The following is a 115,343-nucleotide window of genomic DNA, read 5'->3' on the forward strand; positions in this document are numbered from 1 at the left end:
GGCTGAACCACACCTGCCCGCCTTCGCGCATGCAGTTGAGCATGGAACCGGTGTTGGGGCAGTGAATGGTCAACTGCTCGCCACTGGCCAGTTCGATGTCCGCCAGAAACCGTTTGTAGCGACGCAGCAGGCGCCCCTGCTCGAGTGGAGGGAAGAATGCCATCAGCCTTGCCAACTGCGCAGGCCGCGAGCGATACGCTGCACCGCCTGCTCCAGGCGCGGCAGGCTCTGGGTGTAGGCAAAGCGCACGTGATGCCCTGCCAGGTGGCGGCCAAAGTCCAGCCCAGGGGTGAACGCCACGTGCTCGGTTTCGAGGAAGTGCCGGCAGAAGGCGAAGGCATCGCCGCCGAAGGCGCTGATGTCGGCATACAGATAGAAGGCCCCCTGGGGCTCCACGGCAATGCCGAAGCCCAGCTCGCGCAGGGCCGGCAGCAGGTAATCGCGACGGCGGGCGAACTCGGCACGACGCGCTTCCAGAATCGCCAGGGTTTGCGGCTGGAAGCACGCCAGAGCAGCATGCTGGGCCATGCTCGGCGCACTGATGTACAGGTTTTGCGCGAGTTTCTCCAGGTCGGCCACCGCGCCAGGCGGCGCCACCAGCCAGCCCAAGCGCCAGCCGGTCATGCCGAAATACTTGGAAAAACTGTTCAGCACAAAGGCTTCATCGTCCACTTCCAGCACACTGGGGGCATCCATACCGTAGGTCAGCCCGTGGTAGATCTCGTCCACCACCAAGTGGCCATGGCGTTCGCGGGTGGCGGCGGACAGGCTGGCCAGCTCGGCACGGTCCAGCACCGTTCCGGTCGGGTTGGCCGGCGAGGCGACCAGGGCGCCGACCGTGTCCTTGTCCCAGTAGCGCTCAACCAGGTCGGCTGTCAGTTGGTAATTGACCTCTGGCCCCACCGGCACCAATTGTGCGCCGCCTTCAACCAGGCGCAGGAAGTGGCGGTTGCAGGGGTAGCCCGGGTCGGCCAGCAACCAGTGCTTGCCGGGGTCGACCAACAGGCTGCTGGCCAGCAACAGCGCGCCAGAGCCGCCTGGGGTGATCAGAATGCGCTCGGGGTCGACACTCACCCCGTAACGCTGCCCATAGAAACCGGCGATCGCCTCACGCAGCGCCGGCAGGCCACGGGCGGCGGTATAGCGGGTGTGGCCCGCAGCCAATGCCGCCTGGCCGGCCTCGACGATGGGCGCAGCCGTGGTGAAGTCCGGTTCGCCGATTTCCAGGTGGATCACGTCGTGCCCGGCCGCCTGCAGCTCGTTGGCCCGCGCCAGCAGCGCCATGACGTGGAAGGGTTCGATGGCGCGGCTGCGCGCACTGTAGGGGTGGGCCATGACCTTCTCTCAATTGGGTCTAAACTGGAGATTCTACCTCTGCGCACTACCGAACGTGTGGCTCGCACCGCTGTCAATTATCTGGATCGGGCGGGGTAGCGCACCCCTGATCTATCTGGTAAGTTCGGCGGCTAGCAGTCGCAGGGCCGGTAGTTGCCGGAGATGGAGCAGCCTGCGCATTGGATCAGATGAGTAAGAGGCGGTCTATTCATGTCCACCCTAGAAAAGCAAAAATCGAATCAATCTCTTCATGGCGTCGATCCTTACGAGGTAAAAAAGGGTGAGGAGTACATGGGTAAGCCCATGCGAGATCACTTCACCAAAGTCCTCAACGCCTGGAAAAAAGACCTCATGGAGGGTGTCGATAAAACCGTCGACCACATGAAGGAAGAAGCGGCCAACTTCGCTGACCCTGCAGACCGTGCAAGCCAAGAAGAAGAGTTTGCACTGGAACTGCGTAGTCGGGATCGCGAGCGCAAGCTGATCAAGAAGATTGATAAAACCCTGCAGTTGATCCAGGACGAAGAATACGGCTGGTGTGAATCCTGCGGCATCGAGATCGGCCTGCGCCGTCTGGAAGCCCGCCCAACCGCCGACCTGTGCTTCGACTGCAAGGAAATCGCGGAGAAAAAGGAAAAAACCGTCGGCAAAGGCTGATCCTTTTCCCATCCGAACGGGGCGCATCTTGCGCCCCGTTTCATTTTCAGACGCACGACAGCCATGAACGACTCCAGCTACATCGGGCGCTTCGCCCCTACCCCCAGCGGCTTTCTGCACTTCGGCTCGCTGGTCGCCGCCCTCGCCTCCTGGCTCGATGCCCGCGCCGTCAATGGCCGCTGGCTGCTGCGCATGGAAGACACCGACCCGCCCCGGGAAATGCCCGGCGCCCGCGATGCCATCCTGCAGACTCTGGAGCGCTACGGGTTGGCGTGGGACGGCGAGGTGGTGTTCCAGAGCCAGCGCCACGATGCCTATGCAGCCGTGGTCGACCGCCTGTTCAACATGGGCCTGGCCTACGCCTGCACCTGTTCGCGCAAACAGCTCGAAGGCCACAACGGCATTTACCCGGGGTTGTGCCGTAACGCCGGGCATGCCCGCGAAGGTGCGGCGATCCGCCTGCGGGTGCCGGAGTTGATCTACCGGTTCAGCGACCGGGTGCAGGGCACGTTCGAGCAGCATCTGGGCCGCGAGGTAGGCGACTTCGTCATCCAGCGCCGTGACGGGTTGTATGCGTACCAACTGGCGGTGGTGCTGGACGATGCTTGGCAGGGTGTTACCGACATCGTGCGGGGCGCCGACCTGCTCGACAACACCCCACGGCAGCTGTACCTGCAGGAGTTGCTGGGCTTCTCACAGCCGCGCTACCTGCATATTCCGCTGATCGTGCAGCCGGATGGGCACAAGCTGGGCAAGTCGTACCGTTCGCCGCCCCTGCAGGCGGAGCATGCTACACCGCTGCTGTTGCGGGCATTGCGGGCGTTGGGGCAGGAAGCAGACCCCGATTTGCTGTTGGCTACGCCGGCTGAAGTGTTGGCGATAGCCCGCCAGCAGTGGCGGCCGGAGGCGATTGCGCAGCGGACCACAGTGCCTGAAGCTGATTTGCGCTGAGCCTCGGATCTGACCGGCCAATGCGGTCAGTGTAGGAGCGGCCTTGTGTCGCGAAGGGCTGCAAAGCAGCCCCGGCAATAGGTGCGGCAGAGCTGAAATCCTGGGGCCGCTACGCGCCCCATCGCGACACAAGGCCGCTCCTACAGGAATCGCGTGATGCTAAACACCGCGCATCTCACCAAAAACAAAAGCCCAATACTTTCAAAACCTTGGCTAACGCAATGGATTCCCGCTAGCATCCCCCCCGCCATTTGCGCCAATAATAAGTCCAAGCCCGCAGCGCCCAACCATCGAGGCCAGCATGTACATCTATCGTTTGGTCCTGCTTCTGGTCGTGGGGATCTACCTGTTCTCCCCGGCCATCATGGACTGGTGGATCGAACCAACCGGTGCCTGGTACCGCCCCTACCTGCTCTGGCTGATCTTGATCGTCGTCACCTTCATCCTGCAGAGCCAACGAGATGCCGATGAGCTTTAGCCTGACCCAGATGATCCTGATCAGCGCCGCGTACCTGATGGTACTGTTCGGCGTGGCCTGGATCAGCGAGCGCGGGCTGATTCCCCGTTCGATCATTCGCCACCCGCTGACCTACACCCTGTCGCTGGGCGTGTATGCCAGTGCCTGGGCCTTCTATGGCTCGGTCGGCCTGGCCTACCAGTACGGCTATGGCTTCCTGGCCTGCTACCTGGGGGTTTCCGGGGCCTTCCTGCTGGCGCCGGTGCTGCTCTACCCGATCCTCAAGATCACCCGCACCTATCAGCTATCGTCCCTGGCCGACCTGCTGGCGTTTCGCTTTCGCAGCACTTGGGCCGGCGCGCTGACCACCGTCATCATGCTGATTGGCGTATTGCCGTTGCTGGCCCTGCAGATCCAGGCGGTGGCCGATTCGATCAGCATCCTTACCGGCGAGCCGGTCAAGGCCAGGGTGGCCTTCGCCTTTTGTGCACTGATCACCCTGTTCACCATCTTCTTCGGCTCGCGGCACATCGCCACGCGCGAGAAGCACGAAGGGCTGGTGTTCGCCATTGCCTTCGAGTCGGTGATCAAACTGCTGGCCCTGGGCGGTATCGGGCTGTATGCCTTGTACGGTGTGTTCGGCGGCCCGCACGAGCTTGAAGTGTGGCTGCTGCAGAACCAGACCGCCCTGGCCGCACTGCACACACCGCTGCAGGAAGGGCCATGGCGCACCCTGCTGCTGGTGTTCTTCGCCTCGGCCATCGTCATGCCGCACATGTACCACATGGCCTTTACCGAAAACCTCAACCCGCGCTCGCTGGTCAGTGCCAGCTGGGGCCTGCCGCTGTTCCTGTTGCTGATGAGCCTGGCCGTGCCGCTGGTGCTATGGGCCGGCCTGCGTCTGGGCGCCAGCACCAACCCCGAGTACTTCACGCTGGGCCTTGGCATTGCTGCCAACAACGAGGCGCTGGCGCTGCTGGCGTATATAGGCGGCCTGTCAGCGGCCAGCGGGTTGATCATCGTCACCACCCTCGCGCTGTCGGGCATGGCCCTCAACCACCTGGTGCTGCCGCTGTACCAGCCGCCGGCCGAAGGCAACATCTACCGCTGGCTGAAATGGACACGCCGCGCGCTGATCGTCGCCATCATCACCGCCGGCTTCATGTTCTACCTGACCCAGAACAACCACCAGAGCCTGGCCAACCTGGGCATCGTCGCGTTTGTCGCCACCTTGCAGTTCCTGCCGGGCGTGCTGTCGGTACTGTATTGGCCGACCGCCAACCGCCGCGGCTTCATCGCCGGCTTGCTGGCCGGCACCCTGGTGTGGATGGTGACCATGCTGCTGCCGCTGTTGGGCAATCTGCAGGGCTTCTACATCCCGTTGCTGGACATGATCTATGTGCTCGACGACACCAGCTGGCACATGGCGGCCATCGCCTCGCTGGCGGCCAACGTCTTGCTGTTTACCCTGATCTCGCTGTTCACCAACGCCAGCAGCGAAGAGGTCAGCGCCGCCGAAGCGTGCGCGGTGGACAACGTGCGGCGCCCGCAGCGCCGTGAGCTGCATGCCGCCTCGCCGCAGGAGTTTGCCACCCAACTGGCCAAGCCATTGGGCGCCAAGGCCGCGCAGAAAGAAGTGGAACAAGCACTGCGCGACCTCTACCTGCCATTCGACGAGCGCCGCCCCTACGCGTTGCGCCGCCTGCGCGACCGCATCGAGGCCAACCTCTCGGGCCTGATGGGCCCGAGCGTGGCGCAGGACATGGTCGAGACCTTCCTGCCCTACAAGTCCGGCAACGAAAACTACGTCACTGAAGACATCCACTTCATCGAAAGCCGCCTGGAAGACTATCACTCACGCCTGACCGGCCTTGCCGCCGAGCTCGACGCCTTGCGCCGCTACCACCGCCAGACCCTGCAGGAACTGCCCATGGGCGTGTGCTCCCTGGCCAAGGACCAAGAGATCCTGATGTGGAACAAGGCCATGGAAGAGCTCACCGGCATCGCTGCCAAGCACGTGGTCGGGTCGCGCCTGGTGACCATCGGCGAGCCGTGGCGCGGCCTGCTGCAAGGCTTCATCGACCTGCCCGACGAACACTTGCACAAGCAACGCCTGGCCCTCGACGGCCAGCCCCGTTGGCTGAACCTGCACAAGGCCGCCATCGACGAGCCACTGGCACCGGGTAACAGCGGCCTGGTGCTGCTGGTCGAAGACCTGACCGAAACCCAGGCCCTGGAAGACAAGCTGGTGCACTCCGAGCGCCTGGCCAGCATCGGCCGCCTGGCGGCGGGCGTGGCCCACGAAATCGGCAACCCGATCACCGGCATCGCCTGCCTGGCGCAGAACCTGCGCGAGGAACGCGAGGGCGATGGCGAGATCACCGAGCTGTCGAGCCAGATTCTGGAGCAGACCAAACGGGTCTCACGCATTGTCCAGTCGTTGATGAGCTTCGCCCATGCCGGTGGCAGCCACCAGAACAGCGAAGAGCCGGTGTGCCTGGCCGAAGTGGCGCAGGATGCCATCGGCCTGCTGGCGTTGAACCGGCGCAACTTCGAAGTCCAGTTCTTCAACCTCTGCGACCCGGAACACTGGGCCGAAGGGGACCCCCAGCGCCTGGCCCAGGTGCTGATCAACCTGCTCTCCAATGCCCGCGACGCGTCGCCGCCAGGCAGTGCCGTGCGCGTGCGCAGCGAAATCAGCGAACACACCGTCGACCTGATCGTCGAAGACGAGGGCAGTGGCATCCCGAAGAACATCATGGACCGCCTGTTCGAACCCTTCTTCACCACCAAGGACCCGGGCGAAGGAACCGGACTGGGGCTCGCTCTGGTCTATTCCATCGTGGAAGAGCATTATGGGCAAATCACCATCGACAGCCCTGCCGATATCGAACGGCAACGTGGCACCCGGATCCGCGTGACCCTGCCCCGGCATGTCGTAGCGACGTCCCCTGAAATTCGAGACCGTCGAGAGAATTGAATCAATGCCGCATATTCTGATCGTCGAAGACGAAACCATCATCCGCTCGGCCTTGCGTCGCCTGCTCGAGCGGAACCAGTACCAAGTCAGCGAAGCCGGCTCGGTGCAGGAAGCCCAGGAACGCTTCAGCATTGCCACCTTCGACCTGATCGTCAGCGACCTGCGCCTGCCGGGCGCACCTGGCACCGAGCTGATCAAGCTCGGCCAGGGCACCCCGGTGCTGATCATGACCAGTTACGCCAGCCTGCGCTCGGCGGTGGATTCGATGAAAATGGGCGCGGTGGACTACATCGCCAAGCCCTTCGACCACGACGAGATGCTACAAGCTGTGGCGCGCATCCTCCGTGACCGGCCAAGCGCGCCCGCTGCCGCACCGGCTACCGAGCCGCGCAGCAACGGCAAGGCCGCCGCTGCCGAAAAGGGCAGCAATGCCTCGGCCAACGGCGAAATTGGCATCATCGGCTCGTGCCCGCCGATGCAGGACATGTACAGCAAGATCCGCAAGGTGGCGCCGACCGACTCCAATGTCCTGATTCAGGGCGAATCGGGCACCGGCAAGGAGCTGGTCGCCCGCGCCCTGCACAACCTGTCGCGGCGGGCCAAGGCACCGATGATCTCGGTGAACTGCGCGGCCATCCCCGAGACCCTGATCGAGTCCGAGTTGTTCGGCCACGAAAAAGGCGCCTTCACCGGCGCCAGCGCAGGGCGCGCCGGGCTGGTTGAAGCGGCGGACGGCGGCACCTTGTTCCTCGATGAGATCGGCGAATTGCCACTGGAAGCACAGGCTCGCCTGCTGCGCGTGCTGCAGGAAGGCGAAATCCGCCGGGTCGGCTCGGTGCAGTCGCAAAAGGTCGATGTGCGCCTGATTGCCGCGACCCACCGCGACCTGAAGAACCTGGCCAAGGCCGGCCAGTTCCGTGAAGACCTTTATTACCGCCTGCACGTGATCGCCCTGAAACTGCCCGCCCTGCGTGAGCGCGGCAGCGACGTCAACGAGATTGCCAGCGCCTTCCTGACCCGCCAGAGCGCACGCATCGGCCGTGATGACCTGCACTTCTCTGCCGACGCCGAACAGGCCATTCGTCATTACAGCTGGCCGGGTAACGTGCGTGAGCTGGAAAACGCCGTCGAGCGCGCGGTGATTCTCAGCGAGAGCGCAGAAATTTCGGCCGACCTGCTGGGCATCGACATCGAGCTGAGCGACCTGGAAGACGACGACCTGCTCGACAACGCCCTGGGCGGCGCCAGCGCTGGCAATGCCAGCCATGAGCCGACCGAGGACCTGTCACTGGAGGACTACTTCCAGCACTTCGTCCTGGAGCACCAGGACCACATGACCGAGACAGAGCTTGCCCGCAAGCTTGGCGTCAGCCGCAAATGCCTGTGGGAACGCCGTCAGCGCCTGGGCATCCCGCGGCGCAAGAGTAACGCTACCAGCGAGTAATTCAACCTGCCCAGTGTTCGCCGCAGCAAGTGCGGCGCCTGGGAGATCGAGCGCCGCCCGCGCGGCGCTTCGCGGCGCAAGGCCGCTCCCACATCTGTTTCGGGCCAATCAATCCTGAGCCATTGGCGCGCGCCCCCTTGTTTGCCCCCTTCGATATAGCGCCGTGCACCAAAGGGTACGCGCGCCAATGGCACAGGCATAACTGGCCCGAAACAAATGTGGGAGCGGCCTTGCGCCGCGAAGCGCCGCGCGGGCGGCGCTCGATCGCATAGGCGCTGAACAGGTTGTGGCGAACACACTTGGCCTTGGGCACACCCCAGGTAACACATCAGTTACCGCAAAAATCTGTTACCCAACCTTTCAGACGTAACAGTAACCGAGGTGTACGGTAACGAAACCCCGCCATTTTCCGCCCACCAGAATCCTGCGAAAACCTGCAAACCCTTGATTTCATTGGGTTTCGAAAAGTTGGCACGGCACCTGCTATATGCTTAGTACAAAAACAATAACAAGCACTGCAACTCAGAATAAGAACAAGACGAAACGGCTCACGCACAATAAAAACAAGACGGCGGAGGCGCAGCTAACTGATTCTTTTGGAGAGGATGCGTGTTTGGGGCTTGCCCCACGACCAGGCAGAGAACAACAAAAACTGCACTAAAAAGCAGCGCCTGAACTGGTTGGATCGACAGATCAACGTGACATCAGCGGCCAAAGCAATCCGTTTGCTCTTTACCCCTGGATTAGGGGTCGTCCACAAGCTTTGCGATTTGTGGGCAGGGCACTCAACAAAAACAAGAAGCCCAGCAAAAAAATAATAAGAGCACGCAACGACTTCTTGGGGAGCTTAGGCTCCCCTTGTCGTTTCTCCCTTCTGGCAGTCATCCTGCTACCCGCCTACACCATTCCTTGAGTAAATGCTAGAATCCCCGCCCATCATGCGGCCATTCTCCTATTCTTGGCCGAACATTCCTTCAAACAGTGCATCCCATGCTGAAGAAGCTGTTCCAGTCGTTCCGCCCTCCCGTACCGGGCCAGCACCACAGGCGCACCACGCCCGAGGTGATCAACAAGAGCCAACACTCGCTGCAACGCCACCAGTTCAGCCGCCACGCGGTGAACATCGTCGAGCGCCTGCAGAGTGCGGGCTACCAGGCTTACCTGGTCGGTGGCTGTGTCCGCGACCTGATGCTGGGCATCACGCCCAAAGACTTCGACGTCGCCACCAGCGCCACGCCCGAACAGGTCCGTGCCGAGTTCCGTAACGCGCGCATCATTGGTCGCCGCTTCAAGCTGGTCCACGTGCATTTCGGCCGTGAAATCATCGAAGTCGCCACCTTCCGCGCCCACCACTCGGAAGACGACCAAGGTGATAACCACCGTTCGTCGCACAATGCCAGTGGCCGCATCCTGCGTGACAACGTGTACGGCACCCTGGAAGAAGACGCGCAACGCCGCGACTTCACCATCAATGCCCTCTACTACGACCCCGTCAGCGAGCGCATCCTCGATTACGCCAACGGCGTGCACGATGTGCGCAACCGGCTGTTGCGCCTGATTGGTGACCCGACCCACCGCTACCAGGAAGACCCGGTGCGCATGCTGCGTGCCGTGCGTTTCGCCGCCAAGCTCGACTTCGGCATCGAGAAGCACACGGTGCAGCCGATCCGCGAGTTGGCCCCGCTGCTGCGCGAGATCCCGCCTGCGCGCCTGTTCGAGGAAAGCCTGAAGCTGTTCCTCTCGGGCCAAGGTGCGATGGCCTTCGAAATGCTGGTCGACCTGCAGCTGTTCGAGCCGTTGTTCCCGGCCAGCGCGCAAGCCCTGGACGAACGCCCGAGCTACACCCACACCTTGATCAGCCAGGCGCTGACCAACACCGATCTGCGCGTCAAACAGGGCAAACCGGTCACGCCGGCCTTCCTCTTCGCCGCGCTGCTGTGGCCCGCCCTGCCGGCCCGTGTGCTGCACCTGCAAAACCAGGGTGTGCCACCGATCCCAGCCATGAACGGTGCGGCCCACGACCTGATCGCCGAACAGTGCGCACGCATTGCTATCCCGAAGCGTTTCACCCTGCCGATCCGCGAGATCTGGGACATGCAGGAACGCCTGCCACGTCGCAGCGGCAAGCGCGCCGACCAGTTGCTGGACAACCCGCGCTTCCGTGCCGGTTACGACTTCCTGCTGCTGCGTGAAAGCGCTGGCGAGGAAACCGATGACCTCGGCCAATGGTGGACTGACTACCAGGATGCCAACGACAGCCAGCGCCGCGACATGATCCGTGAGCTGGGCAGCCGCGACGAAGGTACCGGCGCCGGCCCGCGCAAGCGCAAACGCAGCCCCAGCAAGCGTAAACGCGGTGGCGACGAGGCGTTCGAGTGACAACGCGCGCCTACATCGGCCTGGGCAGCAACCTGGACGCGCCTGCAGAACAACTGCAGAACGCCTTCCAGGCGCTGGGCCAGGCCGAAGGCACCCGCCTGGTGGCGGCCTCGGGCCTGTTCACCAGCGACTCGCTGCTGCCTGGCCAGCCGCGCTACACCAACGCCGTGGCGGCGCTCGACACCTCGCTCGAGCCATTGGCCCTGCTCGACGCCCTGCAGGCCATCGAAAATGACCAGGGCCGCGTGCGCAAGGAGCGTTGGGGCCCTCGCACGCTCGACCTGGATATCCTGCTGTTCGGCGACCAGCTGATCGACGTGCCGCGCCTGCAGGTACCGCATTACCACATGCACGCCCGCGCCTTCGTGCTGTACCCCCTGGCCGAACTGGTGCCAGACGGCTTCTGCCTGCCCGATGGCCGCGAACTCGCCGAGCTCATCCGCGCCTGCCCGTTCGTCGGTCTCGAGCGCCTGTAATTCGGGCGCTCCAGGCGACGGTAACGCCAGTAACACCCTGTTAGTAACAATGCGGTAACAGGGTGATTGACTTCCCCCACCTCGCTCACGACTATAGGCGTCCCGTGTGGCACCCCTGTGCCGCATACCCGTATTTAGGCCCGGACGGACCTGCGAACATCACGCGCGATGATGTGCCGCTCCGGAAGATGACTACACGCGTTGTATGCAGTCGTTTTAACAGCGCCTGAACGAGGATTTTCCTACATGCCTGAAGTAACCCTGACCACCCTGCATGGCCTCAAGGCCAAGGGTGAAAAAATCACCATGCTGACCTGCTACGACGCGACCTTCGCCAAGGCCGCCAGCCAGGCCGGTGTCGAAGTGTTGCTGGTGGGCGACTCGCTGGGGATGGTCCTGCAAGGCCACGACAGCACACTGCCTGTGACCACGGCGGAAATGGCCTACCACACTGCCTGCGTCAAGCGTGGCAACGATGGCGCGCTGATTCTGGCCGACCTGCCGTTCATGGCGCACGCCACCCCCGAGCAGGCCTTCGCCAACTGCGCCACGCTGATGCAGGCCGGCGCCCACATGATCAAGCTCGAAGGCGCCGCCTGGCTGGCCGAGACCGTTCGCCTGCTGGCCGAGCGCGGTGTACCGGTGTGTGCGCACATGGGCCTGACGCCACAGACCGTCAACGTGCTGGGCGGTTACAAGGTGCAGGGCCGCCAGGAAGCCCAGGCGCGGCAGATGCGTGCCGACGCCATTGCCTTGGAACAGGCCGGCGCGGCCATGTTGCTGCTCGAATGCGTGCCAAGTGAACTGGCAGCGGAAATCACCCAGGCGGTGAGCATTCCGGTGATCGGCATCGGCGCCGGCAGCGCCACCGATGGCCAGGTGCTGGTACTGCACGACATGCTCGGCCTGTCGCTGAGTGGCCGGGTACCGAAGTTCGTGAAGAACTTCATGGCCGGCCAGCCGGACATCGACAGCGCCCTCGCCGCCTACGTGAAGGCGGTCAAGGACGTCAGCTTCCCCGCCAGCGAACATGGGTTCAGCGCATGAACACTGTCAAGACCGTCCGTGAACTGCGCGCCGCCGTTGGCCGCGCCCGCGGCGAAGGCAAGCGCATCGCGTTCGTGCCGACCATGGGCAACCTGCACAGCGGCCATGCCGCCCTGGTCACCAAGGCCGCCCAGCGAGCCGATTTCGTGGTTGCCAGCATCTTCGTCAACCCGCTGCAGTTCGGCGTCAATGAAGACCTCGACGCCTACCCGCGCACCCTGGCTGCCGACCAGGAGCGCTTGCTCCAGGCCGGCTGCAACCTGCTGTTTGCCCCGACTGTCGACGAGATGTACCCCGACGGCATGAGCGTGCAAACCCGGGTAAGCGTGCCCCAGCTCTCCGAAGGCCTGTGCGGCGCCAGCCGGCCAGGGCATTTCGAGGGTGTGGCGACGGTGGTCAGCAAGCTGTTCAACATGGTCCAGCCGGACCTCGCCGTGTTCGGCGAGAAGGACTTCCAGCAGCTGGCCGTGATCCGCGCCATGGTGCGCGACCTGAACATGCCCATCCAGATCATCGGTGAGCCGACCGTGCGCGCCGAGGACGGCCTGGCGCTATCGTCGCGCAATGGTTACCTCACGCCCGAGCAACGTGTTACCGCGCCTGCGCTGTACCGCACCCTGCAGCACATCGGGGCGGCGCTTGGCCGTGGCCAGCGTGATTTTGCGGCACTGGCCGCAGAAGGGCTGGCGCAACTGACCGCTGCGGGGTTGCGCCCGGACTACCTGGAAATTCGCCATGCCGTGAGCCTGCGCCCGGCGCTGATCGATGATCGGGACCTGGTGGTGATCGCGGCGGCTTACCTGGGTAACACTCGGTTGATCGACAACCTGTACCTGCACGTGGAAGACAAGACCGCCTGATCACGCGGTTTTCCGGGGGCGTTTTGCGCCCCTTTCGCGGCGCAAGGCCGCCCCCGCAACACACCGTGCAGATGCCCCGCGATATCCCGTCACGCCCCCCATTCCCCCCGCGCCGCCAATGCCTATAATGACTGCCTGCAACTGACAGCCAAGGCCAATGTCCAAGGCCTCACAACGCACCAAGGAACCCTCCGCAATGGCGTATTACCGTACACCCCATGATGTGACGGCCCTGCCCGCATGGCAGGCGCTCCAGCAACACCGCGACGCCATGCAAGACTTCAGCATGCGTGACGCCTTCGCCGCCGACCCCAAGCGCTTTGACCAGTTCTCGCTGAGCTGCTGCGGCTTGTTTCTCGACTACTCGAAAAACCTGATCAACGAACAAAGCCGTGACCTGCTGGTGAACCTGGCCAAAGAAGTCGGCCTGCAAGATGCCATCAAGTCGATGTTCAACGGCGAGATCATCAACGCCTCCGAAGGCCGCCCGGTGTTGCACACCGCCCTGCGCCGCCCGGTCGGCGACAAGCTCAGCGTCAACGGCGTCAACGTGATGCCCGAAGTGCACAAGGTGCTCAACCAGATCACTGAACTGGTGGGGCGCATCCACGACGGCCTGTGGCGCGGTTACAGCGAAAAACCGATCACCGACGTGGTCAACATCGGCATCGGCGGCTCGTTCCTCGGCCCCGAGCTGGTCTCCGAGGCACTGCTGCCCTATGCGCAACGTGGCGTACGCTGCCACTACCTGGCGAACATCGATGGCAGCGAGTTCCACGAACTGTCGGCCAACCTGCGCGCCGAAACCACCCTGTTCATCGTTTCGTCGAAGTCGTTCAACACCCTCGAAACACTGAAGAACGCCATGGCCGCGCGTACCTGGTACCTGGCCCAGGGCGGTTCGGAAGCCGAGCTGTATCGCCACTTCATCGCTGTTTCCAGCAACAAGGCCGCCGCCGTGGCCTTCGGCATTCGTGAAGAGAACATCTTCCCGATGTGGGACTGGGTGGGTGGGCGCTATTCGCTGTGGTCGGCCATCGGCCTGCCGATCGCCCTGGCCATCGGCACCGCCAACTTCAAGGAGCTGCTGTCTGGCGCCTACACCATGGACCAGCACTTCCAGACCGCGCCGTTCGAACAGAACATGCCAGTGCTGCTGGCCCTGTTGGGCGTGTGGTATGGCAACTTCTGGGGCGCGCGCAGCCATGCGATCCTGCCGTATGACCACTACCTGCGTAACATCACCAAGCACCTGCAACAGCTGGACATGGAGTCCAATGGCAAGAGCGTGCTGCAGGACGGCACACCGGTGAACACCGACACCGGCCCGGTGATCTGGGGTGGCGTTGGCTGCAACGGCCAGCATGCCTACCACCAGTTGCTGCACCAGGGCACCCAGCTGATTCCGGCCGACTTCATCGTGCCGGTGGTGAGCTTCAACCCGGTTGCCGACCACCACCAGTGGCTGTACGCCAACTGCCTGTCGCAGAGCCAGGCGCTGATGCTCGGCAAGACCCGTGACGAAGCCGAGACCGAACTGCGCGGCAAAGGCCTGAACGAAGCAGACATCGAGAAGCTGGCACCACACAAGGTGATCCCGGGCAACCGCCCGAGCAACACCCTGGTGGTCGAGCGCATCAGCCCGCGCCGCCTGGGCGCACTGGTGGCGATGTATGAGCACAAGGTCTTCGTGCAGAGCGTGATCTGGGGCATCAATGCCTTCGACCAGTGGGGCGTGGAGCTGGGCAAAGAGCTGGGCAAGGGTGTCTACCAGCGCCTTGTAGGCAGCCTGGAAGACAGCGCCGAAGACGGTTCGACCCAGGGCCTGATCAACTACTTCCGCGGCCGTCACCGCGGTTGATGCCAGCGGGGCCAACCGCCAGCTGAAATGACAGAAGGGCTCACCGCCAAGGTGGGCCCTTCGTCTTTCATGCCCAGGCGAACCCAGCCTGGCTACACTTGTCCATCGAATAGCCGTTGCAGTCCATCGCCCCGACAAGAGCAGGACAACCGCCATGTTCGATATACGCGACTACCCCCAGGCCCTGGCCGTCAGCCAATCGGCCGCCCTCACTGACGAAGAGTACCGCCGCCTCTACCAGCAATCGGTCGACGACCCCGATACGTTCTGGGCCGAGCAGGCCAAGCGCCTGGACTGGGTCAAGCCCTGGTCGAGCGTGCAGCAATGCGACCTGAAAACCGGCAAGGCCCGTTGGTTCGACGGCGGCCAGCTGAACGTCAGTTACAACTGCATCGACCGCCACCTGGCCACGCGCGGCGAACAGACCGCCTTGCTCTGGGAAGGCGACGACCCTAAAGACGCCAAGGCCATCAGCTACCGCGAATTGCACCGCCAGGTCTGCCGCCTGGCCAATGCCCTGAAAGCGCGTGGGGTGAAAAAGGGCGACCGGGTCTGCATCTACATGCCAATGATCCCTGAAGCGGCCTTTGCCATGCTCGCCTGCACGCGGCTGGGCGCCGTGCACTCGGTGGTGTTTGGGGGCTTTTCGCCCGATGCCCTGCGCGACCGCATCCTCGATGCCGATTGCCGCACCGTGATCACCGCCGATGAAGGCGTACGCGGGGGCAAGCGCATCCCGCTGAAGCTGAACGTCGACAAGGCTCTGGCCAACTGCCCCGATGTCAGCAGCGTATTCGTCGTGCGCCGCACCGGGGGCGACATCGCCTGGGATGAACGCCGCGACCTCTGGTATCACCAGGCAACCGAGCAGGCGGGTGACGACTGCCCGCCCGAACCCATGGGCGCAGAAGACCCGCTGTTCATCCTCTACACCTCCGGCAGCACCGGCAAACCCAAAGGCGTGTTGCATACCACCGCAGGCTACCTGCTGCAGGCCACACTCACTTTCAAGGTGGTGTTCGACTACCGCGAGGGTGAGGTGTTCTGGTGCACGGCGGACGTGGGCTGGGTCACCGGCCACAGCTACATCGTCTATGGCCCGCTGGCCAATGGTGCGATTTCACTGATGTTCGAAGGCGTGCCCAATTACCCGGACACATCGCGCTTCTGGCAGGTGGTGGACAAGCACCAGGTGAACATCTTCTACACCGCGCCCACGGCCTTGCGCGCCCTCATGCGCGAAGGCTCCGGCCCGCTGCAGAGCACCTCGCGCCAGAGCCTGCGCCTGCTCGGCAGTGTTGGCGAGCCGATCAACCCGGAAGCGTGGGAATGGTATTTCGAAGAAGTCGGGCGCAAGCGCTGCCCGATCGTCGATACCTGGTGGCAGACTGAAACCGGCGGCATCATGCTCACCCCGTTGCCCAGCACGCAGCGGCTCAAGCCCGGCTGCGCCAGCCAGCCCATGTTCGGTGTGCAGCCAGTGCTGCTGGACGAAAAAGGCGCACTCATCGAAGGCCCCGGCGCCGGCCTGCTGGCCATCAAGGCCAGTTGGCCCGGGCAGATTCGCAGCGTCTATGGCGACCATCAGCGCATGGTCGAAACCTACTTCAAGCCCCTGCCCGGCTACTACTTCACCGGTGACGGCGCACGCCGCGATGCCGATGGCGACTACTGGATAACCGGGCGCATCGACGACGTTATCAACGTGTCCGGCCACCGCATCGGCACGGCCGAGGTGGAAAGCGCGCTGGTCCTGCACGACAGCGTCGCCGAAGCGGCAGTGGTCGGCTACCCCCATGACCTCAAGGGCCAGGGGGTGTACGCCTTTGTCACGACCATGAACGGCGTGGACCCGGACGACGCGCTCAAGGCCGAACTGCTGGCCTTGGTCAGCAAGGAAATCGGCAGCTTCGCCAAACCGGAACTGATCCAATGGGCGCCGGCGCTGCCCAAAACCCGCTCGGGCAAGATCATGCGGCGTATACTGCGCAAGATCGCCTGCAACGAGCTGGAAAACCTCGGCGATACTTCGACCCTGGCCGACCCGAGCGTGGTCCAGGGCTTGATCGACAAACGCCTCAACCAATAGCCGGCGGCACATGTTCATGGCCGCCCTGAACGACAGGTCGCCATGGAAGCCCTTCGCCGCCGCATCGAAACCCAGGTCATGAGCCTCACCGGGCTGGCCCTCGGCCAGCTCGACCTGGAATCGCCCAAGGGCGACCCTGGCCTGTTTGGCCCGCAAAGCATCAGTTGGCAGGTACACGGTGACTTCCCGAGCATGCTGGTCGGCGGCATCAGTGCCCTCATGCTGCAACTGCTGCACCCTCTGGCCCTGGCCGGGGTGTGGGACCACTCGAACTTTCGCCAGGACCTGCTCGGCCGTTTGCGCCGCACCAGCCAGTTCATTTCCGGCACCACCTTTGGCTCGACCCGCGACGCCGACTGGCTGATCGAAAAGGTCCGCACCATTCACCTGCAAGTCACCGGTACCGCGCCGGATGGCCGCCCCTATGCGGCCAGCGACCCGGGTTTGCTGACCTGGGTGCACGTCGCCGAGGTGAGCAGTTTTCTCGCCGCCCACCTGCGTTACCGCAACCCGCACCTGCCGCGTGCCGAGCAGGATGCCTACTACAACGAGATTGCCCTGATTGCCGAACGCCTTGGCGCCCGTGATGTACCGCGCTCCTGCCAGCAAGTCGAAGACTACCTGCGGCAGATGCGCCCGCAGTTGCAGAGCGATGCGCGCAGCTTCGAGGTGGTCGACATCCTGCTTGCCGCACCGGCCCCCAGCCGCCTGGCGCAACCTGTCGGCAAGCTGATGCTGAACGCGGGCATCGACCTGCTGCCCGATTGGGCCCAGGCCATGCTGGGCCTGCAACAAGGCCCCTTGCAGCGCCGCATGATCCGCCTTGGCCTGCAACGCACGGCGCCGGTACTGCGCTGGGCCATGCGCGACGGCTCGGCGCATCGGGCAAAACGCCGCATGGGCATCGAATGAGGCGAAATGGTCGCCTCAGCGGAACTGATTTAACGTGCCATACTCCAAGCACTCCTGCTTAGACAGACGAAGCGACACATGTACAAAGGATTGACTCGCGCCCTCGGCGCCATGCTGGCCCTCGTAGCCCTCTATAGCCTGCTCGGCTTTCTCATTCTTCCCGGTGTGGCCCTGCGCATCGCCAACCAGCAGTTGGCGCACTATGCCAGCGTGCCGGCGCACCTGCAGCGCATCGAGCTGAACCCCTTCAGCCTCGAACTGACGCTATGGGGCTTGCAGATCGGCGAGCCTGGCAAGGAACAAGTCGGTTTCGAGCGGCTGTACGCCAACCTCTCGCTCGACAGCCTGTGGAGCGGTGCTCTGCACCTGACCGCGGTGGAGCTCGACAAACCGCGCAACGAAGTGCTGTTTGCCAAGGACGGGACGCTCAACCTCACCCAGTTGTTCAAGTTGCCCGCCAGTGAGGCCAAGCCGGACCAGCCGCCCAGCGACCCGTTCCCGCTTCGCATCGGCAGCATCAAGCTCACCGAAGGTTACCTGCACTTCGAGGATCAACGCCCGAGCGAGCCGATCGAATTCCTCTACGACAACATGAACCTGGAGCTGAAAAACCTCAGCACCCTGCCGGACGACAATGCCGACATGACGCTGGTGGCCAACGGCCCCAACGGTGGGCGCATCGACTGGAAAGGCACCCTTGGCCTGTCGCCGATCGCCTCCGAAGGCACGCTGAAGATCACCGACGGCAAGATGAAACTGTTCTGGCCGTATGTGCGTGATGCCGTGCCGCTGGTGCTCGAAGACGGCGTGATCAGCCTCGATACCCACTACAAGCTCAACCTGTCCAAGCAGACCGAGCTGTTGCTGGACAACACCTCGGTACGCATCGCGCCTTTCGCCATCAAGGCGCCAGATGGGCGCAAACTCGCGCGTCTGGCCAGCCTTGAGGTGAGTGAAACCTCCATCGACCTGGCCAAGCAACAGGTGATCGTCGGCAAGATTCGTAGCGAAAAACTCGAAACCTGGGCTGCGCTGGAAAAAGACGGCCAACTCGATTGGCAGAAGCTGTTCGCCAGCCAACCGGCCAAGCCCACCCCCAAGGAAAAGGCCGAACCCGCCGCTGCCGAGCCTGCGCCCGATGCGCAAACCGCCAACACGCCAAGCAAGCCCTGGCAGGTGCTGCTCAAGGACGTGCAGCTGCGCAACTACAGCGTGCACCTGGCAGACCGCAGCCAGAAGGAACCCGTGGCCCTGGACGTCGGCCCGCTGAATGTCGACCTGCAAGGCTTCGACAGCCTCAACCAGACGCCTTTCACGCTCAAGCTCGATACTGGTGTGGGCAAGCAAGGCAAGCTGCAGGCCGCTGGCCAGGTCAATCTGGCGCCGATCTGGGCCAAGCTGGATGTCAGCACGCGCGACATCGACCTGCGTGTGGCCCAGGCCTACATCAACCCGTTCATCCTTCTGGAGCTTCGCAGCGGCATGCTCGCCAGCGACCTGAAGGTCGACTTGAAAAGTACCGAGCCACTGGCCTTCAACGTCGCGGGCAAGGCCCAGGTCAACCAGCTGCATACGCTCGACACCATCAAGGGCCGCGACTTCGTGAAGTGGCAGCAAGTGAACGTCGACGGCCTGTCGTATGTGCACGGTGATGCCCTGTCGATCGACAAGGTGACCCTGCTGCAGCCTTATGCGCGCTTCATCATCAACGAAGACCGCACCACCAACATCAACGACCTGCTGATCCCGCAACCGGCCGACGCGCCTGCGTCCAAGGCTGCCAAACCGGCCAGCAACGACAAGCCGTTGGGCATACACATCGGCCAGATCGACATCAACGACGGCTCGGCCAACTTCGCCGACCTGTCCCTCACGCCCAACTTCGCCACGGCCGTGCAACAGCTCAACGGCCAGGTCGGCACGATCGACAACCGTAAGCCGAACCCGGCCAAGGTGGACATCAAGGGCAAGGTCGACCGCTATGCGCCGGTTACCATCAAGGGTGCGCTCAACCCGTTCAACCCGCTGGCCAGCCTGGATATCGCCACCAGCTTCAAGCGGGTCGAACTGACCACGCTGACGCCCTACTCCGGCAAGTTCGCAGGCTTCCGTATCCGCAAGGGCCGGCTCAACCTTGACCTGCACTACCTGATCACCAACGGCCAGCTCAAGGCCGAGAACAAGGTGGTGGTCGAGCAATTGCAGCTGGGTGAGAAGGTCGACAGCCCGGATGCCGTGGACCTGCCGATCCGCCTGGCGGTTGCGCTGCTCAAGGATACCGAAGGCAAGATCTCCATCGAGTTGCCGGTGACGGGTGACCTCAACAACCCGCAGTTCAGCGTCATGCCGATCGTCTGGCAAACCCTGCGCAACCTGGTGTTGCGCGCGGCCCAGGCACCGTTCAAGTTCATTGGCGGGCTGATTGCTGGCGGGGGCTCGGAAGACCTCGGCAACGTGTCATTCGCCCCGGGCTCGAGTGAACTCAGTGGCGACGCCCAGTCGTCGCTGGACAAACTGGCCTCGGCCCTCAAGGAGCGCCCGGAGCTGCGCCTGGAAATCGAAGGCACCAGCGCGCAGACCAGCGACGGCCCGTTGATCGCCCAGCAGCGCCTGGACCGCGAGTACCAGGCCACCTGGTACAAGATCCTGCAGCGTCGTGGCGACAAGGTGCCTGCCAATGCCTCGATGCTGGTGGTCGACGACAGCGACAAGCCGGCGATGCTCGAAGGCATCTACCGCAATCGCCTGAAGCAGCAACCACCGGCTGAGTGGGAACAACTGGGGCGCGACGAGCGCACCGCCAAGCTGCGTGAAGCGGTGATCAAGTCCTGGGCCGAGAGCGCCCCCTTGCTGCGTACGCTCGGCCAGGAGCGGGCCAGCAGCATCAAGGACTACCTGGTGGACAAGGGCAAGCTGGAAGACGACCGGGTGTACTTCATCGATACCACCCTGGGTCAGGCTGAGAAGGATGGCCGGGTGATCACCCCGATGCACCTGGATGCCGAGTGATCAACCCGGGCCGCTTCGCGGGCTTGCCCCGCGAAGCGGCCGGTACCGGCAATAAAAGCTGCAATCAGGCCAACCGCTGGCCCGACACCGCCGGGTGATACAGCGGCTGTACCTTGTTACCTGCCGGGTCCAGCAAGTGGAAGCTGCGCGCGCCATCCCCATGGTTGAACGGGCGGTCGAGCAAGGTCACCCCGCGCGCCTTGAAGTACTGGTACCAGGCCTCCAGCTCTTCCACGCTGTCGACGATGAAGCCGTAGTGGTCGAGTGTCTGCAAACCATTGGCCGCCCCCGCCCCGCGCCCCAATGACAAATTGTCGTTACCGCAGGTCAGGTAGACCAAGTCTTCATTGGCCCGGTTGAGCACCTCCATACCAAGCACGTCGACGTAAAAGCGCTCGCACTCCTCAAGGTTAGGGACCAGCAAGGCAATATGGCGCAGGCCATTCAGACGGCCAGGGCGGGCAGGCAACTCGGACATTGGCGAAACTCCTTTTTTGTATACAATTCATATCTGAATTTAAAACAAAAGGAGCGCCATGTGTATAGCCTGTTTATCAAGACACGCGTGAAGCCCGGCAGCGCCGAGGCTTTTCTGACCGCCATCAAGGCCAATGCCGCTGCTTCCGTGGCAATCGAGCCCGGTTGCCTGGTGTTCGACGTGTCTCAGGACCGCCTCGATCCCGACGTGATCTACCTCTACGAGATCTACCGTGACGATGCCGCCTACGAGGCACACACCCTGACAGCGCACTTTCGCGACAGTCGCCCGCTGGTCGAACCGCTGATCGTCGAGCAGGCGTGTTTCGAGAGCGACGTCATCGCCCGTAACCCGGTTTTTTGAGGCGCACAGTAAAAAGCCCCGGCAGTGATGCCAGGGCTTTCCTGAAAAGTGGCCAATTCCGTTTGGCCTATGGGACATTCCTTATTCGGACTTCAGGCCATCAGCCGAAACGGCCTGAACGCCTTTGATCTTCTTGGCGATGGCCACGGCCATCTCTTTCTGCGAATCGGTCACTGCCACATCGGAAGACAGCGATACGACGCCTTTGTTGGTTTCAACCTTGATGTCGCTGCCAGGTACACCTTTCTCGGTCATCAGGTCAGCCTTCACCTTGGTGGTGATCCAAGTGTCGGAAGTAGCTTCCTTGGCTTCGGTCATCTCACCAGCCGCCAGCGTCATCGGGGCCTGGGTGGACTGTTGGGCAAATGCCGCATTAGCCATGGTCAGGGTCAGAGCGGTAGCAGTAGCGGCAGCAATGGCGAACTTCTTCATGTGAGTCACTCCTGTTTTTCGAAAGGTCTGCGCCGTTATTCCTGGCTGCAGGTATGAAGGTAGTTGCACGTGCTGTGCCAGTTTTTCAGCTTCCATTTAACCTTTATAAATCAATGACTTATACATATTGGCATTTGCATGAGTCGTGCAATTTGCAACCTGCGGGGTAAACCTGCGTGCAAGATGCAACTGTGCAAAAGGTTCCCTGCGGGCATAAAAAAAGAGCCCCGAAGGGCTCTTTTTTCATTGCGCGTCAGTCGCTTAGACGCCGGAGGCCTTGGCCGCGGCAACGTCTTTGATCGACAGCTTGATACGGCCGCGGTTGTCCACGTCCAGTACCAGTACTTCCACTTCCTGACCTTCTTTCAGAATGTCGGTGACCTTCTCGACGCGAGCATCGCTCAGCATGGAGATGTGCACCAGGCCATCCTTGCCAGGCAGGATGTTGACGAAGGCACCGAAATCAACGATGCGCTCGACCTTGCCGACATAGATCTTGCCGATTTCGGCCTCTGCAGTGATGCCCAGGATGCGCTGACGAGCTGCTTCAGCCGCTTCCTTGGTTTCGCCGAAGATCTTGATCGAGCCATCGTCTTCGATGTCGATCGAAGCCTTGGTCTCTTCGCAGATGGCGCGGATGGTGGCGCCGCCTTTACCGATGACGTCACGGATCTTGTCGGTGTCGATCTTCATCGCGATCATGGTCGGGGCGTTGGCCGACAGCTCGGTACGCGATTGACCAATGATCTGGTTCATCTGGCCGAGGATGTTCAGGCGCGCTTCCAGGGCTTGGCCCAGGGCGATTTCCATGATCTCTTCGGTGATGCCGTTGATCTTGATGTCCATCTGCAGTGCGGTAACGCCCTTGGCGGTACCGGCAACCTTGAAGTCCATGTCGCCCAGGTGGTCTTCGTCACCCAGGATGTCGGTCAGAATGGCGAACTTCTCGCCTTCCTTGACCAGGCCCATGGCGATACCGGCCACTGGCGCCTTCATCGGTACACCGGCGTCCATCAGGGCCAGGGAAGCACCGCAGACCGAAGCCATGGAGCTCGAACCGTTGGACTCGGTGATTTCCGATACCACACGAATGGTGTACGGGAACACGTCGGCGGCAGGCAGCATGGCCTGTACCGAACGGCGGGCCAGACGGCCGTGGCCGATTTCACGACGGCCAGCACCGCCCATGCGGCCACACTCGCCCACCGAGAACGGCGGGAAGTTGTAGTGCAGCATGAAGGGGTCTTTCTTCTCGCCTTCGAGGGTGTCCAGCAGCTGGGCGTCACGCGCAGTACCCAGGGTCGCGACGACCAGGGCCTGGGTTTCACCACGGGTGAACAGTGCCGAACCGTGAGTCTTCGGCAGCACGCCGACTTCGATGCTCAGCGGGCGAACGGTCTTGGTGTCACGACCATCGATACGTGGCTTGCCGTTTACGATGTTTTCGCGAACGGTGCGGTATTCGATTTCGCCGAAGATTTCTTTGACTTCGGAAGCCGAAGGCTGGCCTTCTTCACCGGAGAACTTGGCGATCGCCTGATCACGCAGCTCGCCCAGGCGCGCGTAGCGGTCGGCCTTGACGGTGATGGTGTAGCCCTGCGAAACAGCCTCGCCGAACTCGGCGCGGATGGCGTTGAGCAGCTCGGTGTTGGCAACGGCGGGTTTCCAGTCCCAGGTCGGCTTGCCCGCTTCGGCGGCCAGCTCTTTGACAGCCTGGATAACGGACTGGAATTCGTCGTGGGCGAACAGTACGGCGCCCAGCATCTGGTCTTCGGTCAGCTCTTGGGCTTCCGATTCAACCATCAGCACGGCGTCGGAGGTACCGGCAACGACCATGTCCAGGCTCGAGGCAGCCAGTTGCTCATAGGTCGGGTTCAGCAGGTAGCCGGTGCTTTCGTGGAAGGCTACGCGGGCGGCGCCGATCGGGCCTTCGAACGGAATGCCGGAAATAGCCAGGGCAGCCGAGGTACCGATCATCGCAGCGATGTCCGGGTCGGTCTTCTTGCTGGTGGAAACCACGGTGCAGACGACCTGGACTTCGTTCATGAAGCCTTCAGGGAACAGCGGGCGGATCGGACGGTCGATCAGGCGCGAGGTCAGGGTCTCTTTCTCGGAAGGACGGCCTTCACGCTTGAAGAAGCCACCCGGGATCTTGCCGGCGGCGTAGGTCTTTTCCTGGTAGTGGACCGACAGCGGGAAGAAACCCTTGCCTGGATCGGCCTGCTTGGCACCTACCACAGTCACCAGCACGGTGACGTCGTTGTCGACGGTAACCAGCACTGCGCCGGTTGCCTGACGGGCAATGCGGCCCGTTTCGAGAGTAACGGTCGATTGACCGAACTGGAATGTCTTGATTACCGGGTTCACGGTTTCCTACCTTTTCAGTGGCTCTGGGGGGAACTGGTTTCTTGCGAATTCTTGGGCAGAACGGGGAATCGGCCCCATTGACCGTCCAGATACAACACGAGGCTGGGAGCCTGGCCGAAGTGCGGAAAACCGCTCAACGTAACCAGGCTGCCAACCTCGGAGATACGCATGGCGTGCCCAAAGACAACGCTGCCAGGCAGCGTTGCCAATGCATGAGACGCCATGCACACCACTGACCAGGCCGCTATTAGCGACGCAGGCCCAGGCGACCGATCAGGGCGCTGTAACGAGTGGTGTCTTTACCCTTCAGGTAGTCCAGCAGCTTACGACGCTGGTTAACCATACGGATCAGGCCACGACGCGAGTGGTGGTCTTTACCGTTGGCCTTGAAGTGGCCTTGCAGCTTGTTGATGTTCGCGGTCAGCAGAGCAACCTGAACTTCCGGGCTACCAGTGTCGCCAGCAGCTTGCTGGTAGTCGGTAACGATTTGAGCTTTTTCTTCAACGCTGAGGGCCATTTGGCTTCTCCTGATAACGGATCCCGCGAGCGGGGTCCAATAGGCCAGGGACAAATCCCTGTATTAATAAGAAAGGTGTGACCGTGCCTACTGACAGCCACCCTTGATCCCGTAGGGCCCGGCCGAAGCCAGACCCTGCGGTTTCGGTCATTCCGACCGAATCAGCCGACGTGGCGCAATGCGCCCGTCTTCGCTCACTTCACCGATACCGATGAAGCGCGCATTGTGATCCTGTACGCGGACCATGCCAAACTGCGGTGCATCCGGCGCACGTACTGCCTGGCCATGCAGCCAGTAGAACGCACTGTGCTCGGACAAACTCACCATTGGCCAGTCCTGCAGCCCGCTGTCGGAAGGCATCAGGAAGCGATCGAGCGCTTCGTTGCCACCTTCAGCATGGGCCTGTTCGAGTTCCTCGAGGGTCACCGTCTGTGCCAGCTCGAAGGGCCCGGCCTGGGTCCTGCGCAGCTCGGCGACATAAGCGCCACAGCCAAGGGCTTCGCCGATATCCTCCACCAGGGTGCGGATATAGGTGCCTTTGCTGCATCCTACCGTCAACCGTGCACGGGTGCCTTCGCACTCGAGCAACTCCAAGCGGTTAATAGTAACAGAACGCGCCTCGCGCTCCACTACCTCTCCAGCACGAGCCAGTTTGTACAGTGGCTGGCCGTCACGCTTGAGCGCCGAGTACATCGGCGGTATCTGGCTGATCGGGCCACGAAAACGGGGCAGCAGCGCCTCGATGTCGGCACGACCAACGGTTACTTCACGGGTCTGCAGGACCTCGCCTTCAGCATCGGCAGTATTGGTAGTCTGCCCCATCTGCATGACGGTTTCGTAGCCCTTGTCGGAATCGAGCAGGTACTGCGAAAACTTGGTCGCTTCGCCGAAGCACAGTGGCAGCACGCCGGTTGCCAGCGGGTCGAGGCTGCCAGTGTGGCCGGCCTTCTCCGCGTTGAGCAACCAGCGCACTTTCTGCAGTGCCGCGTTGGAGGTGAAGCCTAGTGGCTTGTCCAGCAGGATGATGCCGCTGACGTTGCGGCGGATACGTTTGACCTGGGCCACCGCTTACTCCTTGGTGTCCAGCTCGTCGGTAGCCTTGTGCAGGCGGTCTTCAGCCACTGCACGCTCGATCAGCGCCGACAGGTGTACACCGCGGCTGACGCTTTCATCGAAGTGGAAATGCAGCTGGGGCACGCTGCGCAGTTGCATCGAACGCCCCAGGTGCAGGCGCAGGAAGCTGGCGGCGCTGTTCAGTGCCTTGAGCGACTGCTTCACGGCATCTGGCGTTTCCTCGCCCATGACGGTGATGAACACCTTGGCATGGCCCAGGTCGCGGCTGACATCCACGGCGGTGATGGTCACCAGACCGACACGTGGATCCTTGACTTCGCGGCGGATCAGCTCAGCCAGCTCGCGCTGCATCTGATCACCGATACGTTGGGTACGGCTATATTCTTTGGCCATTCTTGCTACCTGTAACTTAAAGCGGCAAACGCCCGGTCAAGCTGATGCCTGACCGGGCGCTACCTGTAAAGGCGCCGCCAACCGCCCTGTAGCGGGGGCTTGCGGCAAGCTCGCCCTTAGAGGGTACGAGCCACCTGGACTTTCTCGAAGACTTCGATCTTGTCGCCGACCTTGACGTCGTTGTAGCTCTTGACGCCAATACCGCACTCCATGCCCGAACGTACTTCGGCAGCGTCGTCCTTGAAGCGACGCAGCGATTCCAGCTCGCCTTCGAAGATCACAACGTCCTCGCGCAGTACGCGGATCGGACGGTTGCGGTACACGGTACCTTCGATGACCATACAGCCAGCGATGGCGCCGAACTTCGGCGAACGGAACACGTCACGCACTTCGGCGACACCCAGGATGTTCTCGCGAACATCGCTGCCGAGCATGCCGGTCAGGGCCTTCTTGACGTCTTCGATGATGTCGTAGATCACGTTGTAGTAACGCATATCCAGACCTTCCTGCTCGACGATCTTGCGCGCACCGGCATCGGCACGCACGTTGAAGCCGAACAGCACCGCGTTGGACGCCAGCGCCAGGTTGGCGTCGCTCTCGGTGATACCACCCACACCGCCGCCGATCACGCGAACCTGTACTTCCTCGTTGCCCAGGCCGCCGAGCGAGCCGTTCAACGCTTCCAGGGAACCACGTACATCGGTCTTGAGGACGATGTTGAGGGTTTTCTTCTCTTCCTGACCCATGGTCTCGAAGATGTTTTCCAGCTTGCCAGCGTGAGCACGGGCCAGCTTGACCTCGCGGTACTTGCCTTGACGGAACAGGGCAACTTCGCGGGCTTTCTTCTCGTCAGCAACCACCGACAGCTCGTCACCGGCTTCCGGGGTACCGTCCAGGCCAAGGATCTCGACCGGGATCGACGGGCCAGCTTCCTTCACAGGCTTGCCGTTCTCGTCGAGCATGGCACGTACGCGGCCATAGTTGGAGCCGCACAGGACCATGTCGCCCTGACGCAGGGTACCGTCCTGAACCAGGATGGTCGCCACTGGGCCACGGCCCTTGTCCAGGCGCGATTCGACGACGACACCACGACCAGGTGCGGTCGGGGTAGCGCTCAGTTCGAGGATCTCGGCCTGCAGCAGAACGGCTTCGAGCAGCTCGTCCACACCAGTACCCATCTTCGCCGAAACCTTGACGAAAGGCGTGTCACCACCCCATTCCTCGGAGGTCACGCCTTCGACGGACAGCTCGTTGCGGATGCGATCGAGGTCGGCACCAGGCTTGTCGATCTTGTTCACTGCAACAACCAGTGGGACGCCAGCTGCCTTGGCATGCTGAACGGCTTCACGGGTTTGCGGCATCACGCCGTCGTCCGCCGCCACCACCAGGATGACGATGTCGGTCGCCTTGGCACCACGAGCACGCATCTGAGTGAACGCAGCGTGGCCCGGGGTATCGAGGAAGGTGACCATGCCGCGGTCGGTTTCCACGTGGTAGGCGCCGATGTGCTGGGTGATACCGCCGGCTTCGCCAGCAGCAACCTTGGCACGACGGATGTAGTCGAGCAGCGAGGTCTTACCGTGGTCAACGTGGCCCATGACGGTAACGACCGGGGCGCGCGATTCGGTTTTGCCTTCGAACTTCAGCGATTCGGCCAGGGAGTCTTCCAGGGCAGTATCGCTGACCAGGGTGACCTTGTGGCCCAGCTCTTCTGCGATCAGCTGAGCGGTTTCCTGGTCGAGCACCTGGTTGATGGTAACCGGCGTGCCCATCTTGAACATGAACTTGACCACTTCAGCGCCCTTGACGGACATCTGGTTGGCCAGCTCCGAGACCGTGATGGTCTCACCGATGGTCACGTCACGGATGACGGGGCCGGTCGGGCTCTGGAAGCCGTGCTGGTTACGCTTCTTCAGCTTGCCCTTGCCGCCACGACCACGACGAGCGCCATCGCTCTCTTCTTCGGTGGTACGCGGAGCAGCGCGTGGAGTCGGTGCTTTTTCCTTCTCCTTGACCTTGACCTTGATCGACACGCGAGGCGCCTCGCCACGACGACGGTCGTCATCACGAGTGCGGCTTTCGTTGCGACGGGTCTCGTCCTTCTTGCGCTCGGCAGCACGCGCAGCGGCATCTTCCGAGGCAGGCGCGTCAGCCACTACCGGTGCCGGCGCAGGTGCGGCGGCAGCGGCAGCCGGCTTGGCAGCTGGGGCCGCAGGGGCGGCATCAGCAGCCTGACGGCGGGCCTGATCTTCGTTGCGCTGGCGAACGTCGGCGTCAACCTTGTCGCGCGCAGCGTTTTCAGCCGCACGGCGCTCATCCTGCTCGCGTTTCTGCTCAGCCTGGATTTCTTCCGGGCTGCGCTGCACGAATACTTTCTTCTTGCGTACTTCTACGCTGATACTTTTGCTACCGGCGACACGCAGGGTGCTGGTGGTTTTGCGCTGCAAGGTAATCTTGCGCGGCTCTTCCGCCTTGCTCTTGTGGCTGCTTTTCAAATGAGTCAGCAGAGTCTGCTTCTCATTGTCGGTCACTACCTGACCGGCGTCGGTGTGCGGCAGACCTGCCTCACGCATCTGCTGCAGCAGGCGCTCTACCGGTGCCTCGACCTCTTGGGCCAGTTCTTTCACCGTGACTTGCGTCATGCACTTCTCTCCTCAGGCCGCGCCTAATTACTCGAACCAGTGGGCTCGGGCGGCCATGATCAACTTGCCGGCACGCTCTTCGTCGATGCCGTCGATGTCGAGCAGATCGTCGATCGACTGCTCGGCCAGGTCTTCGCGGTTAACCACGCCGCGCACCGCCAGTTCCGCCGCCAGGTCCTTGTCCATGCCCTCAAGGGAGAGCAGGTCTTCGGCCGGATGGGCGTCTGCCAGTTTTTCTTCGGTAGCGATGGCCTTGGTCAACAAACGGTCCTTGGCTCGAGCGCGGAGCTCATTGACGATATCTTCGTCAAAGCCATCGATGTTGAGCATTTCTTCCAACGGTACGTAGGCAATTTCTTCGAGGCTGGTAAAGCCTTCGTCGACCAGCACTTGGGCCAGCTCCTCGTCGACTTCCAGTTCATCGATGAAATTGCGCAGGATGTCACCGGTTTCTGCTTGCTGCTTGGCCTGGATGTCCTTTTCGGTCATCACGTTCAAGGTCCAGCCGGTCAACTGACTGGCCAAACGAACGTTCTGACCGCCACGGCCAATGGCCTGGGCAAGGTTGTCTTCGGCGACGGCGATGTCCATGGCATGGGCATCCTCGTCAACGATAATCGCCGCGACTTCAGCCGGCGACATGGCGTTGATGACGAACTGCGCCGGGTTATCGTCCCACAGGACGATATCCACACGCTCACCACCCAACTCTCCGGATACGGCTTGGACGCGCGAACCGCGCATGCCGATACAGGCACCTTGCGGGTCGATGCGCTTGTCCTTGGAGCGGACGGCGATCTTGGCTCGCGAACCCGGATCACGGGAGGCAGCCATGACTTCAATGAGGCCCTCGGCAATTTCCGGCACTTCAATGCGGAAAAGCTCGATCAGCATCTGTGGCGCAGTGCGCGACAGGATCAGCTGGGGGCCACGGTTTTCAGTGCGGATTTCCTTGAGCAGCGCACGCAGGCGCACGCCAACCCGGAAAGTCTCGCGGGGAATGATGTCTTCGCGAGCCAGCAAGGCCTCGGCGTTGTTGCCCAGGTCAACGATGACGTTGTCGCGGGTAACCTTCTTGACGGTACCGGAGATGATCTCGCCTACGCGTTCGCGGTAGGCATCGACCACCTGGGCGCGCTCGGCCTCACGGACCTTCTGCACGATGACCTGCTTGGCGGTCTGGGCGGCGATACGACCGAACTCGATAGACTCGATCTTCTCCTCGATCACGTCACCGACCTTGGCTTCAGGGTGGGTCTCGTGGATCTTGCTCAACCAGGTCTCGATTGCCGGATCATCAAGATCGGCTTCATCGACCACGGTCCAGCGACGGAAGGTCTCGTAGCTACCGGTGTGGCGGTTGATTTCCACACGCAGGTCGACTTCGTCCTCAAAACGTTTTTTGGTTGCAGTGGCCAGGGCCACTTCCAGCGCTTCGAAAATGACGCCGGGCGGTACACCTTTTTCGTTGGATACCGATTCAACAACCAGCAGTACTTCTTTGCTCATCGTACGCCTCGCCTTGCGCAAGCCATTGGGCCCGGATAGTCCGCCGGGCCCGGCACGTCTCAGTCAAAACTGGGAATAATATTGGCCTTGTCGATCGAGTCGATCGGCAACAGGAACTCCTGGTCGTCCACCTGGACCACCACATCCTGCTCCTCCACACCGCGGAGAAGGCCCTGGAAGTTACGACGACCCTCGAAGGGTGAGCGCAGCTTGATCTTCACTTGTTCGCCGGCATGCGAGGCAAACTGTTCAAGCGTGAACAGCGGGCGTTCCATGCCAGGAGAAGAAACCTCTAGGGTATATTCAGAGCTGATCGGATCTTCCACATCGAGGACGCTGCTGACCTGACGGCTGACTTCAGCGCAGTCGTCCACCAGAATGCCGCCTTCCTTATCGATGTAGACACGTAGTACCGAATGCTTGCCCTGGGAGACGAATTCGATCCCCCAGCATTCGAAGCCCAGCCCCGTGACCACCGGGGCCAACAAGGCCTGCAACTGTTCTAGCTTGCTCGACACCTGAACCCCCTCGTGCATGCTGTGCAAATAAAAAATGGGCGAAGCGCCCATCCCTGAAAGCGCCGTTGGACAACGACGCCGAAAACTGTTCGGCTAGCAAAAAGCCCCTGAAAAGGGGCTCCGCTAAAGCTGGTTGCGGGGGCTGGATTTGAACCAACGACCTTCGGGTTATGAGCCCGACGAGCTACCAAGCTGCTCCACCCCGCGACAAAGCTGGGGCGAAAGTATAAGACCGAACCCCGTACGGGGTCAATCCGACCTCCACCTACAAGAAAGCCCGCATAAAGCGGGCTCTCTTGCTTCAATTGGTACCGAGAAGGGGACTCGAACCCCTACACCCTATGGGCACAACCACCTCAAGGTTGCGTGTCTACCAATTCCACCACCTCGGCAATACTACTTTTGAAACCCGTTACTTCTGCTCTTCTGCCGGAGGAGGTACATCACCCGTACTCGGAGTGGCTTCGCTCTTCTGCTGTTGGAGCACCGGTACATCATCATTCACTGCCGGCTTTTGCTCTTTCACTTCCAACACTGCTGGATCTGGAAGGCCCGCCTGGGTCAGCTTGTGAGCTTGTTCCTTGGCGAAGTATCCTAACCCAAGTGCTGTCAAAAAGAAAGTGGCAGCGAGTATTGCAGTGAATTTACTTAGGAAGGTTGCAGAGCCTTGGCTTCCGAACACAGTATTTGAGGCACCTGCGCCGAAAGATGCACCTGCTTCCGCACCCTTACCCTGTTGCAACAGAACCAGCACTACTAGCGACAGCGCTGCCAACAGATGAAAAACAACGATGACTGTTTCCAGCATTTGTTCAGTTTCCTGCGGCGCGACAAATTGCACCGAATTCGTCTGCGTTCAGGGACGCTCCACCAATGAGCCCCCCATCGATATCCGGCATGCCGAACAGTTCGGCCGCATTGGCCGCCTTCACGCTGCCGCCGTAGAGCAGCTGCACCTTCGCAGCCACTTCAGCATCTTCTGCCGCCAACTGACCGCGGATGGCAGCATGCACATCCTGAGCCTGTTGTGGCGTGGCCGTAAGGCCAGTGCCGATGGCCCATACAGGCTCATAAGCAATTACTGCATTGGCAAAAGCCTTAACACCGAACGCTTCGATGATACTGCTTAGTTGACGCCCGACAACTTCGAGTGTCTTGCCCGCCTCGCGCTCTTCAAGGGTTTCCCCAATACACAGCACGGGCTTCAAACCTTTGGCCTGTGCGGCTGCAAACTTGCGGTTCAGCACTTCATCACTCTCGCCGATGACCTGGCGACGCTCCGAATGCCCAACCAACACCAACTTGCAGCCCACTTCAGCCAGCTGTTCCGGGCAAACTTCCCCGGTCAGCGCACCCTGTTCGGGTTGTACAGCAGAATTCTGTGCGCCGACAGTTATTTCTTTACCTGCCAGGCCATCGATCACTTGATTGATGAACAAGGCCGGTGGAAATACCGCGACTTCCACTCCGCTCGGCAGGGCAAGATTGCTCAAGCCCTCGGTCAGCTCAGCGACGCTGGCGCGGGTACCGTGCATCTTCCAGTTACCAGCTACCATAGGGCGACGCATGCTTTACCTCGTCGGTCAAAGTGGGCGCAGATCTTACCCAACCAGATCTGCGCTGGCAAGCGCCTTCAGACACAAACTTCGCTGACCAGTTTCGCCAGGGCTTCGGCATGGCCGCGAACCTGACTTTCGTCGTCGCCTTCGACCATGACCCGCACCAACGGCTCGGTACCGGACTTGCGCAGCAGCACGCGACCGCGACCGGCCATCGCCTCGGTGACCTTGGCACTGGCCTCCTGCACCGCAGGGTGCTCCAGAGGGTCGACCTTGCTTGCCCCATAGCGCACGTTGATCAGTACCTGAGGGCACTTGCGCAGGGCCTGACGGGCCTGGGCCAGTGTCTCGCCGCGACGCTTGAGCGCCATCAGCACCTGCAGCGCGGCGATGATCGCATCACCGGTGGTGGTGTGGTTGCAGCACACGACATGCCCGGAGTTTTCACCCCCGACCAACCACTCGCGCTCGAGCAGTTCGGCCATGACGTAACGGTCGCCGACCTTGGCCCGCACGAACGGGATATCCAGCTCCTTGAGCGCAAGTTCAAGGCCCAGGTTGCTCATCAGCGTGCCGACTACCCCGCCTTGCAGCTTGCCGCGGTCATGCAGGTCACGGGCGATGATGAACAGCAATTCGTCGCCGTCGACGATGGCACCCGTGTGATCGACCATCAGCACCCGGTCACCGTCGCCATCGAAGGCGATACCGAGGTCGGCATGGCCCACCAGCACGGCGGCCTGCAGCGACTCGATATGGGTAGAGCCACAGCCTTCGTTGATGTTCAGGCCATCAGGCTGAGCATTCAGAATGGTCACGTCGGCACCCAGTTCGCGGAACACGCTTGGCGCGACCTTGTACGTGGCGCCATGGGCGCAATCGACCACCAGCTTGAGGCCGTCGAAGCTGGTGCTCGAAGGCACACTGCTCTTACAGAACTCGATGTAGCGGCCAGCCGCATCGTTGATGCGCGAGACCTTGCCCAGCTTGCCCGACTCGACCACCGTCATCGGCTGATCGAGCAACTCTTCGATCATCAACTCGACTTCGTCAGGCAGCTTGGTGCCCTGGCCAGAGAAGAACTTGATGCCGTTGTCGTCGTGCGGGTTATGCGACGCGCTGATGACAATACCGGCTTCAGCGTGGAAGGTACGCGTGAGGTAGGCGATGGCCGGGGTCGGCATCGGCCCGAGCAGCATCACATCGGCACCGGCCGCAGAAAGCCCGGCCTCGAGCGCAGATTCGAACATGTAACCGGAAATACGCGTGTCCTTGCCCACCAGCACACGGCAATGGCCCTGCTTGCGGAAAGCCATGCCAGCCGCCCAGCCGAGCTTCAGCATGAAGTCCGGCGTGATCGGGAATTCGCCGACGCGGCCACGAATGCCGTCGGTACCAAAGTATTTTCTGCTCATAGCGACTCCAATGTTCTTATTCGGCGTGTTGAACCGCAGCGATCATGCGTACCACATCGACAGTTTCGGCCACATCATGGACGCGAAGGATGCTCGCCCCCTTGGTCATGGCCAACGCTGCCAGCGCCAGGCTGCCGTACAAACGCTCGCCGACCGGACGATCCAGCGTCAGGCCGATCATGCTCTTTCGTGAAACACCCACCAGCAGTGGGCGCCCAAGGCGATAGAGCGCTTCCATGTGCTTGAACAGGCTCAGGTTGTGCGCCAGTGTCTTGGCGAAACCGAAGCCTGGGTCAAGAATGATTCTGTTTGCATCGATGCCCGCCGCAGCGCAAGCGGCCATCCGTTGTTCAAGATATCGCGTAACGTCCGCTGTCACATCATCGTAATGCGGGTCGTCCTGCATATTGCCCGGCTCACCGCGCATGTGCATCAGGCACACCGGCAGGCCGGTATCGGCCGCCGCGTCCAGGGCACCATCGCGCTCCAGCGCGCGTACGTCGTTGATCAGCCCAGCCCCCAGCCGCGCAGACTCGCGGATGACCGCTGGCGTGGAGGTATCAACCGAAATGACCACATCCAGGCGGCTATTGATCGCCTCGACCATCGGCGCCACGCGCTCGATTTCTTCGGTCACGGACACGGCACGCGCCCCAGGGCGCGTCGACTCGCCACCGATGTCGATCAGCGTGGCGCCTGCGGCGACCATCGCTTCGGCATGCCGCAGCGCAGCGTCGCGCTGGCTGAAGCGCCCGCCGTCGGAGAAGGAGTCGGGGGTGATATTGAGGATACCCATGACATGGGTACGCGACAAATCAAGAACCCGGTTGCCGCAAGGCAACCGGGTCGGGTACTGCACTGAGCTCATAGATGCCCTTAGTGTTGAGCCGCTGGGCCGCCAATCGGCGATTCCGGGCGATCACCCTGGGCTGCCGGGGTACCCGAAGCCGAGTCACCATCCCAATCGCGAGGTTCGCGCGGGGCACGACCATTCATGATGTCGTCGATCTGGTCGGCATCGATGGTCTCGTACTTCATCAGCGCTTCAGCCATGGCATCGAGCTTGTCACGGTTGTCGGTGAGCAGCTGCTTGGCCGTGGCGTAGCACTGGTCGATGATGCTGCGCACTTCCGAGTCGATCAGCTTGGCGGTTTCACCCGACACGCTGGCGTGCTGGCTGCCAGCGCTACGGCCGAGGAACACCTCGCCTTCTTCTTCGGCATACATCAACGGGCCGAGCTTCTCGGAAAGGCCCCACTTGGTAACCATGTTCCGGGCAATCTGGCTGGCACGCATGATGTCGTTGGAGGCACCGGTGGTGACGCCGTCGAAGCCCAGGGTCATTTCTTCGGCGATACGGCCGCCGTACAGCGAGCAGATCTGGCTGATCAGCGCACGCTTGGACAGGCTGTAACGGTCTTCTTCAGGCAGGAACATGGTCACACCCAGGGCACGACCACGCGGGATGATCGAAACCTTGTAGACCGGGTCATGCTCAGGCACCAGACGACCGACGATGGCGTGACCGGCTTCGTGGTAGGCGGTGTTCTGTTTTTCTTTCTCGGACATGACCATGGTCTTGCGCTCGGCGCCCATCATGATCTTGTCTTTGGCCAGCTCGAACTCTTTCATTTCGACCAGGCGCTTGTTGGAGCGAGCAGCGAACAACGATGCTTCGTTGACCAGGTTGGCCAGGTCGGCACCGGAGAAGCCTGGGGTACCACGGGCAATGACCGCCGGGTTGACGTTCTCGCCGATCGGCACCTTGCGCATGTGCACCTTGAGGATCTGCTCACGGCCGCGGATGTCCGGCAGGCCAACCACCACCTGGCGGTCGAAACGACCAGGACGCAGCAGTGCCGGGTCGAGGACGTCCGGACGGTTGGTCGCGGCGATGACGATGATGCCATCGTTCATCTCGAAGCCGTCCATCTCTACCAGCAGCTGGTTGAGGGTTTGTTCGCGCTCATCATGACCACCGCCCATACCGGCGCCACGGTGGCGACCCACGGCGTCGATTTCGTCGATGAAGATGATGCACGGGGCGTGCTTCTTGGCCTGCTCGAACATGTCGCGCACACGGCTGGCACCGACACCGACGAACATTTCAACGAAGTCCGAACCGGAAATGGTGAAGAACGGCACTTTCGCCTCACCGGCAATGGCCTTGGCCAGCAGGGTCTTACCGGTACCCGGTGGGCCGACCATCAACACGCCGCGAGGAATACGGCCGCCGAGGCGCTGGAACTTGCCCGGGTCACGCAGGAATTCGACCAGCTCGCCGACTTCTTCCTTGGCTTCGTCGCAACCCGCGACGTCTGCCAGGGTGGTCTTGACCTGGTCTTCGGACAGCAGGCGCGCCTTGCTCTTGCCGAAACTCATCGGCCCGCCCTTGCCGCCTGCGCCGCCTTGCATCTGGCGCATGAAGAACATGAATACCGCGATGATCACCAGGATCGGGAAGCTGGCTACCAGCAACTGAGTCCAGATGCTCTGCTGCTCGGGCTGCTTGCCTTCGACGACCACGTGGTTGTCGACCAGGTCGCCGATCAGGCCATTGTCGGTAATGGCCGGGCGCACGGTCTTGAAGCTGTCGCCGTCAGCGCGCTTGCCGGTAATGATGTAGCCGTCGACGGTCACACGCTCGACTTTCCCGTCTTTGACCTGTTGGATGAAGTCGGAGTAGTTGAGGGTCTGCGGCTCGTTAGGGCTTGAGAAGTTGTTCATCACTGTCACCAGGACAGCTGCGATGATCAACCACAGGATCAGATTCTTTGCCATGTCGTTCAATTCGCTACCCTCTGAGGCCGGCGCACGACGCAGCCGTGCCTCGCATGATATTCATCGCCCTAACTTACTACATTACCTACGCATCCGCAGGCACCGTCTGTAACCCTTTGTGAAACCTAGACTACACGAAGTTCGGACGATCCTGACGGGCTTGCCGATTGGAATTAACTATCAGCCACCCCGTAGCACGCCTTTCACACGCCTTTGAAACCTTTACCCAGCAGGTACTGCTCACGCGAGCGATCCCGCGAAGACGACGGCTTGCGCATCTGCACCTTGTCGAACTTGGTGCGAACGTCCTTCAAGTACATGTCGAAGCCTTCGCCCTGGAAAATCTTGATCAGGAAGTCACCACCAGGCTTCAGCACGCGGGTTGCCAGGTCAAGCGCCAACTCACAAAGGAACATGGCGCGCGGCATGTCCACTTCAGGCGTACCACTCATATTGGGGGCCATGTCGGAAATCACAAGGTCTACATGCGAATCGCCGACCGCTTCCAGAATCTGCTGCAGCACTTCATCGTGGGTGAAGTCACCCTGAATGAAGGTCACGTCCGGGATCGAGTCCATTTCCAGGATATCGGAGGCAATCAGACGGCCCTGGCCACCAATCAGACGACTGGTCACCTGCGACCAGCCTCCTGGGGCTGCGCCGAGGTCGATCACACTCATGCCCGGGCGGATCAACCGGTCCTTTTCCTGGATCTCAAGCAGTTTGTAGCTTGCACGCGAACGGTAGCCATCCTTCTGCGCTTGTTTGACGAAAGGGTCGTTAAAATGCTCACGCAGCCAGTTAGCGCTGCTTTTGGAACGTTGTACCACGGGGCACCTCGATGATATGCGTCGTGATTGACTGGGCGGAGCCGGGGGCCCTCGGGTAAAATGCCTGTCAATTTTACAGAATCAGACGGAAAGGGTCAGATTATGCCGCTCAATAACGAGCAGAAGAAGCAATACAAGTCCATTGGTCATGACCTGAAGCCGGTCCTGATCGTTGCTGGCAACGGTGTTAACGAAGGCGTTGCTGCCGAACTGGAACGCGCACTCGCCGATCATGAACTGATCAAGGTCGAGATTCGCTCCGAAGATCGCGAAGAACGCGCTGCCGCCATTGCCGAGTTGTGCAAGGTCGGCCGTGCTGAACTGGTGCAGACCATCGGCAAGAAAGCGCTGATCTACCGCAAGAACCCACAGCCGAACAAGCAGCTGTCGAACGTCCACCGCTTCAAGTAATAGCGGCTCCGATCAGTGGCGCGCCTTGCGCGCCCTGACCGGTACTGGCTGGGCCACCAGCACGATGCCGGAAAAACCCAGCACCAGGAAACAGAACATCTGCCAGCGCTCGCCCACGGATATACCGTAGCGCAAGGTGTAATACCCCACGCAGGCACCAAAGCCGAGCAACAGCATCTGGCCACGGAACTGTCGCCACCAGGCCGCCAGGCCATCCACCCTCGCCAATACCGCCAGCTGGGTCAACAAGCCAAGCAAGGCCACGCCAATCAACCAGCGGTCGATCTGCCCGGCAACATCCTGCACCAGCAGGGGCGCCAGGCCACTGACCTTGAGCGCGGGCACCAGCCCCACATGAAACACCCACAAGCCGCCGACCCAGAAAACCTGGGCCAGCTGCCAGAGGATCCCTTCAAGGGATGGCGCCCGCAGGCGCCGGTCAGATGTGCTGGACTTCGACAATCTCGTACTCGACCGTGCCACTTGGCGTCTTGATGACGACGATATCACCTTCTTCCTTGCCGATGATGGCACGGGCAATCGGCGCGCCTGCCGACAGCTTGCCCAGCTTGATGTTGGCTTCGTCTTCACCCACGATCTGGTACTTCACGCGCTCGTCGGTTTCGGTATTGGCCAGCTCGACGGTAGTGCCGAAAATGACCTTGCCGGTGTGCGGGATAGAGGTCACATCGATCACCACCGAGTTCTGCAGGCGGCCTTCGATATCGCGGATACGCGCCTCGACCATGCCCTGCTCTTCACGGGCGGCATGGTATTCGGCGTTTTCCTTGAGGTCACCCAGCTCGCGTGCTTCACCGATCGCCTGGCTCAGGCGCGGGCGCTCGGTCTTGCTCAGGAACAGGTGCTCCTCTTCCAGGGCGCGAGCGCCCTGGACGGTCATCGGGTATTTGGTAATGCTCATGCTTTGAGTCCTGCATGCAGATCCTGCAAGCGACGAACGGTCTTCTCGGGACCAAACTTCAGCGCTTCGCAGATGGCTTCACCGGCCGCAATGGTGGTGGTGCAGTAAATCTTGTGCTGCAGCGCATTGCGACGAATCGAGTAGGAATCAGCGATCGACTGACGGCCTTCGGTGGTGTTGATGATCAGCGACACTTCGTCGTTCTTGATCATGTCGACCACGTGCGGGCGACCTTCGGTCACTTTGTTCACACGGCGCACTTTCAGGCCTGCCGCCTCGATAACCTTGGCGGTGCCGGCAGTGGCAACCACTTCGAAGCCCAGGGCGATCAGGTCGCGGGCAACGCCAGCCACTTGTGGCTTGTCGTCGTCACGCACGCTGATGAACGCGGTACCGCCGGTTGGCAGCACTTCGCTGGCACCCATCTGAGCCTTGGCGAACGCTTCACCGAAGCTGTCACCGACGCCCATGACTTCACCGGTCGATTTCATCTCAGGGCCGAGGATCGGGTCAACCCCTGGGAACTTGGCGAACGGGAAGACGGCTTCCTTGACGCTGTAGAAGTTCGGGATGATTTCTTTGGTGAAACCGATCTCTTTCAGGGTTTTACCCGCCATCACGCGGGCGGCAATCATGGCCAGCGAGGTGCCGATGCACTTGGAGACGAACGGCACGGTACGCGAAGCGCGCGGGTTGACTTCGATCACGTAGATCTTGTCGCCCTGCAGGGCCAGCTGAACGTTCATCAGGCCGACAACGCCCAGCTCCAGGGCCATTTTCTTGACCTGTTCGCGGACTTCGTCCTGCACGTGAGCCGGCAGCGAGTACGGTGGCAGCGAGCACGCCGAGTCACCGGAGTGAACGCCGGCCTGCTCGATGTGCTGCATGATCGCGCCGATCACCACGTCGGTGCCGTCGCAGACCGCATCCACGTCCATCTCGATGGCGCAGTTGAGGAAGTGGTCGAGCAGCACCGGGCTGTCGTTGGACACCTGTACGGCTTCACGCAGGTAGCGCTTGAGCTCGTCCAGCTCGTAGACGATCTCCATGGCGCGGCCACCCAGTACGTACGACGGGCGCACCACCAGTGGGTAACCGATACCGCCAGCGGCACGGATGGCCTCGTCTTCGCTGCGCACGGTCGCGTTTGGCGGCTGCAGCAGGTTCAGGCGCTGAACCATCTGCTGGAAGCGCTCGCGGTCTTCGGCGCGGTCGATGGCGTCCGGGCTGGTACCGATGATCGGTACGCCGGCTTCTTCCAGGGCGCGTGCCAGTTTCAGCGGGGTCTGGCCGCCGTAGTGAACGATCACGCCCTTCGGCTTCTCGACACGGCAGACTTCCAGCACGTCTTCCAGGGTCAGCGGCTCGAAGTACAGACGGTCGGAGGTGTCGTAGTCGGTGGAGACGGTTTCCGGGTTGCAGTTGACCATGATGGTCTCGTAACCGTCTTCACGCAGCGCCAGGGCCGCGTGCACGCAGCAGTAGTCGAACTCGATGCCTTGGCCGATACGGTTAGGGCCGCCACCCAGGATCATGATCTTGTCGCGGGTCGACGGGTTGGCCTCGCACTCTTCCTCGTAGGTCGAATACAGGTAGGCGGTGTCGGTGGCGAACTCGGCAGCGCAGGTGTCGACGCGCTTGTAGACCGGGAACACTTCCAGCTTGTGGCGGTGACGACGCAGGTTCTTGTCGGTAATGCCGAGCAGCACAGCCAGGCGCTGGTCCGAGAAGCCTTTGCGCTTGAGGCGCAGCATCATGCCTTTATCGATGGCCGACAGGGCCAGGGTCTTGACCTTCTCTTCTTCCTTGATCAGGTCTTCCATCTGAACCAGGAACCACATGTCGATGCCGGTCAGGGCGAAGATCTCTTCGCAGGTCATGCCCGAACGCATGGCGTCGGCCACATACCAGATACGCTCGGCGCCCGGCACGGTCAGCTCGCGCTTGAGGATGCTGGCCGCTTCGGCGCTGGCCAGGTCAACTTTCGGGTCCAGACCGCAAACACCGACTTCCAGGCCGCGCAGGGCTTTCTGCAGGGATTCCTGGAAGGTACGGCCGATGGCCATGACTTCACCCACGGATTTCATCTGGGTGGTCAGGCGGGCGTCGGCTTTCGGGAATTTCTCGAAGGCGAAACGTGGCAGCTTGGTGACGACGTAGTCGATCGACGGTTCGAACGACGCCGGGGTACGGCCGCCGGTGATGTCGTTCTGCAGCTCATCGAGGGTGTAGCCGACAGCCAGCTTGGCGGCGATCTTGGCGATCGGGAAGCCGGTGGCCTTGGAAGCCAGGGCCGACGAACGCGATACACGCGGGTTCATCTCGATCACGACCATGCGGCCGGTGTCTGGGCAGATACCGAACTGCACGTTGGAACCGCCGGTTTCGACACCGATTTCACGCAGCACCGCCAGCGAGGCGTTGCGCATGATCTGGTATTCCTTGTCGGTCAGGGTCTGTGCTGGGGCAACGGTGATCGAGTCGCCGGTGTGCACGCCCATCGGGTCGAAGTTCTCGATCGAGCAGACGATGATGCAGTTGTCCTTCTTGTCGCGGACCACCTCCATCTCGTATTCCTTCCAGCCGATCAGCGATTCGTCGATCAGCAGCTCTTTGGTCGGCGACAGGTCCAGACCACGGGCGCAGATTTCTTCGAACTCTTCACGGTTGTAGGCGATACCACCACCGGTGCCGCCCATGGTGAAGGACGGACGGATGATGCATGGGAAGCCGAGCTTCTCGAGGACCGCATTGGCCTCCTCCATGCTGTGGGCGATACCGGAGCGCGGGCATTCCAGGCCGATGTCTTTCATCGCCTTGTCGAAGCGCGAACGGTCTTCTGCCTTGTCGATGGTGTCGGCGTTGGCGCCGATCATCTCTACGCCGAACTTTTCCAGAACGCCGTGGCGCTCCAGGTCCAGGGCGCAGTTCAGTGCGGTTTGGCCGCCCATGGTCGGCAGGACGGCGTCAGGGCGCTCCTGCTCGATGATCTTGGCCACCGACTGCCATTTGATCGGCTCGATGTAGGTGGCGTCGGCCATGGCCGGGTCGGTCATGATGGTGGCCGGGTTGGAGTTCACCAGGATGACGCGATAGCCTTCCTCGCGCAGGGCTTTGCAAGCCTGGGCGCCGGAGTAGTCGAATTCACAGGCCTGGCCGATCACGATCGGGCCAGCGCCGAGAATCAGGATGCTTTTGATGTCTGTACGTTTTGGCATGGTTGTCACTCAAATCCGCGGGTCAGTCGGCAAGCCGTCTTGAACAATCTGGGTCAGGCGCTTCCGGGCGCGGCGCGAGCCGGCCCGGGGCCTTGATGCAGGATGCTCAGCGGCGCTTGGCCATGGCATCGATGAAACGATCGAACAGTGGCGCGACGTCAGTCGGGCCTGGGCTCGCTTCAGGGTGGCCCTGGAAGCTGAACGCGCTCTTGTCGGTGCGCTCGATGCCCTGCAGGGTACCGTCGAACAGCGACTTGTGGATGGCGCGGACGTTGCCCGGCAGCGTGGCTTCGTCAACGGCGAAACCGTGGTTCTGGCTGGTGATCATGACCACGCCGGTGTCCAGGTCCTGGACCGGGTGGTTGGCACCGTGGTGGCCGTGGCCCATCTTGACGGTCTTGGCGCCGGAGGCCAGGGCCAGCAGCTGGTGGCCGAGGCAGATACCGAATACCGGGATCTCGGTTTCAAGGACTTCCTTGATGGCCTGGATGGCGTAGTCGCAAGGCTCCGGATCACCAGGGCCGTTGGACAGGAACACGCCATCAGGGTTGAGTGCGAGCACTTCGCTGGCCGGGGTCTGGGCAGGCACCACGGTCACGCGGCAGCCACGAGCAACCAGCATGCGCAGGATGTTCAGCTTGACGCCGTAGTCGAAGGCGACCACGTGGTAAGGCAGCTCGGAAGCTTCCAGGGTCGGGTGGCTGTCGGTTTTCAGTTCCCACACGCTGGAGCGCCACTCGTAACGCTCTTTGGTGGAAACGACCTTGGCCAGGTCCATGCCCTTGAGGCCCGGGAAGGCGCGGGCAGCGGCGATGGCGGCTTCTTCGCTGATGTTGTCACCGGCGAGGATGCAGCCGTTCTGAGCGCCCTTTTCACGCAGGATACGGGTCAGGCGACGGGTGTCGATGCCGGCGATGGCGACGACGTTGTTGGCCTTGAGGTAGTCAGGCAGCGACTGGGTGTTACGCCAGTTGCTGGCCAGCAGCGGCAGGTCACGGATGACCAGGCCGGCAGACCAGACACGGTTCGACTCGGCGTCTTCCGGGGTGGTACCGGTGTTGCCGATGTGCGGATAGGTCAGGGTAACGATTTGCTGGGCGTAGGAAGGGTCTGTAAGGATTTCCTGGTAGCCGGTCATAGCGGTGTTGAACACCACCTCACCAACGGTCTGACCGTCGGCACCGATGGCTTCACCGCGAAAAATACTGCCGTCGGCAAGGGCGAGTATGGCTGGCTTTGTCAAGAAGACCTCCCGTAAATCAAGCATGAAAGGGCGATCGCAGGTTGCAAAAAAGCGGAGTGACGTATGGACACGTCACCCCGCTTTCATGTGCTGAATTCAATTCGCTGCGCGCTTTTAGTGGACACACTAAAGCTGTAGCTTACAGAAAAGTGCGTTTTCGGTCTACCGTATATGTGTCTCTAAAACACATGATTGCGACAGGCTGACCTCGCTGGCATTGGGGACCTGTAGGAGCGGCCTTGCGTCGCGAAAGGACTGCGCAGCAGTCCCGGGATTCCAGCGGCGCCGCTACACCCCCGGGCCCGCTCTGCGACCCTTTCACGACACCAGGCCGTTCCCACACAGATCAGTGCAGCCCCAGCACGTCCTGCATGTCGTACAGCCCCGGCTCACGCCCATCCAGCCACAGCGCGGCACGCACCGCACCCTTGGCGAAGGTCATGCGGCTCGAGGCCTTGTGGGTGATCTCCACCCGCTCGCCTTCGGCGGCGAACAGCACGGTGTGGTCACCCACCACGTCACCGGCACGCACGGTAGCGAAGCCGATGGTCTGGCGATCACGCGCACCGGTCTGGCCTTCGCGGCCATACACGGCCACTTCCTTCAGGTCACGCCCCAACGCCTGAGCCACCACTTCACCCATGCGCAGCGCAGTACCCGACGGCGCATCGACCTTGTGCCGGTGGTGCGCCTCGAGGATCTCGATGTCGACCTCGTCGCCCAGTACGCGCGCTGCGGTGTCCAGCAGCTTCAGGCACAGGTTGACGCCAACGCTGAAGTTGGCGGCAAAGACGATCGGGATATCCTTGCCCGCTTCGACCAGCAACGCTTTCTCTTCCGGCGTAAAGCCAGTAGTGCCAATGACCATGGCCTTGCCCGCCTTGCGGCAGAACGCGAGGTTCTTCAGGGTCACTGAAGGGTGCGTGAAGTCGATCAGCACGTCGAACTCGTCCACAACCTTGACCAAGTCGTCGGAGATCGGCACGCCAATACGACCCAAGGCCGCCAACTCCCCTGCATCAGCCCCTACCAGGCTGCTGTCAGGGCGATCGATCGCCGCCGTCAAACCCGCCTGAGGCGCTTGGTGCTGCACAGCTTCGACCAGGGTCTTGCCCATCCGCCCTGCCGCGCCCATTACCGCAATACGTCGCATAACCTGTTCCTTGTCAGAGATCGCCGAAGAAGCGCTTCACGCCATCGAACCAGCCATTGGCCTTGGGCGAATGGGAGCTGTCGCCTTCCAGCGAATCACGCAGCTCTTCGAGCAGCTCGCGCTGGCGACGACTGAGGTTGACCGGGGTTTCCACCGCAACGCGGCACAGCAGGTCACCTGCCCCACCACCGCGAACCGGTGCCACACCTTTGCCGCGCAGACGGAACTGCTTGCCGGTCTGGGTGCCTTCCGGGATCTTCAGCTTCACCCGGCCATCGAGGGTCGGCACTTCCAGCTCGCCACCCAGGGCAGCGTCGGTGTAGCTGATCGGCACTTCGCAGTACAGGTGCTTGCCATCGCGCTGGAAGATCTCGTGCTCACGCACGTTGATGACCACGTACAGGTCGCCAGTCGGGCCACCATGGGTACCGGCCTCGCCCTCGCCCGACAGGCGAATGCGGTCACCGGTATCGACACCGGCCGGCACCTTGACCGACAGCGTCTTGTATTCCTCGACACGGCCTTCGCCGTGACACGCGCCGCAAGGGTCGGTGATGATCTTGCCCTGGCCATGGCAGCGCGGGCAGGTCTGCTGCACCGAGAAGAAGCCTTGCTGCATGCGCACCTGGCCGATACCGCCGCAGGTCGGGCAGGTCGACGGGGTCGAGCCCTTCTTCGCGCCGGAACCATCACAAGGGTTGCAGTTGACCAGGGTAGGAACGCGGATACTGACCGTGGTGCCACGCACCGCTTCTTCCAGGTTCAGCTCCAGGGTGTAACGCAGGTCGCTGCCACGCTGGGCGCCACCGCGCGAGCCGCCACGGCCGCCACCGAAGAAATCACTGAACACATCGCCGAAGATGTCGGAGAAGTTGGCACCACCGAAGCCGGCACCACCGCCACCCATGCTAGGGTCGACGCCGGCGTGACCATACTGGTCATAGGCCGCACGCTTGCTGGCATCGGACAGCACTTCGTAGGCCTCGTTGGCCTCCTTGAACTGCTCTTCCGACTCCTTGTCGCCCGGGTTGCGGTCGGGGTGGTACTTCATCGCCAGGCGGCGATAGGCCTTTTTGAGATCACCTTCGTTGGCGCCACGCTCGACACCCAGGACCTCATAATAATCACGCTTTGCCATAGGTCATTTGCACTCTTGAGGGCGTTCGACAGAGCGCTGCGCATAGGCGCATGGGCGCTGTGCCGTAAGCACCTGCCGCGCGAATGCGTCCTGACAGATGCTGTAAAAATTCGCGTATTCCAGACACACCAACGCGGGAGCAAGCCCCCGCGCGGCGACATCCTACCAGCTCACCGCCAAACGGCGGTGAGCTGGCCGACAACATGCAAAAATTACTTCTTGTCGTCGCCTTTTACTTCTTCGAACTCGGCGTCAACCACGTCATCGTGCTTGGCTTCCGGTTCGGCCTGCTGCGCGCCGCCCTGAGGCTGTTCGGCTTGCTGCTCGGCGTACATCTTCTGAGCCACTGGCGCGGAGACCTTGGACAGCTCTTCGACCTTGGCTTCGATCGCGGCCTTGTCGTCGCCTTTGACAGCGGCTTCCAGGGCAACGACTGCCGCTTCGATGGCGGTTTTCTCTTCAGCGGTGACCTTGTCACCTGCATCAGCGACCATCTTGCGGGTCGAGTGAACCAGTGCATCACCCTGGTTACGGGCAGCGGCCAGCTCTTCGAACTTGCGGTCTTCCTCGGCGTTGGCCTCGGCGTCACGCACCATGCGCTCGATTTCGTCATCGGACAGGCCGGAGTTGGCCTTGATCACGATCGACTGGGTCTTGCCGGTGGCCTTGTCTTTCGCGCCGACGTGCAGGATGCCGTTGGCGTCGATGTCGAAGGTCACTTCGATCTGCGGAACACCGCGTGGTGCTGGCGGGATCTCGGCCAGGTCGAACTTGCCCAGCGACTTGTTGCTCGAAGCCTGCTTACGCTCACCTTGCAGCACGTGAATGGTCACGGCGCTCTGGTTGTCGTCGGCAGTCGAGAACACCTGCGACTTCTTGGTCGGGATGGTGGTGTTCTTCTCGATCAGCGCAGTCATCACGCCACCCATGGTTTCGATACCCAGGGTCAGCGGGCTGACGTCCAGCAGCAGTACGTCTTTCACGTCACCGGCCAATACAGCACCCTGGATAGCGGCGCCCATGGCGACGGCTTCGTCCGGGTTGACGTCCTTGCGGGCTTCCTTGCCGAAGAAGTCGGCAACGGTTTTCTGTACCAGCGGCATACGGGTCTGGCCGCCGACCAGGATCACGTCGTCGATCTTGCTGGCGTCGATGCCGGCATCTTTCAGCGCGATGCGGCAAGGCTCGATGGTGCGCTGCACCAGGCCTTCAACCAGCGACTCCAGCTTGGCGCGGGAGATTTTCACGTTCAAGTGCTTAGGACCGGTGGCATCTGCAGTGATGTACGGCAGGTTGACGTCGGTCTGCTGCGCGGACGACAGCTCGATCTTGGCCTTTTCAGCGGCTTCTTTCAGGCGCTGCATGGCCAGCGGGTCACCCTTCAGGTTCATGCCGGACTCTTTCTTGAACTCCTCGACGAGGTAGTCAATCAGCAGCATGTCGAAGTCTTCGCCACCCAGGAAGGTGTCGCCGTTGGTAGCCAGTACTTCAAACTGGTGCTCACCGTCGACTTCGGCGATTTCGATGACCGAAACGTCGAAGGTACCGCCACCCAGGTCATAAACGATGACAGTGTGGTCGCCCTTGGCTTTGTCCATGCCATAGGCCAGTGCCGCAGCGGTCGGTTCGTTGATGATGCGCTTTACGTCCAGGCCCGCGATGCGACCGGCGTCTTTGGTGGCCTGACGCTGGCTGTCGTTGAAGTAGGCCGGCACGGTGATGACCGCTTCGGTGACAGGCTCGCCGAGGTAGTCTTCGGCGGTCTTCTTCATCTTTTTCAGGACTTCGGCGCTGATTTGCGGCGGCGCCATTTTCTGGCCGTTGACTTCGACCCAGGCGTCACCGTTGTCGGCCTTGGCGATTTTGTACGGAACCAGCTCGATGTCTTTTTGCACCACTTGCTCTTCGAAGCGACGGCCAATCAGGCGCTTCACTGCGAACAGGGTGTTGTGCGGGTTGGTGACAGCCTGACGCTTGGCAGACTGGCCTACCAGGATTTCGCCATCGTTGGCATAGGCCACGATCGAAGGGGTAGTACGCGCACCTTCGGCGTTTTCGATGACTTTGACGTTACCGTTTTCCAGGATGGAGACGCACGAGTTGGTGGTCCCCAGGTCGATACCGATGATTTTACCCATGTTAACTCTCCCGAAACTTGAATTTGGTTAGCAGCGACTACTTTGGCCAACTGCGGTAATACTTGAAGGCTTGACACCTAGATGGGGTTGCCCCGACAGATTTCAAGCCTTTTCATTGATCGAAGGCTGAGCGGCGCTCGGCGCCTTGCTGACCACCACCATGGCGGGGCGCAGCAGGCGGCCGTTGAGCAGGTAGCCCTTCTGGAACACCTTGAGCACGCTGTTAGGCTCGACCTCGGCGCTTTCTTCCATGGCCATGGCCTGGTGGTGCTCGGCATTGAACGGTTCGCCGTGCGGGTCGACAGCCTCGAGGTTGTAGCGCTTGAGGGTGTCGTGGAACATCTTCAGGGTCAGCTCGATGCCTTCACGCATCGGCTTGATGCTTTCGTCGTCGGCATTGGACAGTTCCAGGCCGCGCTCCAGGCTGTCGATCACCGGCAACAGGTCGCCAGCGAATTTTTCCAGGGCGAACTTGTGCGCCTTCTCGACATCCTGCTCGGCGCGACGGCGCACGTTCTGCAAGTCGGCAACGGCGCGCAGCGACTGATCCTTGGCGGCGGCCAGCTGTTCCTCGAGCTCCAGAACACGGGCGCCGACATCTGCTGCACCAGTCTCTTCGACGTTAAGGTCTTTCTCATTCAGCTGTTCGTCAGCCATTGGGTCTCTCCTGCGCAGATTTCTGGATTGCGAGCCAGGCTCGCCTTTGTTGTCGGCTATATGGGGCCGGAAAAACCAGCTTCAAGGGGCAACATGGTTTTCCCGGGCGGATGAGAATGTGCGAGCGGGCATTGTCAGGGTAGAAAAAAGTACTGTATAAATAACCAGACCTGACCCTTCGGGAGCCGCCCCCATGCTGCTGCACCTGTCTATTCACAACTACGCCATCGTCGAGCACCTTGACCTCGAACTTGCCCGCGGCATGTCCGTCATCACCGGCGAGACCGGCGCAGGCAAATCGATCATGCTCGACGCCCTCGGCCTGGCCCTCGGCGACCGTGCGGACAGCGGCGTGGTGCGCCCCGGCGCAGACAAGGCAGACATCCTCGCCACCTTCGACCTGGCAGATATCCCCGAAGCGCGCACCTGGCTTGCCGAGCGCGACCTGGACAACGACGGCCCGTGCATCCTGCGCCGGGTGATCACCGCCGAAGGCCGCAGCCGCGGCTACATCAATGGCACGCCCTGCCCGCTGGGCGACTTGAAGTCGCTCGGCGAGCTGTTGATCGACATCCACAGCCAGCACGAGCACCAGTCGCTGCTCAAGACCGACACCCATCGGCGCCTGCTGGACGAGTACGCCGGCGCCATCGACCTGGCCCGCCAGGTGCAACTGGCTGCCAAACGCTGGAACCAGACCCGCCTGGAGCTGGAGCGCCTGTCCAATTCAGGTGACGAGCAGCGCGCCCGCCACCAACTGCTCAGCTATCAGTTGGAAGAGCTGGACAACCTCGGCCTGGGCGAAAACGAGCTGGAGCAGCTGGAGCAGGAACACAAGAACCTGACCAATGCCGAGGCCCTGTTCGGCATCTGCCGCCAGGTCATCGACCAGTGCAGCGAGAGCGACTCGGGCAATGTGCTCAGCGCCCTCACCGCCAGCCTCAACCGGCTGGGCGCCGCCAGCAACTCACCGAAGGCCTTGGGCGAGGCCGCCAACCTGATCGCCAGTGCGCAGATTCAGGTCGAAGAAGCCGTGGGCGAGCTCAACCGCTTCCTCGATCACTTCGACGCCGACCCAATGCGCCTGCAGGCCCTGGAAGAACGCCTCGACACTATCTATACCCTGGCCCGCAAGCACCGCGTGCACCCCACCGAACTGCCCCACCTGCAGCAACGGTTGATGGAAGAGCTGGAAGGCCTGAACGCCAGCGACGAGTCGATCGAGCGCCTGGGCGAAGAACTGGCGGCCTATGCCCAGCATTACAAGGAACGGGCGCGCGAACTGAGCGCCTTGCGCCAGCAGGCCGCCCAGCAACTGGCGGTGGCTGTGGAACTGGAGGTCCAGCGCCTGGGAATGCCGGGCGGGCGCTTCTGCATCGAACTGATCCCTAACGAGGGCAACGACCTGTCGCCCCACGGCCTGGAGCAGATCGAACTGCTGGTAAGCGCCAACCCGGGGCAACCGCTCAAAGGCCTGGCGAAAGTGGCCTCGGGCGGTGAGCTGTCACGCATCAGCCTGGCCATCCAGGTGATTACCGCGCAGACCTCACGCATCCCTACCCTGGTCTTCGACGAAGTGGACGTCGGCATCGGCGGCCCCACCGCCGAAATCGTCGGCCAACTGCTGCGCCGGCTGGGTGAGCGCGGCCAGGTACTGACCGTGACCCACTTGCCGCAGGTTGCGGCGCAAGGGCACCACCACCTGTTCGTGCACAAGGTGCGCCACAGCGACACCACCCACACGGCGGTGGCCAGCCTGGGCAAACGCGAACGGGTCGAGGAAGTGGCGCGCATGCTCGGCGGCATCGACCTCACCAAGGAATCCCTGGCGCATGCGCGCAAGATGGTGGTCAGCGGCAAGGCGTGAGCCGTGCCCCCAGCATTTTCCTGCAGCACAAAGCACAAAGGCGACCCGAAGGTCGCCTTTGCTATTTATAACGATCGAAATCGTTACTTTTTCTTACGCACGTACAGGACCAGATTGTGGTCCACCAGCTCGAAGCCATGCTCGGCCACGATCTCGCGCTGACGCTTCTCGATTTCAGCGTCCATGAACTCGATGACTTCGCTGGTTTCCACGTTGACCATGTGGTCGTGGTGACCGCCATCCGCCAGCTCGAAGACTGCGTGGCCGCCGTCGAAGTTGTGGCGAACCACCAGACCCGCCGCTTCGAACTGGGTCAGCACGCGGTAGACGGTGGCCAGGCCAACGTCCTCACCAGCTTCCATCAAGGCCTTGTACACATCCTCGGCACTCATGTGACGCTGCTCGGTAGAGTCGAGCATCTGAAGGATCTTTACTCGAGGCAGGGTAACCTTGAGACCGGCTTTGCGTAATTCGCTATTTTCAACCATGGTCAGCTTTCTCGCCGATGCTGCTTCGCAGCTTCTCTTAATACGGGTATGATCGGGGTTTACGTTGTCCAGCCAAGATAGTGGAAGTCGCCCACCGATGCAAAACACCAAGCTCTTGCTAACCAGCCTCACCCTAGTGGGACTGCTCGCACTCGCCGGTTGCTCGTTTCCCGGGGTTTACAAAATCGACATCCAGCAGGGCAATGTCGTCACGCAGGACATGATAGACCAATTACGCCCGGGAATGACCCGACGGCAAGTAAGGTTTATCATGGGCAACCCCCTGATTCAGGATACGTTCAACACCAACCGTTGGGACTACCTGTACAGCCTGCAACCTGGTGGCGGAAAACGCCAGCAAGAGCGCATGAGCATTTTCTTCAACGAGGGCGACCAACTGGTCAGCCTGTCGGGCGACTTCATGCCAGGGGTGAGCCGCGACCAGGAAATCCTCGGTGGCAGCAGCGACACCACTGTCAGCCCTGCGGCTCAGCCAGAGCAGGCTACGCCTCAGCCTGAAGAGAAACCGGCCAAGCCGGGTTCGGTGGAAGAGTCCATCCAGCGCGAAATCGACACCATCGAGGCCACGCCGGTCCCGACGCCAGCACCGCTGGAAACCTCCCCGCAATAAACGCGGGTGGCATTAAAAAGCCCGGGCCTAGGCCCGGGCTTTTTCGTTTGCGGCCAGCACTCAGCTATTCAGCTGCTTGGCACGCTGGCAGAAGGCATCGACCAGGGTGTTGGCAGCCTGATTGAACAGCGGCCCCAATGTGGCGCGCACCAAGGGGCCGGCATAGTCGAAGGACAGGTCCAGGCTGATTTTGCAGGCCTTCTCGCCCAACGGCTTGAACACCCACACACCATGCAGCTGGGAGAACGGCCCCTCCTCCAGGTTCATTTCGATGGATTGGCCCGGGACCAGCACATTGCGCGTGACGAAATGCTGGCTCATGCCGCCCTTGGCCACTTCGAGCTTGGCCCGCATGTGCGTGTCGCTGGCCTCGATCACGGTAGCGGCAGAGCACCACGGCAGGAACTGCGGGTAGCTGGCCACGTCATTGACCAGATCATAGAGCGCCTGGGCGGGATACGGCAGCAGGGCGGAGCGTTGAATATGGGTAGTCATCCAGGCGTCACTTCCAAGGCTGGGTGGCGGCGCTTCGCAGCGTGCCGAAAACAGGTTCTGTACCTACGACAGGGCCTGTATTGTCCGGTATTCATTGCGGTGGCTCAAGCACACCGAAATCCCATAGCCGACGACGCATCGAGTTGCCTATAATGCCGCCCCTATGGCTAAACAAAAGAAACATCCGACCGGGACCATCGCGCAAAACAAGAAAGCGCGACACGATTACTTCATCGAACACAAGTTCGAGGCCGGGCTGGTCCTGTCCGGTTGGGAAGTAAAGAGCCTGCGGGCCGGCAAGGCGCACCTGACCGACAGCTACGTGCTGCTCAAGGATGGCGAAGCCTGGCTGTTCGGCAGCCACATCACCCCACTGACCACGGCCAGCACCCACGTCATCGCCGACCCCATCCGCTCGCGCAAGCTGCTGCTGAACAAGCGCGAGCTGGAGCGTGTGGAAGCGGCGGTGGCGCAGAAGGGCTACACCTGTGTGGCCTTGGCGCTGTACTGGAGCAAGCACCTGATCAAGTGCGAGATCGCGCTTGGCAAGGGCAAGAAGGAATTCGACAAGCGCGACACCGTGCGCGAACGCGATTCCAACCGCGAGCTGCAGCGTGCCGTGCGGAACAAGGGCAAGGAAGACTAGCTCTTCTTTAGCCTGTGCGGGCCTCTTCGCGGGGCAAGCCCGTTCCCACAGTTAACCCACTGCCTTCAAATTCGGTGGGTTACGTGTGGGAGCGGGCTTGCCCCGCGAAGAGGCCGGTACTGCAAACGCAGACCTCAGCGTCCGCTGCGTCGCTCTGCCCGCGCCACGCGCTGCGCCTCTTCGTGCGCCTCTTCCAGCACCTCCTGCACATACAGAATGTGCCGGCTGGAAACCTCCCGCGCCTCCTCCGCCCTGCCCTCGACAATCGCCAGGTACAGCTCCCGGTGCTGACTGATCAGCATGTCCCGGGTTTCGGTCCGCTGTTGGTACATGCCGCCGATGTTGGTCACCACGTTGCGCTTGAGCAGGTCGAACAAGCCGCGGATGGTATGCAGCAAGACCGCGTTATGGCTGGCCTCGGCAATCGCCAGGTGAAAGCGCGCATCCGCTGCGCCCTCCTCTGCCCGCGTCACTTGGTCAACCCGGGTATAGCAGTCCTGCAGCGTGTCGAAGGCTGCCTTGAGCCGGGCACGGTCCGGCTCGGTGGCGCGCTGGGCCGCGTAATACGCGCAGGACGCCTCCAAGGTATGGCGAAACTCAAGCAGGTCGCGCTGCGCCTCGGGGCTGTGCTCCAGCAACTGCAACAGCGGGTCGCTGAACGTCGAGCCCAGTGACTCGGCGACGTAATTGCCACCGCCCTGGCGGCTGATCAGCAGCCCCTTGGCCACAAGTTTCTGGATGGCCTCACGCAGTGACGGGCGCGACACACCGAACTGCTCGGCCAGAACGCGCTCGGCCGGCAGCCGCTGGCCCGAGGTCAGCGTGCCTTCGAGAATCATCCCTTCCAACCGATCGACGATGTCGTCGGACAGGCGCCGTTGGCGGACCTGATCAAAAACCATCACATGCTCTCCACAAACCCCCGGCAAATATCAGGGGGGCGCCTATTCTCGCCGATCCGCGCTGCACACACACCCATCACCCGGTGTTTTTCCAAGCTCATCAGACGCCCGCTCATCGGCACGCGACGAAAGTTTTGTGTCGGACAAATTGACACACCCACGACAGCGCTTTTAACCTAGCGCCCAGACATTGTAAATTGGTCTTACCAATTATCCAATGCCAGTGCTGACCAACAACAATTAGGGGCCACCCCATATGCAAACCTGGCAACAACTCTATAGCCCGCTTGGTAGTCTCGGCCTGTCCGCACTGGCGGCGGTCATCCCTATCGTGTTCTTCTTCCTTGCCCTGGCCGTGTTCCGCCTCAAAGGCCACGTGGCCGGCAGCATCACCCTCGGGTTGTCGATCCTGGTGGCGATCTTCGCCTTCCAGATGCCTGTCGACATGGCCTTGGCCGCCGCGGGTTACGGCTTCCTCTACGGCCTCTGGCCGATTGCCTGGATCATCGTTGCCGCGGTGTTCCTGTACAAACTCACGGTCAAGAGCGGCCAGTTCGAAGTCATCCGCAGCTCGGTGCTGTCGATCACCGACGACCAGCGCCTGCAAGTGCTGCTGATCGGCTTCTGCTTCGGTGCCTTCCTGGAAGGCGCGGCCGGCTTCGGCGCACCGGTGGCCATCACGGCCGCCTTGCTGGTGGGCCTGGGCTTCAACCCGCTGTACGCCGCCGGCCTGTGCCTGATCGCCAACACCGCACCGGTCGCCTTCGGCGCGCTGGGCATCCCGATCATCGTCGCCGGCCAGGTGACGGGCATCGACGCCTTCCACATCGGCGCCATGACCGGCCGCCAGCTGCCGCTGCTGTCGCTGTTCGTGCCGTTCTGGCTGGTGTTCATGATGGACGGCGTGCGCGGCGTGAAGGAGACCTGGCCTGCAGCCCTGGTCGCCGGCCTGAGCTTTGCAGTGACCCAGTACTTCACCTCGAACTTCATCGGCCCAGAGCTGCCCGACATCACCTCGGCCCTGGCCAGCCTGATCTGCCTGACCCTGTTCCTGAAAGTCTGGCAGCCCAAGCGCTCGTTCGCGCAAGCCAAGGGCAGCGTCGGCGCCGCGGTCGTGCAATCAAGCGGCAGCCAGCCGAGCCCGTACAGCTTCGGCGAGATCTTCAAGGCCTGGTCGCCGTTCCTGATCCTCACCGTGCTGGTCACCATCTGGACCTTGAAACCGTTCAAGGCCGCGTTCGCGCCGGGCGGTGCGATGTACAACTTCGTGTTCAACTTCGCCATCCCGCACCTTGACCAGCTGGTGATCAAGACCGCGCCGATCGTTGCCGCGCCGACCGCCATGCCAGCGGTGTTCAAGCTCGACCCGATCTCCGCCACCGGCACCGCGATCTTCCTCTCGGCGCTGATCTCCATGGCGGTGCTGAAGATCAACTTCAAAACTGGTCTTACCACTTTCAAAGAGACGTTCTGGGAGCTGCGCTGGCCGATCCTGTCGATTGGTATGGTGCTGGCCTTCGCCTTCGTCACCAACTACTCGGGCATGTCCTCGACCATGGCCCTGGTATTGGCTGGCACCGGCGCCGCGTTCCCGTTCTTCTCGCCGTTCCTCGGCTGGCTGGGCGTGTTCCTGACCGGCTCGGACACCTCGTCCAATGCCCTGTTCAGCTCGCTGCAAGCCACCACCGCGCACCAGATCGGGGTCAACGACACCCTGCTGGTGGCCGCCAACACCAGCGGCGGCGTGACCGGCAAGATGATCTCGCCACAATCCATTGCCGTGGCCTGCGCCGCCACCGGCCTGGTGGGCAAGGAGTCCGACCTGTTCCGCTTCACCGTCAAGCACAGCCTGTTCTTCGCCACCATCGTGGGCCTGATCACCTTGGTCCAGGCTTACTGGCTGACCGGCATGCTGGTTCATCACTAAAGTGAAAGGGGCCGGGCGCCAAGGCGCGCCCGGCGTTCCCCTCAAGCAACGCTGCGAGAATCCATGATCATTTCCGCCTCTACCGACTATCGCGCCGCGGCCCAACGCAAGCTGCCCCCCTTCCTCTTCCACTACGCCGACGGCGGCGCCTACGCCGAGCACACGCTGCGCCACAACGTCTCGGACCTGGCCAGCATCGCCCTGCGCCAGCGCGTGTTGAAGAACATGTCCGAGCTCAGCCTGGAAACCCAGCTGTTCGACGAAACCCTGAGCATGCCCGTGGCCCTGGCCCCGGTCGGCCTGACCGGCATGTACGCCCGCCGTGGCGAAGTGCAGGCGGCACGCGCCGCAGCAGCCCATGGCATCCCGTTCACCATGTCCACCGTGTCGGTGTGCCCGATCGAAGAAGTGGCCCCGGCCATCAACCGGCCGATGTGGTTCCAGTTGTATGTGCTCAAGGACCGCGGCTTCATGCGCAATGCGCTGGAGCGGGCCAAGGCGGCCGGGGTCAAGACCTTGGTGTTCACCGTCGACATGCCCGTGCCCGGCGCCCGCTACCGCGACGCCCACTCCGGCATGAGCGGCCGTAACGGCCCGATGCGCCGCGTACTGCAAGCCATGACCCACCCCGAGTGGGCCTGGGACGTCGGCGTGATGGGCCGCCCGCACGACCTCGGCAACATCTCCAAATACCGTGGTAACCCCACCGGCCTTGCCGACTACATCGGCTGGCTGGGCAACAACTTCGACCCGTCGATCTCCTGGAAAGACCTGGAGTGGATCCGCGACTTCTGGGAGGGCCCGATGATCATCAAGGGCATCCTCGATGCCGACGACGCCCGTGACGCGGTCAAGTTCGGCGCCGACGGCATCGTCGTGTCCAACCATGGCGGCCGCCAGCTCGACGGCGTGCTGTCCAGCGCCCGCGCCCTGCCGGCGATTGCCGATGCGGTCAAGGGCGAGCTGAAGATTCTCGCCGATTCCGGCATCCGCAGCGGCCTCGACGTGGTGCGCATGATCGCCATGGGCGCCGACACCGTGCTGATTGGCCGCGCCTTCCTCTGGGCGCTGGCCGTGCATGGCGAGGCCGGGGTGAAAAACCTGCTCGAACTGTTCGAGAAGGAAATGCGCGTGGCCATGGTGCTCACCGGCGCCAAGTCGATCAGCGAGATCACCCGCGACTCGCTAGTCCGCGAACTGGGCGCCTGAACGCCTGCACGAAACACCGCCTGATTGACCGGGGCATGCGGCGCACCAGACGCCGCGGCCCCGCGAGGAGATTGCATGAGCCTGCCCGCCGCGTTCCTGCGTGATGCCGAGCGCCTGATACCCGCCGAACGCCGTTTCGACGACCCCACCTCCACCCTGGCCTTTGGCACCGATGCCAGCTTTTATCGGCTGATCCCCAAGCTGGTGGTGCGCGTCGAGTCCGAGGACGAAGTGGTCGGCCTGCTGCAACTGGCCCAGCGCGAGCGCGTGCCGGTGACCTTCCGCGCGGCCGGCACCAGCTTGTCTGGGCAGGCCATCAGCGACTCGGTGCTGATTGTGCTCGGCGACAACTGGAACGGCCGCGAAATCCGCGGCCAGGGCGAGCAGATCCGCCTGCAGCCCGGCGTGATCGGCGCCCAGGCCAACGCCTGGCTGGCACCGTTCGGGCGCAAGATCGGCCCGGACCCCGCCTCAATCAACGCCTGCAAGATCGGCGGCATCGTCGCCAACAACGCCAGCGGCATGTGCTGCGGCACCGCGCAAAACACCTACCACACCCTGGCCGGCCTGCGCCTGGTGCTGGCCGACGGCACCCGCCTGGACAGCGAAGACCCGGCCAGCGTCAGCGCCTTCGAGCACAGCCACGCCGACCTGCTCGAAGCACTGGCGCGCCTGGGCCGTGAAACCCGCGCCAACACCGAACTCGCCGACCGCATCCGCCACAAGTACCGGCTGAAGAACACTACCGGGCTGTCCCTCAATGCCCTGGTGGACTACGACCAGCCGCTCGACATCCTGCAGCACCTGCTGGTCGGGTCTGAAGGCACGCTGGGCTTCATCAGCGCCGTCACCTACGACACCGTGCCCGACCACCCGCACAAAGCCAGCGCCTTGCTGGTCTTCCCCAGCGTCGAAAGCTGCTGCCGCGCGGTCACCCTGCTCAAGCGCCAGCCGGTGTCTGCCGTGGAGCTGCTCGACCGGCGCAGCCTGCGTTCGGTGCAGAACATGCCCGGCATGCCGCTGTGGGTAAAAGGCCTGTCAGACAATGCCTGCGCGCTGCTGATCGAGTCCCGCGCGGCCAGCCAGACGCTGCTGCATGAGCAACTGCAGCAGGTGATGGCATCGATTGCCGAGTTTCCGCTGGAACAGAAAGTCGAGTTCAGCGAAGACCCAGCGGTGTACAACCAGCTGTGGAAAATCCGCAAAGACACCTTCCCCGCCGTCGGCGCCGTGCGCCAGACCGGCACCACGGTGATCATCGAAGACGTGACCTTCCCCATCGAGCAACTGGCCGAGGGCGTGAACCGCCTGATCCAGCTGTTCGACAAGCACCACTACGACGAAGCGATCATTTTCGGCCATGCCCTGGAGGGCAACCTGCACTTCGTCTTCACCCAAGGCTTCAACAGCGCCGAGGAAGTGAAGCGTTACCAAGCCTTCATGGACGACGTGGCCCAGCTGGTGGCCGTGGAGTTCGGTGGCTCGCTGAAGGCCGAGCACGGCACCGGCCGCAACATGGCGCCGTTCGTAGAGTTGGAGTGGGGCCATGACGCTTACCAGTTGATGTGGGCGCTGAAGCGCCTGCTCGACCCCAATGGCATCCTCAACCCCGATGTGGTGCTGAGCGAAGACCGCGATATCCACCTGAAAAACCTCAAGCCGCTGCCGGCCGCCGATGAAATCGTCGACAAGTGCATCGAGTGTGGCTTCTGCGAACCGGTGTGCCCGTCCAAGGGGCTGACCCTGAGCCCGCGCCAGCGCATCGTCATGTGGCGTGATATCCAGGCCAAGAAACGCGCCGGCGTCGATACCCGAGCGCTACTCAAGACCTACCAATACCAAGGCCTCGACACCTGCGCCGCCACCGGCCTGTGCGCCCAGCGCTGCCCGGTCGGCATCAACACCGGCGAGCTGGTGAAGAAGCTGCGCAGCCAGGCCGCCGAGCACGACAAGGCCGCCGACTGGCTGGCCGACCACTTCCATACGGCACTGAGCGGTGCCCGCCTGACCCTGACCGCCGCCAACACCGCCCGCAAGCTGCTCGGCGCCCCGCGCCTGGGCCGTTTGAGCACAGCGTTGAGCAAAGCCAGCAAAGGCCGGCTGCCGCAGTGGACCCCAGCCATGCCACAGCCCCTGCGCAGCATCGACTTTGGCCCGGCGAGCCATGATGCCCGGCCACGGGTGGTGTACCTGGCGGCTTGCGTTTCACGCGTGATGGGGCCGGCCTATGCGGACCGGGAGCAGAGCTCATTGCTGGACAAGACCCGCGGGCTGCTGGAGAAGGCCGGTTACCAAGTGGTGTTTCCGGAGAACGCCGACAGCCTGTGCTGTGGGCAGCCGTTTGCGTCCAAGGGGTACCCGGAGCAGGCTGAGCACAAGCGCCAGGAGCTGATCAACGCCCTGCTACATGCCAGCCGCGGAGGGCTTGACCCGATCTACTGCGACACCAGCCCGTGTACCTTGCGCCTGGTGCAGGACCTGGGGGAAACCCGCCTGGACCTGTACGACCCAGTGCGCTTCATTCGCAGTCATCTGTTGGACAGGCTGGAGTTCACCCCGCAGGAAGAGCCGGTGGCGGTGCATGTGACCTGCAGCACCCAGCATTTGGGGGAAAGCCAGGCGCTGATAGACCTGGCGCGGCGGTGCAGCAAGCAGGTGGTGATACCGGAAGGGATTCACTGTTGTGGGTTTGCCGGGGACAAGGGGTTTACCACGCCGGAGCTCAATGCACATTCGCTGCGGAGCTTGAAGGATGCGGTGCAGTATTGCAGTGAAGGGATTTCTACCAGCCGCACCTGTGAGATTGGGTTGTCCAGCCATAGTGGTATTGATTATCACGGGTTGGTTTACCTGGTGGATCGGGTGACGCGGGCGCGTAGTATTTGAAGCATGAGATGGCGTTATGGCTGACAGGTGTTCGCCAATGCATGTTCAGCGCCTATGAGATCGAGCGCCGCCCGCGCGGCGCATCGCGACGCAAGGCCGCTCCTACATTTGTTTCGGGCCAGTGAGGTCTGTGGCATTTGCGCGCGACCGCCTTGTTTGTACGACGCGATATTGAGGCGAGCACCAAGGGGTCGCGCGCCAATGCCTCTGGAATAACTGGCCCGAAACAAATGTAGGAGCGGCCTTGCGTCGCGATGCGCCGCGCGGGCGGCGCTCGATCTCACAGGCGCCAAAAATGCCATGACAAGCACTAGGCCCCCAAAGCCCTCAAGGCTCGCGTGCCAGCACCAACTCAGCCAACGCCCTGCTCATCTGCACGTTATGCACCGAATTCACCAGCATACCGATCCCCGGCTCACCGGCATTACCGCAGATGTATTCGTCCAAGGTGTCTTCAATACCGCGCATCAACTGAATGGCGTACAACAGCGCCTCAGGTGAAGGCACCTTGTTGTCGATGGTGTAGAACGAACGTGAAGACGTTTGGCTGGGTGGGTCAGGAACAATCTTCTTCATAAATCTCTCTCCCGTTTGTGTGCATAACGCTCCGCCCATTCCCTCTCACAGGAATGGGTGGCAGCTGTACGCGGGGTGAGAGACCGGCCAAACAGGAGGAAACCGGCCAGGCACAAGGCCTGCCCGCGCACAGCTACCATGACGGTAAATCTCTTGAATGGAGCGGGCTCTCACACCCGATCGCCAAACCATGGCGACCCAGGGAAACTAGCCCCTGCGCTCATCATCGACAACAGAGAAACGGCTGCTGGGTCGGTAGGATAATTCCTAAACCAATCCCACCTGAAGCATTTGGTTTCAAGTTCCGATTTCCCCTACAGCCCCGCCGCCCAAAGCGACGCAATCACGCCTAGCCATCCCATCATATCGCCCCGCCACCATCCCGATTGAACCCTCGCCAAACCCGCGCAGTCCACCTTACAGGCCCACCTTCCAGAGGCCTCAGAAGGAGTCACCCATGAAAGGTACCGCGCTTTCGGCCCTCTTCGCGGCCGCTACCCTCCTGGCCTCGCCAGTGTTCGCCGCAGACGACCTCTGCACCGCCAACCTGCAGAAAATCGACGACAGCATGGCCACCGCCGGCGCCACCTCCGAGGGCCTGGACAAAGCCCTCACCGAGCACGTCGACAAAGCCAAAGCCGCACAGGCCTCGGGCGACACCAAGGAATGCATTGCCATTACCAGCAAAGTCCTGGAACGCCTGGAAAAAACCGAGAAAGGCAGCGGCTCGGCCGGCGGCGGCGGTGCCTGAGCCTGAAGCGGGCGGCGGAACCTGCTGTCGACGCCGCCCGCTTAAGCGCGTATACTCAGCCCACGTGCCGAAAGGTACGGTCAGCTAGAGCTGAGTGTGGGGCCGATTAGGATTCGACGCCGGTAGCGAAACTCTAGGTGCATGCCGAGTTGGTAACAGAACTCGTAAATCCACTGTTGCAACTTTCTATAGTTGCCAATGACGAAAACTACGAGGGTTACGCTCTCGCTGCGTAAGCAGCTGAGCCCGCTCTCCTGGTAGCTTCGGCTCCAGCAATCATCAGGGGATGCCTGTAAACCCGAAATGATTGTCATACAGAACAGGATCGTCGTGTAGCACGTTGGGGGCAAAGCGACTAAAACTTACCCAACTCATCCAAAGCACCCTGCCCGTCGGGCGGCTGCGGATTAAATCAGTAGACACGGCTAAGCATGTAGTACCGACAGCGGAGTACTGGCGGACGGGGGTTCAAATCCCCCCGGCTCCACCAAATGATCAAACAAAGACGTCCACGGACGTCTTTTTTTGTGCCTGTAATCCAGTGAGATCAAGGGTTTACTGCTCTTTTGAGGGCCACAACGGTTTTTTGAGTTCCAGCCATCACGGTATTCCCGGTGGTATTCCAGCCTACCTGGGGCTAATCTTGGGAATACCAAAAGGTGTCAGGGGGCTTCTCCCATGTGCGCTCAAACAGCTCGCCTCTCCGACCGCCAGCTCAAGGCGGTCAAGCCCAAAGACAAGGACTACGTCCTCACGGATGGCGACGGCCTCCAGCTCCGAGTCCGGGTCAACCGCTCGATGCAGTGGAATTTCAACTACAGGCATCCGGTCACCAAAAATCGAATCAACATGGCGCTCGGCTCCTACCCTGAGGTCTCTCTGGCGCAAGCTCGGCGGAAAGCGGTTGATGCTAGGGAAGTACTTGCGCAGGGGATCGACCCCAAAGCTCAGCGCAATGATCTCGCGCAGGCCAAGCTAGCCGAGACGGAACATACGTTCGAGAAAGTAGCTAGGGCCTGGTTCGAGCTGAAAAAGGACTCGGTCACGCCGGCCTATGCTGAGGACATCTGGCGTTCACTCACGCTGCACGTTTTTCCGAGCATGAAATCGACTCCAATCTCGGAAGTCAGTGCACCGATGGTGATCAAGATCCTTCGCCCTATCGAAGCCAAAGGCAGCTTGGAAACGGTGAAGCGGCTTAGCCAGCGCCTCAACGAGATCATGACCTACGGGGTAAATTCGGGAATGATCTTCGCGAACCCGCTCAGCGGGATTCGGGCGGTGTTCAAGAAACCGAAGAAAGAAAACATGGCGGCGCTACCACCCGAGGAGCTCCCTGAACTCATGCTGGAAATAGCGAACGCCAGTATCAAGCGCACGACCCGCTGCCTGATCGAATGGCAGTTACACACCATGACCCGCCCAGCCGAGGCGGCGACTACTCGGTGGGCAGACATCGATTTTGAAAGGCGTGTCTGGACCATCCCGCCTGAGCGGATGAAGAAGCGCCGACCGCACAGCATCCCGTTGAGCGATCAAGCCATGTCATTGCTGGAGATACTGAAGTCCCACAGTGGTCATCGAGAATACGTCTTCCCGGCAGACCGAAACCCTCGTACTCATGCCAATAGCCAGACCGCCAACATGGCGTTGAAACGCATGGGCTTCCAGGACCGCTTGGTGAGCCACGGCATGCGCTCGATGGCCAGCACCATATTGAATGAACATGGGTGGGACCCGGAGCTCATCGAAGTGGCGCTGGCGCACGTCGACAAGGATGAGGTGCGCAGTGCCTACAACAGAGCCGACTACATCGAGCGACGGCGGCCGATGATGGCTTGGTGGAGCGAGTACATTCTAAAGGCGTCGACGGGCAATCTCTCAGCCAGCGCGATGAATGTGGCTAGGGATCGAAACGTAGTACCCATCCGATAGGGCGGCGACAACGGCGACACTGGCGGCAGACCGCGTGCCATCTACATCCTTGCCGTCTGAGCGGATGGCGACAGTCGCCAACTCGCCTCGATTTTGGCTTCTCCGGCTAAGCCCGTGAGCACGGGGAGGCTTCGCATCCCCATGCTCACGGGCTAACACTAGAAAAGCGACAAACGGCCACTTAGCCACTGACAGCCACCAATTTCCAAAGCACGCCAGAGGATGAATCTGGCGCATTTCCATGTGCCCTTCACCAATTGACCCGTGCCGCGGTGACCGATAGAACGAAGGCTCAAAGCGCTGCCTTAGGCAGCACCCCAGATGACCAGAGCCTTCAAGGTCATGCCGCTAACCCGGTGGCTCACCCTAAAGTGCGATTCGCGCCCGGAGGCTCGCACGGTCATTCGCCAGAATGATGGACGCCCTCTAAACAATCCGCCTAGTGCGGCTGTCCGCTAACCCTTTAGCCCTGCAGCAACGAACCTGCTCGGCGAACGTTTTGCGCCAACCGTGCGCCCGTCTCTTTTTCCAGAAAAGAGACGGGCGCTCCTACCACTGCTGCAGCCCTCATCGCACATGGCTTTGCGGCAATTCCCCTCGTGACAATCGGCGTGACAAACGCCGATCTCACCAGCAACAGCGCTGTAGATGATGGTGCCGCAGACCAGGGAATGGACTGCACCTGACTGACAGTCAGGCATGCCCCGGTCGTCGCAGTGCTGCTTGCACCTGGCTCAGGATCTCGCGGCACTGGTCTCGTCAGCCAATGCAGCCTCCACCCGCCCACCGGTAACGGTGCTCAGGAGGCCAGATCATGAGATGCCCTTGCTCCTGGTCGTAAGGAGCCGCCAGTCCCGCGTCAGTGGACACCCTCACAGGCCGCAGGGGCCTTGATCCCTGATAACACTCAGCATTCTTGGCGGGATGACGTGAGGGAGAGATCGGTAATTTATGGAGAACGGCTATGCAACTGCGCGAAGTACAAGGGCCACCACGCCCCTTGTTGGAACAGCAGATAACGCCCCTACCCTACCCGGTCGCGGCGCTGGGCGATCTGTTGGGGCCTGCCGTGGAACGCATGGCCGATGTGATCGGCGTGCCCTGCGCCATGGCCGTGCAATCTGTTCTGGCCACGGCAGCTTTGGCGAGCCAGGCGCACGCCAATGTTCACCTCGACGGCCGTATCTATCCGTTGTCGCTGTACTTGCTGACGGTGGCTTGCTCGGGTGATCGCAAAAGCGCGGTGGACCATATTGCGCTGCAGGCCGTACGCGACTGGGAGAGACAGCAGTGGATCGCTTACGGCGAACAACTCAAGGCGCACCGAGCAGCGATGAGCCTCACCCCGAAGTCGCCAACCTCGAAAAAGTCAGCACAGCTAGCGCTGGACGCACAACCTGAACCCGTCCAACCGAGACTCCTCAGTGCTGAGCCGACCATTGAGGGCCTGGTCAAAAGCCTGTGCCACGGCTTACCCGCCATGGGGCTGTTCAGCGATGAAGGCGGCCAGTTTTTAGGTGGCAGCACCATGAGCAAGGACAACATGATCAAGGCGATCACTCACTTATCGACGCTGTGGGACGGTAGCCCAATTGATCGGTCGCGCGCGATGGCTGGGGAAAGTCTGCGTGCCTATGACCGCCGCCTCAGCATGCACTTGATGCTGCAACCCCGCCTGGCCGACCGCTTGCTTCAAGACGCCGATATCAAGGACCAAGGCATCCTGGGGCGCTGCCTGATCAGTTGGCCGGAACGTCTGGTTGGACAACGGCTGTACAAAGCCATCGACCTGACCCGAGATCCAAAGGTGCACCTGTACCAGCAGCGCATTGCCGCGCTCATGCAGAAGCCTTGGTCACGCCACAAAGATGGTGGCCTCAACCCTGCGGCCCTGGAGTTGAGCCCCCGCGCCCGTGAGGCCTGGATTGCCATTCATGACACCATTGAATGCGAGTCCGGGGAATTCGGCGAGTTGGTCAACGTGCAAGCTGCTGCAGGCAAAGCCGCCGCGAACGTTCTACGCATGGCTGGTGTGATGGCGGTGGTTGAGGAATCAGCTGTCTTGGAAGACGTGCATATTCAACGCGCCTCTACGCTGATGGACTACTACCTGGCCGAGAACCAGCGACTGACCGAACAGGAACCATTGAATAAGCTTCGCGCAGAGGCCGATTGCCTGCTGCGCTGGTTGATAAAGAAGAACTGGCCACCGTTTCGCCTCCGGGATCTCACGCGAAACGGCCCTCGCTTTGCCCGTAAAAGCACGCGGCACACCTTCGAGTTATTGCTGCAGTTGGTTACCCATAACTGGCTAAACAATGCCGGAGACATATTCGAGGTGCGCCATGTTCCGCCTCAATGACGCCGTGCGCCGCTATCGGGCGCAACATCGCTCGCCCACCCAATTACAGCGTGTCGCCGCCAGTCTCACCACTTTGTCGCAACCTACCAAGCGAGATGCGGTGGGGGTTGTCGCCAGTGTCGCCGCTGTCGCCAGTACAACATCTGAGCCCATCGACCTCATTCAGCTCATCGAGCAGTTGCAAGAAGAAGGGGCTTTGCTGCAACACAGCGAAAACGCCCTTCTCATCCGCCCAGCAAACTGGGGACAGTTGGACAGCATCGGCCCCCACTGGAAAGCCCTGCTGCTGCTCCTACAAACTAACGATCAAGGCGAAGACAATGGCGCTGATCGGTCGGCGTGACGGTCGCAACTTTGGCTACGGTCGCCAACTGAACTACGCCGGCCGGCAGGCACTGGAAGATCTGTTTGCCGGCGGCCACTTCGCCACGGTTAAAGCGCATAGCGATCGCTGGCAAGCCTTCGTTCGCTGGTGCCGGTCAGAGGACGGCCCTGGTTACAACGATGCTCGGCAGATTGATCGACAAACACTAATTGACTACGCCACTTACCTGCGCCAGCAAATCCAGCAAGGCGAACTGTGCATCGCCACCGCGCAAAACCGCCTGAGCAGCGTTAACCGCACCCTCGCGGCGCTTCGCGGTGATCAGGACGTGAAGATCATCAGCCCGAGCCAGGCGTTGGGGCAGCAGCGCGCCAATGTACGCACCCGTGCGCCGGATGGCCAAGACCACCAACAGTTGCGACGCGTGCTTCAGGCACTCGGTGAACAACAGCACGACCGGGTTGCCGCCATTATCATGTTGGCCCGAACAACCGGTATGCGTCTGCGGGAAGCAGTCCTGGCGGACCTGCCGCGCTTGAATCGAGAAGCCGATAAATTGGGTCGCATTAACATCCAGGACGGCACCAAAGGAGGCCGCTCAGGCGCTTCAGCGCCGCGATGGGTTCTGGCCAATTCAGCCGTGCAGTCGGCACTGCATGTTGCTCGTGATGCGTCGCCGACCGGTAGCCGCAATTTGCTGGCCCGAGACGAAAGCTACGACGTGTTCATACAGCGGACAGTGCTTCCCGCCCGCGAAATACTGCATAAACACGGGCTGAAAGGCTTCCACGAGCTGCGCGCGGCCTACGCCTGCGAACGTTATTGGCAGCTCACCGGCCGCGCGGCACCGGTGAACGGTTGCCATGGCTATCGCATCGACCGTGAGCTTGATCTACAGGCACGTCAAAAGATCAGCATTGAGCTTGGGCATAACCGCATCGATGTGATTTCTGCATACGTAGGAGGTTGGGCATGACCAAACCCTTCGATATGGCGCTGTTTTTAAGCGGCGTCCTGAGTGGCTCACAGGCCACGCAGCAACGACACTTACGGCAGGCCAGGATCATGCAGGCGGCCATTCAACAAAGGTGGCGGCGAGACAATCCCTGGACTTGGCAGCTCAAGCATTTGCGCTGGTTTCTAACCAGGCAGCTAAGGGATCATTCCGACACCACCCGTTACTATTATCGGCTCACTGCTCTATTGATATGGAAGCGATTAAGGACTGAACGGAAATTGTTGCTTTAGCGCAGCTTCAACGCGTGTTAAGCATTCGGTCGTCGTCATGATCAGACCTCATACCATCCAAATCGCATGGCATGAGCGCTGTTCAACTCCTCAATGCCCGCTTAAGCAGGCTTCGTGAGAGCTCTTAATCACATAACCCTTAACCTAACCTCAAGGCATTTGCTCGCTTCGCCACACGGATTATCAGGCTAAGGCAGTGGAGGTAAACCCAAAGCGCTCAGATACTCGTTGTGTTTCTCCGTTGCCATTTTAATGCGGCGATCTATGGACTGCAGCTCTTCATGGATCACTCTTAGGTCAATCGCCTCGTCAGCTTCCGCCGTGCTTACATACCGCGAGATGTTGAGGTTAAAATCGTTCTTCTCGATTTCGTCCATACTTACCCGACGAGAGTAGCGAGGCTCTTCCGTGCGGAATTTATACGTCTCGACGATCTTATCGATATGCTCGGGAAGAAGCTGATTCTGCCGTTTGCCTCTCTCGAAGTGCTCGGAGGCGTTGATAAACAATACATCGTCAGGCTTCTTGCACTTCTTCAGTACCAAAATGCATACGGGAATACTGGTGGAGAAGAACAGATTGCCTGGTAGACCTATGACCGTATCGATGTGCCCTTCATTAAGCAATTTTGTGCGAATACGCGCCTCAGCGCCGCCACGGAATAGTACACCGTGGGGAAGGATGATTGCCATCACTCCGTCTTGCTTCAAAAAGTGGAAGCCATGAATCAGGAACGCAAAGTCTGCCGCTGACTTTGGCGCCAGACCATAGTTCTTAAAACGGTTGTCCTCACCCAGCGCTTCATTCGGCTCCCAGCGGTAGCTGAAGGGAGGATTGGCCACAACGGCGTCGAACTTCGGCACCTTAGCTGGGTTGGTCTCGCGCAGCATATCCCACTCATTGAGCAGGGTGTCACCATGGAAGATCTCGAACTCTGAATCCTTCACACCATGGAGCAGCATGTTCATCCGCGCCAAGTTGTAGGTAGTGATATTCTTTTCCTGGCCGTGAATCTTACCAATTCCGTGTGACCCCATGAGACGACGCACGTTGAGTAGCAGCGAGCCCGAGCCGCACGCAAAGTCGAGGACACTGTCGAGATGTGAGCGCTTGCCCGTGGCAGGTTCTTGACCGTCCAGCGTGACGATGGCCGACAAAATGCTTGAAATGGGCTGTGGCGTATAGAACTCACCAGCCTTCTTGCCCGAGCCAGCTGCAAACTGGCCTATGAGGTATTCATAGGCATCGCCCAAGGTGTCGCTATCGGTGGAGAACTGCCCCAGACCCTTGGCGATTTCAGCGATAATCTTGCATAGGCGAGCATTACGCTCGGAGTAAGTTTTACCCAGCTTGTCAGAGGCTAGGTTGATCTCCGAGAACAAGCCCCGGAAGGTGCTATCGAAGGACTCCTCCTCAATGTACTTGAAGCCGGACTGCAAAATGCTGAGTAGTTCCGGATTCTGCGTGCGCGCCATCTCGGCAATGTTGCCCCACAGGTACTGGGGTTCGATCACGTAATGCACCTTGCGGCGCATCTGTTTCTCAAACTCGGGTACATCGTCCCGATTGCCTTCGTACCACCGTTGTAACGGTGTGAAAGCAGCCCCATCAATCTTCTGTGGGTAATCTGCCCCAAGCTCCTTCTTAGCGGCGACTTCAAAGTTGTCTGACAGATAGCGTAGGAAAAGAAATGCCAACATGTAATCGCGGAAGTCGTCCGCATTCATCGCACCGCGCAGTTGATCGGCGATGGTCCAAAGGGTCTTACCTAGCTTCTGCTTGTCTAAATCAGTCATAAATCAACCTGCATGCAATGCGAATTTGTATTTATCTAGCAACTTAGTGAATACATCCCTAAATATCACCTCAACGGCCGGAGACATAAGGTCACTTTGGTAGTAATAAGCGTCTTTATGAGAAAGTGAATTTATGACGTTCGCAGCATCCTCGTGATCTTCAACGCCTATCTGGGCAAGCGTGTATCCAATGTTTCCTTTTCCAAAAAACGAGGATATATTTTCGAGCGCTTGTCGCAACATTACGACGTGATGGGCATATAGCTGTTCCCTACCTGCCTCATCAAGCAACTTAAGAAGATGCAGATGAAATAGAAAAACACTATCCCCAGGAGCTCCCAAGATATATTCACCACCTCGATTTCTAAGAACAAAAATCTTAGTTAGCTTTTTATACCTCTCACTCTTACCGCCCTTCTTCAAGCGATCCGCCAAAATAGAAAATAATCCTACGTGGTGCGTCGTAACTATTATTTTTTTCTTGAGATAGTACTGATCAATTTGCTGAATTATTGTGTCGGCGGTAACATAGATATTGTGCTCATCAAGACTAGAAACGGGATCATCAATAAAAATATGCGCATCCTGAGTATTTGCCCAGCCATCAACTTCCAGAAGAGCCAGAAAGAAGCACCAAACGAAAATTCGCTCTTCGCCACGCGAGATTTTAATCGGCACACTTTCATCGTCGCTTACGAAAAAACTAACCGACTCAATGCCCTTTTCGGGATCCTCGTATGAATTCAACCTGAACTTAAACTTTGGCGAATACATAGCCAACTTATCCATGACTGCATCCGGATTCTCATACAGAAAGCTATGAAATCGATTTAAGCTACTCGGAAGCACAGTCAAGTGTATGTTTGCGCCGCCATTACCCTCATCATTATCCCAAACAAAGAGATCTTCACTGAACGCGTTGTAGTAAACACCAGTGTGCTGATTACTTTCGGGGTTTTTAGTCGCATTTTTATACGCCACAGATAGTCTAGTCTTGCCCGTGGCATTGAAAGCGTAGATCAGAACAATGTTCTCACCCAGTTCTTGGAGCTGCTTTGCGATATCTTCAATCTTCATGCTATTCCATCACATCCCTTGGGGAAAATTTGCTGCATCAAGCCCAATCTGTGAGCCCTGAGTACATCAATCCTCCGACTTTGGGCGGTAATCTTGCCATCCAGACAAGATAAGCAATCGGCGACAGCCTTCTGCTCATCCTCATCCCGTGGAATGGGTACAGGAATAGTGTCTAGCTTCGCGCGGTTTAACTTGGGCTGAGCCATACCTGTTAAATAGTCTTCAAGAGAAATCGAGTTCAAATAGTCTTCGACGACTTTTTGAATGTACCTGCTCTCAAATCTCAGGACATGAGCATGGTTGTTCACCCATGACTTTCCCGAAATCGAGAAAGCGATTGGAGTGTTTCTAGCCAATAGGTTTGCGCCGTCTTCGGATATGCAAAGCAAGTCTTCATCGAATATGTAATCGTGAACATAATCAACGACGCCTGATGCTCCATAATATGGAATTTCCCCCTTAACCCGATCCTTCCCAGCCACTGGAATCCGCCGACTATCCAAATTTTCTGCCAACTCGGCCAGGGTTTTAATTTCCCACTCTGCCATAGCTTGAAACTCTGGAAAGCGCCGCTGCGGGAAAACTTCACCGCTACGAGGAAAAAGCTCTCGTATCAACCCGACCTTGAAGGTCCTGAGGGTGTCCAGCTTCTGGGTTTCCGCCTCAATCAGATCTTCAATAGAAGATAGAAAGTCAGCGATTTTTTGCTGTTCGGAAAGGGACTGAGCGCCGCGAGGAAGCGGCACGGGTATTGCCATTAAGTCATCATCACCCACTTGCAGCGAGCCGTGCGCACGTGCGCCTACCGCAATACGCTTCCTAAGCCATCGCCCATGTAAGTTAATGGAGAAAAGTTTGCCCAGAAAAGCCGGAACAACCTGATTCCGGTCAACACGAAAGCAAGTAAATATGCTATTTGGAACAGCAGCTTGATCTCCTCCAGCATAGAGAGCAATGAAACCTTGCGGATAAGCCTTCGTTGCACTTTTATTATATGCAAAATCATCCTTCTGCAGAACTATATAATTCCTTAAAGAGTTTCCCGCAATGGTTCGACCAAGCTTCTCTTCTTGACTAATTAGACCAACGCCAGATGTAATCGTGTATGGTATGCACGCAGAGTCTCCAACCCTCTTGGTCACAAGCTGAGAAAATCTGCCTAGTTCGACGGTAATCCACTCACCCGCATAGCGAAACTCCGGAAATCGTAACCGGGGCACCATCGGATGGTTTTCATGGCCACTCATACAGCTTGCTCCTGCGCTCTTACATTGATGCCCGCTTTCGAAGAAGCACCCACGTAATTGCTATTGTTATCGCCGATATACTTAAACATTCGATCCCAGCGCACATGCAGATGCAAGTCTACGGGAATCCATCTCGCCCCACGTGGACAGACTGCCCTCATCATCGCCCCTCCTCATAGGCAGCCAGGCCGGCAATCTCTCTGCCTTGGGCGAGCTTATGCAGCAGCGGTGTCAGCTCCTCCATCAGGGCCAGTTCCTTATGCGTTCGTGCTTTCCAGCCTAGATTCAACGGAGCCATCAGTTCAGAGAGGCGCTCGCCGTCGAAGATGCGCCGGCGCAAGATCTCATCGACAAACGCCTGTAGGGCATCAGGCGCAACTGCATGGCGACCGGCCATATCGGTAAGCTCCCGTGCCTTTTTCTCTGCCTTAAAGCGGTCGAAACCGGCGCGAATTTGCTTCTCGTCTAGGGCTTCATTGCCAGGCAAACCGCGAATGTAATCAGCAATGTCCTCACGCTCATCGATGAACTTGGCATCGGACTGAATCAGGCCGATGAGCTGCTCCCGATTCATAGTGAGCTTGCCAGGTTTTTGCTGCGTTAGGTTCGCAATGAGGCCCATGATGTAGTCGTAGTCGATGACTGCTGACGCGAATAGCACAAATTCGAAGTCAAGCTGCTGCACCTCGGGCAGAGCATGATCTCGATCCTGTTGTTCCTTTAGCCACTTGGCAGTCTCCAGGTACACCCCTTTGAAGCCTTGCAACTGGTCAGGGGGCACGATTTGATTGATCTGGATCTTCTGCTCTTCCGAAAGATCGGTGTATTGATCGAGTTGAGTTTTGAGGCGCTGTACTTCTTTGAACAGATTGACGAACTGCGCGCGAGCGGCGTCGCCTTTCAAGTTGGCAACCTCTTCCGGTGCATGGCCCACACCTTGCGACTGCATGAATTCGGCTAACTTTTGATTAGCCGCCTTCAGGCTGTCGATGACCTTGGGCGCAGAATCGACCAACCAGATTTCACGCGGATTGTCGATTTTCTCGCCGGAGAAGAGAGCAATTGCCTCCTCGACCGGCCTCTGCTGCTGGCGGAAGTCGAGGATGTTACCGTAGGGCTTACTGTCGTTAAGGACGCGATTAGTGCGCGAAAACGCTTGGATCAGCCCGTGGTGCTTGAGATTCTTGTCCACGTATAGCGCGTTGAGGTACTTGGAGTCGAAGCCGGTAAGCAGCATGTCAACCACGATTGTGATGTCGATCTTCTGCTCAGCGGGAAGATCACTGTTGGGATACTGCTGATCCTTGATGCGCTTTTGCACATCCTGGTAGTACAGGTCGAACTCACTAATGCGATGGCTGGTACCAAAACGAGCGTTGTAATCGGAGAGGATATGGATGAGTGCTGACTTTTTCCCCTCGGGATCTTGCTGGTTGTCTTCTTTTTCTTGAGGTAGGTCTTCCTGAATCTGCTGTACGTCTTTGTTGCCTTCGGCAGGTGGGGAGAAGACGCAGGCGACATTCAACGAATGGAACTCGGGATCTTGCTCCGTTTTTTGGTTCTGAATGCTTGCAAAAAGCTCGAAGTATTCGATGGCATCGTTGATACTTGCCGTTGCCAGCACCGCGTTGAACTTCCGGCCGTTGGTCGCAGCATCGTGCTTGGCAAGGATAGTCTCAACCACCTTTTTTTTGGCCAAGCCCTCGCCAGGCTTCGGCGGAGTCTTGCCCTCAGGTTTGAAGTAGTCAACGTGAAAGCGCAGGACGTTGCGATCTTCAATGGCGTGAGTGATCGTATACTGGTGCAGGCATCGCTGAAACAAATCATCGGTGGTTCGATAGCTGGCCTGCTGACCCTCGATCTGCTGGTAGCTGGCGTTCTTCTCGAAGATAGGCGTGCCGGTAAAGCCGAAGAGCTGGGCGTTAGGAAAAAACTCTTTAATGGCTTTGTGATTCTCACCGAACTGCGAACGGTGGCATTCATCAAAAATGAATGCCATGCGCTGGCTGCGTAATGGTTCCAGACGTTCCTTGTAATTGCGCTTATTTGCCCCGTCCAATGCAAGGCCCAGCTTCTGAATGGTCGTAACGATGACTTTATCGGCGTAGTCATCCGATAGCAGGCGGCGCACCAGCGTTTCGGTATTAGTGTTTTCCTCGACGCAACCTTCCTGGAAACGGTTGAATTCCTCGCGGGTCTGTCGGTCCAGATCTTTGCGGTCTACAACGAACAGACATTTATCGATGTCCGGGTTGTCCTTGAGGAGGGTGGAAGCCTTGAAAGAGGTGAGCGTCTTGCCCGACCCAGTAGTATGCCAAATATAGCCGTTCCCGCAGTTCTGGTGAATGCAGTCCACGATGGCTTTGACGGCATAGATTTGATATGGACGCATCATCAATAGCTTTTGTTCGCTAGCCACCATCACCATGTAGCGGCTGATCATCTGGCCCAAGGAACACTTCGCCAGGAACTTCTCAGCGAAGCTATCGAGCTGAGTAACCTTCTTGTTGTCTACGCTGGCAAACTGGTAAACCGGCAGAAAACGCTCGTCCGCATTGAAGCTAAAGTGACGCGCGTTATTGTTGGCAAAGTACCAAGTATCGGTGCGGTTACTAACGATGAAGAGCTGCAAAAAACAAAGCAGCGTTTTCCCGTAGCCGTTGCCGGGATCGCTCTTGTAATCCACAATCTGCTGCATCGCCCGACGCGGACTTACGGCCAAGGTCTTCAGCTCAATTTGCACCACGGGTACACCGTTGATAAGTAACATCACGTCGTAGCGATGATGACTGTTATCGGTGCTCACGCGCAGCTGATTGACGACCTCGAAGTCGTTCTTGCACCAATCTCGGATGTTCACCAAGGTGTAATTCAGCGGCGTGCCATCGTCTCGTTCGAAGCTGTTGATATTGCGCAGCGTTTGAGCAGCGTTATAGACATCAGGAGTGATAATGCTATCAAGCAGACGAGCAAACTCACTATCGCTCAGGCGCACCCGGTTGAGTGCCTCAAACTTAGTTCGGAAATTTGTCTCTAACGCCACACGATCGCGAATATCAGAGCGGAAGACGTACTTAAGATCACCGAGCTTTGCGATCAAATCCTGTTCGATCTGGAGTTCTGTGGTTTTCATAAACTGGTTCCTGACATTGATGTCCTGCTTTATATGGAGGCCGTTCCGTATGCTATTGGGAGGAGCATTTCAGGCATCTTTTTGTGAGGGATCTATATCACCAGACTCCACTTTCAATTTGTGTGACCTGGCGTATTCGAGTACGAGAATTTCAATCATGGATGCGACCGATCTTCGTTCGCGCTCAGCGGCGATACGCAGCAGTTTCTTGATCTCGGCAGAGGTGCGTATGGAAAGGGTTTCGTCTTTCAGGCGTGACATGACGTCAACTCGGTGGCGATGACGTGCAAATGTACTGCATTTTGCAGTGCCTGGCTATCGATGTTTGAGGGCCGTTTAGGCATGCCAAGGGAAGCAGCCGATCAGTGCCCGTAATCACCGGCAGCTGGGGGAGTTAATTGAGAACCATGATCATGAAGCGTACTGGACAGATCGATTGTAAACGTGCGATCAAGCGAAGTTCAGCATTCCAACTGGTATTCCCCAAAAAAAACAGAAGAGGAAAAATAATTATATTTCAATAGATTATGCAACAGAATCAACTTACCCCGGCCCTTCGCTGCTATTTGGTAAAACCAAGCAAGCCGCCTTGGCTTAACGCTTACCCCCCCAGCCCTCCCCTCACGGCCCACCATCGCAGTCAGTGAATCCTCCAGCACCGCTACCCCAAACCGCCCCCTCCTCCTTTTGGATTTGCACCTCGCAGCATTAAATCCTACTGTGCACGGCGTTTTTGGATATGGACGATAAGGATATGGCCCAACTCTTCCCGGCACTCAGTGCCTGTCGCTTCGATGCTCCCGGCGAAAAACGCCTGGCGGAGCGACTCGAGAAAAAGCTCTCAAACGACTGGCTATGCTGGTTCAACGTGCCAGTAGGCCCAAAAGGTCTGCAACCTGACTTTGTCCTGTTGCACCCGAAAATCGGGCTATTGGTGCTCGAAGTCAAAGACTGGAAAATGACTTCGCTGATCTCGATAACGGCCAGCGATGTAAAAAAATACGATGAAGGTCAGGAAAAAACCGTTATCAACCCCCTGGCGCAGGCCCGCAAGAATGCCTTTGAAACGGTTCAGGCATTGGAGAAAGACAGCGCGCTGACCCAAGGTGCTGAGGCTTACCGGCCCGGCAAGCTGATCATGCCGTACAGCTGGGGGGTGGTGCTCACCGAAATCACTCGCAAAGAGTTCGAGGCAAGACAGCTTGGTGCCGCGATGGAGGGCACGCGGGTCATCTGCAAGGACGAGATGTACGAAACCGCCGACAGCAGCGTGTTCGAACAGCAAGTTTGCAAGATGCTGGTCCATCAGTTTCCCGTGCATCTGGTACCAGAACAGATCGACCGAGTGCGTTATCACTTGTTTCCAGAGATCCGCTTGAGCCCTGCCCCCGCCCAGTTCGGGTTGTTCAGTGAACAAGACGCGCCCCTTCCCTGCCTGCTGAAAGTGATGGACCTTCAGCAAGAGCAGTTGGCGCGCTCAATGGGCGATGGCCATCGGGTGATTCACGGTGTGGCAGGTAGCGGTAAAACCATGATCCTGGTCTATCGCTGCTTGTACCTGGCTCGCGCAGCCACTAAACCGGTGCTGGTCTTGTGCTTCAACAAAACACTTGCCGCGCGTTTGAACCAGGTGCTGCAACAGCACCGCCAGGAGCACAAGGTAACAGTCGTAGGCTTTCACGCCTGGTGCCACAGCTTGCTGACGCAAGCAAAACTCGCCATCCCCGAAATGAAAGGGGCGAAGTTTATTCAAGCACTGGAAGAAGAGGTGCTTCGGCAAATGGAAAGCGGCGCCCTCGCGCCCGAACAGTACGGTGCCATCCTGATTGATGAAGGGCATGACTTCAAACCCGAGTGGTTCCGCTTAGTCGTCCATCAGGTGGACCGTGAGCGCGAGGACCTATTGGTACTGTATGACGACGCCCAAGCGATCTATCGCGGCAAGGCGTCGAGCACAAAATTGGCGTTCAGTTTTGCCAGCGTAGGCATCAAGGCTTCTGGCCGTACCACGGTGCTGCGTATCAATTATCGCAACACGCTGGAAGTGCTGTCGGTTGCCCATGCATTCTCCAAGGAGTTGCTAAGCGCACGCGACGCCGAAGACGACCATGTACCTGTGCTTGCACCCCAAAGTGCAGGTCGCCGGGGTGAGATGCCACAGCTTCTAAGCCTTGCTGGGGCTGCACAAGAGGCGCAATGCCTGGTTGCTAGGCTGAGGTCAGAACATGAAAACGGCAGAGCCTGGGACGACATGGCGGTCATTTACCGGCATACCGAGCAGGCCTTCTGGGTTGAAGAGGCGCTAAAGGCGGCAGGTATCCCCTACACCACCGCACGTGTGAGCTCTCAGCGCACAAAGCTTTACGCCCACCATTCGGTAAAAATCGTCAGCATGCACTCCAGCAAAGGGCTGGAGTTTGGTTTTGTGATGATCCCGCGCCTGCATGAAATGCCAGCCAAGGGCGAAGATGAAGCTGACGAGATGCGTTTGCTATACGTGGCGATGACGCGCGCAGTCGATCGCCTGGTAATGAGCCATCAAGGTGAGTCGGGCTTCACCGAACGTCTCGGGGAAGCAATCGCTCAAGTAAAAGCCAGCCTTTAGGTCAACGGCTGTTCGTACGGCGGCTTGGAATAGCCGCTGTTACCCATATTTTTGAAAGGTTAAGAAATGGACTTCACCCCCAACATCGCCCAGCACTGGATCCCCCTGAGCTGGTTCATCCCCCTCGTCATCTTGCTTTTCGCACTCAAGTCTCCAGGTGTAAAGGGCTACCTCGGCGAGCTGCTTGTACGCTACTTCGCCTACCTGTACCTGAACGAGCAAACCTATCGCCGCCTGCACAACATCACCCTGGACACCCCGGACGGCACCACCCAGATCGACCACGTTTTCGTCTCGGTGTACGGTATTTTCGTGCTGGAAACGAAGAATATGAACGGCTGGATCTTCGGCAGCGAAAAGCAGCCCCAGTGGACGCAGAAGCTCTACAAGCGCACCTTCAAATTCCAGAACCCGCTGCGGCAGAACTACAAGCACCTCAAAGCACTGGAAACGACCTTGGGCGTGAATGCCGAGCACCTGCACTCGGTGATCACCTTCGTCGGTGACAGCACGTTCAAAACGCAGATGCCAGCCAACGTTACCCAAGGCAGCAAGTTCATTCGCTACATCAAATCGTTTAATCAGCCGGTGTTCACCGAGGCCGATGTGAACGCCATGCTGCAAACCCTGCAAACCGGCCGCCGTGCCGCTACCCGCGCTACCCACCGCGAGCATGTGCAAAACCTGAAACGCCGCAGCGACCCGACAGCCGAGCGGCAATGCCCTAAATGTGGCAATGCGCTGCTGGTTCGGACCGCCAAATCAGGGGCGAAGGCAGGGCAGCAGTTTTGGGGTTGTTCGGCATTCCCTAAATGCCGAACGATGCAGCGTTTTTAGCCCGAAATACGACGATTGAAGGTCTGGTAGACAGGGCGTTTATATGGGGCAGTGAGTACAAAGGTCATGACTGCCCAAGCGCTAGCAGAAACCCCGCCACAGCTCATCAGACTCGACAACAGCCACAAATCGATCCGCCGTAAACCCCTCAGGGAACAATGAATCGCGACCACTTTCATCAAGCTGATCCAACGGTTTAAGAAGCTGCTTCTCGTCGCGCAAAATGACCTCCAGCGCCTCACGTGATACCACTCTGAACCCATCGACTGCCTGCCCATCGAGTTCAATGGACGTATCAACGATCCAGGCCCGCAGATCCACCTCGGGATGCTGCGCGTCATAGCCCAGCCTGGTACGCAGACCTAGATCAGCCACCAACGCCTTAGCCACCGCAATTCGCTTACGCTGTAGTTGCCAAGCGGCTTTGCGCAAGGTGTTGGTGCGATGCAGCCAAACCTCATGCCGGGTTGAACGGATATAACCCGACTTGACCTCGATGAGCAGCAACACACCATCCTGATGGCAGATCAAGTCCACTTCACCGGCATCGTCTTCTTCTGTCACGGGAGGCCGATAGCCCACCTCTACGGCAAAGCCTCGTCGCCGTAGGCTCTCGGCCAGCGCCAGCTCTACACGCTGGGTTTCTGCCTGTGCATCGGCTCGGCGGGCGTTCACGCGTCGCAAATTATTGATGGCGGCGGTCACGTTGTTCTGCTCCGAGACCACCCAAGGAAACTGAAAACTGAAGCGGCCAACTTTGTAGAAGGGTTGCTCAGCCAGGCGTGGCACAGGCTTCCCAGGATGCTGTTTCAACTGCTGTGCAAGCGCTTTGAGGTCGCTAGTCCAGAACCTGAGAATTGCCTTGGCGGAATCGGCGCTGCCTTGCGGGTATTCCTTGCTGACCGTCCAGCCTTTGATCCTGCGGACTTTTGCTTCCTCTTCGGACCATGTCAGGGGGAATCTGTTTTCCCCTGATCGCATGCCGCTCATAGCCAATCGACCAAGCGCATGGGCGAGCACGCCGGACTCGCGAAGGTAATCCTGGTAGGGCTGGATAAAATGCTTCTGGAAGAACACCGAGGTCAACTCACTCGCCAGCAACACAGAGTGAAGCTGAACTTCAGCACCATCATCGAGCGTAAGCTTGTCACCCAGGCCGTAGATCTGCTGCAGTTGCAGCTCACTGCGTATTGCCTTGATGTAGGCCAGCTGGTTCAGCTCATGGTTCTCGGGCGAGCCGATAATTTCAGTGGCTATGCTGGAAGTACTGAATGCCTCCACGGCACGGTTTATCCAGTAGTGCCAAAGCAGGTCGTTCTTGCGCCCGGTACGTTGCCACCGCTCTGTCTCCGCCTCCGACTCATTGTAGATAACGGGCTCACCCGGCTTTAACTGGTAACGACATTCAGGATTGAAGCAGAACCAGTCGATTGAAGCCTCGTAGTCGATTCGCTCGTGCGTTGCCGCAATCATTACGCTCAGTGAGTTGAGGTTTTCACGGCATCTCACTGAGTCTGGGGTAAACGCCCCAGGGAAAATGATCGGTGACAGATGCCGTTTCAGTGACTGCCCGATCCGCGCCTCGTTCAAACGAAAATCCTCTTCCGAACAAGCCCTGAGTTTGTTCAAGATAATGCGGCTGTAGACCTGCCACTGCTGACCAGAACGATCAGCGGGGGCATCTTCGGAGAACGCTTGATAAGCCAGCACACTGAGGTAGGAAAGCAATTCCAGCAGGGACAAATGCTCAAGCTGTTTTTCAGCGTTGCTGATCAGCTCATCAAAGGGCTTGAGCTGATCGAGCAAACGGTCACAGACCCCGAAGAATTCCTGCCATTCATCCCCCGTGAGTGCCGTACGAAGCGCAAGCCATAGCGGTGAATCAGTACGCTCGAACACCTTCGCGTAACGAATTGACCATCTGAGGGTATCTGGCGCATGGCTGGCCAGCTCCAGCAGCAGGTCGACACTGGCTGCATTATCAAAATGCAGCAGGCGGCTCAGCGCCAAGCTGGCCAGTTCGGAGTGTGCAACTGCATCCGCATCACGCCAAAACGGTGCTGAAGCCAAACCCGTCGCGCGGTCAAGTGCCGAGTGATTCTTACCTGAAGGGCGCTGATCCAGAAAATGCTGCAGGGATTCATCGAGAGCCCTCCCCTTACCGAGTACAGGCTGCTTCCTTTCATAAACCGACTGGTAATACTGCCGGCACCGCAATTCCTTTTCTGACATCCCAAGCCTCCATACCTACGCCATCTTCCTAGCCAGAGCGTGACCCACAGAACGCCTTACGTTCAGCTGAACGCGCAATGCGACCCAGCACTCAGACCTACTACATCCTTTTGTCAAAAAGTTGATACGCCAGTCTTTTTGATAGAGAATTAGAAACAGGATGCATTTTAGCGTATTTCAGTATGCTTTAAGCGAGTGCAGGGAATGGACGAAGACAGAACCTCAGATGCGGCCGTGCCGCCCATCGACCAGCTTGATCTCACGGCACACGGCGTTTTGGGCCACTTCGCCGCGTCGTCGCGCAATGTCCAGCTGCTGAATTTTCTGATGGCCATGGACCGCGTGGACCGCTGGGCCGTGGACTTTGACGAAGACGCTCCCGGGCAACAGTTCGAAATCCAGCTGCTGATGCAAGAAATCCAAACCTTCGTGGAGGCCTATGCGCGCGTGCTGCATCGGCTTCCGCAGCCATTCGCCGAGCTGCTGGCACACCTCACTTCGTCGCGCTGCATGTACCTGGTGCGGTATGTCGCGCAACGCAATGAAGCTTTCACCGGGGCGCTGGCCGCGCTGTTAGGCAGCGACTCAGCGCAGTCGATGGACCTGGCGGCGTTTCGGCGTCGGCTGGATGCCTTCAGCAAGACGCACCTGCTCAGCGAGATTTTCTGCGGGGAGCGGCTGCGCGAGATATCACAGATCATGGGGAGTTACGCAGATGTATAAGGGACGCTTGAACCCTGTCGCACAGGCGATAGGCAAATCTGTGGGCAAGCGCGCGGTACTGGGCGGGGTGCTGGGCGCCTGGCTGGTGCTGGCCGGGCCGGCTTTCGGGGCAACCAGCAGCCTGGGCGCGACGTCGAGCAGCCTGATCTCGCAGCAGGATTCAGTCGTCGCCGAAGCCATCAAGGCCGATGCCGAGGACTGCGCCGAGGGCACCAAGGAAGGCACCATTGGCGCCTCCATCGGCGATGCGCTGAAGATCCATACCGAGCTGGCGTCGGCCACACCCAATGTCGAGTCGCTGTTCAGCGCCACGGCGGATTGCTTCGGTGGCCTTAGCAGCCTGTTCGACCTCTCGGGCTCCATCCCGAGCCTGGGCAGCATCCTCGCCTCCGCCCAGGCGGCGGTTCTGCAATACGCGCAGAAAAAGGTGTGTTCGGCGGTACAGCAGGTCGCCTCGATGGTTACCACGCCGATCAACCAGGCGATTGGCAAGGTCAGCAGCGGCACCTCGCTGGGCGACCTCAACGGCCTCACCAACGGCCTGGTCAGCCAGGGCATGAGCACGCTCGACCCAGAGCTGGGCAGCGGCTACCACAACGCCGCGGCAGGCTACGAAGCCACCTACACCGTGGATGTGAACCCGTTCAACTACGTGCAGACCGACTTCGGCGGTGGTGCCGGTGCCGGCACGGGTACCACGGCCCCAGCCAGCACCAACAGCGTAGCGGCGCCTGCCAGCGCAGCACCGGCCCCCGTCAGCACGCCAAGTGCCTCGCCAAACTCGAACAGCGGGTCGTCCAGCTCCGCTGCGGGCCTGTTCAACTAAAAGGGGCTGTCGATGAAAAAGATCGCAGCAGTTCTGGCGGTGGGTCTTGCGGTCGGGGCCACGGCGCTGCCGGCCCAGGCGCTGACCTGGGCATCGGTGCTGACGTTCTTCAACACGATGCAGAGCGAAATGAGTGCCTGGTCGGTGACGGTCAAGCAGACCGCGCTGTCGGCCAACGTCGTCTCGCAGGTGGACAGCGACTCGAAAAAGCAGCTGGCCAACGCGGTAGGCACCATCGACATGTCCGACCGGGTGATGAAGGCCGTGACATCGTTCGATTCTGCCGTTGGGCAACCGGTGACCATCAAATGCACGGCCCAGGAGCAGGGCAAGCTGTTCGTGGAGGCCGTGTCCCAGCGTGACAAGGACACGGCAAGGCTGATGGCCACTTACGCCTCCCAGCGTGTGGGCTCCAGGGTTACGGCCGATCAGTCGGCCCTGGCCATGCACCGCGATACCTACTGCACCGTGTCCGAGGCCAGGCAGGGCATGTGCACGCTCAACGCCAACGGCATGCAGGGCTGGGATGTGGATTACGCCGGGCCGTTCAGCGAGAACACCCTCGCCCCCGAAGGCGAGGCGGCAGCGTATGCCTACACCGCGATGATCACCGATCAGCGCGCCGAGGCGCACATCGACTGCACCTCAGCCGCCTGCAACGCCGCCCAGTCGCAGCAGCTCGCCACCTCGGCGATGAGCGCGATGGCTGCCAACTCTCTCGTAGGGCAAGTGACGGACCGTCGCGTGCCAATGCTCACAGGGCAGTGATATGAATTTTCGGCTCAAGTTAGCGGGCATTGTCGCGGGGTCGACAATGCTCTCCAGTGTTTCCTACGGTGCGCTGTACGGTTTCGGCCCCGCAGAGGCATGGACCGCAGCACAGATATCGACGCACACGGCGACAGTGGGCGCCAATATTGCCGCCTTTGGCACCAGCTTCGGTGCGCAGATGACGACCAAGTTCGAGCAGATCATTTCGGCGGTGGCCATTGCCACCAAGCAGGAAGCGCTGTCTGCAAACGTGGTGGCGGACAACAACCGGCAAACGTCTGAACAGCTGGTGAACGCCATTCGTGCGCAGCAGCAGAACACTGCGGTCGCCAAAGCCTACCTCGACTTCAACGCGGCGACCGGCCAAGGCTTCGACCCTTGCGGTACGGTGGCCAAGAACAAATCGATGGACCTGGCCTTCACCACCCTGGCCGCCAAGGCCAAGGCGGCAGTCGGTGTACTCGACGCCTCCCCGGGTCGCCTGGTGACGTCAACCTCCCAGGCGATGCAAGCGCGCCTGAAAGAGCACCGCGACAAGTTCTGTACCGCCGCAGAGGCGGATGCCGGGCTGTGCACGCTCAGCGCCTTGCCCGGCGGCGATACCAATGCCGCCCTGCTGTTCGAGCCTGCGGAAGAGAACTCGCTGACGACCGAAGCGCGTACTGCCTACATTCAGCATGTGATTGGCCCGCCGGACGAGAAGCTTGCCAAAGAGGCCGGTGCGACGCCTGCCGGTGAAACCTACATGGTCCAGAAAAACCGCAAGGACTCGATGTTGTCGGTGCCGGCCTACAGCTTGTCGACCATCAACGCAGCCAACACCCGCAGCACCCAGTTCGGCGGCAAGTCGCCCAACGAAGTGCTCAAGCTGCGTGTGAACCAGTACTTCGGCGGCAAGGAAGCCGAGCAGTGGTCGGGCAACCTGGCGCGCCAGACCCAGCGCGGGCTATTGGTGGAGGCCGCCAAGATGGGCGGCCTCGAGGTATGGATCCATCAGCAGCAGTACGAGCAGAACCAACGGCTGATCGCCAACCTGGCGACACTGGTGGTCGCCTCGTCCGACCGCCTCGACGCGCCGCTGGAGTCGCGATATCAGAAGGTGCTGTCTGAAACCGCCAAGCAGGCGGTGCAATGAGATGCGTATGAAAAAGGACTTCGACGAAGCGCGCGAGTCGCGTAAATGGAAGGTGTCGTTCGGCGTATCGCTGGCCCTCACCTCTACGCTGGCCTGGGCCTACTGCCCACCGCAGTATCAGGAAACCGTCGTGGCGCCGGCGTTCACGGCGGCTACCCAGACGCTCAACGGGGCGGTGTCCACAGTCGACGCCTCCCTTTCGGCGTTGCTCGAGACCCAAAGCCAGCGCCTGACCTCCGCCATCGCGGTAATGACCAAGCAGAAAGCCCTGTCGGCCAACACCGTTGCCGAGGCAGGGCGCAATGCGGCGCAACAAACGGCGACCGCGCTGAACGTGCTGGCGCAGACCCAGCGGGTCAAGCAGGCCCGCTTCGACTATGGCGGTGAGTTCGGCCAAGGCTTCTCGCCGTGCAAGGTCTACTCGACCCGAACGCTGATGAGCAACCGCGATGCCGACATGACCACCGAGGTTCGCCAACGGGTCAAAGCCGAGATCGTCGCCGCACCGGGCACCTATGCCGAGCCGATCAGCGCCCAGTCAGCACTGGTGAAGGCACGGCAGAAGTTCTGCACGCAAGACCAGGCCGATTCGGGCATGTGCCAATCGACCGGGTCGATGCCCGGCGCCGACCTGACCGTGGCTACCTTGTTCGAACCCGCCATGGAAGGCGAAACGCTGTACGAGGCCAAGGTCGGGTTCGTCAACAACATCGCTGGCCTGCCTGACGGCCCGGTACCAGCATCGGCCGGCAAATCGTCTGCCGCCGAAGACTATTCCCTGTCCAAGGCCCGTAAAGACGCGCTGGTCTCGCCTGCACTCTCCAGCCTCAAGGCCATCCAGCTCGACTACTCGGGTGTAGAGGGCAAGGAGACAGGCTCCGACCTGCCGCTGGCGGTGCACTTCCGTAACGAGGTCAAACGCTATTCGGGCAACACCGCCGAATACGACAGCTGGGCCCGGGTGATGGCGGCGCAGAACGAGCGCGGCGCGCTGGTCGAGCTGCTGAAGATCAAGGCGCTGGACCTGGCCATCCAAGAGAAGCAGTACCGCCAATACGAAAGCATGGAAGCCCAACTGGCTTCGCTGGTGTCGCTGGAAGTTACTGCAGGTGGCGCACAAGCCCGCACCAGCCAAGCCGCCTCGGATGCCGCCAAGCAAAACGTGAAGCAGAGTGTTAAGTGACGGAGCGCAAGGTATGAACAGAACGATCTTGCGAGGCGTGGCTGCCTTGGGGCTGGCGGTTTACGCCCACAGCGCCATTGCCGACACTTGCATGGTATCGCCGACCGACAAGGAAGTTGTTTCCGGGCGTTTCGGCAAATTCCGCGGCGGCGGCTCGGGCAACTTCGGCTCGGCCAACAAGAAAGCGCACATGCACGATGGCCTCGACTTCTCTACCAGTGGCGCGTCGCAACCGGTGTATGCGACCACTGAAGGTGTCATCGCATTTGCCGGAAGCCGAGGGTCGGCGGGCAACACAGTGCTGATCAAACGGGACAACGGCGATATCGTCGCGTATTACCACCTTAGCGGTTTTGCTAATGGCGTGAAGCGCTACGCTACGGTAAAACCCGGGCAGCAACTTGGCCTGTCGGGCAATACGCCCAGCAGCAGCATGACCAAGCATTTGCACTTCACCTATGGCACCGCGCAAAAGGATGCGGCCAGGGCCAAGGCGTTTGCCGAAAATGCTCACCGTGGGCCCTTTAACCCGGCCCAGTTACCGCCCGTGTTCAATCGCCAGGACGACATTGGCTACAAGACTGACCCGGCACCCTATTTCTGCCAAACTTATTCCATTCAGGATGGCCACCCGGAGCACTACCCGATCCTGGGCAAGGATACCAAGGCGCAACACCAGATCCTGTTCGGCAATGTGCCCTCAGGCGGCGTCGCCCCCGACTCCACGGCCGAACCCGTGCAGGTGGCCGCTGCCAACGCCGATGCCGCACTCGCCGAAGCAGATGGCAAAACACCTGAGATGTACTTGTCTGACGCCGATGGCTATGGTGCCTTGCCGACAGCCCCCATTGGTGGCTACGACACCATGTCGGTTTCGGAAATGATGATGACTGAAGCGACCCGGCGGTTCAGCGACGCTGAGTGGAACAACAGCATCACGCACGTTTCCAGCCGCGCCCTGTGGGTCGACTACAACCGGGCGACAGGTGTCAGCAATTACCTGTCGGAAGCGATTTATCGCAAGAAAGAAAAAGTTGAAGCATTGCTTGCCGTTTACGCGTCGCAGAAATTGGCAGGTCAACGGGCACAGACCGATTGGGCGCATCAGCGCGCCCAGAAAGGAGCTGTGTCCAGATCCATTGAATAACGCGGCGCCCACGAAAAGGTAATCAAAGATGGAACCCAAAGAACTCGAGAAGCCTGAACCGGCCGTCGCTCACTCTGCTGCCGGGCCGCACGCCGAGCCAGGGCGCAGTTACGCAGGCATCTTGGTCCATCATGGCGCGGCGCCCGCTCACAACGACCCTGCACAACCGAAAAGCTACTACGTCACCTTGAAATCCCCCGCTGGCGAGCAAACCCTGTGGGGCGCCGAGCTTGAGCAAGCCATACGCGGCGCTGCAGTGCAGCGCGGCCAGGCTGTGCAGCTGGATTACCAAGGCAACGCCGAGCATTCGGCGCAAGCCACCTGGAGCGCACGCTCGATCGATGCGGCAGCGTTGCAGGCCGCTGACGCCAACGCAACGCCGCAGGGGGCGGCTGCCGGCCGGGATACCCCCGCCAGCCAGGCGCCAACTGCCCGCACCGAGATCGACCCCGTGGCACTCGATGCGCTGATGCAGGTGGCGGGCGATGTGAAGAAGAAAATGGACTCGCTCGACCCCGAGGAAGTGCGGCGGATCAACGCCTCCTTGCATGAGAATGACGCTGCCTCTGGCAAACGCTCGGAGCGCGAGGCCAATGGTGCCGAAACCTTGTTGCGTGGCACTGCCGAGCTGGTGGGTGGCGTCGCGTCGTTGACGGGTGCTGCCATGCAGGGCCTTGGCAAGGGTGCGGACGCGCTGGCCAATGCCTGGCGCGGCGGCTCAAAGGCGCAGGAAGCCGCAGAGCCTGCGTTCTCGGAAGAAACGGCTGGCCGGGTGCCGGTTTTGCCTCGCCTTTCCGAATACCGGGTCGATCAGGTCGAGAAAGCCGCCAGCAACTACGAGAAGGCACATGTTGCCTTCTGGAATGCGGACAACATGCCCCAGGTTCGCCAGCAGATCGAAGCGCGCGCCGAGCAAACCGGCCTGACCGTGCCCGAAGTGATCGAGAAGATGAAGCCCGATGGCGAATTCACCGACCTGCACGAAACATTCGTCGAGGCTGTAGGCCAGTCGCCCGAGGCCCAGAGCAACAAAAAAGCCATGGACAAGGCCCTCACCGGCTGGGCGCGGCAATACGGGCGCGCCCAGGAAGAGCTGCTGAACCCGGAAACCGACGGCAGCCCGCATTACGACAAGCTCAAGAACCGGCTCGAAACGTCCAGCCAGAGCATGCATGCCAACGCCGGCAATACACCGGCCTTCGACGGCGAAGCGCAATCGCACCTGGAGCGCCTCAAAGACGTCATGCAGCGCATCGCCGAGCGGCTCAAGGAAATGCTCCAAGGGATCGTCGACATGGTCCGTGGCAAGCCTTCGGGCCCATCGTCAGGCAACGATTACACCCCGTGATGGGGGCCGCCACCCCGGCGGCAGGCTCAGCACCAGGCCAATGCCGAATGGAGCCATGAAGGCGCAGGCATAAACATCCAAGCAAGGAGAACGGAATGAAAGAATACAGCAACTGGAAAGAACTCACCGCCACGCCAGAGGCCCATCTGGATTTCCTGCGGGTGGTCGATGCCAGCCTGGACGAGGGCCTGGGTGGCAAGAACCTCTATCAGAAACTGGCCCAGGAAATCACCGTGGATGGCAAGGCGTTCAGCCAGGCCTTCCACTTGAACAACCTGGAGAACAACTCGGGTAACTGGGATACCGACGAAACACCTGACCCGGTGAAACTGGAAATCGTCTCGCTGACGTCGAAGATCAAACAGGCTGACCCTGGCTACGACATGGCCCATTTCACAGTCGGTTACGAATACATGATCAGTGAGATGAAAGAACGTGGCGTAGACGTGGATGCCGGTCTGGATCACAGCGACCCGGCCCCCGCACGCACCAGCGGTTCGGACTACGAACCTGGCATGTAATGCCTGGAGGCGCCTGTGAAAAACACCCTATCGATCGCCCTGGCGTTGAGCGCATTGGCCCTGGTGAGTGCTGCCCAGGCTCAGAACGCCCCTGAGCCGGCTGAAGAGCAGTGGCAGGAGTTACCGCGCAACACCACCATCTACGTGCCAGTACCGACGCGGATCACCCCCGTATCCGCCTACCGGTCGTGTTCCGGTCGCTATGAAGGTGAACGTTGTGACTTCGCCACGCCTCAGCAGGGGGTCGTCGAAGGCACCTGCCAGGCACCCGAAATGCGCCAACCGCCGGCGTATGGGTATCAGGTGCAGCAGTACCCTGCACAGGTGCGAACGGGGTTGGTGTGCGTGCCGCCGGACGCCCCACCTTCCGGCGGCCAAGGCGCTGAGCCTGGCAACCCTGGCCATGAGACCCCTTACGCGCCCCCACCTGCCCCACTGCCGCCCGCCGAAGCCCCGGCGCAATAGCCAGCCGAGGCTGCCCGGCTCAGCGCCTAGGGCGCTGGGTCCGAGTCGTCCGGTTGCGAGCGCGGTGCAACCGCCGCCTGCATGCTCAGGATGAACTGGTGTGTTTCAGGCAGCTGTTTCTGGAACGTTTCATCCTGCTCCGGCGGGCGCTGGATGTGCCCCTCACGCAGGCCCAGCGCCACCTGCTGCTGATAACGCTCGACGAACCGCTCACGGATACGCCGGGCCTCAGGCGTATCTTCGCCGGCAAGCTCCTCCAGCAGCCCTTGTGCCGCCTGCGTGAAGACCAGGGTGCGCTGGTACTGTTCGGTCTTCAGCTCAGATTGCGCAAACGTGGACTCGAATTGCTTCTCCATCGCCTTGATGGTGAGTTCCTGCAACTCATTGGCGCTGTTGAGGGCGGCGACCACACTGGTCAGGCGGGCCTCCTCGGCCACTGCGCTGCGGTTGGCTTCGTTGGCCTTGGCGACTTGCGACAACTGCTCGTACATCAGGTCGATTACCGCCTTCTGACGCTTCACATGGTCCCTGAGCTGTACCGCTTCTGCGAAGTACTGGCGCACGTGCCCACGCAGCGGCTCCAGCTTCTGGTTGGCGTGGGCCGCGCCGGCATCCCAGCCTTGAGAATAACCGTGGGAGCGCCCCTGCTCGAAGCCCTCCCGGCGCCCTTGGTCGCGGCCAACGTGGAGGTTGGCCTCGGCCTGTTGCGCAGAGCCGTTGTAGCCGCCGTCCAGGCTCATGTTGCCCTTGCGTGCTGCCCAGTTTTGGTCCATTTCGTTACCTCCTTCCATTGGCGCATCGTCGCGTCACACGCCTCACACTCTAGATGATGGGTGCCGCGATCAGGGCTGACAGCGCCTAACGTGTGGTCTTGATCTCGGCGCCGGCTGCCTGCTCCGCCGCTGCCTGGGGCAAGGCGAACTCCGTCAGCCGGTGCACGGCGACCGCTACCCAGTCGCCCCCGAAACGTTCGTCTTCCAGCACCGACTTCAGCGCCAGGATCGGCACACAATGCCGTGCATCCCCTTGGACATAGAAAGCGGCCAGCCATTCGGGCAGCAGGTGATTTATCGCATCGTGGGTTTCGACAGTGAACATCAGTGCCAGCGTTCCGGGCATGGCCTTGACCTCTCGGCTGGGCAGCGCATCGGCCAGCCAGAATGCCACGTCGCCCAGCTGGTTGGCCTGGATCGGCAACAAGGCAATCACTTTGCCGCCGTCGTGACTCACCACGATACCCGGCTCGAGGTTGATGGTGGGTGCACCGAAGCCCAGCGCCTCATGACGAATGGGCAACGTCTTCAGAAAATGCTCCAGCAGCGTGTACATCTCGAATGCCGCTGGGATGTCTTTTTGAATGGCCGGGGTGCTCTTGGCCATCACGCTGACAAAGCCGCCGCCTGACTGCGCAAACACATTGCCACTGATGGCCTGCGCCACGAATGCTTCAAGTTCACCAAGTGAATACATGTTCAACTTCCCTGCACCGGGTCGACTAGACTGAACTTGAAGCGGCTTCAAGGTCAAAGTTACTGTCAACAGTGTGTGTATGTTTGCAGCCCAAACTTCAAGGAAGTATCAATGAGCCATCAGTTTCATTGCGCATTTCAAGCTGCCCCCGGTAACCCGGGTGGAGTACTGAATATCGGCCCGGCCTCGGTCAGTATCGACCTTGAGAACCTGCGCCTGTTTGCAGACGTGGTCGGGCAAATCGAAAAACGTCGTACGGCCGGCGAAACCCGGTCGGAAATCCTCGGCGAGTGGGCTGCTCGCGAAGGGATCGACTGGGCCCATATCGGCTTTCACCCCTGCCGCGAAAGCTACAGCCTGCGTTACAACGGGGTGGCCTGGGAATCGCCCGCCGACGCTACGATCGCGGCAGCTGCCGAGGCACGGTTATTCCTGGATAACATGCGCCTGCAGGCCTGATACAGGTGCGCGGCCCTCACTGACTTCATAGGAGGGCCTGGCTTCATTGGCCGTGGTCGAGAACTCGAATTCGACCCGGCGATTGGCGGCGCGGCCATTGGCTGTGTCGTTGGACGCAATATAGTCCCCCACCCGGCCTTGGGCACTGATCTTCGAGGCCTCCACGCCACGCCGAACCAGGTACATCTTCGCCGCTTCCGCTCTAAGCTGGGCAACGCGGCGATTCGCTTCCAGGGTGCCCACACTGTCGGTGTAGCCAAAGATCTTCACCTGCCGCGCGGCACGAGCAGAGCGCACCAACACGTCTTCATCGGCGGCGTTGGGGCGGAACCTTGAGTGGCCAAAGGCGAAGTTGAGCGTCATGTGGTTGATCGAGGCCTGGACCTGCTCCTGCCCCGCCCTGATGGCCAGCAATTCCTGGCGGCTGCCGTTGGCATCGGCCTCTGCAGCTGCCAGACGAACCCGCAGGCTCTGGATTTCCACACGCAGCGCGTTGATCGTCTGCTGCATCTGCGCAGTGTCGTCTACGGGGGGCGCCGTAGTTACATAAGACACCGGCGCGGCTGGGCTTTCAATCAATTCAAACCCCGCAAAAGCGTGTGGGGCAAGCGCCGCAGACACTACCGCCAACACCAACGGTAGCAATTTGCGCGGGGTGACAATCAGGGTGCTCATACATCTCTCCAGAACCGCAGGATCACGAAAACGATAAGCGACCAGGCATAGCCCAATAGCAGCGTCAGCGCGCCTGCCAGCAAGTACATGCGCAGCGGGTCGATAGTGTCCTGGCCAAGTGGCTTCAGGCCTGGCACCAAGGTGACGGGGAACCACGCAAACAGCAGCGCCACCAGCGGGACAAGCCACAGGCCCAGGCGCAGCCGACGGTGGTCAGCGCCGTGCGTCCACCAGGCGTACCAGCCCACGCTGAGCAGGTAGGCCGGCAGCAGAATCACGCTAAACAAAAGCACCGAGAACGACAGTGCCGCGGCGTAGAAGCGTGGCGAGCCTTCAGCCATTTCACCCATCATGGTCGCAGCGACCGCAATGACGAAGGCCAGCAGTGCCCCCAGCAATGGCACCAGCAAAAGCCACAAGGCCGCGCGGCGATCGCCCACCACCCTCAGGCCCGGCTCCACAGCAAGTGGCGGTAATGGGTAGGACATGCCTGAAAACTCCTTGTAAGGGCCAGCTGAACGGTGATGTTCAAGACAAGCGTCGCAGCATGCGGAGGCGATGCCGATCAGCCAGCGTTCAACGTCCTGTCAATTATCAAAATGGCCTGTTAGAAAAATGTTGCTCGTGATGGCGAGTATGAATTTGAGGCCATTTGCCGTCAAGGTGAAATCCTGAGGATGCACTGGCGTTCGCTTGACCAGCCGCAAGGCGTAGCGCACACTGCGGCCATGCAAAAAACGTTTTTCTAACAGGCTAAATTGATAGCACTTTGTCATCCAGAAGGATCTGCCGCATGAAAGCACTGCAACTCGCCGTACCGCTGCTGGTTTCGCTCGCCTGCTCTGGGGCGTACGCCGAGCAAGTCGACCAGCCCGAGGCCAACGCACGCCTGGCTCAGGTCTTGACCTGCCAACGCAACGTCTCGCCAGAAGAGTTCGAAGCACTGGTTAAAACAGCCAAGGGCAAAGCCATCGTGCAGGCCTCGGACTTGTCCGATGGCGAATACACGGTGCCGAACCCGCTGGACGTTTTCGGTCGCCCCGTCACCCGGCTTGCACTGCACCCAGGCTCCAATGGCGAAGGTGATTTCAACTCCTACTCCGGCGCATTCAGCGGCGAAAGCATCCAGACGGTGGCCAAGCTGGCCGGCGTCCCCAGGGACCCAATCGGCGACTACAAGAAAGAGGTCGGCAACCATGACCAGTGGCTGTATGTAGATTCAGGCAGCACCTACATCAGTTGCGCGTACGATGTGCGCACAGTGGCGAAAACCATCAAACGCACAGCGCGCGACGCCGCGGACGCCGTCAAACGGGCCACCCAGTAACGCCACGCCAACCGACATGCGCTGAATGGAGTCATGCCATGAGCTTCAGAACACTGGCTGCAAAGTTTCTGGAAACGGTCAAGGACGACCTGGGCATCCCGGCCCGGCTGCGCCGAGTCATTGCCGAGCAACCCGCCCTGCGCAGGCGGGTCGATGACACTGCAAGTGTCATCGCGTTATCGAGCGTGGTTCGCTGGCATGAATGGTCGCACCGCATCGGCTTCGGCCACGGTAGCGAAAGCAGCGGCGAAGTCAGAGGTTGGCGCTCGGCCAACGGCCGCTATCAGGGTGAGCACCGGCACATCCCCGCACTGGCCCGGCTCAGCAGGCGCGAGACGACAGCAGACTTCGCCTGCGATATCACCGACGTGTCCGGCCTGTCGGCGTCGAAGTCCGAACTGTATCGCTTCAACTCCATGCAGCAGATGGCAGAGCAGGCCTGCCAGGCATTCACCCAAGACCTGAGCCAGGAGGGCCTTGCGCAAAACCTGCGCTGGCCCGAGGTGCGCATTGTTCATGGCGGCTCCGACTTCATGGTCAGGCACGACTGGGATGATGGCTTGTACCTGGTCAACAGCGGCGGTTCGCACCACTTTGTCGCGGCCCAGCATATCGCCAGGCACCTGCAGCAACCCGTTGCCTTGCAAGGCCGCCTTGAGCGCTACGGCCTGGATGCCGATGCGGTGGCTCAGCTGAACGACGAATACGCCATCTACGCCGTTGCCAAGGACGCCTACTTCTCTGACGCGCTCGATGCCCTGCGCGACTTCAAGGCCACGCACTTCTGGGGCGATCTGCCACACCCTTATGACAATGGCCTGGCCATCTTCCTGCCCAAAGAGGAACCGCGCTCACGCAAGGTTGCCGAGGTCTTTGCCAGCGAAGGCTTTACCAACGTCGGCGAGATACTGGTGGAGCTGGCCTCGGAGAACGCAGCCGTGCAACGTCGCGACCGCCAGGACGAGATGCGCAAGCGCATTGAGGCCTTGCCTGGCCTGGAAGCAAAGGCTGGCGTGGCGCACGTGTTCGGCAAGCATGCAGCGGCGAGCCTGCGCCACGAACTGGCGACACAGGTGGACTGGCCAGCCGTGGAGCGAGCGACGCTGGAGGAAGCCTTTGGCGTGCATCGGCTCGACGCCCAGAGCGTGTTCGAGGGCCTTTGCCAGCACAGCCCAGGCGCTGTCTCCCCCCACTCCCAGAACACCCTGCGCGCTACCGTGGACGGCTATGCAGCCCTTCATGAGCGGCAACTGGACAGCCAGGCAACCCCAGATGCACCGAGCCCCGACTGAAGGCGGGGCTCGGACGTTTCGGCTCGAACAAGCAGTTGGGTGCAGTCGCTACGCTGAACAATACTGCTTGGCCATCTGGTGGATGCGTGCTGCTGCTTGCGCCTGGCCTTGAGCCTGTTCGCACGCCCAAAGCAGTGTCGCGGCGTCAGGCACGGCCTGCGCCCCGCTCGCCCGCTTCGACACGAACCACAACGCGCGCATGACAAACAGCGGGTCGCTGTCGAGGCGCTGATCACCCACTGCACGCAAATGGCCGACCAGCGCCTGAGTCGCCTTGACCAACCCGTTGCCCTGGCCAAACTGGGTCAAAGTGCCCAGCGCCTGCGGCGCCATGGAAGGGTGAATCGTCAGCGGTGTGCAGAGGTCGGAATCGAGTAAATCCCAGAACGTCACGCCATCCTTGCAGACCATCCCCACACGGCGGCCACCGGCCATGTCATCGACCTCGATAAAGGTGCCTGGCTGGTATTTGTGGATTTTCATCATGTAGCCCTTACGGATTGACTGACCGACCCACGTCGGTAACAGGTGCATTCTAAGCAAGCAGCCTGCAAAAAGCGTAACCGCATGCGCTTACCGACACCTGTTGTTGATGCAACGCAACGTCGAGCGCTTTCACGGCTCGGGGGCATCCCAGGTGACGGTACGCTCCAGTTCGCGCTCCGCAGAATAGGCAATCATCGCACGCGCCAATGGCTTGCCATCCGCGCCGGGTATCTCGCAGGCGTCCTTCAAGGTGCCTTCCGGTCGCTCGGCGATCCAGGTTGCAGCTTGCTTGAAGCCATCGTAGAGCATCCCTGCCTGCGCCGCCGGGTCTATATGCTGCAGGTCGATCGCGACCAGCACGCCGCGCGCACTGGCAAACGATGGCGCTTCATGCACAGCCTCCAGGGTGCCCACCACATTGCCGTTGGTGTCATGCAGCATGAACGGATCATCGATACCCAAGGGCGCTTTGGCAAGGGCGCCGATAGCCGCATCGGCAACAATGCGGCTGGCCTCGTATTCAAAACCCAGATCGGCAAATGCCGAGGAGCCTTCGGGGTCAATGCGTACCACGGCATAGTTGGCTGAAAAGGCCGGCTTGGGTACCGGAACCTCTTCAAGCGCCAACCTTTTGAGGTGTTCGACTTCGGGCTTGGAGCTTGCTAGCAACGACGAGAGTTCCGCCACTTGCTGCTGGGACTGAGCTGCCAATCGTGACGCGTGCTCAGCCTTGCGGGTCGCCATCCTGTCCTTGATGTTGCTGCCGGCAGGGTTTTCAGGGGTGGCCGCGCTATTTTCAGCCTTCTCGTCCCACGCGAAGAATTTCTCACCTACCTTTCTGCCGATGCGCTGGACAAGCGGCTCGCCCAGCGAGTCATCGTTTTCAAAGATGACCTTGCGACCATTGACTTGCTGGCCGAACGGCTGGTCCTGCCGCCTGAACGGCAAGAGCGTACCGCGCTCGGTCGGGAAGGCTTGATTATTGACAAGCGTGAACGACCCATCGGCATTGCGCTTGAACGCCTCGTTGCCTTTGATCAGGCGAGAGTCGATCAACGCTTCCTGCAGCCGTTCGGGGTCTTTGATCAATGCATTGTACTGCTCGATACGCTTCAACTCTTCCGGCGGCATTGGCCCCATCTCGATGCCCGCCGACTTCAAGCGATCGTACATGAACGCCAGCGGGCCAGCGGCCAACAGATCATTACGGTAGCCGCCACCGACCTGGGAATGCGCGCCCGCGAACTTCACCTCTTCAATGCGCGAGTTGTCGTCATTACGCAGCGCACTGGTCAAAGGGAACGTTGAGCGATATTCATGCATCGCCACCAGATGCGTGGTCGACTTGACGTTTTTGCTTATCTCCAGATTTTTGTTCGGGTGGCTATCGGTGATGGGGATGCCATAGGAAGCAACGGTGTCGAATATGCCGAGCTTGTTAACCTCGGCCTGGCCCGGCGGGACAAGATACTCACGGGTGGGTTTCCAGTTGCTGTCGAGCCTTGGCACACCCCGGTCGATGATCTCGTTCGCCAACGCGCGGGCCTGCGCCGCACCACGGCTGAAGCCGATCACGTTGACATCGATATCGAGGTCCTGGTTTTTATTGTAAAAGGCGACGAAGGCGTCGTAGGCCTGTTCGATACGGTTCTGGCCACCCAAACCGGTTCCCCGTTCGAGCAACGCATTGGGCGTGCTCGACCTCTGGCTGCCCACGCCATCGAGGTAGATCTTCTCCGACTGCCCGGCGTATTGCGCCGGGTCGTACTTCAAGGGCACATGGTCGGAGTTGACAGCCAGATTGGTACCTTGCGCGGTATCCAGCTCGAAGAGCCGGGCTACATTGGTGTGGCTACCCGTGGGTTTATCATTATCTTTGCTATTAGCCGTACCATCCAGGTACACACTAAAGTACACAGATTTACTCATTTCATGTCCCTATGAACAACGACGGCTCAGGCTTCATTCAACTTGAGAATGTGGGCCTTTATTGCGTTACCCGCGCGCTCCATAAAATCTCCGTAGAACGCCTCACCCAGGTGGAGCAAGGGTGAGCCGTCCAAGGAATCTGCCGCCGCATCCAGCGCAATGACGCCGAATTGCTCCGCAATAATTTCGATACTGCGTGTGCGCATTTCTGGGTGGTCGTAGGGCTTCTGGTACCACGTGGCAATTTGGTACTGAATGTCATTTCGCTCGAATGCTGCATACAAATGCTCGGCTAACGCAATGACGGTTTCGCGGATCAGGCCGGGGTCGATAGCGCGCTCTTCGAGCAATGCTTCGACGGGGGCGTTGGCAACCGCGAGCAGGTCAGCAGTGGTGTAGCCTGGCATCGGCGGAAATACCCCAGGGGGTAGTTCTTCGTGGGGACCAGACGCTTGACGCGTGTTTTCGTCGTCGTGCATGGGATGCTCCTAGCGCGGCACTGTAGCCTGAATACTAACTACAGATATGGTGAAAATCAATTTTCTAACAGGCTATTTTGACAAAAATATGCAGTAATCAGCTCGCCCCCCCCACCTTGTCAAAGGCACGCCCAGGGCCATTCTGCAAAGCCTGTACAGCAGCGTGGTACAGCAGCGTCAGATCTTGCCTGGCTGCGAGCACCTCACCGTAGAAAACCGCCGCCACGAAGGGTGCCACCCGAAAGAAGTCAGGCAGCTCACCTTGAGGGCTGGCGTGCAGCGGAAAGATTGGGTTGGCAGGCGCAGCCAGCTCGAACTCATAGCCGAACCCGCCCAGCCCCGTACGCTCGGATAACGCCTGGGCAATGCACAACACGGCCACCAGGCCGATATCGGCTACATCGTCGGCATACAACTCCCCGCCATCGTAGAAGAACTGTTCACCACGCACGATGGCCTGATCAGCCAGCCCGGTAAGGAGCCGTCGAAGCTGGTCTTCCAGTGGATTATCAACCATGCGAAGCCTCTGCTCAGCGCGGCCTCAGCCGCGTATCAAGTTGCGCACACCCATTGCGCGTCACCGTCCAAGACAGCCAAGGGCGGGAATAATTCCCCGCCTGCCGGCTATCCGTGGGCAAATGGCCACCCGCTCGGAGCAAGGCGGCCTGCCTGCTTATCGATCTTCTTCGTGGCCGACATTGGAGCGGCCGGTAGCATAAGGCTCACCGGCACGCGATGTGCCGCGACCGGTCCACTGGCCATCGGCACCCTCCTGCGCAGTGCCGGCGGAGCGTTCGGTAGCTGTCGCTTGCCCGCCTTGGTGACTCGCCGAGGATGCCCCGGCAGCAAGCGTCGCGCCGCTGAACTGATGGTCCTTGGCCCCAGCGTCGCCTGCCCGCCCAGCGGAGGCTGCAGCCGGCTGCTGAGCACCGCCATCCGCGACGGACGCCGCACCACCTGGTGCAGCGCCGCTGGCGGCATAAGGCTGCCCGGCAGACGCCGTGGAGCGACCCGCCGACTGGCCAGCAGCACCAGCCTGCGCGTTGCTGCTGGCACCGTCGGCAACGGCCCCGCGCCCGCCCTCGTTACTGGCCGAGGATGCCCCAGCAGCAAGCGTCGCGCCGCTGAACTGATGGTCCTTGACCCCAGCGTCGCCTGCCCGCCCGGCGGATGATGCAGCCGGTTGTTGATCGCCGCCACTTGCGCCGGTCGCCGCACCGCCCGGTGCAGCGCCGCTGGACGCATAAGGCTGCCCGGCAGACGCTGCCGAGCGACCCGCCGACTGGCCCGCGCCGCCATCCTGCGCATTCACGCCGGAGCCGTCGGCAGCTGCCGCTTGCACACCCTCGTTACTGGCCGAGGACGCCCCAGCAGCAAGGGTCGCGCTGCTGAACTGATGGTCGCTGAGCCCGGAGTCATCCGCACCGCCGGCAGATGAGGCGGCTGATTCCTGATCGCCCCCCCCTCCGACAGGTGCTGCCCCGGCCGATAGCGATTGCTTGAACGCCTGGATACGTGCGTCAGCACCTTCGTGATACGCCGCCTTGCCTTCCGCACCAGCAGTCGCAAACGCTTGCTTGTAATCGGCCCCGGCGGCGCTCGCAGCAGACGCCAGACCGGCACCGGCCGTCAACGCGCCCGCCTTCACCCCATCACGCATGCGCCCACCAATAGAGCCTGCTTCCGAGCCGCGGAACGATTCCACGCCCGCACGGCCGGCAGACAGCGCGGCACTGCCGGCGCTGCGCATGGCCCTGCCTGTCGAAGCGGCACCCCCCGCAACTGCCCGGCCCAGGGCAACACCAGCTGCATCACTGACTCGCTGGCCGTTCGTACGGCTGTCACTCGGTGCACTGTCGCCGGTCGCATCCGACTCCCGCGATGCCGCCCCACCTGCGCCTTGGCCGTTTGCACTGAGCAGTGGCGTGCCGCCGCCTGAGCCGCCGCCGCGAGGCCCACCCCCCTTGGGATCATTGGGCGAACCGCCATCAGGCGGTGGCAGCCTGCCCTGGGTGCCGCCACCCAGGCGCATGCCGGTACCACTGCCCTGAACGCTCGAGCCAACCCGGCTCATGCCGCCTCGCATATCAGCCACCGCACTGGTCTCACCCATGCTGCCAAGGCCCCCGCCGATCCAGCTGAGCACCTGGTCAGGCAGGGTCTGGGGCAAGCCGAAGATCATGTACAACACGGGCAACAACGTCAGCCCGAACACCATGAACCACCACGCGAAGGTCAGAAACTCCGAAATGATGCCCACATTGCCCGAGGAGGTCACCACCGCACCGCGCATGGCGAAAAAGCCCTGGGCTATGTAGTCGATCACCGGGTCGGACACCAACACCGCCGCGAACAGGCCAAGCACGGCCAGCGCCGGGCGAGCGAACAGCGACAGCAACAGCAGGTAGCCTTGCGTCTGCGAGCCCACGAAAGTGCGGTCCGGCGTCATGTGCATCACAGCCCAGAGCGGCGCCGCAATGATCGACTGCAACACAGCGAGCAACCAGCCAACAAAAACGATCATGAACAGCGTGTAGGGCAAGCTGGGGAGGAACACAGCAAAATAGAACGCCAGCGGCTCGATGTAGCTGGCCATCAACGCCAGTTGCTTGACCGGCACCTCCATCACCCAGTCCCACAGCGGGGTCACGACCTTGTCCAGGTCCAACCCGTTGCCCAAGCCTTTGACCGACGAAAGCGTACCCGCAAGCACCCTCACCGCTGTTCCCGCACTTTTGATGGCGACATCGGCCACCAGAATGCCGGCGCGAGCTACGACCAGGTAATCACCCACGCACTTCATGCGGTTGAGCGAGCCCCCCATCTGCCCCGCCGTTCCGCAGAGCGGCGTCTGCCCATTGCTGCCCGCCCCCGTGGCGATCTCCACCACGTTCAGCATCACGCCGTTGACGAACGACGACATCTTCGCATCCATGTCGGCGCGCAAGGTGCTGACACTGATATCGCTGCCGGGGTCCTTGGGGATCAGGCTCGCGATGTCTTCGGGCTTGGCCGAGGTCGAAGATTTGTAGCTGGTTTTTTCTTCTGCCTTCTTGTCGATTGCCTCAGTGACCGTTGTCACGCTGTTGGCCAGCAAAAAGAACCGGGCATCGCCAGGCAGTGCGCCCAGGGAGGGCGCACTGACCGCACCCACCGGCTCGGCAAGCACGCCTGCAATTTGCCCGCGGACCATGCCTACACGCTGGAACCACCCCCCGGCTGCCGCCCAGCCATCATTGGTAAGCGTCTTCAGGAAGTCGTCGAGCCCCCCGTTGACACCCGACGCCTGGTTGGTGACCTGGGCGACGATATCGGTCGCCACCTTCTGCTCCCACTTGTTCACAATGACGTTGAACTGGCCGGAGTCGACTTGATCCCAGCCCGTATCATTAATGGTGGCTGGCCACTGCCGCACCCAGTCATCCAGCTCTTTCATCATGTTGATGGCTGCTGCGCGCTTGATGCCCTGAACCTGCACGCGCATCTGCTCCAAGGCTTGGGCAGTGGCATCCGTCTTCGTCTGCGCCTGGTATTCGGCCACTTTCACAGAGCCGCAAAACGCGGAGCCGCCCGCCAGGTTGGTAACCTTGTTGCGGTCTTTCAGGTCGAAAACCCATTCCTTGCGGCCATCCACAATGGTGAATTTGTCTTCGGTCCTGTTCTTTTTCGCGCCAACTTCAGGGAGTGCACCTGAGGCGGTGTTGTCGGCATAGATCGAGTTGGCCGCCGTCGCGCAGTAAGACCCCGCCAGGTAGCCGCGGGCAAAATCGCGCAGCCCATAGAAGTTGCCGGGAGAGTTCACCCCTTCGACAACACCGTTCGGGGACAGAACCCCCATGGCCATGCCCGCTTTATAGGTGCCGTTGGCAAAACCAACGCCCCACAAGGCGAACATCAGCACGATGAGCTGAATGAAAGAAAAGCCACTGGTTGTCGGCAGCAACACGGCGCCACCTGCCACGATCCGTACCGGCGTCCACAATGAGGACCAGCTCTTGCCCATCGCCTCACCGTCGTTGGCGGTGTTGGTCACGCCCATCACCGCTACGTACGAGACGATCAGCGAGCCGATGATCAGGATCCCGCTGTTGAAGAAGCCGAACATCGTCGCAAGGATATTCGCGCTTGCCTCAACCGTATTGGGGTCGGTGCCTTTGACCAATGCATCGATGACCGGGCCGAATATCCGGCCTAGCATCTTGACCGATTGGTCGGTGCAGGCGCTTGGATCGCTGCACGGAGAGAACGGCATCTGAGCCATTGTGAATACCTACCTGAATCGAATTGCGGACGGATTATCTGAATCGTTCGCGACGAATTCCCCTTGGAGTGCTCCGTCGTCCTTGAGATGAGCTGTCGTGCAGCCGCGTAAGCGAAGGCCTAGACGGGCATGCGTTCTAGCTTGAGCCATGGTTCCACCCTGTGAGCCGTAATCCTGCGGATAGCTAAGGTCGGGCAATCTTAAACCAGACATCACAGAATTATCAAAAAAATGTTACGAAAGAAAACTAACAAAACGATTTCAGAACGTGTGCGCTGCTGAAAATCGGCGATCTCGCAAGCCACCCAAGCTTGCCAGCTCACCACAGTAAAACCTATCAAAACAGGCTATAAACAAGCTTAAATCCATGAAAAATCATGAATACTGCTTGAAATGCACATACGCCCCCTGGGGTTAAATCGACCTCCATTCGCATACTCGACCCGTTCTCGAATGATCCATGAAATGGCGAAATTTCATCTTCAATTAGGCTTTCACACGGCTGCAAAACCGCTAAAAAAGCAGATTGCTCTTACGCAGCCCCACCAGGCACGCAAACGCAACAACAGGCGAAAACGCCCGTATCACTGGGGTTTCAGCGCCTAGCTTGAAAATGGGCGGTTTTTTCGTGCTCAACCCGCCTCGGTACATCCGGCCATGGTGGGGGATACTATAAAACACTGAAAAAAGCGTTTGACTCGACTCGCTCACAAGAAATAAAACAGTAAAAATGCTATGGTCACTCATGGCAGACGCACCCAGGTCTGCGAGGGAGCACCCACAGCACGTCGCAAAGCCGCAATCGACGCTTCGCATCAGCCGATGCGACTGGCGTACGGTGAGCCGCGCAGGGAAGCTGACGTTGCTGGATGCCGACTGATTCGGGCACGTTCAAGCCCTGTGAAAAACGACGGACATAGATGCAGCTATCAATACGTGATGCCAGCCGATTCGTGATCGGCGCCGGGTTAATGCGCCAGAAAGCCATCGAGGCCTCGGGCAACCCGGCAATTAGTTTTGAGAACGTAGCGCAAGCCGCACTGCGCGAAGGCCCCGACGGCCAGAAAATCCGGCAAACCATCGACACGCTGGCTGACCAGGAATCGGCCTGGCTGCGCAATACGCCGCCTCACACCCTGAACTCCGATCGGGTCATGCAGAGCCGGGCCGCCGAAATCAGCGCATTCACAGCCATCCACCGCGCCGTGATCAGCACCGTGGCCTTCGACGCGGCCCCACAAGCCGAAAAAGGCGCCGCCGAAACCGAACTTCGCCAATCGCTGCTGCATGTACTCGAAGCGATCGACAACACGCCCGGCTCACGGGCCGACCGTGAAGGGCTGCTGAGCAATCTGCGCGATCAGGTGGTTGCGGTAGCGGGCGACGGCGACTTCATGAAGCGCGCGCTGCGCGACAGCGAACAGGCGTACCTGGCCGCCGACCTGGACAAGACATTTGCCCGTTACGCCAATCCATCGCTGTCACGCAGCGAGGGCCTCGACGACTACAGCATGTAAGGACGCACGCCATGCCGAGCGCACAGGATTTCCAGAGCTTCACAGCCTCCGTATTCCCCTCTCAAGCGGCGGAGATCGTCATTGACAAGCAGCCTGTTCTGGCCGATTACGGCCGAGAGCTGCGCAGCGCCATCAACCAGCTCCCACCCGAAGCGACCCGAACACTGCTCAGCGAGTATGGCGGCGCGACCGCGCAGGTCGTCACCTCGATCGAGGACGCCATTCTGCTGCGCGAGTTTGCGCACGAGCGTGCCGCTCAACAGGCGGACCTCAGCCAGGAATGGCTGAACGCCGCAGACAGGCACGGCCCCGGCATCAATGAGGCAGCGGTGGCGGCTGACGATACATGGAACATGGCGCCATGACCGCCCTCGGCAACTGAGTGGCGCAGTAAACGCAGGCAAGTACCCCGCAGCATGGAAGATGATGGGCAACCACCTCCACACTGCGGGACTGGGCTTGCCGGCGATCAACTGCGCAGCAAGCCCACTGGCAGCGCTAGCGTGCAGCCGCCGAGAACTGCCGGGAGTGGTCTTTGCAGCCCATCGATGCCACCGTGAAGCGCACTTCATAGCGCGAATAGTCGCCAGCTGAAATATTCGAAGGCCGAGGGCCTTTATCGACGGCCTTGCTGTACCCAAGCACCGCCTCACAGGCAATCAACTCACCGATCTGGGTGTTGAGCTCTGCCACTCGCTTGCGCATACCCTGCGCGAAGCCAGCATCGTCCAGCACCACCGGCGTGCGCTCGGGCGTGGTGACCAAGTCTGCATACTGCCCATCGGCAGCACCCATGAAGCTCACGCGAATGGAGATGTTGCCGTTGCGATCAACGCGCGGATACCCGGCAAAACGGACCTTGAACTGGTTGATCGGCGCTAGCTGGCTGACGGTTCGGCCGGCCACTTTTTCCCAGTAGGCATTGGACGGGTTGGCAGGGTCATAGGCAGGCACGCCCCTGTCGTACGGCTTGCCCGCCATGCGCAGTTGCTCCTGGCGCAAGAAATAGCCGTCGCGGCAGGTTTTGCTGATTTTTGCATCCATGGGCTGGCCCGACTTCGCGCTGTACAGCATGGCTGCGGCACATTCGAAGTCGTATTGCCCGTTCAGGTACAGGTACTCGCCACTGTTGAGGGGGCTCAAGCTGTAGTTGAGATCCAGCCCACCACTGCCCGCGCCACCTGCGATCCCGGTCACGACGCCAGTAGGCATCAACGAGGCCAGGGAATTGGCGGCCTCATCGGAAAAGCGAATCTTGGTAGTCCCGTCCGGCATCTTCTCGGTGGTTACACAGCCCGCCATGGCCACAGCGGCCAGAATAGGCAGGATGAGTGTGCACTTGGTCATGCTCGTATCCTTACTTGTGAATTCTGCTTGAGCGCGATCAGAAGAACCGCCCCATGTCTTGCTGCTGAACTTTCGCCTGCTGGGTCTGCTGCAGTTGCTGCACCACATCGCCTGGGCGCATCTCGACAGGCTCGCCACAAGGCTCACCGACATCGATCACGTAGCCGTCACGCACATTCACATGCACGAACCGAACGAACTTGGCGCGCGCCATGAGCGCACGCTTGCTGCTCTCATCAACAAAAATGCCGAGCGACAAGGGCGGCATACGGGCATCCATGAAGCTGACGCCTTCGACCGACAGGTACAGGCGATCGGAGACGTAAGCGGCCTGGAAAGGCATGTGAGCAGCCCAGGCCGCCTCGAATGGCTGAACACCCACATACAGGGTGTCGCCCTCCAGCGCGAAACTGAAACGCCCACTTTGCATGGGCGAAAGCAACATCACGCGCTCATGCCGGGGATGACGCAGCACTTCGTCCCGCTTGAAGTTCGCCGTCCAACGCAGAAAGTTGGCGTAGGCCACCACTTGCCTGGCAGCCCGCGTTACCCGTGCCCGCTCTTCTGCGCTGATTGCCGGCCCCACATCCTTTTGGCCCTGGTTACCCATCTGCATCAGTCCTCGTGCTTTTTGCGTTTTTCCAGCATGCCGAAGAAGTCATCAAGGATCTTGTTCAACATCTTCTGCGGCGTGTGGCCGAAGTTTTTCGCATGTTCGGAAACGCGCTCATGGTTGTCATTGCGCAAGGTGTAAGAGTTTGACGGGTCCTTTTTCCGATTGCGGAAGGAAATAAGCCCCGACCGGCGCGCCATCGACATCATGCGCTCGTAATCCGTGTGCGAAATGTTGAACTTCTTGCGGATATCGACCTTGGTCAGCCGCTCATCCGCCTTCATCAACCGCACACTTTCCAGCATCAGGTTATGCAGCTGGTTCAACCGCACCAGGTGGTTGAAGCCACTGTCGATCTGCCCACGCTCTACTGCACCGCGATCGGTGTCGGGACGGGCCAACCCGCTCGATAGGTTCTTCAGCACGACTTCATCGGACAGATCAAGCGGGTTTCGGTTCTTCTTCGTTTCTTTAAAGTCGGGCGACTCGCCGCTCAGGTAGTACACCGAGCCTTGTTTGGCGATTTCCACTTCCAGGAAAGAACACGCCACCATGAAAATGTCTTCGGTGCAGAGCTTGCGCGACACGCCTTGCTGAATGGCTTCGCGGCTCAGCGCCTCACCCGCGGCGCGCATGGCGGCGTGGGTATGCTTGGTCCGCTGAATGTCCTGGACCATGTTGAAATACGACTTCAACGGCAGCACCTTGTCAGACAAGTTGACCAAGGGGTGCAACTCTTTGACGGTATCTGCCAGTACATCCGGCGAGGGGACCAGCAGCGACCTCAGGCCTTGGGCAAGGGATAATAATTTAGCCCCGTCTTTTACTTCATTCGCTGGTCGCATATACGTACCTAAAGGTTCTCCAATCCAAAATAGTCTTCACGTGCTGGCGGGCGCAGAACCCCGCTCAAGCAGAACAGCAGACGAAGGCTTCACGAGCATCGCCTGCTTATCTCCAATCCTGGAAAAGATCCTCCTTCGGCACCTGCATAGCAGCGAAGATGGGAGCAATTGAAATCATTGCGGTGCCAGGCATCCGAGGTCTCCGCCCTGCCCTGGGTCAAGCCCCATGGACTGCAGCGTCTGCTTGGTCAGCTCGACCTGCGCCTTGATCGACTCGGGATCGTTCGCCATCTGCTGCGCGACAGCATTTTCAATCGGCGACTGACTGGAAGCAAGATGTGACAGAGTCGACAATACGGCAATGACCAGAACGGGCGGCACGACCCACGCCAATACCGCCTTGCGCCGGCGTGACCGGGCCTGGCGCTCTGCGTCGCTGGCGGCCTGCTCGCGCAGCGCCTTGCGTGACGGCTGGGGCGCTGCAGCGTGGTACTGCGCACTCGCCACAACCGGCTGCAAGGTCTCCGGCTGCACGCTAACCTTTTGCGCTTCTTCGCGCTGGAAGTAGTCGTTCAGGGCCTCGTTCAAACATTCCGAAAGCGCCTGGCGCACCTGATAGGCAACCAGTGCCGGGTCGATGTGGGTGAGCGCGCCCTTGCGATCCGCCTCGGCATGGAACACCAACTGCAGGGCAGCCAGCTCGTAGCTCGACAACACGTCGGCATCATCCTGGATCGCCAGGCTGACACTTCCCGTCAGCATGCGCCGGTGCCCATCATCTTCAGCGGCGTCCAGGCCTGCCACCACCAGGGACAGCTGCTTGAACGCCTTGGGGATGCGCACGGTGCGGGTAGCCCGCAGCGCGTCATGTGGGCTCTGGCTGTCGAACACCACCAACAAATGCTCGGCCGAGCCGAAGAGGCGGATGCTGGGGTCGAATACGAAGTTCGGGGCTTTGGCTTTCATGTACTTTGCTCCTTAAAGTTTTCCAAAGATGTCTTCAAGCACGACGGCCTGCGAAAGGCCCGTCATCATCCTTGGCTTCCCTGTGCGGTGGTCGACGAAGAAGGCAGCCGGGACACCCGCTTGCTCCTTGCCGTTGTTTTCGAATGCTGCGTACAGAAACGCCAGGTTGGTGCTCAGCTGCTCCACCGTCTCCGGCGAAGGCTCGGAGCGAATCTGTTCGTGCTTGCCGAGCACCCGCTCAAGCGTGTGCTGGTCCTTGGCCTGCAGGATCGTGGCAGCAAGCGGCACGCCATCTGCCGGGTTGCCCAGCGCAGCCGACGGGATCCACTTGATGGTGTGGCCCTTTGCCGCGTAAGCCCTTGTTAAGTTGTACGCCTCGCGACAATACGGGCAGCGTGGGTCGATGATGATGTAGACGGTATCGCCGATATCGCCATCGCCTTCCTTGACGCCCGCCAGCGAGTCAACCGTCTTCATCGATTCAGGTACCGCGCCCTGGTATTTACCGTCCATGGCTGCAGCTTCCCGCACGTTCGTGGCTTCAACCGGCGACATCTGCGGCGCGGCCGGTGCAGCGGCTACGGGCGGGCTTGCCGGGCGAGTGTTGTTCAGCTGGGCCACACCCGGCAGGAAGGCGTCGGAAATGTTCGCGCCTGTTTCAGCATTCCAGGCCACCCCGGTGAACAGCACCGAGGAATCCGGTGTGCTGAACAGCACCACTTGGTGGCCGTTCTTTTCCACGGTCCAGGCAGTCAAGCCGCCCAGGCCGACAGGGCGGGCGTTGACGATGCGGCCGTAGCGCGATACCCGCTGCGCAGTCAGGTCATCGAGTGGCTGTTGCGCAGGGTTTGCCGCAACGGCACCTTGAGCGGTGATGAAGGAAGAGAGGTCTGCCGTTTGAGCAGGGTCGGCATGGGCGGCTGAAACCCCCGCCGCAAGCGCCGCCAACACGGCTACAGGTCTTGCAATCACACCTTTCATGGCTCGATGTCCTTATTAATAATCCAATACGACCGTATTCTAACAAAAAAGTAGAACTTGGCACCAAAAAAACAAAAAAGGGCCATCTTTAAAGATGGCCCTTTAGTGGTACTGATACGCTCAAGGCCGCACCGTCAGGGCGCACCCTCAGCAAGTGCTGCCGCCTGGGCCGCAGCATGCTTTTCTTGTTGCACTGCCTCGTAGCGCTTCTTGTCGGCATCCAGGTACTTGTACGCCGACATGGCTTGCTCAAGGCCGTTAACCGCCTTGTCGAGCTGAGGCTCTGCCAGCGACATACCCGCTTTGCACTCGTAAAGAAAGTGCGACAGGATCCCCGGCGCCTCCGGGAAGCCCGCCTGGCGCCCGATGGTCTGCAGGGCGTACCACATGTCCCGATCAAAGAAACGCAACCAGCGCATCTCGGCCGGTGGCAATACCCCCAGGCGCCGCGCCTGGAAGAACATGGCGAAAATGATGGTTCTGACAAACGCATGGGCGTGCAGGATCGCGCTTGCGTTAGGGTGCTTGATGTACTTCTGAATGATCGCCCGCGGCACTTCCAGTGGCACTTCAGGTTTCAACCACGCATAAGGCTCGGGCGCGCCCTGCCCCTTGCTGCCCTTGCCCGAAGGCGCTTTGAACTGGTCCCAGCACCAGGCAATCATGTAATCACTGTCGGCCATGGCCGCCTTGAAGGCGGCGTCGTCCAGGGCAGCATCCGTGGCAACCACGCGGGGTAGCGCGATGGCCACCAGCAGGGTTTCGGCAGGGGTCAGGTTACCCACCCGAGTCCAGTGCTGGCCCAACTGACGACGCATCACCTCGGTGGCTTTTTCACGATCCAGGGTAGGCGCCCAGCTGCGGTCCGCCTGCTCTGCCCACCCGCTGATCAGCAGGTGCTCATAGGCAAACTGGCGGGATGTCTGCGACATGCCGAACACCGGATGATCAAGCGGCTGAGCAATCAGGTCGAGTTCCGCGAACATACGCAGGTGCGGGTACTGCGCCTTGCTCTCTTGCACATAACTCTTGATGTTGTGCGTCTTGGTGAATTTGAGTTTGGGGTGGGTCTTGTTGATGCGGATGAACATGCGCACCGACAGCACCACCATCACCACAAGCAGGAACCCGTTCACCACCAGGGAAGACGAGGTGATTTCACTCCATGCCACCGTCGAAAAATCGCGCTGGCAGGCGCCGATAATACCGTCCGGCGCACACATCCGCCCGACCCATTGGTTGATCGAAGCAATACCCGGAAGCGCCGCGAATTCGCCCGCAACGCTCAACAGCCAGAGCTCCACGTAACGGATGTAGACATAGACAGTCGCAATCTTGTCATGGGCGAAAGACCATGCGCCCCAGCCCCCCAGGTACAGCACCAGAATGATGCCGATGAGCACGGCGGGGTCATCCCAGGTAAAGCTTCTTTGCCCACCGCCTTGCTGTTTCATTCAACGCCTCCCTGGGCCAAAAATGCCTTCACACCCGCAACGCCGCCAAGCCATGTGACGGCCCTGTGCAGCGTGCTTTCTACCTGACCAGCTCTTTGAGAATGTTGTGCGTGGTGCGCACCCGCCCTACCAGGAAAACCCCGGCCTGGCGAAACACCGCGCGCACGGTCATTTTTTTCACGACTTCGATGTAGACCAGGCCGAACGTCATGCACAGCGCCAACGGCAGCAGAAACTTCCACAACGCTGGCACCAGCAGCAACATCAACCAAGGCAAGGCGGCGCTTGCGTTGATGACGAAAAAGCGTGCCGGTGGCGCGCTTCTGCTCCAGTGGTACCGTCCCTTTGCCATAACCCCTCCAAAATCTCGTTTGCAATGCCATTACAGGGCGCTCCCGGCTCAACCGTGCCGCAGATCGCGGGCGGTCGACTCGCTGATCAAACCTGCTGCCAGCAGCCGATCTGCTTCAGCAGCAAAGGTATGCCCTTCCTCACGCACGAATTCGGCGACCCGCTGGGTCACACGGCCCATGTCGGTCAAGTCCATCAAGGTGTCGCGTACCTGCTCGGTGAACCGCAGCCAGGAACGAGCCGCCGTACGCTTGCCATCCACCGTGGGCACGAGCTTCTGCGCCATCATGAACCGGCTGGTATCGACCAGGTCGTAAATCGCGGTCGCCCGCTCCTGTTCGGGGAAGCGGGAGATCATCCTGCGCATGATCGCCGCGACATCCTTGGCGTGAACCGTGCCGAACACCGGGTGGCCTGTCAGCGACAGCTCGACCGCCGCCCGAATGGTTTCCTGGTCACGCAATTCACCGATCACACACAGGCCGGGCGCACGCCGCATGGCCTCGCGGTTGGCCCTGTAGAAGTCTTTGAAGTGCGTAGGGATCTGCGACTGCACGAAAATCGAATGCTTGCTCTGAATCTTTTCGTACGTGAATTCGATGGGCTCTTCGTGGCTGATCAGGTTGCCCTTGATCGGCGTGTCATTTTCAAGAATGAAGCGGTTGATGGCGGCAAAGGTGGTGGTCTTGCCATGGCCGGTCGCCCCCGCGATATACACGATGCCGTCACGCGGCGTGGCCATCCTCACGATGTCTTCGCTCAGGCCTACGTCCTGAATCCGCGGTGGGTCGTCGGGGATCGCCCGGATGACGATCTGGCAGGACGTATCGCCATGGCAGGCAATGGGCGAGGCGTTGACCCGGTAGGCATAACGCAGCCGAGCACCGCGGGCATCCTTGCGCTGCGGGTCGAACAACTCGTAGCGCTCGTTGACTGCAGTACCGGACACGATATCGGTGGTGGCTGTGTCGCGGTTGGCGGCCATCTTGAGCAGCTCGTTGACCTCCCCGACATCCAGCGCACGGCGGGTGACCGCATACAGACGGCCGTACTTCTTCACCACGACCGGCAATGCGGGCTGGATGAAGATGTCGCTGACGCCATGGCTCAGCGTTTCCAGCATCATCGCCTTGAACTGCTCGGCACGGTCGAAGCGAAAGGGGTCTTCATAACTGGTCAGCCGTTCCAGGCGCTCGATCATCGCACCGGGTTCCAGCATCATCACGTCATCGTGAAAGTCCTGCTTCATTGCGGCCCGCCTTCACTGCCCGAAGGCTGGGTGCGCAGCTCACCACCACCGGGCACGGCAAATGCCTTGGCCGCACCGGGCTGGCTGGAAACACCAGGCGCCGGCGCCGGGCTGGGTGCACGCGGTGCCGGCGGCCTACGCACAGGGTCGGCTGCGGTCGACGTTGCAATCGAACTGCGCCATACATTCATGTTGTCGTTGAACTGCGGCAACGCGGTGATGCGCAGCAGGGTCTCGTCCACCGCCATGGTCTGCCCCTCTTTGGTGACAGGGATCGCGGCACCGGAAATGATCGGCATCGTGATCTGGCCGTGGCGGGCGAACGTGCTGAAACGGCGCATGCCATCGATGTCGCGGTTCATCCGGTCGAAACCATAGGTGAGCATCAGGTTGGCCTGCTCGACGCCTTGCTTCCAACCGTCACGGACGGCCAATTTCCACACGCGTTCTTCTTCGTCCGAGCGTGGCATCAGCGCCGACACCAGGGACGTGCGGTCCATGGCGGGCAGCGGGAAGCTCAGATACTCGCGCCAGCTTGGCGGGACCGACGAAAAGCGTGCCTGCGACTCGATCTTGTAGGACGCGCCCGAAAGGCGAAGCGTGTAGTCACCGTCCTGGTTGTACAGGTCGCGCGCCTCGGTGATCACCGGCGGCACCACACGGTCCTGGATCATCAGGTTGCTGAAGTCGTAGACCGTATCGAACTCACGCTCGCGCTCCTTCAGTGCCTTGTTGATGTTGGTCAGCTGCCACGCCAGGCCAGCCTTTACCCCCACCTGCAATGCCGCATCGAGAATGGCCTCGCCGCGGGCCGCCGAGGCCTGGTTCTTCTCGTCACGCATGGCTTCCACGGCCGACCTGGCATCACCGGCGTCACCCTGCTGCTGAACATAAGCCGGCTTGTCGTAAAGGCGCTCAGCGTCTTCGAGGGTCATCGGGGGCATGTCCATCGCCATGTTCAGCCCCTCCCCAAAGCCAGCGGTACAGGCTTGTAGATCAGGCGCAGCGTGTTGGTGCTCTTGTCGAGTACCACATCGGCGCCGGTGTCGATCTGCACGCCCACATCCTTGAGTACGTTAATGGGCGTGGCTTTACGCACCCAGATGTTGATCGGCTTCAGGTCCACGCGCTTGCCGCTTTCGACATAGGCATAGCCATAGCGGCTGGCGAACGTCTGCAACAGCTCCTGGGGCTTGCCGATGAAGTCGATATCCACCTGGTCGGTGTCGACCGCAGCCTGCCTGGAGGCCGCTTTGACGCGGTCGGCCGTCAGCGACGAAACATAGTTGTGCTGCGAGTTGACCGCCACGGCCACCTTGTCCGCGATGATGCGGCTGGCAAAGGCCTCGGTGTCATCGGTGGTCGGTTTGGCAGAGCTTGCGCACCCGCCCAGCACAAACAGCGCAAGCAGCATGCCCCCAGCCTTGCAGCCGCGTGCACCCATGAGCATTCCTTTCATGTAAAAACTCCTGAAGTTGTCATTCTGATCGACCCGGCGTGCCCTACGCTCAAGCGCTTCGGGCACTGGCGGTAGCCTGTTCTACTGGTAGCTCACCACGTACTGGGCGTGGCGCTGCTGTTCGAGGTACTTGCCCCATTTCACCGCGAGCGGAATCAGGCCTTTCTTGTAGATGTCGTTGAATTTTTTGGTACGGGAATGGTAATTGGCAGCGCGGGTCCAGAAATCCTGACCGTTTCTTTCGTCGAGCTTCTGACGCAGCAGCCATGCTGCCAATTCCGCGTTGTAACAGCCCCGCCAGGCGACATCGGACTTGGTGATTGCCGGGTATGAGGCGAACACGCCTTTCGGGCCCCAATGGGTGGTGTTGATCTGGAAGTGGCCAAGGTCGAAAGTGCCGTTGCTGTTCGAGACACTCTGCCCGTTCTTGCCACTTTCCTTGCTGGAAATGGCCAGCAGCACATTGGCAGGTACGCCCTGGCGCTGGGCTGCCTGAACGACACATTCGATGTCCGCCGGCCGCACGGCATAAAAGTCGTCCGCCTGGGCCAGCGCGGGCCACAGCGTCAACGGGACGACTACGCGGTACAACCACTTGCCGGCCATGCTCAGATGATCCACTTCTGGTGCTGGAACCAGAACCAGAATGCCCCTTCGACGAACAACTGCCCTGTCGAGACCTGCCAGCAGCGGTAGGACTTCTTCATGCCGAAGACCCACAGCGCGAAGCCGATCGACAGCCAGTTCAGGGCCACCATCACGCCCGCGCCGGTTGCGAGCATGTAGATAAACCCGAGGATGGCGACAACGCTGGCGATGAAAAACGCCCTGGAATGCAACCGGTGGTTGCGAGCGATTCGGTCGATCTCATCGCGCTCGATGGTCGTCAGCTGTTCTTTGACCCGCTCGTTGCGATAGCGCGCGGCGTGGTCCCGGACCTTCTTGACGTCATCCTCTTCGAACAACGCAAAGTCGCAGTTGTTGCAGCCCCAGCTGTGCAGTACGCGGATCTTGCCCTTGGGGCTTTGTTCAAGCTCCTGGTGATCGCCTTCGGCCTTGAGCAGCACACCCCGCTCGCACTCCGGGCAGGCGGGGCTGAAATTCGACTGCCACAGCGACTTGATGTGCTGGTTGCCCATGCGCAGCTGGTTTACGCCCAACGCCGCCATCGGCATTTTGATGAACGCGTACTTCGCTACTTTCTTCCCTGTGCTGAACAGCCCCATCGCCTCACCATAGCATGCAGAAATTCTAGTTTCTGATTATCTGTCAGATTTATATCGTCGTCAATTTATGACACAACCATCAAACAGCTTCCGACCAACGGGTTGCCGCTTAGTTGCCTGGCTGCACCTTGATCAACTCGCGGCATCGCGCATCCAGGTCACTCAACTGTTTGCGTACCCCAGCCACGCCAAGTGCTTCAGGCTCGGGCGCGATGACATAGGCCGTTTCGCGGGCGATGGCATCGCAGGTAGTCTGGATCCGCTCCTGCGCGGCCCATTTGTCGGACAACGATTCAAAGCCCTCGCCGGCCGCCATCAGTTGCATGTCGAGCAACTGCTGCGGCTCGGCAATGGCCAATTCACCCTCCCACGCCGCGTCCAATACCTTTTCATCCGGGGCGGCAACCACCGGCGCCACTGCCGTCTCAGCGATCATGTCCGCCACGGCCAGCAGGCTTGCTTCGATCGACGCCTGGCTCAGCGGGTCAGGCTGCGGCGTGGGTGCAGGCGCAACAGCAACTTGCGCCACGGCCTCAGGCGCTGGCGTTACCGGCAAGGGCGCAGCGGCCGGTGGCTTTTGCAAACTGCCCGACAGATATGCCCCAAGTACAGCGAACGAGGTGTCCAGGCGGCCAAGCACAGGCCGGTCGGCATCTGCATAGTTATGCTCGAAGGCGCTGTGCATGCGAGCAAAGGTCGGGTCGCCCTTCACCACCGAGCGCACCCGCTTGGCGAAAGAGCCGTCTTTCAGGCTGTCGACAAACGCCTTGCGCGACGCCCTGCTCTGAGGCAGGTCTGAAGGCTCTGGCGGCTCGACAGGTATGAAGTCGTTGATCCGCATTTCTTTGGGTGCAGGGCCAGCGGTGTAGAAGCCAAGGCCACGGATAAGCGCCACGCCACCGGTTTTGCCATTCTGCGATTTCTTGCCGATCAGGAATGTGAATTCGCCGTTTTCCTGCATGGCGACGTCGTCGTAGTTCAACCGGCTACGCTGTTCGATCGCAACATTGTCGGACTGGCGCAGTTTTTCATTGGCGCCCCCCGGCGAGCGCTCGAAATTACCTACCATGGCCTGCGAAGACTCCGCCGCCGCACCCTGCACGCGCCGCCAGGTCTCGGACTCGGTACCCGAAGTCAGTCGGCCGACGGCCCGGATATTGGTGTTTTCCCAGGTGGCATCGGCTTCTTCGGCACTGGATTTTTTAAGCGAAGAGAAGTCCTGCGCGGCAAACGTCACGCTGAAGCCCAGGCTGCGCGCCTGGGCCGGGGCCACCGCGAAGCCGACCACGGCGTAATAGCCGTATTCATCGAGGATGGTATAGAACGGGAACTCCGAGCCCGTGGGGCGGCTGTCGATGATTTCGCGCACCACCCCTTCAACCCGGTTACCCAGGCAGCCGGCCATCATCTGCTTGATGCTGCCGACGATCATCTTGCCGAGCATGCGCATGCTGTCCGGTGCCCGCTCCAGTGCAGGCAGCAGCACCACCAGCAGCCGTCGGTTGATCACCACATCGTAGAAATCGACATCGCCGACCCGGGTCTTGAAGATGTGCCCATAGTTGAACGTCAGGTCGTTGAAGATCCGCCCCAGCTGCATCACGATGTAACCGTGTTGTTCGAGGGTCTTGGTTTCCTGCTTCTTCAACTTGGCTTTCTGATAGCCCGGCAGCGTCAGCAGGTACGAGCGCAACGGTGCGACGATGACATCAAACATGTCGCCGTATTTGCCACCGTGCTCCCACACCAGTTCTTCGATGATGTTCAGCTCGAAGTATTCCAGGTACTTCTCTGGCGACAGGTTGATGTGCCCCTTGTCACGCAGGTAGGTCAGTGGCCGGGTCAACGCCGCCACGAACATGATTGCGCGGCCTTTCCACATGTCGCCGCCACCGCCCGAGTCATCCATCAGCGAGACGATCAGCTCGATCAACATGCCGGACGAGGTGTTCCCCATCATGTTCATGTTGTTGGTGACCTTGTCGACCTGCTTCTCCACGAAGTCGCGGCCAGAGGTGATGAAGTTGATGATCAACAGGTCATCTTCACGCCCCAGGTAGCGCGACAGGCGGAATATTTCCTTCTGCAGCTTGGGGTCGCCCTTGCCATCGACATAGATGAAGCCCGTGTTCTGTACCAGTGCGTTGAACACGATGCCCAGCAACAGCTCGGTATTATGGGTGACCAGGCTGTCGTCGGTGATGTACAGGTGGTGTGGGTGATCGATCTCGATGCACTGGCACTGCGCCTGGCCGGCAGCGGTGACTTTCCAGACCTCTGCCCAACCGTCGAACTTGGCCGTACCGCGCTTCTTGCGCACCTTCGGCAGCATCACCACGACGCCACGGGCCATCAGCGCCCGAATGGCATCGGTGGTCACGGTATGGGCTTGTTCAGTGCCGTCCGGTTCGCGGCTGAGGACGCGCCACAGGTGGTCGCCGGTCGCCTGGGCACGGCGGCCGTCGCGCGTGGCGATGGTCCAGATCGGCTGGATGCCCTGCTCGATCACCCGCAACACAGCGGCGTGCTTGCCATCGGGTGTGCACACGCTATCGCCCACCTTGACCTGGCCCATCGCAACCCAGCCCTTCGGCGTGAGTACCTTGGCATGCTTGGGCTGAGGCTTGCCAGAACCGGTGGTGCCCAGTACCAGCTGGTGCGTCCTCAGGTCACTGTCGCCGGCGTAGATCTGCTCTTTGGTTTCCAGGTCGTTGCCGAAGAGGGTGACACCCTCGCCCTTCTTCTTGCCCTTGTAGGAACCATCGTTGACATCCGCCAGCTTTGGCACCCGGTACGGGAAATCGAACGCCCGGTTATCCACCGCCACGAACTTGCGCTTGAAGGCCCAGGCCAGCAGCAACAGCAGCTCACCCGAAAAAGGCACCTTGATCAGTACCAGGGCCAGGATCGGCAACGCGAACGTACCGAACACCGCACCTTCGGCAGATTGAAAGAAGTCACTGAAGCGCTGCCCGGCCAGGCGAGTATCTTTGCGCCGCCGGCTGCTGCTGACTTCATGCTGACGGGATGCGCCCTTGTACTGAGCCATCTGTCGCCCCCTTAAACCACGTCTTCGAATGCACTGGCGCTGATGTAGTCAGCGACCAAATCCTTGGCGATCCGCGCAATCACGGACTGCTCCATGTCGTCATCGACAAACTCGACGTCCTTGAACGTTTCGCGCTTGAGCCGCTCGACCATGTCCTTGCAGCCCCCTGACGGGAAGCGTCGGGCAAGCAGCGCCAACGCATCCGGGCGCGGCATATGCTCATAGAGCATGGTGCGCAGCTTGCGGTCTTCGGCGGTGGTGGTCAGTGCCCAGAGCCGCATCGGCCCGGCAGACATGGTGAACAGCTGGCTGTAACTGGCGTTCTTGGTCTCGAAACGCGCCAGGAACGTACAGCCGTGCTTGTTCGCACCGTGGACGAAATTGACCAGCGCATGTTCT

Annotated in this window: 101 protein-coding genes, 2 tRNA genes and 1 other RNA gene (2 of these 104 cut by a window edge); 44 read left to right on the forward strand and 60 right to left on the reverse strand. The window is 60.5% G+C overall.

Annotation, left to right across the window (positions count from 1 at the left end):
- Both sfsA and LJX93_RS22990 read right to left on the reverse strand, forming a co-directional pair.
- A protein-coding gene (gene sfsA / locus LJX93_RS22985; RefSeq protein WP_033701558.1) for a DNA/RNA nuclease SfsA crosses the window boundary here: on the reverse strand, positions 1 to 163 show its 5' end (the start). 551 nt of this gene lie to the left of the window's left edge; the window shows 163 of its 714 coding nt (coding positions 1-163); it begins with the start codon at positions 161 to 163; its stop codon lies off the left edge, out of view.
- The gene (locus LJX93_RS22990) at positions 163 to 1,335 is read right to left on the reverse strand and encodes a pyridoxal phosphate-dependent aminotransferase (RefSeq protein WP_033701559.1); all 1,173 of its coding nucleotides are present in this window, start codon (positions 1,333 to 1,335) and stop codon (positions 163 to 165) included. Before LJX93_RS22990 ends, sfsA begins: the two co-directional genes overlap by 1 nt.
- Positions 1,336 to 1,545: 210 nt before the next feature.
- On the opposite strand from LJX93_RS22990, the gene dksA reads away from it, so the two are divergent.
- From dksA to LJX93_RS23055, 13 genes are all read left to right on the forward strand, one after another.
- On the forward strand, positions 1,546 to 1,992 hold the full coding sequence (dksA, locus tag LJX93_RS22995; protein WP_047583821.1) for an RNA polymerase-binding protein DksA: 447 nt from the start codon (positions 1,546 to 1,548) through the stop codon (positions 1,990 to 1,992).
- Positions 1,993 to 2,055: 63 nt separating this feature from the next.
- Entirely contained in the window at positions 2,056 to 2,943 is an 888-nt protein-coding gene (gene gluQRS, locus LJX93_RS23000; protein ID WP_095063787.1) for a tRNA glutamyl-Q(34) synthetase GluQRS, read from the forward strand.
- Between the two features lie 301 nt (positions 2,944 to 3,244).
- Positions 3,245 to 3,421 (forward strand): hypothetical protein, encoded by a 177-nt coding sequence (locus LJX93_RS23005; RefSeq protein WP_003250005.1) that lies wholly within the window; start codon positions 3,245 to 3,247, stop codon positions 3,419 to 3,421.
- Positions 3,405 to 6,380: a sensor histidine kinase gene (locus tag LJX93_RS23010; protein WP_077068659.1), complete on the forward strand. Its 2,976-nt coding sequence runs from the start codon at positions 3,405 to 3,407 to the stop codon at positions 6,378 to 6,380. Before LJX93_RS23005 ends, LJX93_RS23010 begins: the two co-directional genes overlap by 17 nt.
- Positions 6,381 to 6,384: 4 nt before the next feature.
- Entirely contained in the window at positions 6,385 to 7,824 is a 1,440-nt protein-coding gene (locus LJX93_RS23015; protein WP_227696441.1) for a sigma-54-dependent transcriptional regulator, read from the forward strand.
- A 990-nt stretch (positions 7,825 to 8,814) separates the two neighbouring features.
- Positions 8,815 to 10,203, forward strand: a complete 1,389-nt coding sequence (locus LJX93_RS23020) for a polynucleotide adenylyltransferase PcnB (RefSeq protein WP_033701566.1) — start codon at positions 8,815 to 8,817, stop codon at positions 10,201 to 10,203.
- Positions 10,200 to 10,679, forward strand: a complete 480-nt coding sequence (gene folK, locus LJX93_RS23025; protein ID WP_033701567.1) for a 2-amino-4-hydroxy-6-hydroxymethyldihydropteridine diphosphokinase — start codon at positions 10,200 to 10,202, stop codon at positions 10,677 to 10,679. Before LJX93_RS23020 ends, folK begins: the two co-directional genes overlap by 4 nt.
- 246 nt (positions 10,680 to 10,925) lie before the next feature.
- Positions 10,926 to 11,726, forward strand: a complete 801-nt coding sequence (gene panB, locus LJX93_RS23030; RefSeq protein ID WP_033701569.1) for a 3-methyl-2-oxobutanoate hydroxymethyltransferase — start codon at positions 10,926 to 10,928, stop codon at positions 11,724 to 11,726.
- Positions 11,723 to 12,586, forward strand: coding sequence for a pantoate--beta-alanine ligase (gene panC, locus LJX93_RS23035; protein ID WP_033701570.1), 864 nt, complete (start codon positions 11,723 to 11,725; stop codon positions 12,584 to 12,586). Before panB ends, panC begins: the two co-directional genes overlap by 4 nt.
- 196 nt (positions 12,587 to 12,782) lie before the next feature.
- Positions 12,783 to 14,447 (forward strand): glucose-6-phosphate isomerase, encoded by a 1,665-nt coding sequence (gene pgi, locus LJX93_RS23040; protein ID WP_033701571.1) that lies wholly within the window; start codon positions 12,783 to 12,785, stop codon positions 14,445 to 14,447.
- 154 nt (positions 14,448 to 14,601) lie between these two features.
- The gene (acs, locus tag LJX93_RS23045) at positions 14,602 to 16,536 is read left to right on the forward strand and encodes an acetate--CoA ligase (RefSeq protein ID WP_033701572.1); all 1,935 of its coding nucleotides are present in this window, start codon (positions 14,602 to 14,604) and stop codon (positions 16,534 to 16,536) included.
- Between the two features lie 42 nt (positions 16,537 to 16,578).
- Entirely contained in the window at positions 16,579 to 17,448 is an 870-nt protein-coding gene (locus LJX93_RS23050; RefSeq protein WP_033701574.1) for an oxygenase MpaB family protein, read from the forward strand.
- Positions 17,449 to 17,526: 78 nt separating this feature from the next.
- Positions 17,527 to 20,457: a DUF748 domain-containing protein gene (locus LJX93_RS23055; protein WP_227696442.1), complete on the forward strand. Its 2,931-nt coding sequence runs from the start codon at positions 17,527 to 17,529 to the stop codon at positions 20,455 to 20,457.
- Positions 20,458 to 20,521: 64 nt separating this feature from the next.
- Here the strand turns inward: LJX93_RS23055 and LJX93_RS23060 are convergent, their stop codons facing one another.
- A complete protein-coding gene (locus LJX93_RS23060) occupies positions 20,522 to 20,935 on the reverse strand; it encodes a VOC family protein (protein WP_047583816.1) in 414 nt (137 codons plus the stop codon).
- A 60-nt stretch (positions 20,936 to 20,995) separates the two neighbouring features.
- Between LJX93_RS23060 and LJX93_RS23065 the strand changes: the two genes are divergently transcribed.
- The gene (locus LJX93_RS23065) at positions 20,996 to 21,298 is read left to right on the forward strand and encodes a putative quinol monooxygenase (RefSeq protein ID WP_227696443.1); all 303 of its coding nucleotides are present in this window, start codon (positions 20,996 to 20,998) and stop codon (positions 21,296 to 21,298) included.
- Between the two features lie 81 nt (positions 21,299 to 21,379).
- Here the strand turns inward: LJX93_RS23065 and LJX93_RS23070 are convergent, their stop codons facing one another.
- The 16 genes from LJX93_RS23070 to rlmE all read right to left on the reverse strand — a co-directional run bounded on the left by LJX93_RS23070 (position 21,380) and on the right by rlmE (position 37,335).
- Positions 21,380 to 21,730 carry a BON domain-containing protein gene (locus LJX93_RS23070; RefSeq protein WP_047583814.1) on the reverse strand — a complete coding sequence of 117 codons (351 nt, stop codon included), beginning with the start codon at positions 21,728 to 21,730 and terminating at the stop codon, positions 21,380 to 21,382.
- Between the two features lie 261 nt (positions 21,731 to 21,991).
- Positions 21,992 to 24,097, reverse strand: a complete 2,106-nt coding sequence (gene pnp, locus LJX93_RS23075; RefSeq protein ID WP_033701582.1) for a polyribonucleotide nucleotidyltransferase — start codon at positions 24,095 to 24,097, stop codon at positions 21,992 to 21,994.
- Between the two features lie 247 nt (positions 24,098 to 24,344).
- Positions 24,345 to 24,614 carry a 30S ribosomal protein S15 gene (gene rpsO, locus LJX93_RS23080; protein ID WP_016489163.1) on the reverse strand — a complete coding sequence of 90 codons (270 nt, stop codon included), beginning with the start codon at positions 24,612 to 24,614 and terminating at the stop codon, positions 24,345 to 24,347.
- 147 nt (positions 24,615 to 24,761) lie between these two features.
- Entirely contained in the window at positions 24,762 to 25,679 is a 918-nt protein-coding gene (gene truB, locus LJX93_RS23085) for a tRNA pseudouridine(55) synthase TruB (RefSeq protein ID WP_033701583.1), read from the reverse strand.
- A gap of 3 nt (positions 25,680 to 25,682) precedes the next feature.
- A complete protein-coding gene (rbfA, locus tag LJX93_RS23090; RefSeq protein WP_033701584.1) occupies positions 25,683 to 26,081 on the reverse strand; it encodes a 30S ribosome-binding factor RbfA in 399 nt (132 codons plus the stop codon).
- A gap of 116 nt (positions 26,082 to 26,197) precedes the next feature.
- A complete protein-coding gene (gene infB / locus LJX93_RS23095) occupies positions 26,198 to 28,723 on the reverse strand; it encodes a translation initiation factor IF-2 (RefSeq protein WP_033701587.1) in 2,526 nt (841 codons plus the stop codon).
- A 27-nt stretch (positions 28,724 to 28,750) separates the two neighbouring features.
- The gene (nusA, locus tag LJX93_RS23100) at positions 28,751 to 30,232 is read right to left on the reverse strand and encodes a transcription termination factor NusA (RefSeq protein ID WP_027595024.1); all 1,482 of its coding nucleotides are present in this window, start codon (positions 30,230 to 30,232) and stop codon (positions 28,751 to 28,753) included.
- A 59-nt stretch (positions 30,233 to 30,291) separates the two neighbouring features.
- Complete coding sequence (rimP, locus tag LJX93_RS23105) at positions 30,292 to 30,750, reverse strand: ribosome maturation factor RimP (protein ID WP_033702568.1); 459 nt, start codon at positions 30,748 to 30,750, stop codon at positions 30,292 to 30,294.
- A gap of 130 nt (positions 30,751 to 30,880) precedes the next feature.
- Positions 30,881 to 30,957, reverse strand: a tRNA-Met gene (locus LJX93_RS23110).
- A gap of 99 nt (positions 30,958 to 31,056) precedes the next feature.
- A tRNA-Leu gene (locus LJX93_RS23115) sits at positions 31,057 to 31,142 on the reverse strand.
- Between the two features lie 20 nt (positions 31,143 to 31,162).
- Positions 31,163 to 31,558 (reverse strand): preprotein translocase subunit SecG, encoded by a 396-nt coding sequence (gene secG, locus LJX93_RS23120; RefSeq protein WP_047583813.1) that lies wholly within the window; start codon positions 31,556 to 31,558, stop codon positions 31,163 to 31,165.
- A gap of 4 nt (positions 31,559 to 31,562) precedes the next feature.
- Positions 31,563 to 32,318 carry a triose-phosphate isomerase gene (tpiA, locus tag LJX93_RS23125; RefSeq protein WP_033701590.1) on the reverse strand — a complete coding sequence of 252 codons (756 nt, stop codon included), beginning with the start codon at positions 32,316 to 32,318 and terminating at the stop codon, positions 31,563 to 31,565.
- A 65-nt stretch (positions 32,319 to 32,383) separates the two neighbouring features.
- The gene (glmM, locus tag LJX93_RS23130) at positions 32,384 to 33,724 is read right to left on the reverse strand and encodes a phosphoglucosamine mutase (RefSeq protein WP_033701591.1); all 1,341 of its coding nucleotides are present in this window, start codon (positions 33,722 to 33,724) and stop codon (positions 32,384 to 32,386) included.
- Positions 33,725 to 33,740: 16 nt separating this feature from the next.
- Positions 33,741 to 34,592, reverse strand: coding sequence for a dihydropteroate synthase (gene folP, locus LJX93_RS23135; protein ID WP_033701592.1), 852 nt, complete (start codon positions 34,590 to 34,592; stop codon positions 33,741 to 33,743).
- A gap of 8 nt (positions 34,593 to 34,600) precedes the next feature.
- A complete protein-coding gene (gene ftsH, locus LJX93_RS23140) occupies positions 34,601 to 36,505 on the reverse strand; it encodes an ATP-dependent zinc metalloprotease FtsH (RefSeq protein ID WP_033701593.1) in 1,905 nt (634 codons plus the stop codon).
- 203 nt (positions 36,506 to 36,708) lie between these two features.
- Complete coding sequence (rlmE, locus tag LJX93_RS23145; RefSeq protein ID WP_033701595.1) at positions 36,709 to 37,335, reverse strand: 23S rRNA (uridine(2552)-2'-O)-methyltransferase RlmE; 627 nt, start codon at positions 37,333 to 37,335, stop codon at positions 36,709 to 36,711.
- A 102-nt stretch (positions 37,336 to 37,437) separates the two neighbouring features.
- Between rlmE and LJX93_RS23150 the strand changes: the two genes are divergently transcribed.
- Complete coding sequence (locus LJX93_RS23150; RefSeq protein WP_033701598.1) at positions 37,438 to 37,746, forward strand: YhbY family RNA-binding protein; 309 nt, start codon at positions 37,438 to 37,440, stop codon at positions 37,744 to 37,746.
- A 12-nt stretch (positions 37,747 to 37,758) separates the two neighbouring features.
- Here LJX93_RS23150 and LJX93_RS23155 read toward each other — a convergent pair whose 3' ends face one another.
- The 8 genes from LJX93_RS23155 to grpE all read right to left on the reverse strand — a co-directional run bounded on the left by LJX93_RS23155 (position 37,759) and on the right by grpE (position 48,215).
- Positions 37,759 to 38,208: an MFS transporter gene (locus tag LJX93_RS23155; RefSeq protein ID WP_095063790.1), complete on the reverse strand. Its 450-nt coding sequence runs from the start codon at positions 38,206 to 38,208 to the stop codon at positions 37,759 to 37,761.
- The gene (gene greA, locus LJX93_RS23160) at positions 38,186 to 38,668 is read right to left on the reverse strand and encodes a transcription elongation factor GreA (RefSeq protein ID WP_077068663.1); all 483 of its coding nucleotides are present in this window, start codon (positions 38,666 to 38,668) and stop codon (positions 38,186 to 38,188) included. The genes LJX93_RS23155 and greA overlap by 23 nt, the downstream gene beginning before the upstream one ends.
- A complete protein-coding gene (gene carB, locus LJX93_RS23165) occupies positions 38,665 to 41,886 on the reverse strand; it encodes a carbamoyl-phosphate synthase large subunit (RefSeq protein WP_033701599.1) in 3,222 nt (1,073 codons plus the stop codon). The genes greA and carB overlap by 4 nt, the downstream gene beginning before the upstream one ends.
- 106 nt (positions 41,887 to 41,992) lie before the next feature.
- Entirely contained in the window at positions 41,993 to 43,129 is a 1,137-nt protein-coding gene (gene carA, locus LJX93_RS23170) for a glutamine-hydrolyzing carbamoyl-phosphate synthase small subunit (protein WP_033701601.1), read from the reverse strand.
- Between the two features lie 346 nt (positions 43,130 to 43,475).
- A complete protein-coding gene (gene dapB / locus LJX93_RS23175; protein WP_047583812.1) occupies positions 43,476 to 44,282 on the reverse strand; it encodes a 4-hydroxy-tetrahydrodipicolinate reductase in 807 nt (268 codons plus the stop codon).
- A gap of 13 nt (positions 44,283 to 44,295) precedes the next feature.
- Positions 44,296 to 45,420 (reverse strand): molecular chaperone DnaJ, encoded by a 1,125-nt coding sequence (dnaJ, locus tag LJX93_RS23180; RefSeq protein ID WP_033701606.1) that lies wholly within the window; start codon positions 45,418 to 45,420, stop codon positions 44,296 to 44,298.
- A gap of 212 nt (positions 45,421 to 45,632) precedes the next feature.
- A complete protein-coding gene (gene dnaK, locus LJX93_RS23185) occupies positions 45,633 to 47,558 on the reverse strand; it encodes a molecular chaperone DnaK (RefSeq protein WP_033701608.1) in 1,926 nt (641 codons plus the stop codon).
- Positions 47,559 to 47,660: 102 nt separating this feature from the next.
- A complete protein-coding gene (gene grpE / locus LJX93_RS23190) occupies positions 47,661 to 48,215 on the reverse strand; it encodes a nucleotide exchange factor GrpE (RefSeq protein WP_033701610.1) in 555 nt (184 codons plus the stop codon).
- A 193-nt stretch (positions 48,216 to 48,408) separates the two neighbouring features.
- Here grpE and recN point away from each other — a divergent pair, with 193 nt between their 5' ends.
- The gene (gene recN / locus LJX93_RS23195) at positions 48,409 to 50,082 is read left to right on the forward strand and encodes a DNA repair protein RecN (protein WP_033701611.1); all 1,674 of its coding nucleotides are present in this window, start codon (positions 48,409 to 48,411) and stop codon (positions 50,080 to 50,082) included.
- A gap of 83 nt (positions 50,083 to 50,165) precedes the next feature.
- Here the strand turns inward: recN and fur are convergent, their stop codons facing one another.
- A complete protein-coding gene (gene fur / locus LJX93_RS23200) occupies positions 50,166 to 50,570 on the reverse strand; it encodes a ferric iron uptake transcriptional regulator (RefSeq protein WP_019470441.1) in 405 nt (134 codons plus the stop codon).
- 97 nt (positions 50,571 to 50,667) lie between these two features.
- Between fur and bamE the strand changes: the two genes are divergently transcribed.
- Positions 50,668 to 51,201 (forward strand): outer membrane protein assembly factor BamE, encoded by a 534-nt coding sequence (gene bamE, locus LJX93_RS23205; protein WP_033701613.1) that lies wholly within the window; start codon positions 50,668 to 50,670, stop codon positions 51,199 to 51,201.
- Between the two features lie 60 nt (positions 51,202 to 51,261).
- Here bamE and LJX93_RS23210 read toward each other — a convergent pair whose 3' ends face one another.
- A complete protein-coding gene (locus tag LJX93_RS23210; RefSeq protein ID WP_033701615.1) occupies positions 51,262 to 51,696 on the reverse strand; it encodes a type II toxin-antitoxin system RatA family toxin in 435 nt (144 codons plus the stop codon).
- 163 nt (positions 51,697 to 51,859) lie between these two features.
- Here LJX93_RS23210 and smpB point away from each other — a divergent pair, with 163 nt between their 5' ends.
- Positions 51,860 to 52,342 carry an SsrA-binding protein SmpB gene (gene smpB / locus LJX93_RS23215; protein WP_012312633.1) on the forward strand — a complete coding sequence of 161 codons (483 nt, stop codon included), beginning with the start codon at positions 51,860 to 51,862 and terminating at the stop codon, positions 52,340 to 52,342.
- Between the two features lie 134 nt (positions 52,343 to 52,476).
- Here the strand turns inward: smpB and LJX93_RS23220 are convergent, their stop codons facing one another.
- A complete protein-coding gene (locus LJX93_RS23220) occupies positions 52,477 to 53,244 on the reverse strand; it encodes an FCD domain-containing protein (protein WP_033701616.1) in 768 nt (255 codons plus the stop codon).
- A 256-nt stretch (positions 53,245 to 53,500) separates the two neighbouring features.
- On the opposite strand from LJX93_RS23220, the gene LJX93_RS23225 reads away from it, so the two are divergent.
- From LJX93_RS23225 to LJX93_RS23235, 3 genes are all read left to right on the forward strand, one after another.
- Positions 53,501 to 55,171, forward strand: coding sequence for a lactate permease LctP family transporter (locus tag LJX93_RS23225; RefSeq protein ID WP_033701618.1), 1,671 nt, complete (start codon positions 53,501 to 53,503; stop codon positions 55,169 to 55,171).
- Positions 55,172 to 55,234: 63 nt separating this feature from the next.
- A complete protein-coding gene (gene lldD / locus LJX93_RS23230) occupies positions 55,235 to 56,380 on the forward strand; it encodes an FMN-dependent L-lactate dehydrogenase LldD (RefSeq protein WP_033701621.1) in 1,146 nt (381 codons plus the stop codon).
- A gap of 75 nt (positions 56,381 to 56,455) precedes the next feature.
- The gene (locus LJX93_RS23235) at positions 56,456 to 59,266 is read left to right on the forward strand and encodes an FAD-binding and (Fe-S)-binding domain-containing protein (protein WP_227696444.1); all 2,811 of its coding nucleotides are present in this window, start codon (positions 56,456 to 56,458) and stop codon (positions 59,264 to 59,266) included.
- 327 nt (positions 59,267 to 59,593) lie between these two features.
- Here LJX93_RS23235 and LJX93_RS23240 read toward each other — a convergent pair whose 3' ends face one another.
- The gene (locus LJX93_RS23240) at positions 59,594 to 59,842 is read right to left on the reverse strand and encodes a hypothetical protein (RefSeq protein WP_047583937.1); all 249 of its coding nucleotides are present in this window, start codon (positions 59,840 to 59,842) and stop codon (positions 59,594 to 59,596) included.
- Positions 59,843 to 60,299: 457 nt separating this feature from the next.
- Here LJX93_RS23240 and LJX93_RS23245 point away from each other — a divergent pair, with 457 nt between their 5' ends.
- The 7 genes from LJX93_RS23245 (at position 60,300) to LJX93_RS23275 (ending at position 66,463) form a co-directional block, all read left to right on the forward strand.
- The gene (locus LJX93_RS23245) at positions 60,300 to 60,593 is read left to right on the forward strand and encodes a hypothetical protein (protein ID WP_227696445.1); all 294 of its coding nucleotides are present in this window, start codon (positions 60,300 to 60,302) and stop codon (positions 60,591 to 60,593) included.
- 98 nt (positions 60,594 to 60,691) lie between these two features.
- Positions 60,692 to 61,083: a transfer-messenger RNA gene (ssrA, locus tag LJX93_RS23250) on the forward strand.
- A 188-nt stretch (positions 61,084 to 61,271) separates the two neighbouring features.
- Positions 61,272 to 62,528, forward strand: coding sequence for an integrase domain-containing protein (locus LJX93_RS23255; protein ID WP_227696446.1), 1,257 nt, complete (start codon positions 61,272 to 61,274; stop codon positions 62,526 to 62,528).
- Between the two features lie 964 nt (positions 62,529 to 63,492).
- Positions 63,493 to 64,890, forward strand: coding sequence for a YfjI family protein (locus LJX93_RS23260; RefSeq protein ID WP_227696447.1), 1,398 nt, complete (start codon positions 63,493 to 63,495; stop codon positions 64,888 to 64,890).
- On the forward strand, positions 64,874 to 65,233 hold the full coding sequence (locus tag LJX93_RS23265) for a hypothetical protein (RefSeq protein WP_227696448.1): 360 nt from the start codon (positions 64,874 to 64,876) through the stop codon (positions 65,231 to 65,233). The genes LJX93_RS23260 and LJX93_RS23265 overlap by 17 nt, the downstream gene beginning before the upstream one ends.
- Positions 65,211 to 66,191 carry an integrase domain-containing protein gene (locus LJX93_RS23270; RefSeq protein ID WP_227696449.1) on the forward strand — a complete coding sequence of 327 codons (981 nt, stop codon included), beginning with the start codon at positions 65,211 to 65,213 and terminating at the stop codon, positions 66,189 to 66,191. Before LJX93_RS23265 ends, LJX93_RS23270 begins: the two co-directional genes overlap by 23 nt.
- Complete coding sequence (locus tag LJX93_RS23275; protein ID WP_227696450.1) at positions 66,188 to 66,463, forward strand: hypothetical protein; 276 nt, start codon at positions 66,188 to 66,190, stop codon at positions 66,461 to 66,463. The genes LJX93_RS23270 and LJX93_RS23275 overlap by 4 nt, the downstream gene beginning before the upstream one ends.
- 188 nt (positions 66,464 to 66,651) lie before the next feature.
- Here the strand turns inward: LJX93_RS23275 and LJX93_RS23280 are convergent, their stop codons facing one another.
- The 5 genes from LJX93_RS23280 to LJX93_RS23300 form a co-directional block, all read right to left on the reverse strand.
- Positions 66,652 to 68,259: a type I restriction-modification system subunit M gene (locus LJX93_RS23280; protein WP_227696451.1), complete on the reverse strand. Its 1,608-nt coding sequence runs from the start codon at positions 68,257 to 68,259 to the stop codon at positions 66,652 to 66,654.
- Between the two features lie 3 nt (positions 68,260 to 68,262).
- Complete coding sequence (locus tag LJX93_RS23285; RefSeq protein ID WP_227696452.1) at positions 68,263 to 69,336, reverse strand: AAA family ATPase; 1,074 nt, start codon at positions 69,334 to 69,336, stop codon at positions 68,263 to 68,265.
- A complete protein-coding gene (locus LJX93_RS23290) occupies positions 69,333 to 70,583 on the reverse strand; it encodes a restriction endonuclease subunit S (RefSeq protein ID WP_227696453.1) in 1,251 nt (416 codons plus the stop codon). The genes LJX93_RS23285 and LJX93_RS23290 overlap by 4 nt, the downstream gene beginning before the upstream one ends.
- Positions 70,584 to 70,743: 160 nt before the next feature.
- Complete coding sequence (locus tag LJX93_RS23295) at positions 70,744 to 73,716, reverse strand: type I restriction endonuclease subunit R (protein WP_227696454.1); 2,973 nt, start codon at positions 73,714 to 73,716, stop codon at positions 70,744 to 70,746.
- Between the two features lie 69 nt (positions 73,717 to 73,785).
- Positions 73,786 to 73,977, reverse strand: coding sequence for a hypothetical protein (locus LJX93_RS23300; RefSeq protein WP_227696455.1), 192 nt, complete (start codon positions 73,975 to 73,977; stop codon positions 73,786 to 73,788).
- A gap of 478 nt (positions 73,978 to 74,455) precedes the next feature.
- On the opposite strand from LJX93_RS23300, the gene LJX93_RS23305 reads away from it, so the two are divergent.
- Together LJX93_RS23305 and LJX93_RS23310 are read left to right on the forward strand one after the other, a co-directional pair.
- Positions 74,456 to 76,321 (forward strand): 3'-5' exonuclease, encoded by a 1,866-nt coding sequence (locus LJX93_RS23305; protein WP_227696456.1) that lies wholly within the window; start codon positions 74,456 to 74,458, stop codon positions 76,319 to 76,321.
- 66 nt (positions 76,322 to 76,387) lie between these two features.
- Positions 76,388 to 77,158 carry a nuclease-related domain-containing protein gene (locus LJX93_RS23310; protein ID WP_227696457.1) on the forward strand — a complete coding sequence of 257 codons (771 nt, stop codon included), beginning with the start codon at positions 76,388 to 76,390 and terminating at the stop codon, positions 77,156 to 77,158.
- Between the two features lie 81 nt (positions 77,159 to 77,239).
- On the opposite strand, the gene LJX93_RS23315 is transcribed toward LJX93_RS23310, so the two are convergent.
- Complete coding sequence (locus LJX93_RS23315) at positions 77,240 to 79,390, reverse strand: YraN family protein (protein WP_227696458.1); 2,151 nt, start codon at positions 79,388 to 79,390, stop codon at positions 77,240 to 77,242.
- A 204-nt stretch (positions 79,391 to 79,594) separates the two neighbouring features.
- On the opposite strand from LJX93_RS23315, the gene LJX93_RS23320 reads away from it, so the two are divergent.
- The 9 genes from LJX93_RS23320 to LJX93_RS23360 all read left to right on the forward strand — a co-directional run bounded on the left by LJX93_RS23320 (position 79,595) and on the right by LJX93_RS23360 (position 87,509).
- The gene (locus tag LJX93_RS23320; RefSeq protein WP_095063805.1) at positions 79,595 to 80,113 is read left to right on the forward strand and encodes a type IV secretion protein IcmW; all 519 of its coding nucleotides are present in this window, start codon (positions 79,595 to 79,597) and stop codon (positions 80,111 to 80,113) included.
- Positions 80,106 to 80,939: a hypothetical protein gene (locus tag LJX93_RS23325; RefSeq protein ID WP_227696459.1), complete on the forward strand. Its 834-nt coding sequence runs from the start codon at positions 80,106 to 80,108 to the stop codon at positions 80,937 to 80,939. Before LJX93_RS23320 ends, LJX93_RS23325 begins: the two co-directional genes overlap by 8 nt.
- Before the next feature lie 12 nt (positions 80,940 to 80,951).
- A complete protein-coding gene (locus tag LJX93_RS23330) occupies positions 80,952 to 81,707 on the forward strand; it encodes a hypothetical protein (RefSeq protein WP_095063807.1) in 756 nt (251 codons plus the stop codon).
- Positions 81,708 to 81,753: 46 nt separating this feature from the next.
- On the forward strand, positions 81,754 to 82,845 hold the full coding sequence (locus LJX93_RS23335) for a hypothetical protein (protein WP_227696460.1): 1,092 nt from the start codon (positions 81,754 to 81,756) through the stop codon (positions 82,843 to 82,845).
- Between the two features lie 7 nt (positions 82,846 to 82,852).
- Positions 82,853 to 84,028 (forward strand): hypothetical protein, encoded by a 1,176-nt coding sequence (locus LJX93_RS23340; protein ID WP_227696461.1) that lies wholly within the window; start codon positions 82,853 to 82,855, stop codon positions 84,026 to 84,028.
- 13 nt (positions 84,029 to 84,041) lie between these two features.
- The gene (locus tag LJX93_RS23345; protein WP_186652614.1) at positions 84,042 to 85,175 is read left to right on the forward strand and encodes a M23 family metallopeptidase; all 1,134 of its coding nucleotides are present in this window, start codon (positions 84,042 to 84,044) and stop codon (positions 85,173 to 85,175) included.
- A 28-nt stretch (positions 85,176 to 85,203) separates the two neighbouring features.
- Positions 85,204 to 86,523, forward strand: coding sequence for a hypothetical protein (locus LJX93_RS23350; protein ID WP_186652615.1), 1,320 nt, complete (start codon positions 85,204 to 85,206; stop codon positions 86,521 to 86,523).
- 95 nt (positions 86,524 to 86,618) lie between these two features.
- Entirely contained in the window at positions 86,619 to 87,044 is a 426-nt protein-coding gene (locus LJX93_RS23355) for a hypothetical protein (RefSeq protein WP_095063812.1), read from the forward strand.
- Between the two features lie 15 nt (positions 87,045 to 87,059).
- Positions 87,060 to 87,509, forward strand: coding sequence for a hypothetical protein (locus tag LJX93_RS23360; RefSeq protein WP_095063813.1), 450 nt, complete (start codon positions 87,060 to 87,062; stop codon positions 87,507 to 87,509).
- Positions 87,510 to 87,535: 26 nt separating this feature from the next.
- On the opposite strand, the gene LJX93_RS23365 is transcribed toward LJX93_RS23360, so the two are convergent.
- Complete coding sequence (locus LJX93_RS23365; RefSeq protein ID WP_186652616.1) at positions 87,536 to 88,282, reverse strand: hypothetical protein; 747 nt, start codon at positions 88,280 to 88,282, stop codon at positions 87,536 to 87,538.
- 85 nt (positions 88,283 to 88,367) lie between these two features.
- Positions 88,368 to 88,979 (reverse strand): hypothetical protein, encoded by a 612-nt coding sequence (locus tag LJX93_RS23370; protein WP_095063815.1) that lies wholly within the window; start codon positions 88,977 to 88,979, stop codon positions 88,368 to 88,370.
- A 111-nt stretch (positions 88,980 to 89,090) separates the two neighbouring features.
- Between LJX93_RS23370 and LJX93_RS23375 the strand changes: the two genes are divergently transcribed.
- Positions 89,091 to 89,438 carry a hypothetical protein gene (locus tag LJX93_RS23375; protein ID WP_095063816.1) on the forward strand — a complete coding sequence of 116 codons (348 nt, stop codon included), beginning with the start codon at positions 89,091 to 89,093 and terminating at the stop codon, positions 89,436 to 89,438.
- Here the strand turns inward: LJX93_RS23375 and LJX93_RS23380 are convergent.
- Both LJX93_RS23380 and LJX93_RS23385 read right to left on the reverse strand, forming a co-directional pair.
- Positions 89,406 to 90,113 (reverse strand): OmpA family protein, encoded by a 708-nt coding sequence (locus tag LJX93_RS23380; protein ID WP_227696462.1) that lies wholly within the window; start codon positions 90,111 to 90,113, stop codon positions 89,406 to 89,408. The two genes, LJX93_RS23375 and LJX93_RS23380, sit on opposite strands and share 33 nt — an antisense overlap.
- Positions 90,110 to 90,601 carry a hypothetical protein gene (locus LJX93_RS23385; protein WP_095063818.1) on the reverse strand — a complete coding sequence of 164 codons (492 nt, stop codon included), beginning with the start codon at positions 90,599 to 90,601 and terminating at the stop codon, positions 90,110 to 90,112. The genes LJX93_RS23380 and LJX93_RS23385 overlap by 4 nt, the downstream gene beginning before the upstream one ends.
- Positions 90,602 to 90,906: 305 nt before the next feature.
- Here LJX93_RS23385 and LJX93_RS23390 point away from each other — a divergent pair, with 305 nt between their 5' ends.
- Together LJX93_RS23390 and LJX93_RS23395 are read left to right on the forward strand one after the other, a co-directional pair.
- A complete protein-coding gene (locus tag LJX93_RS23390) occupies positions 90,907 to 91,440 on the forward strand; it encodes a hypothetical protein (RefSeq protein ID WP_095063819.1) in 534 nt (177 codons plus the stop codon).
- A gap of 38 nt (positions 91,441 to 91,478) precedes the next feature.
- On the forward strand, positions 91,479 to 92,732 hold the full coding sequence (locus LJX93_RS23395; RefSeq protein WP_186665802.1) for a DUF6685 family protein: 1,254 nt from the start codon (positions 91,479 to 91,481) through the stop codon (positions 92,730 to 92,732).
- A 48-nt stretch (positions 92,733 to 92,780) separates the two neighbouring features.
- Here LJX93_RS23395 and LJX93_RS23400 read toward each other — a convergent pair whose 3' ends face one another.
- The 5 genes from LJX93_RS23400 to LJX93_RS23420 form a co-directional block, all read right to left on the reverse strand.
- Positions 92,781 to 93,215 carry a hypothetical protein gene (locus tag LJX93_RS23400; RefSeq protein ID WP_227696463.1) on the reverse strand — a complete coding sequence of 145 codons (435 nt, stop codon included), beginning with the start codon at positions 93,213 to 93,215 and terminating at the stop codon, positions 92,781 to 92,783.
- Positions 93,216 to 93,347: 132 nt separating this feature from the next.
- Positions 93,348 to 95,147, reverse strand: a complete 1,800-nt coding sequence (locus LJX93_RS23405; protein ID WP_227696464.1) for a T6SS phospholipase effector Tle1-like catalytic domain-containing protein — start codon at positions 95,145 to 95,147, stop codon at positions 93,348 to 93,350.
- 26 nt (positions 95,148 to 95,173) lie between these two features.
- Positions 95,174 to 95,626, reverse strand: coding sequence for a hypothetical protein (locus LJX93_RS23410; RefSeq protein WP_186652621.1), 453 nt, complete (start codon positions 95,624 to 95,626; stop codon positions 95,174 to 95,176).
- A 97-nt stretch (positions 95,627 to 95,723) separates the two neighbouring features.
- On the reverse strand, positions 95,724 to 96,143 hold the full coding sequence (locus tag LJX93_RS23415; RefSeq protein ID WP_227696465.1) for a hypothetical protein: 420 nt from the start codon (positions 96,141 to 96,143) through the stop codon (positions 95,724 to 95,726).
- A 156-nt stretch (positions 96,144 to 96,299) separates the two neighbouring features.
- A complete protein-coding gene (locus tag LJX93_RS23420; RefSeq protein ID WP_227696466.1) occupies positions 96,300 to 99,887 on the reverse strand; it encodes a DotA/TraY family protein in 3,588 nt (1,195 codons plus the stop codon).
- A 920-nt stretch (positions 99,888 to 100,807) separates the two neighbouring features.
- Here LJX93_RS23420 and LJX93_RS23425 point away from each other — a divergent pair.
- Entirely contained in the window at positions 100,808 to 101,404 is a 597-nt protein-coding gene (locus LJX93_RS23425) for a hypothetical protein (RefSeq protein WP_095063825.1), read from the forward strand.
- 11 nt (positions 101,405 to 101,415) lie between these two features.
- The gene (locus LJX93_RS23430) at positions 101,416 to 101,769 is read left to right on the forward strand and encodes a hypothetical protein (RefSeq protein WP_095063826.1); all 354 of its coding nucleotides are present in this window, start codon (positions 101,416 to 101,418) and stop codon (positions 101,767 to 101,769) included.
- A gap of 133 nt (positions 101,770 to 101,902) precedes the next feature.
- Here LJX93_RS23430 and LJX93_RS23435 read toward each other — a convergent pair whose 3' ends face one another.
- From LJX93_RS23435 to LJX93_RS23500, 14 genes are all read right to left on the reverse strand, one after another.
- Positions 101,903 to 102,751, reverse strand: a complete 849-nt coding sequence (locus LJX93_RS23435) for a hypothetical protein (RefSeq protein WP_095063827.1) — start codon at positions 102,749 to 102,751, stop codon at positions 101,903 to 101,905.
- Positions 102,752 to 102,788: 37 nt separating this feature from the next.
- On the reverse strand, positions 102,789 to 103,361 hold the full coding sequence (locus LJX93_RS23440) for a hypothetical protein (RefSeq protein WP_227696467.1): 573 nt from the start codon (positions 103,359 to 103,361) through the stop codon (positions 102,789 to 102,791).
- 5 nt (positions 103,362 to 103,366) lie between these two features.
- Positions 103,367 to 104,209 (reverse strand): hypothetical protein, encoded by an 843-nt coding sequence (locus LJX93_RS23445; protein ID WP_095063828.1) that lies wholly within the window; start codon positions 104,207 to 104,209, stop codon positions 103,367 to 103,369.
- Positions 104,210 to 104,383: 174 nt separating this feature from the next.
- Positions 104,384 to 105,175, reverse strand: a complete 792-nt coding sequence (locus tag LJX93_RS23450; protein ID WP_095063829.1) for a hypothetical protein — start codon at positions 105,173 to 105,175, stop codon at positions 104,384 to 104,386.
- Positions 105,176 to 105,187: 12 nt separating this feature from the next.
- Positions 105,188 to 106,156, reverse strand: a complete 969-nt coding sequence (locus tag LJX93_RS23455) for a hypothetical protein (RefSeq protein WP_095063830.1) — start codon at positions 106,154 to 106,156, stop codon at positions 105,188 to 105,190.
- A gap of 134 nt (positions 106,157 to 106,290) precedes the next feature.
- Positions 106,291 to 107,610: a type IV secretion protein gene (locus tag LJX93_RS23460; protein ID WP_095063831.1), complete on the reverse strand. Its 1,320-nt coding sequence runs from the start codon at positions 107,608 to 107,610 to the stop codon at positions 106,291 to 106,293.
- A 79-nt stretch (positions 107,611 to 107,689) separates the two neighbouring features.
- Positions 107,690 to 107,962, reverse strand: coding sequence for a hypothetical protein (locus LJX93_RS23465; protein WP_095063832.1), 273 nt, complete (start codon positions 107,960 to 107,962; stop codon positions 107,690 to 107,692).
- Between the two features lie 48 nt (positions 107,963 to 108,010).
- Complete coding sequence (locus tag LJX93_RS23470) at positions 108,011 to 109,210, reverse strand: ATPase, T2SS/T4P/T4SS family (protein ID WP_095063833.1); 1,200 nt, start codon at positions 109,208 to 109,210, stop codon at positions 108,011 to 108,013.
- A complete protein-coding gene (locus tag LJX93_RS23475; RefSeq protein ID WP_227696468.1) occupies positions 109,207 to 110,154 on the reverse strand; it encodes a type IV secretory system conjugative DNA transfer family protein in 948 nt (315 codons plus the stop codon). The genes LJX93_RS23470 and LJX93_RS23475 overlap by 4 nt, the downstream gene beginning before the upstream one ends.
- A gap of 14 nt (positions 110,155 to 110,168) precedes the next feature.
- Positions 110,169 to 110,669 carry a DotD/TraH family lipoprotein gene (locus LJX93_RS23480; RefSeq protein ID WP_227696469.1) on the reverse strand — a complete coding sequence of 167 codons (501 nt, stop codon included), beginning with the start codon at positions 110,667 to 110,669 and terminating at the stop codon, positions 110,169 to 110,171.
- 81 nt (positions 110,670 to 110,750) lie between these two features.
- Positions 110,751 to 111,275, reverse strand: coding sequence for a transglycosylase SLT domain-containing protein (locus LJX93_RS23485; protein WP_227696470.1), 525 nt, complete (start codon positions 111,273 to 111,275; stop codon positions 110,751 to 110,753).
- A gap of 2 nt (positions 111,276 to 111,277) precedes the next feature.
- Positions 111,278 to 111,895, reverse strand: a complete 618-nt coding sequence (locus LJX93_RS23490) for a hypothetical protein (RefSeq protein ID WP_095063835.1) — start codon at positions 111,893 to 111,895, stop codon at positions 111,278 to 111,280.
- A gap of 109 nt (positions 111,896 to 112,004) precedes the next feature.
- Positions 112,005 to 114,944, reverse strand: a complete 2,940-nt coding sequence (locus LJX93_RS23495) for a TraM recognition domain-containing protein (protein WP_227696471.1) — start codon at positions 114,942 to 114,944, stop codon at positions 112,005 to 112,007.
- An 11-nt stretch (positions 114,945 to 114,955) separates the two neighbouring features.
- Positions 114,956 to 115,343 carry the 3' portion of a type IV secretion protein DotO gene (locus LJX93_RS23500; RefSeq protein WP_095063837.1) on the reverse strand. The gene runs 2,675 nt beyond the window's last position, so the window shows 388 of its 3,063 coding nt (coding positions 2,676-3,063); its start codon lies off the right edge, out of view — the gene reads right to left on this strand; it ends in the stop codon at positions 114,956 to 114,958.

The organism is Pseudomonas sp. HN2-3, from assembly GCF_020691745.1.
GTDB lineage: Bacteria > Pseudomonadota > Gammaproteobacteria > Pseudomonadales > Pseudomonadaceae > Aquipseudomonas > Aquipseudomonas capeferrum.

Coding starts and splice junctions, on each gene's coding strand:
- LJX93_RS22990 (WP_033701559.1), bottom strand. CDS start 1,335: ATGGCCCACCCCTACAGTGCGCGCAGCCGCGCCATCGAACCCTTCCAC.
- dksA (WP_047583821.1), top strand. CDS start 1,546: ATGTCCACCCTAGAAAAGCAAAAATCGAATCAATCTCTTCATGGCGTC.
- gluQRS (WP_095063787.1), top strand. CDS start 2,056: ATGAACGACTCCAGCTACATCGGGCGCTTCGCCCCTACCCCCAGCGGC.
- LJX93_RS23005 (WP_003250005.1), top strand. CDS start 3,245: ATGTACATCTATCGTTTGGTCCTGCTTCTGGTCGTGGGGATCTACCTG.
- LJX93_RS23010 (WP_077068659.1), top strand. CDS start 3,405: ATGCCGATGAGCTTTAGCCTGACCCAGATGATCCTGATCAGCGCCGCG.
- LJX93_RS23015 (WP_227696441.1), top strand. CDS start 6,385: ATGCCGCATATTCTGATCGTCGAAGACGAAACCATCATCCGCTCGGCC.
- LJX93_RS23020 (WP_033701566.1), top strand. CDS start 8,815: ATGCTGAAGAAGCTGTTCCAGTCGTTCCGCCCTCCCGTACCGGGCCAG.
- panB (WP_033701569.1), top strand. CDS start 10,926: ATGCCTGAAGTAACCCTGACCACCCTGCATGGCCTCAAGGCCAAGGGT.
- panC (WP_033701570.1), top strand. CDS start 11,723: ATGAACACTGTCAAGACCGTCCGTGAACTGCGCGCCGCCGTTGGCCGC.
- pgi (WP_033701571.1), top strand. CDS start 12,783: ATGGCGTATTACCGTACACCCCATGATGTGACGGCCCTGCCCGCATGG.
- acs (WP_033701572.1), top strand. CDS start 14,602: ATGTTCGATATACGCGACTACCCCCAGGCCCTGGCCGTCAGCCAATCG.
- LJX93_RS23050 (WP_033701574.1), top strand. CDS start 16,579: ATGGAAGCCCTTCGCCGCCGCATCGAAACCCAGGTCATGAGCCTCACC.
- LJX93_RS23055 (WP_227696442.1), top strand. CDS start 17,527: ATGTACAAAGGATTGACTCGCGCCCTCGGCGCCATGCTGGCCCTCGTA.
- LJX93_RS23060 (WP_047583816.1), bottom strand. CDS start 20,935: ATGTCCGAGTTGCCTGCCCGCCCTGGCCGTCTGAATGGCCTGCGCCAT.
- LJX93_RS23070 (WP_047583814.1), bottom strand. CDS start 21,730: ATGAAGAAGTTCGCCATTGCTGCCGCTACTGCTACCGCTCTGACCCTG.
- rpsO (WP_016489163.1), bottom strand. CDS start 24,614: ATGGCCCTCAGCGTTGAAGAAAAAGCTCAAATCGTTACCGACTACCAG.
- rbfA (WP_033701584.1), bottom strand. CDS start 26,081: ATGGCCAAAGAATATAGCCGTACCCAACGTATCGGTGATCAGATGCAG.
- infB (WP_033701587.1), bottom strand. CDS start 28,723: ATGACGCAAGTCACGGTGAAAGAACTGGCCCAAGAGGTCGAGGCACCG.
- nusA (WP_027595024.1), bottom strand. CDS start 30,232: ATGAGCAAAGAAGTACTGCTGGTTGTTGAATCGGTATCCAACGAAAAA.
- secG (WP_047583813.1), bottom strand. CDS start 31,558: ATGCTGGAAACAGTCATCGTTGTTTTTCATCTGTTGGCAGCGCTGTCG.
- tpiA (WP_033701590.1), bottom strand. CDS start 32,318: ATGCGTCGCCCTATGGTAGCTGGTAACTGGAAGATGCACGGTACCCGC.
- glmM (WP_033701591.1), bottom strand. CDS start 33,724: ATGAGCAGAAAATACTTTGGTACCGACGGCATTCGTGGCCGCGTCGGC.
- folP (WP_033701592.1), bottom strand. CDS start 34,592: ATGAGCTCAGTGCAGTACCCGACCCGGTTGCCTTGCGGCAACCGGGTT.
- ftsH (WP_033701593.1), bottom strand. CDS start 36,505: ATGGCAAAGAATCTGATCCTGTGGTTGATCATCGCAGCTGTCCTGGTG.
- LJX93_RS23150 (WP_033701598.1), top strand. CDS start 37,438: ATGCCGCTCAATAACGAGCAGAAGAAGCAATACAAGTCCATTGGTCAT.
- greA (WP_077068663.1), bottom strand. CDS start 38,668: ATGAGCATTACCAAATACCCGATGACCGTCCAGGGCGCTCGCGCCCTG.
- carB (WP_033701599.1), bottom strand. CDS start 41,886: ATGCCAAAACGTACAGACATCAAAAGCATCCTGATTCTCGGCGCTGGC.
- dapB (WP_047583812.1), bottom strand. CDS start 44,282: ATGCGACGTATTGCGGTAATGGGCGCGGCAGGGCGGATGGGCAAGACC.
- dnaJ (WP_033701606.1), bottom strand. CDS start 45,420: ATGGCAAAGCGTGATTATTATGAGGTCCTGGGTGTCGAGCGTGGCGCC.
- dnaK (WP_033701608.1), bottom strand. CDS start 47,558: ATGGGTAAAATCATCGGTATCGACCTGGGGACCACCAACTCGTGCGTC.
- grpE (WP_033701610.1), bottom strand. CDS start 48,215: ATGGCTGACGAACAGCTGAATGAGAAAGACCTTAACGTCGAAGAGACT.
- recN (WP_033701611.1), top strand. CDS start 48,409: ATGCTGCTGCACCTGTCTATTCACAACTACGCCATCGTCGAGCACCTT.
- fur (WP_019470441.1), bottom strand. CDS start 50,570: ATGGTTGAAAATAGCGAATTACGCAAAGCCGGTCTCAAGGTTACCCTG.
- bamE (WP_033701613.1), top strand. CDS start 50,668: ATGCAAAACACCAAGCTCTTGCTAACCAGCCTCACCCTAGTGGGACTG.
- LJX93_RS23210 (WP_033701615.1), bottom strand. CDS start 51,696: ATGACTACCCATATTCAACGCTCCGCCCTGCTGCCGTATCCCGCCCAG.
- smpB (WP_012312633.1), top strand. CDS start 51,860: ATGGCTAAACAAAAGAAACATCCGACCGGGACCATCGCGCAAAACAAG.
- LJX93_RS23220 (WP_033701616.1), bottom strand. CDS start 53,244: ATGGTTTTTGATCAGGTCCGCCAACGGCGCCTGTCCGACGACATCGTC.
- LJX93_RS23225 (WP_033701618.1), top strand. CDS start 53,501: ATGCAAACCTGGCAACAACTCTATAGCCCGCTTGGTAGTCTCGGCCTG.
- lldD (WP_033701621.1), top strand. CDS start 55,235: ATGATCATTTCCGCCTCTACCGACTATCGCGCCGCGGCCCAACGCAAG.
- LJX93_RS23235 (WP_227696444.1), top strand. CDS start 56,456: ATGAGCCTGCCCGCCGCGTTCCTGCGTGATGCCGAGCGCCTGATACCC.
- LJX93_RS23240 (WP_047583937.1), bottom strand. CDS start 59,842: ATGAAGAAGATTGTTCCTGACCCACCCAGCCAAACGTCTTCACGTTCG.
- LJX93_RS23245 (WP_227696445.1), top strand. CDS start 60,300: ATGAAAGGTACCGCGCTTTCGGCCCTCTTCGCGGCCGCTACCCTCCTG.
- LJX93_RS23255 (WP_227696446.1), top strand. CDS start 61,272: ATGTGCGCTCAAACAGCTCGCCTCTCCGACCGCCAGCTCAAGGCGGTC.
- LJX93_RS23260 (WP_227696447.1), top strand. CDS start 63,493: ATGCAACTGCGCGAAGTACAAGGGCCACCACGCCCCTTGTTGGAACAG.
- LJX93_RS23265 (WP_227696448.1), top strand. CDS start 64,874: ATGTTCCGCCTCAATGACGCCGTGCGCCGCTATCGGGCGCAACATCGC.
- LJX93_RS23270 (WP_227696449.1), top strand. CDS start 65,211: ATGGCGCTGATCGGTCGGCGTGACGGTCGCAACTTTGGCTACGGTCGC.
- LJX93_RS23275 (WP_227696450.1), top strand. CDS start 66,188: ATGACCAAACCCTTCGATATGGCGCTGTTTTTAAGCGGCGTCCTGAGT.
- LJX93_RS23280 (WP_227696451.1), bottom strand. CDS start 68,259: ATGACTGATTTAGACAAGCAGAAGCTAGGTAAGACCCTTTGGACCATC.
- LJX93_RS23285 (WP_227696452.1), bottom strand. CDS start 69,336: ATGAAGATTGAAGATATCGCAAAGCAGCTCCAAGAACTGGGTGAGAAC.
- LJX93_RS23290 (WP_227696453.1), bottom strand. CDS start 70,583: ATGAGTGGCCATGAAAACCATCCGATGGTGCCCCGGTTACGATTTCCG.
- LJX93_RS23295 (WP_227696454.1), bottom strand. CDS start 73,716: ATGAAAACCACAGAACTCCAGATCGAACAGGATTTGATCGCAAAGCTC.
- LJX93_RS23300 (WP_227696455.1), bottom strand. CDS start 73,977: ATGTCACGCCTGAAAGACGAAACCCTTTCCATACGCACCTCTGCCGAG.
- LJX93_RS23305 (WP_227696456.1), top strand. CDS start 74,456: ATGGACGATAAGGATATGGCCCAACTCTTCCCGGCACTCAGTGCCTGT.
- LJX93_RS23310 (WP_227696457.1), top strand. CDS start 76,388: ATGGACTTCACCCCCAACATCGCCCAGCACTGGATCCCCCTGAGCTGG.
- LJX93_RS23315 (WP_227696458.1), bottom strand. CDS start 79,390: ATGTCAGAAAAGGAATTGCGGTGCCGGCAGTATTACCAGTCGGTTTAT.
- LJX93_RS23320 (WP_095063805.1), top strand. CDS start 79,595: ATGGACGAAGACAGAACCTCAGATGCGGCCGTGCCGCCCATCGACCAG.
- LJX93_RS23325 (WP_227696459.1), top strand. CDS start 80,106: ATGTATAAGGGACGCTTGAACCCTGTCGCACAGGCGATAGGCAAATCT.
- LJX93_RS23330 (WP_095063807.1), top strand. CDS start 80,952: ATGAAAAAGATCGCAGCAGTTCTGGCGGTGGGTCTTGCGGTCGGGGCC.
- LJX93_RS23335 (WP_227696460.1), top strand. CDS start 81,754: ATGCTCTCCAGTGTTTCCTACGGTGCGCTGTACGGTTTCGGCCCCGCA.
- LJX93_RS23340 (WP_227696461.1), top strand. CDS start 82,853: ATGAAAAAGGACTTCGACGAAGCGCGCGAGTCGCGTAAATGGAAGGTG.
- LJX93_RS23345 (WP_186652614.1), top strand. CDS start 84,042: ATGAACAGAACGATCTTGCGAGGCGTGGCTGCCTTGGGGCTGGCGGTT.
- LJX93_RS23350 (WP_186652615.1), top strand. CDS start 85,204: ATGGAACCCAAAGAACTCGAGAAGCCTGAACCGGCCGTCGCTCACTCT.
- LJX93_RS23355 (WP_095063812.1), top strand. CDS start 86,619: ATGAAAGAATACAGCAACTGGAAAGAACTCACCGCCACGCCAGAGGCC.
- LJX93_RS23365 (WP_186652616.1), bottom strand. CDS start 88,282: ATGGACCAAAACTGGGCAGCACGCAAGGGCAACATGAGCCTGGACGGC.
- LJX93_RS23370 (WP_095063815.1), bottom strand. CDS start 88,979: ATGTATTCACTTGGTGAACTTGAAGCATTCGTGGCGCAGGCCATCAGT.
- LJX93_RS23375 (WP_095063816.1), top strand. CDS start 89,091: ATGAGCCATCAGTTTCATTGCGCATTTCAAGCTGCCCCCGGTAACCCG.
- LJX93_RS23380 (WP_227696462.1), bottom strand. CDS start 90,113: ATGAGCACCCTGATTGTCACCCCGCGCAAATTGCTACCGTTGGTGTTG.
- LJX93_RS23385 (WP_095063818.1), bottom strand. CDS start 90,601: ATGTCCTACCCATTACCGCCACTTGCTGTGGAGCCGGGCCTGAGGGTG.
- LJX93_RS23390 (WP_095063819.1), top strand. CDS start 90,907: ATGAAAGCACTGCAACTCGCCGTACCGCTGCTGGTTTCGCTCGCCTGC.
- LJX93_RS23395 (WP_186665802.1), top strand. CDS start 91,479: ATGAGCTTCAGAACACTGGCTGCAAAGTTTCTGGAAACGGTCAAGGAC.
- LJX93_RS23400 (WP_227696463.1), bottom strand. CDS start 93,215: ATGAAAATCCACAAATACCAGCCAGGCACCTTTATCGAGGTCGATGAC.
- LJX93_RS23405 (WP_227696464.1), bottom strand. CDS start 95,147: ATGAGTAAATCTGTGTACTTTAGTGTGTACCTGGATGGTACGGCTAAT.
- LJX93_RS23410 (WP_186652621.1), bottom strand. CDS start 95,626: ATGCACGACGACGAAAACACGCGTCAAGCGTCTGGTCCCCACGAAGAA.
- LJX93_RS23415 (WP_227696465.1), bottom strand. CDS start 96,143: ATGGTTGATAATCCACTGGAAGACCAGCTTCGACGGCTCCTTACCGGG.
- LJX93_RS23420 (WP_227696466.1), bottom strand. CDS start 99,887: ATGGCTCAGATGCCGTTCTCTCCGTGCAGCGATCCAAGCGCCTGCACC.
- LJX93_RS23425 (WP_095063825.1), top strand. CDS start 100,808: ATGCAGCTATCAATACGTGATGCCAGCCGATTCGTGATCGGCGCCGGG.
- LJX93_RS23430 (WP_095063826.1), top strand. CDS start 101,416: ATGCCGAGCGCACAGGATTTCCAGAGCTTCACAGCCTCCGTATTCCCC.
- LJX93_RS23435 (WP_095063827.1), bottom strand. CDS start 102,751: ATGACCAAGTGCACACTCATCCTGCCTATTCTGGCCGCTGTGGCCATG.
- LJX93_RS23440 (WP_227696467.1), bottom strand. CDS start 103,361: ATGGGTAACCAGGGCCAAAAGGATGTGGGGCCGGCAATCAGCGCAGAA.
- LJX93_RS23445 (WP_095063828.1), bottom strand. CDS start 104,209: ATGCGACCAGCGAATGAAGTAAAAGACGGGGCTAAATTATTATCCCTT.
- LJX93_RS23450 (WP_095063829.1), bottom strand. CDS start 105,175: ATGAAAGCCAAAGCCCCGAACTTCGTATTCGACCCCAGCATCCGCCTC.
- LJX93_RS23455 (WP_095063830.1), bottom strand. CDS start 106,156: ATGAAAGGTGTGATTGCAAGACCTGTAGCCGTGTTGGCGGCGCTTGCG.
- LJX93_RS23460 (WP_095063831.1), bottom strand. CDS start 107,610: ATGAAACAGCAAGGCGGTGGGCAAAGAAGCTTTACCTGGGATGACCCC.
- LJX93_RS23465 (WP_095063832.1), bottom strand. CDS start 107,962: ATGGCAAAGGGACGGTACCACTGGAGCAGAAGCGCGCCACCGGCACGC.
- LJX93_RS23470 (WP_095063833.1), bottom strand. CDS start 109,210: ATGAAGCAGGACTTTCACGATGACGTGATGATGCTGGAACCCGGTGCG.
- LJX93_RS23475 (WP_227696468.1), bottom strand. CDS start 110,154: ATGCCCCCGATGACCCTCGAAGACGCTGAGCGCCTTTACGACAAGCCG.
- LJX93_RS23480 (WP_227696469.1), bottom strand. CDS start 110,669: ATGAAAGGAATGCTCATGGGTGCACGCGGCTGCAAGGCTGGGGGCATG.
- LJX93_RS23485 (WP_227696470.1), bottom strand. CDS start 111,275: ATGGCCGGCAAGTGGTTGTACCGCGTAGTCGTCCCGTTGACGCTGTGG.
- LJX93_RS23490 (WP_095063835.1), bottom strand. CDS start 111,895: ATGGGGCTGTTCAGCACAGGGAAGAAAGTAGCGAAGTACGCGTTCATC.
- LJX93_RS23495 (WP_227696471.1), bottom strand. CDS start 114,944: ATGGCTCAGTACAAGGGCGCATCCCGTCAGCATGAAGTCAGCAGCAGC.